The sequence below is a fragment of the Staphylococcus sp. 11007852 genome (assembly GCF_011394325.1).
Lineage (GTDB): Bacteria > Bacillota > Bacilli > Staphylococcales > Staphylococcaceae > Staphylococcus > Staphylococcus agnetis.
Window position 1 is genome coordinate 1 of the sequence record NZ_JAANBJ010000027.1, and the last position, 111083, is coordinate 111083.

Here is a 111083-nt window from a genome sequence, read left to right on the forward strand (position 1 = left end):
TAATAAGCGCACAATTACTTTTCTGCATAATGAAAAATCATGTTAATCATAAAAAGAGCTGCTAATAACGCAATTTGCGTTGTTAGCAGCTTTTAGTAAGCGTGTAAAATATTACATTCCCATATTTTGTTGACCTTGTGACCCTTGAGAAGCTTGTTCTTTTAAAGCTTTAGGATTTAAGATGTTATCTTCAATCGCTTTTTTAATATCACTGTCTTTATAGTCAACTTTGTATTCATCTAATAATTTTTTATATGCGTCAGTTAGAATTTCAGGTTTCTCCTGAAGTTTATTTTGAATGAATTTTTCCTTTAATTTTGATTTTTCTTTGTCAAAATCAGTCGGTTTGTCAGCTCGGATAATGTGATAGCCATAATCTGTTTTAACCACATCTGAAATTTCACCATCTTTTAATTTAAATAGTGCTTTCTCAAAAGGTTTTACCATTTGACCTTTAACGACATAACCTAAACTACCATTTTTATCTTTACTTGAATCCATAGATTCGTCTTTGGCAATCTTGTCAAAATCTTTAGGGTTTTTATCAAGTTGCTTCTTAATGTCATCAATTTTCTTTTTAGCCTCATCATCTGATAGGCCTTCTTTATCATTTTTATCTTGCTTCACTTTTATTAGAATATGAGACGCTTTTTTCGTATTATCTTTAATTTCTTTATCAGAGATATCGACTTTCTCATTTAACAACGCTTTTTGGTATTCCATCATTTTACGTTGTTCTTTGTATTTTTCCATTGTCATACCTTGTTGCTTAAGAAGGCTTTCAAATTGATCTTTCCCACCATACTTTTTGATTTCACTATCAATTTGTTTTTCAATGTCATCATTGTTTACTTTTTCACCATATTTATCTTTTAAAATTTTGCTTAAAAGAACTTTGAATGAGTTACTCGCAATTTGATCTTTACCAATTTCTTTCATAACATCTTCAACTTTAACATCGCCAGCTTTTGAAGAAATAAGCGTTTGATCTTTAGATGTTGGTGTGTCATTCCCACATGCCCCTAAAATAACAGCGCTGGCTGTGAGAGGAATAATCATTTTTTGTAAACCTTTCTTCATTGTGTTAGCTCCTTTATTTTTAAATTATCACAAATAATATTACCATATTGTAAGTAGCATACCAATGAAGAAGGGTAGAACTAAGACTAATTTACGAGAAAAAACGTAGTATTTAAATCTTTTTTAAGCTAAAGATTCAATTACTACGTTTTGTAATAAATTATATTTAATGTTATTTAATTTGACATTGAAAAGGTAAGTGTCTAAAAAGTTCATTTTTTTTCGAGAATCATCAGACCATTAATATGTTCCTCGATATAATCGCCTTGTCTAGAAAAAATGATAATTTTCAAATAGAGTAAATCCATGACAGCATACCCCGCGTTTAAAGCAAGTAAAAACATCGCATAATGACCGTATTCAGGAAAATGTCGCGCCATTATAATCATGATCAATGTAATCACGATTAACGGCATTAATAAACAAATGCAAAAATAGATTTTTCGTATCGGCCTATCAACATATATGTTGTAAAAAGGGAACCAACTATTACGTAATAACTTATGTATTCTAAAATACTTTACATAGGGGATTACCGTAATCAAATGAATTGCTTTATGAATCGGATATAAAAGTATTAATAAGACCAAAAATGTAAAAAAATGTTCGTCAGTTAACCTTACATTATATTTGAAATGAAAAATTTCGAAACTAATAAAAAACGTAATAACCATTGTGACAAAACTAATAAAAGCAATACGTGGTAGCCCAAATCGCGAATGTATATCTATTGAGCGCGAGCAATTCAACATTATGCATACTCCTTTAAACATATAATAGATAACTTGTATTATCTACGTTCGTTTACTCAACGTCAAGCAAATGTTTTCTTAAATGATTATGACAAGCATTGACATCATCAATAAAGTCTTTACCATGCATCTTAGCAACTAAATAATGAGCATCACTAAAATTAGGCTTATGAAACATTTCTGAACTGAATTGTTCAGAAGCTTGATATACAGTGTTATTTTCAATATTATACTGTTCAAATATTTCTTCGATGAGCTTCGTACCATTATCTGTTAAATGTATATAAGTATTACGCTTATCGTTCGTGTCTTTTTCAAGCGTTAAAAGTCCTTGTTGTTCAAGTCGCTTAGCAAAGTTGTAAGCTGTTGAAACATGCATCACACCATATCGTGAGATATCTGAAATTGTAACACGACCAAATGCATAAATTGTCATTAAAATCAGATGTTCGTTCATTGTAATACCTGATTTACGTAGCCAATTTTGCCAATCGCGTTCCGCATTTTTCCATATCACTTTAGATAGCATGGCTGCTTTGTGAGTGAAAAGGATACTTTCAATTTGTTTTTGTTTATCAGTCATACGCACCGCTCCTTTCTCAAACTATAAAAAAACATGATACTCACCGTATCATGTTTTAATACTATTATATCGAATTATTGTTTGATAAACACTACAAATTTACTTTTTAGATGGAAAATTTGTAATTTCTTCGCCACGATTTTGTAAATTTTCTATGTGGGATTGTAATCTTTTTATATTTGGATCGATATCCGATTGGAATTCACCAATCATCGTTTTAACTTCATCCCCGATAGATCCAGCCAATGATTGGCTTTCTGACTTAATGTCGTTAACGTAACTTATAATATCGTTGATACTACGTTTAATATTATCAACTTCTTTTTCTAAATCTGATTTAGGTTTTTCTACTGTAGTACTTTCAATACGTGTAGATTTGTCGCGTTTCATTAGCGCTACACCAAGCCCTGTAGCTACGCCTGCAGCAAGACCTAAAGTAATTTGTAAGGCTCTCATACTTTTCCTCCTCTGAAGCATTTTAATATTTCATACCCATTATAACGAATATTCATGCATAAGTATGTGGATGTACAAACTATTGTTGGATTTTATCAGCAATTTGCTGAGCTATTTTGGTTTTAGCTTCATCATTAAATGCATCTTCGTGAGTTTCCCATTGGTAATCAAAACCATCCATGTCATTTTTATAACGTGGAATCAAGTGAAAGTGAATATGGAAAACAGATTGTGAAGCATATTCACCATTATTTTGAACGATATTTAAACCGTCTGGGTTAAACGCATCTTTAATAGCATTTGCAACGATAGGTAACGCTTCACCAATATGTTTCATCGTTTCAGCATCTGTTTCATAGATATTTGCTGAAGGTTTCTTAGGTATAAGTAATGTGTGTCCTTTTGATAATTGTGATATATCCAAGAAAGCATAAACATGGTCATTTTCATAAACTTTAAAACTTGGAATTTCTCCATCGATGATTTTTGAGAAGATTGTTTCAGCCATTCCTTTTCGCTCCTATCATTTTTTTAATCATTATAGCATTAGTTCATCATTCTGTAACGTTTCAAGAGCGTTTATAAATAGCAATATTGCGTTATTTTATGTACAATAAATTTCACGGAGGTGCAGGATAATGACTGTACAAGTTACAAATTTAACAGGTGGTTATGGAAGAACACCGATAATTAAAAATATCAACTTTTCACTCAAACCTGGAGAAATTGTTGGCTTAATAGGTCTCAATGGGGCTGGTAAAAGTACAACAATCAAACATCTTTTGGGATTACTTACACCTATGGAAGGGGAAATGTCGATTTCAAACATAAATATTAAGGATGATATAGAAGCATATCGACGCCGTTTATCCTATATACCAGAGTCACCTATCATTTACGATACCCTCACGTTAAAAGAGCATATCGAAATGACAGCGATGGCATATGATATTGATGTGCAAACTGCAATGACACGTGCCAAGCCATTATTAAAATCATTTCGTTTAGAAGATCAACTGAATATTTTTCCAAGCCATTTCTCTAAAGGAATGAAACAAAAAGTGATGATCATATGCGCATTTATCGTTGATCCAGATTTATACATTATTGATGAACCATTTTTAGGACTTGATCCAATCGGTATTCAGTCAATGTTAGATTTGATGGAATCGAAAAAACACGAAGGACGTACAGTCCTTATGAGCACACATATTTTAGCAACAGCGGAAAGATACTGTGATCGATTTATCATTTTAGATCAAGGAGAAATTGTAGCGATGGGAGATTTGGATGCGTTGCGTCAACAAGCGCAAATGCCTAATAGTACACTTGATGACATATATATTAAAGTGACACATCAAGGAGCTTCTCTATGAATAATGTGAAAGCTTTATATCAAGTTAGGCGACTAAAAGATTTTGAAGAAAAACGCCACTATAACAAGTTCATTTTTAATGGTCACTTTTCAGTATTTCTTGTCATTTTATTAGGTGCTTTTATTTTAGGATATGGTGAATGGTTACGTGCTATCCCAAAAGGCATCAATTATTTGCTTATCATGTCAGTACTTTTATGTTTGACTTCGCTTTTTCCATTAAAAACGCGACTACAAGAAGCTGATCAACTTTTCTTACTGCCATTTGAAAATAGCATGAAACAATACGTTAAACGCTGTATTACGGCCAGTTATATCTCTCGGATACCCTTACAAGTAATCGTACTTATCGTTTTTTATCCTTTATTTCATACGTTATATCCGAATGACACTGTACATTTTTATATCCTTGTCCTCTTGGCGCTTATTTTACCCTATTTAGGTCTAATATTGAGATGGCAATGGTATTTGTACGGATTAGAAAATTGGTCTATTAATGTGTTATTAATGATATTGAATTTATCTGGATATTATGTTTGGCTAGATGGTAAGTCTTATATGGGGTTTGCAAGTGTTGTTTTTATGCTTGGTCTTATATATATGTTAAGAAATATGAATGCCAAAAAGCACTTTCCATGGCATTTTATGGTAAATCAAGCACATCAACATCAAGCGAACTATTATAAATTTGTGAATATGTTTACCGATGTTAAAGGCTTCACAGCACCTTCTGCTAGAAGAAAATACTTGGACATTTTCTTACGTCAACCAAGAGAAATGAATAGTAATACGATGTACTACTATTTATTTAAACGTCATTTTCTTCGGGGGAAAGATGCATTTCATTTAACACTTCGTTTAAGTGTCATCATTTTAGCTTTAATGATTTGGTTACATCAACCAATTATTAGTCTTATTATCGGAAGTTTGGGCATGTATATCATTATTCTACAAATGTCGCAATTTTATACACAAGAAGCTTATGGCTTATGGCCTCAAGTATGGCCTGTTTCTGACTTGAAAGTCATCCAAGGCTATCAAAAGTTTTTATATCGTACAGTCATAGTTGTAGGGATATTGCTGAGCTTAATGTATATTATTTTTAATATACAATATGCGTACTTTGTAATGTTCTTTTTTGTAGTAGGCATTTTAACAGTGAGAGCGACGGTTAAAAAATTAAAATATCAAGAAACATTATTACGTGATTAAAAAAGAGGAAACGCGGTGTCTTAGCACCATGTTTCCTCTTAATTATTTTATGCATTATCTTCTTGTTTAGAAATGTCTTCTTCAGAAATAGGGTAGAAGTAACGTTCTAAATAAGAACTATGTGCACCGGTTACACCAGATAATGAACGTACCGCATCTTTAGAAAAGTTTTCTCTAAATACAGATGACTTTTTGAAATCTTCGTATGCAGTTCTTGATTCAAAACCAAACATAACTTTATATACATTTTCTTTTAATGGTTTTAATAATCTAAAACTTTTGTATCCTTCAAAATCCGATAATGTCGGATAATAGGCATCTAATTTCTTTTCTAATTGATATTTATGGTCTTCCGAAGTAGGGATAGAGATAACAGCTTGGAAATCATTTTCAGAAATGTCCCCAACACGAGATAATGAACGAAAAGCATTAGGTTGTTGGAAAACACTTTCTTTTTCAGTTTCATCAATTAATACGGAACGATCATCTGATGAAAAAATGAGTAAGTTTCTATCTTTATTATTGAGTTGAATCTGGTGTATATAACCATACGTACCATAAGTGATATATAATTTCATGGTGTTTCCCTCCTTAATATTGAACTTATTATACTTTTTTTTACGGTAAAAGACCACAATTTATAATACCCATTTGAATACTTTATAAAAGTGCAATTTTAGATTTTAAAATTTTATGACATTTGAGTACCTTGTAAGCGTTATATACGTTAAATATGCTATAGTTGATAGGAATGAAGTTTTTAAGGAGGTTCTCATGGTTACACCGTTTAATGATACGATTTTAAAAGCGATAAAAGGGGAACAAATCAAACATACTCCTGTCTGGTTTATGCGACAAGCAGGGCGTTCACAACCTGAGTATCGTAAATTAAAAGAAAAATATTCGTTATTTGAAATTACACACCGACCTGAACTGTGTGCTTATGTCACTGCTTTACCAGTAGAGCAATATGACACAGATGCAGCAGTTTTATATAAAGATATTATGACGCCTTTAAAGGCAATTGGCGTTGATGTAGATATTAAATCTGGCATAGGACCTGTTATTTCAAATCCTATACGTCAAATGTCTGACGTTGAACAGCTAGGGCAAATTGACCCTAAACGTGATGTGCCTTTCGTACTCGAGACGATTCAATTGTTAACGTCTGAAAAATTGAATGTACCACTCATCGGCTTCACTGGGGCACCATTTACATTAGCGAGTTACATGATTGAAGGTGGACCATCCAAAAACTATAACAAGACGAAAGCGTTAATGTATAGCGACGAAGCGACTTGGTTTAAATTAATGGATACACTGAGTGAGATGTCAATCACTTATGTAGGGGCACAAGTTGAAGCAGGCGCTCAATTAATTCAAGTTTTTGATTCATGGGTAGGTGCTTTGAATCAATCAGATTATGATTATTATATCAAGCCATGTATGGAAAAATTGGTTCGAGGTATTAAGTCTTTTAATGTGCCTGTGATTTTATTTGGTGTTGGTGCGAGTCATTTAATTTCATCTTGGCATCAACTTCCAATAGATGTTTTGGGTCTTGATTGGAGAACATCCATTAAACAAGCTGAATCATTAGGTGTGACTAAAACGGTGCAAGGTAATCTCGATCCTAGTATTTTACTCGCACCTTGGCCAGTCATTGAAGAAAGATTAAAACCAATATTAGATCAAGGAATAGCGCATGGTTCTCATATTTTTAATTTGGGACATGGCGTTTTCCCAGAAGTAAAACCAGAAATTTTACAACGGGTATCAAAATTTGTACATGATTATACAGGGGAAATATTAAAATAGACTTGAAAAAGGACGGATTTGGATGAAAAAAGAAGTCGGTTTATTAGTAATGGCGTATGGGACTCCGTATCAGAAAAGTGATATAGAACCATATTATACGGATATCCGACGTGGACGTAAACCTAGCGAGGAAGAATTAAATGATTTAATATCCCGCTATGAGGCAATTGGGGGGTTATCACCACTTGCGAAGATTACTGAGCGTCAAGCGCATGCAATTTGTGAAGCATTAAATGATATGCAGTCTGAAGTTACGTATAAATTATATATAGGGTTAAAACATATACATCCTTTTATTGAAGATGCTATTTCAAACATGCATCGTGATGGTATTACAGAAGCGGTTACAGTCGTATTAGCGCCACATTTTTCAAATTTCTCTATCGGTTCATATGATAAACGTGCTGATAAAAAAGCAGCTGAATATGGTATTCAACTTCGCCACGTGCAACACTATTATCATCAACCTAAATTTATTGAGTACTGGACGATGAGAGTTAACGAAATTTTAGCGAATATACCTCAAGAAGAGCATGATCAAACAATGCTTATTGTATCTGCACACAGTTTGCCTGAGAAGATGATTAAAGAAAGTAATGATCCTTATCCAAAAGAACTTGAAAATACGGCTATCGCTTTAAAAGAACAATCTGCTATTCAAAATATTGCGATAGGGTGGCAATCTGAAGGCAATACGGGGACGCCTTGGTTAGGACCAGATGTTCAAGATTTAACACGAGACCTTTATCAAGAACACCAATACAAACATTTTATTTATACACCTGTAGGTTTTGTAGCCGAACACCTTGAAGTACTTTACGACAATGATTATGAATGTAAAGTGGTGTGTGATGAGGTGGGAGCTATGTATCACAGACCGCCTATGCCAGATACGCATCCACTCTTTATAGGTGCTATCGTAGACGAAATCTCTAATTTGAGTTAAAGGTGTGAGGTCAATGACAAAAGTTGCAATTATAGGGGCTGGTATCACCGGTCTATCAAGTGCTTTCTTTATAAAAAAACACTTTCCAAATGTGGACATTACAATATATGAAGCTTCAGATGTTCCAGGTGGTAAAATTAAAACAGTATCTCGTGACGGTTATACCATCGAATTGGGCCCCGAATCTTATTTAGGGCGTAAATCGATTATGACGGAAGTAGCTAAAGAAGTGGGGATACCTGAAGAAGATATCATCACAAATCAAACGGGTCAGTCATACATATTTGCCCGTAATCAATTATATCCGATTCCAGGTGGCTCAATTTTAGGTATCCCTACCGATATCAAACCTTTTGTGACGACAAAATTAATTTCGTTTAAAGGTAAACTACGCGCATTAAAAGATTTAACACGTAAACCCATCTCGATGAATGAAGATATATCTGTAGGGGCATTTTTTAGATATCGACTAGGAGATGAGATTTTAGAAAATCTTATCGAACCGTTATTGAGTGGTATATATGGTACAGATATTGATCAATTAAGTTTGATGAGCACATTTCCTAATTTTAAAACCTTAGAGGACACACACGGAAGTATCATGAAAGGAATGCAAAAGGTACGTTTGCATCGAGAAAAGCAAGATCAACATAATACTGAAGGACCTCAAGGCCAGTTTAAACAGTTCCGCCATGGATTGTATGATTTAATCATCCAACTTGAACGATGGCTTAAACAACATCATGTAGCATTTGAGTATAATACGCCAATAGAAAACCTTGTACGTCAACAAAAAGGATACAATGTTGTAACAGCGCATGAGACCTCCACATTTTTTGATGGGGTAATTGTTACGACACCGCATCACGTTTTTCATAAATGGTTTGAAGCTGATCCAGCTTTTGATTATTTTAAACACTTAGAAGCCTCATCAGTCGCAACTATTGTATTTGCTTTTGATGAAAAAAATATTAAAAATACGCATAATGGCACAGGTTTTGTGATTGCTAGAACAAGCAATACCTCCATTACAGCTTGCACATGGACGACAAAAAAATGGCCACACACGACACCTGATGGCAAGGTACTTATTCGTGCCTATATTGGTAAGCCGGGTGATGATATAGTTAAAACACATAGTAATGAAGAACTTGTTGCTATTGCCAAAAAAGATCTGTCTCAAATGATGACATTTTATGATGAACCTGACTTTACAATTGTCAATAAAATGATTGATGCGAGTCCTCAATATCATGTTGGCCACATTCATAATATTAAACGTATTCAAGAACACATTTATAAAGAATATCCACATCTTCAAATTACTGGCGCGCCATTTGAAGCGGTGGGATTACCAGACTGTATCCAACAAGCACAAGATGCAGTTCAGAGGTTGATTCCTAGAATTCAAACATAAAAATAATGATATCAGCAGGACTTGGCCTTAATGCTAATGTTTTGCTGATTTTTGATTTGTAAAATAAAAGGGGATGATTTAATTGACTCAAGTGTATATTGCACACGGTTATCATGCAGATCCTTATCAACATTGGTTTCCATGGTTAAAAAATGCTTTAGAAATTGAGGGACATGATGTAAAGGTGATTAAATTTCCAAATCCAGATACACCTCGCGTTGAAGAATGGATCCGTGCTATGAATGAACAAGTGCAACATTTAAACCACGATACCTTATTTGTTGCACATAGTTTAGGTGTCATCACAACGTTGAAATTTTTAAATGACGCAGACATTTCTTCAATAGGTGGTGTTGCACTCGTTTCTGGTTTTAAAGATCGTCTACCGCATATGCCAGAATTAGATGCGTTTGTCGACCAACATATAGATTATGATGCTTTAAAAATAAAATTGAATCATCGTTTTTGTATTGCAGCTAAAAATGATACTATTGTGCCTTTTTCTTATACAGCAAAACTCAGTGACGTATTAGGTGCAAAGTTGTACGTGCAAGAAGAAGGAGGACATTTTTGTCAGGAAGATGGTTTTGAGTCGTTTAATTTCCTTAAACAAAAAATTATTCAAAAATTAGATTGAGTGTGCTATTTATTAGATGATAAATAAAGAAAATGTTAATACTTTGAAACTAATTGTAAGCTTTTTACCTTATGAGTTCTAAATTACACATTTTCTTTGTGGAAAAGCGTTGACCTTTTAATAATCTGACTATATACTAAGAAAGTCCTTAAGGGATTTAGCGCTGTGGCTCCTTGGTCAAGCGGTTAAGACACCGCCCTTTCACGGCGGTAACACGGGTTCGAGTCCCGTAGGAGTCACCATTTAATTTTATTTACAATTTTAAAATTAATTTAAAAAAGTGTTGACATTCCTTACAATAATTGCTATGATGTAAAGGTAGCTGATTTTAAATAACATTATCGCGGGATGGAGCAGTTCGGTAGCTCGTCGGGCTCATAACCCGAAGGTCGGTGGTTCAAATCCGCCTCCCGCAATTACTTTAGGTCCCGTAGTGGAGCGGTTTAACACGCCTGCCTGTCACGCAGGAGATCGCGGGTTCGATTCCCGTCGGGACCGCCATTTTAATATGGTTCAGTAGCTCAGTCGGTAGAGCAAAGGACTGAAAATCCTTGTGTCGGCGGTTCGATTCCGTCCTGAACCACTTTCAATCACGGCGGCTGTGGCGAAGTGGTTAACGCATCGGATTGTGGTTCCGACATTCGTGGGTTCGATTCCCATCAGCCGCCCATATCGCTAAATGCGGGTGTAGTTTAATGGCAAAACCTCAGCCTTCCAAGCTGATGTTGTGGGTTCGATTCCCATCACCCGCTCCATTTTTATTGTTCCACAGTAGCTCAGTGGTAGAGCTATCGGCTGTTAACCGATCGGTCGTAGGTTCGAGTCCTACCTGTGGAGCCATGGCCCCTTGGTCAAGCGGTTAAGACACCGCCCTTTCACGGCGGTAACACGGGTTCGAGTCCCGTAGGGGTCATATAATCAGAAGTGAAACATCGCTTCTGATTTTTTTGTTTATATCTTTGGAGAGTTGTCCGAGTTGGCCGAAGGAGCACGCCTGGAAAGTGTGTAGGCGCCACAAGCGTCTCGAGGGTTCGAATCCCTCACTCTCCGTACTAAAACCTTGATATGACAAGATTTGAGAGTAGCAAGTGTCAAATATGTGTCAAGAGAATAATTCTCTGACACGTTGACCTTGCTCTTTTTTATGTTCATCGAGTAAATGTGAATAAGTGTCAAGTGTGATTGATATGTTGTAATGTCCTAACCGTTTACTGATATATTCGATTGGTATGCCTTTTGAAAGTAAGTAAGATGTATGTGTATGTCGCAGGGCATAGGGTGTGATTGAGTTGTCATCTAAACCAATATGTTCTTTAGCATGGTTAAATGCTTTAGCTACTGCGTTATGACTGATTTTGAATAGTTTACCATCAAAAGAGCGTGGCAACTTCGACAGTTTACTTTTGATATGTTTAACATCCTTTGTAGTAACTTCCACAAATCTATCAGCATTAGCAGTTTTAGTACCTCTTAAATGTATAATACCTTCTTTTTCATTCAAGTCTAATTCAATCATATTTATAACATCGCTGAATCTAGCACCTGTTATAGCTAAAATATATAGGAATACATAACTCATTTCATCACGTGTTTTAAAATATTCAATCATGTCTAAATATTGTTTAATAGTCATAAATTTAGTAGATTCCTTTTTTGCTTCTTTCGTCCCTTTAACATCCACATTGTAGGTAGGGTCTTTCTTTAAATAACCATCGTATACGGCATCTTTAATACAGCGAGACAAACAACCATGTACTTTGCGTACTGTTTCATCCGCACGATCATTACCGTATTCATTTAAAAACTTTTGGTATTCAGAACGCGTAATATTCTTGACTAACATGTCATCGCCGAAATAATCGTTAAACAAATTGATTGCTCTTTCATACCAGTAAAACTGGCGTTTGGATAAGTTGCGCTTATTTTTTATTTCTATCCAATCCCAGTAATATTTAGAGAATAATTTGTTATCCTCTAAGTTGAAACCATTCTCTAATTCATTGATTAATTGTTGCGCAGCATTCGTTGCCTCTGCTTTAGTTTTAAATCCTGATTTTCGTTTTTTCCCCGACTTAAAAGAGGGGTGCTTTACATCATATTGCCATGATGTAGATGTTTTATTTTTGCGTTTTGTCACTGTAAATGACGCCATTTTACTCACTCCATTTCAAAAAAAGGAAAAAAATAATAAGGGTACGTGGGGGTACCCTTTAATTTTATTCTTCATTTACAAAATTACCGGTTTCTATGTTGTATAAATCCCCGCCGCTATTAGGGTCAAAATTCATATTATGTTCAACCATTTGCTTTTTTAATTCGATGACTTGTTGATTATTATGCTCAACTATTCTTGGATCTACTGGATCGTCTTCAGTTTGCGTTTTATTGCTAGAATCCTTTTGACCATTGTTAGACTCTTTAGTATTTGGATTTACTACATGATCAATGTGTTGTTGTTCATTGGAAGTTTGAATTCTCGCGTCATTTATTGATGAATTGCTAGCTACTTCATCATTACCATTTAAATCAATTTTATTTGAATTGTCTTCGCTACCTTTAGATTTAGCGCTTTTTTTACTATCAGATAAGTCAAAAGTGACTTTTTTAGAACTGAATAGACTTGATGAAATTTCGAGTTTTTTATCTTTTGCATTAGCTACCGCATCAGAAACATCGAAAACTACTTTACCTTCTGCTGTACTATCAGGGTTGACTTGCTCTAAAAAGAATGAATTTTTGATACTTCCAGTTTCTGCTTGGTTTGCAGCTAGTGAACCAGCACTATCAGCATCAAAAGTTTTATCATCAGATTTTAATTTAAACATATTGCTATCTATTGTTAATGACTCTTTCCCTTTGTTTTTAATTGATACATCAACTACAACATATGAATTTTTTGGGTATGATGGTGCAACTGATGGGCCAACTTGGTTAGCTGTTTCAACAGAGTTAACTTGAACTTCTAAATCTCCATTTTTGGCAGTTTCGCCCATTTTGTATGTTTTATTATTATCTTGACCTAAATTCTTAACACCACCAGTGAATAATGCTGTACAAGCGCTAAAAATAACAATCATAATAACAAAAGCTATAAGACAACCGCCACACCCCCACAACCAACGCTTTTTAGTTTTGGATTTACGCTGTTCATCTTGTTGACGCTGAAACGCTTGGAATTGTTCCCACTGCTTTTTCTGTTGTTCGTCATGAAAATTTTCTCCCATTTTAAAACTCTCCTTTATTCAATTTTTTTATATTCAAAAACTCTTAAAGGCTCAAATTCAATTAAATAATTACCAAAAAGAGTATTTAAACCATACTTCTTTTTATAATGCTCAATACAATCTAGTACGTGACCTTCTGAAATCTCAAAAAAATTAGCAAGCTCATACAGATTGTGTACACCTTGCTTAAACGCTTGGACTATACCCGATAGAGGCATAGATGTTTCGTATGAGTAGCGTCTTGCGTAATTTTCGAATTTTCTATTATTGAACTGTGATTGATCTAAGATGTTACCATATGAAAGTTTGTGGTGTGCTATTTCTTCATGTAAGATTTCGTGCTTTCTGCTTTCAGGTAAATCTTTATCAATTAATATAACGAAATCAGCACAAACACCATCATATCCCTTTGGTAGTTTTACATTATCTTTAATTTTAATATGTTGATTCTCTATTAGTAGTTGTTCGTACTTAGACAAATATATCTTCCCCTTTATTTATCTTCGTTTTTAAACCTTTCGACTAGAGACATGATGTAGTCGATATCTTCTTGTTTTAGTTCACCCTCTAGGTGAGCAGCTAAAGTTTGAGGTTTTTGTAAATCCAATTCTTCTCGACCACTTAATTCATCTAAACTTACACCAAAAAAATGAGCTAATGCTGATGCGTGGGTAACAGATGGTGATGTTTGATCTTTTTCCCATCTATCAATAGAGGCCTTTGAAAACTTAACATCGTATTTTTTATTCAACTGATTTGCCAATTCTACTAACGTTAAATTTCTTTTTCTACGCAAAGCTATAAGATTTTGACTGAATTTAGACATTTTATAATCTCCTTGTTTGTAATTTACAAACTTATTATATAAGTTTGTTCTCACTTTTGCAACTATTTTTACAAACTTTTTTCTCAAAAGTGAAATTTATTTGTTGACATCTCATAAATGGGAATGTAGAATCAATAGTGTAATCTCATAAATGAGAAATGAGAGGTGAGAAAATTGAATAATAGAAGATACAAAAAATTGAGATTGCTTCTGGAAGATAGAAATATTAAACATCAACAAGTAGCAAAAGATATCGGAATGGCACCAGCTCGTTTTAGTCAAAAAATAAACAGAAATAAAAGTGACTTTACTTTAGCTGAAGCTAGCAGAGTGTGTGATGTGCTTGATATTTCATTAGATGAATATTTTTATGTTCAAGATTTCTCGAAAATGAGAAAAGAAGCTATAAAAACTTAAGGAGGACAAACGATGCAACTATTACAGGAAGTCAAAATCGAAAACAACAAGGAATTAGGAGCAGTTGTTTCTAGCCGAGTTGTAGCAAATGAATTAGGTAGAAGACATGACAATGTTAAGAGAGATTTAGAACAAATTTTAATGTCCTCAAAAGTGAGTACATTAATTATCGATAGTAATTACAAAGATTCAAGAGGTAGAAATCAAAAAGAATACCTACTCACAAAAGATGGTTTCACTCTATACATGTTCAACATTCAAGGTCACAACGAATTCAAAATGGCGTACATCAACAAATTTAACGAAATGGAACAACAAATTAAACAGCCTACCGCAAGTTACATGATCGACGACCCAGTCAAACGCGCTGAACTTTGGATTGAAGAACAAAAAGAAAAACAGGCATTACAACTAGAAAACAACATGCAAAAACAAAAGATTGCCGAATACGAACCGAAAGCATCTTATTTAGACACTATTTTAAATAACAAGAGTTTAGTTACAGTCGGACAAATTGCAAAAGATTATGGTATGTCAGCTCAAGCGCTAAACAAGTTATTACACGATTTAAAGGTTCAGTATAAACAATCAGGACAATGGTTACTTTATTCAAATCTACACGACAAAGGTTACACACATTCTTCTACAACGGAGATTGAACATAAAGACGGTAGCACATCGGTTCGCATGAATACTAAGTGGACGCAAAAAGGTAGATTATTCATTTACGACTTACTTAAAGATAACGACATTCTACCCACAATCGAACAACCAAATTAAGGAGGACAAACAATGTTTAAAAAGAAAAAGAAACAACCCTATAAATGTTACGTAGAAACAAACTTATCAGAACTCAAATTATTATTTAACGAACTAAAAAGCTTGGTAGCAAGAGCTGAGAATAAACAGATTGAATTAAAAAGAAAAGTAAGTGAATACGAAAGTTTAGTTAGACAAACAGAAAACACTATCAAAGAAATTAACAAATTCAAGCTCAAAGCGAAAATAAAAAAAGGTGACGAATAGACGCCACCTAGAAAGATTAGGAAAGTTTCATTTCAGTTTTACATTTAGGGCACTTGGCTTTCGATTTTTTAAGATCAACAGTGTACTTCCTTCCACAGTTTACACAATGAACTTCAATATATCGAGCAGCCTTTCCTAGAGCTTTCTCTAATTCTTTCATACCTTTGATTTTTGCCAAAAGCTTCACCTCTTTTCATAAGGAGATAAAAACATTATACATGAAAGGTTTACTTATATGACTACATTACTAATCGCATTAAATATTATCGCGTTCATCACATGTGTGACGCTGCAATACAAAAATAGATATTAAAGGAGTGATATTCATGGAATTTATAGGTTTTGCAGACGCAAAGGAGTTTATCAAAGTTTCGGGTATCTCTCGTAACGATTTAGAAAAACACGTTTATAGCAATCGTGAATTTCAACAAACGTGTATGTATCGTTTTGGAAAAGGAAACAAGCGTTACATCGAGATTAAACCCGCATTGAAATTCATTAAAGAGAACATATTGAGGAGGGAGACGGACTTATGGTGAATAAAATAGCTGCTTTAATTGTAGCTTTGATGACTACATTCGTAATCACAACGATATTCGCATTCAATGCATATTTCACAACTACATTGTTTGTAGCGATAACAACTGTAGTAACAACTTACTACGCTGCGAAGTATGTGATTCAAACATTAAAAAAGACTGAATGCTAGCTGCAACTAGCAAACAGTCGGGGTCGGAGAATTAACATTAGATTCCGACCTCATTATATCAAAAATGGAGGTAAACGCAAATGTTAAAAGAAAAACGAATGACTATCGAACAGATGTTAAGAATTCAACGTGAACTCGATAGATGTCGAGCCTATTCCGACAACGTATGCACAGTAGAAGGAATAAATTATGACAGTGGTACTAGAGGAATCGCATTTAATCACGTTGGTTTTAGATACCCAAATAAAATTAAATCAATTTACATTTATGACTGGGAATCACCAGAGGTTATAGAGGAGAAAGTAAACAAGATCAAAGATGTCATCGCAGGGGAGGCACTTATCAAATGAAAACAATAGTGACCTATTTCTATAAACATAAAGATTTAGATTTATATATCACTAACCGGCCAACCGACGCTAACCCAACTATTAAATATTCAACAGACAAGCGTGATGCACGTAAATTTGATGGGACAGAAGATGTGTTAATAGACACTAGCGCACATGAAATCTATAAGCACACGCACACTGAAACTGACGAAATTGAAAGGGTGGAATTATGAATAAATCTGAATCAGTTGTTGAAATCAATAAGGCGATGGTCGCTTTCCGCAAAGAAGTTAAGCAACCACTCAAAGATAAAAACAATCCTTTCTTCAAATCAAAATATGTACCTCTTGAGAATGTTGTAGAGGCTATTGACGAGGCTGCAACACCTCATGGATTGTCATATACCCAATGGGCACTAAACGACGATGAGGGACGTGTAGGAGTCGCTACAATGCTCATGCATGAAAGTGGTGAATATATCGAATATGACCCCGTGTTCATGAATGCAGAAAAGAATACGCCACAAGGTGCAGGGTCATTGATTAGTTACCTCAAACGTTACTCATTATCAGCAATCTTTGGGATTACAAGTGATCAAGACGATGACGGTAATGCAGCAAGTGGAAAGAATAACAACCCTAAGCAACAGAATAGAACCCAATGGGCTAGTAGTGAAACGATAGGAACTTTAAAAAAAGAAGTTATAGCATTTACAAACTTGATTAAAGGTACCGATAAAGAAGCACCACAAAATGTAGTAGAACAAAAATTCAATATAAACAACTATAAGTTAACAGAAAAACAAGCAGCAGAAGCTCTTAATAAAATACGAAACAATGCAAAAAATATTACTGGAGGAAATAATAATGCTTAACAGAGTTGTATTAGTAGGACGATTAACAAAAGACCCTGAATTCAGAACGACGCCATCAGGCGTAGATGTATCAACATTCACACTTGCGGTAAATCGCAATTTCAAAAGTAAAGATGGAGAACAACAAGCTGATTTTATTAATTGCGTTGTATTCCGCAAGCAAGCTGAAAACGTCAAAAACTTTTTAAGTAAAGGTAGCTTAGCAGGCGTTGATGGACGGATGCAATCACGCAGTTACGAAAATAAAGAAGGTCAACGAGTATATGTCACGGAAGTTGTGTGCGACAGTGTGCAATTTTTAGAACCTAAAAATAATGGTCAATCAAACAATCAACCTAAACAACAGCGAGGACAAGCGCAGGATAATCCTTTTGATAACGGTGATGACGAGTTCTCAGATTTGCCTTTCTAGGACGTGATTAGATGCCTTTAATTACTAGTTACATCACTCAAGATGACGGCACGACAACTGTTGTCATCTCGGGTGTTGAATTGGGCGATAAAGAAACGCTACTACTCGATAACGGATTCGATGTAGAAGTTGATGTCAACGTCTTAGATCCGTTCCAAATTACCGACAAACAACGTCGTAAGATATTTGCCTTAGTCAAAGATATAGAAGAGCATACGGGGCAACCTATGGATTATATGAGGCATATGTTCATTGAATGTGCGAGAACATATCACGGATATGACAATCCTATATCACTTAGTAATTGCACTCGAACACAAGCTTCACAAATCATCGACATCACATTGGATTGGGTGTTTGAGAACGGAATACCCCTCAGTTATAAGACAAGTGAATTGTTAAAAGGAGATAAATCAAAACTCTACTGGTCAACGGTCAATAGAAACTGCGTCATCTGTGGTAAACCTCATTCGGATTTAGCGCATAGATATGCGGTAGGACGTGGGCGTGATAGAACCAAGATAAATCATTACGGCAACCAAGTATTAGCGTTATGTCGTGAGCATCACACAGAGCAGCACAACATAGGTATGGATAGCTTTAACGATAAATATCACCTACACGACAGCTGGGTTGATGTCGACGATAGATTAAACAAAATGTTGAAAGGAGGAAAAGTAGATGACTGATCAACCAAGTTACTACTCAATTATTCCTGCAAGCGTAAGGTACGACAAAGATTTAAAACCTATGGAAATCATAATGTATGGTGAAATAACCGCACTGGCAAACAAATACGGCTATGCCTACGCTAGCAATAGTTACTTTGCAGAGTTGTATCAAGTCCATAAAAAAACAGTTTCGAACTGGATTAATCACTTAAAAGAAAAAGGCTACATTCGTACTGTTGTTACAAGAAACGAAGATATGTCTGTAAAAGACAGAAAAATTTATATTATACCCCCCTATGAACAAAAAGATGGAGAGGGGTATCAACAAAAAGATTCCTACCCTATCCACAAAAAGACGGAAGAGAATAATACAAGGTTTAATAATACAAGTATTAATAGAGACAGAGACGAGACATCTAAATTATTTCAATTAATTAGTAAAGAATTAGAAATGATACAAAGTCCTTTAAAAGTACAAAAATTAGAACAATGCATTGAGTCTTTTACAACAAATAAATCAGAGGTAGTAGAAGTTGCTGTTGATTACTGTAAACAGAACAAAAAAGGTATCAACTACCTTATTAAGGTTTTGGAAAATTGGAGAAAGGAGAACATTAGCTCAAAAGAAGAAGCAGAAAAGAAAGTTAAAACCAAAAGGCAATCATCGAAATCTGCATTAGATGAAATAGCAGAGGAGTTAGGAGTTGGCTTCTGATGATGAGTAAACAAGAAGCGTTAACTATTTTAAGGCTAATTGATAATGCTTATACCATGAACTTCACAAAAGAAGCAGTGGAAACGTGGATAGATATCATTTCTGAAAAAGGGGATTATGAACCCACATTACGTAAGACTAAAAACTACATTGCTAACAATGGATATAAGCCAAAAGTGGCTGACATTCTTGCGTATAAACCTAAAGAGTTTAATTATACGCAAGTGCCAGAGGAACAAACAAAAGAATATTTGCTTAAAAACGACCCTGAATATCTAAAAGGTTTGGAAGAAGCGCGGCAGCGTTGGCAACGCATGAGGGAGGAGTTAGGATTTGACAAGGATTGATAGATACACAACTGAAAAAAGTCTTATATCTAACCTTATGCGTAACCCTCAATTGATAAGTAAGCTGAAACTCAAACCTGAAATGTTCGAAAGTGAAGATGCAAAAAAGTTTATCGAGTATGTACTAGACAAGGGTAAGGTCGATTTAAACGACATTTACTATAAGTGTCGTAACGATAAAGATTTTATCTCAACAAAAACATTGTCAGAAATTTATAACTTTGATGTTGCTGAAGTATCTTACTTTATGGATGATCAACTGAATCTATTGAATGACTACATTGTCAATCAGTCTGTTAATAAGATTAACGATTATCTGCAAGAACCTGACGGACAAAATTTAAAGATATTAACAGATGAGATTAAAGCACTTCAGGAATTGAGTATTGAAAAAGTTAATCCCACTGATACGTTCCTTGAAGAAATCATGACGAATGTATTAAGCGATAAACCTAGAGAATTTATTAAGACGAAGTACAACAGTATTGATAATAAAATACTGGGTTTTGAAAAGTCGCAACTCAACATATTAGCTGGACGACCTTCAACAGGTAAAACAGCATTCGCTTTAAACATCATGTGGCGTATTGCACAACAAGGTTATCCGACATCGTTCTTTAGTTTAGAAACCGGAGGAACGAATATAGGAGAGCGTTTAATATCGATGATTACCAACATTCCGCTCACTAAGATCAAGCAATCGGAAGGGCTATCTTTAGACGAAACAAATCAAATCATGGACGCCATCAATCAAATTAAACAGTTACCGCACTTATCTATACATGACGGTGCTGTCATTACTCCTAGAGACATTCGAGAACAGGCAATGGAAGAAAGTGACAAACCACACGTGATATTCATTGACTACTTAACACTAATGAAGTCTGACGTACCGATGAAAGAACGCAGACTAGAAGTTGAGAAGATAAGTCGAGACCTTAAAATCATCGCGAAAGAAACAGGTTGCATCATTATCGCACTTGCTCAATTAAGTCGTGGGGTTGAATCTCGACAAGACAAACGCCCTATGATGAGCGATTTAAGAGAAACTGGCGGGATTGAACAAGATGCGCATTTCATATTCATGTTATATCGAGATGACTACTACGATAAGGATCTAGTAGATAACGAAACTGGTAAATCAGATATCGAAGTTAACGTTGTTAAAAATAAAGATGGTGAGACGGGTGTGGTTCAAATGGAATTTTATAAAAAAAGTCAGAGGTTCTACTAATGACTATCGGAGAGATGCAAGACTTTTTAGGAGACCTCTACAGAGACACATATAAAGGCGATACGCTCATCCAAATCAATTTGATACAAATGGGTTGGGCAATAGAAAGATTGCTTGATAGAGGGCAAATTACGCCATTTGACGACTATGACAAAGTGAGTCACTTCATCTTTGATGAAATTGACTTTACGCAAAGGAGTAGACATGACAGAGGCTGAAATACAGAAACAAATAATTGAATCTTTGAATAATTCTGAATGTCAGGTGTGGCGTGCTAATGCTGGAATGGTTCGAGTAGGTAAAAGGACATTAAAACTTTTACCAAAAGGCTTTCCTGACATATTCGGAGTGAGACTAAAAGATGGCAAGTTTATAGCAATTGAGATTAAAAAGCCGACTGGAAAATTATCAAGTGAACAAATTGAATTTCAACAGTGGGCATTAAAACACAAGATTATATACGGCGTCGCATATTCAGTAGAAGACGCACTAAAAATTATAGAGGGGGATTAACATGCGTACAGTAATAGCATTAAAACGTAATGGAGAAAGACCAACGCAATCGGAAGTTGATAATTGGGACCAAATCAAGACGGAAAGAGCGTATCAGGAATACAGAAGTAAACGTAAAGAGAAACCATGGTTAAAGACAGTGAGACAATCTGTGCCAGCAAGTCCCTATTATCGCGAGTTGTGTCGGTATGTAGGTGTACCTTGCAAAGAGCCTGGAGATTTTGAAGAGGTTAAACCTGAAAAAGAAGTAGAACTCATCGAATTTCCTGAAATTAAAAACGACAAATCAAAAGTGTGGACTTATAACGGACAAGAATTCACTACAAATCAGTTAGCTAAGAAGGTTGGTGTCGATAGAAAAGTAATTACTCAACGTATCCGTAAGGGTTGGACCATAAGACACATATTAAAACACGGTGGTGTTATCTCATGAAAATAAGAGAATTAAACATTGATGATCGTGTTGCATTTTATGTGGATGGTGAACTTTATGAAGGCAAAGTGACTGAACCTTATTACAACTTCAAAGGTAAAGAAAATGCCGAAATCGAACTAGAAAATGGATTTTATTATTATCTAACAGATGACGACGATTGGGAGGCTATTTATGACTAATAAAGATGTGGTTAATCAACCACCACATTACACATACGGCGACATTGAAGTGATTGATTACATTGAGCAGGTCACTAAAGATTACCCTGCAGAAATGGCGTTTGCGATTGGTAATGCTATTAAGTACATCAGTAGAGCGCAACATAAGAACGGTAAAGAAGATTTGGCGAAAGCTCGTTGGTATCTACAAAGAGCGTTTGATAATTGGAGTGATAAGCGATGAAACAAGTCTATTTAGGCGGTGGCATGTTAGATCTAGGTGACCAAATGAGACGTGAATATGAAAAAGCAGAATTAACTAAATTAGGTTACAAAGTTTATGCGCCACAAGATGATAAAGATATTAACGATAAAGACAATGCAAATCAAGATGGTTTGGCAGAACGTATTGTATTAAATGACACGTTAGGTATGCAGAGTAGTCAAATCTTGATATTCGATTACCTCCCTCATAATCAAGGCACGATTTGCGAAATGGGATTTGTACAGTACATGCTTAAAGATTTATCTAGGTTAAGCACACCTATTAATGCGATTCCTAAAGTCTATGTGCAGTGTACAGATGTTAGACAAGGTACAGGACATATTTCGAAAGAACAGGACAGACAAGAGTTCTCGATCAATCAATATGTGTATGGCGTGATTTTAGAAATTACAGAGGGCAGAGGGATTCAGACTTTTGATGAGATACTGGAGGACTTAAAAATATGAACACATTCCACTTATATAACAGTGCAGAAGAAAAAGTAATGATTGTACGTGAAACCGACGGAGGCTACAACATGCGGGGTTTTCCGCAATCACATTATAGTCATGTGGACGACTTCTTCACTTACGCAGAATTCAACGAATACAAGGCAATACACAATCTGATGTATGCGCAAGAGTTAGGGAGTCAGATAAGTATTTTTGATATGTAGGGAGGGCGAATGGAATGGTGAAGATTAAAGTTAAAAAAGAAATGACACTACCCGAACTGATTCAGTGGGGTTGGGACAATAAAATTGAAAATGAAAAGTTTTACGGGAGTTTAAGAGGATGCGTTCATTTTGATAATTACTATTGTATTGGTATTGATGAGTACGGTGTTGTAAAACCCGAAGAAACTTTTGAAGTCGAGGTCGAAGAAGAAATCACAGAGGAAACTATAATACCAAATATGGCAAGTGTTTTGACCATGAATAATAAACCACGGGTCACTATGTTTCATGAATGTACAATACAAGATTTTATAGATGATTATATAGAATATCCGCCTGCATCAAACGAAAAACTGATGCTTTACATGGTAAACGATGACCGTACTATGACACTAATATACAAAAATGGGGAGATGGTGGGATGAAATTAACATTATATGACTTAACAAATTCTCAAAATGATATACGTAAGTATTTGGTATCGAAATCGAAAATATATGTAAACGGAGATAAGCTGTATGACGTTGTGATTGAGGTTGACGACTACAAATCAGAACGTGACACACTCATCGAAGACATTACCCGTTTACGTGATGAACGTGACATGTATAAACAGAAGATTGTTTATATTTCTAACCAATATTCTACTGAAATCGAACAAGCATTGAATAACAAAGAATTACAAGAAAGTTTGTTCTTGCTAGAAAAAATAAAAATGGATTTAGATGAGGTGCTGAAAGATGACCCTAAATAATAAACTCTACATTTTTAAAGCCAAAGTATTACGTGTGGTAGACGGTGATACTTTGGAGATGCGCATTGATCTAGGTTTCCATACGCATACGGTACGTAAGGTTAGATTGCTAGGTGTAGATACGCCAGAGCGTGGCAACCCTGGATACAACGAAGCGAAATCATTTACGACTAGCACTGTGCTAGGTAAGGATGTGTACGTGCAAACGTATCAAGCAGACGCTTTCGGCAGGTACCTAGCTGACGTGTGGTATCAAGAAGGCGAAAACGAGTTTAGATTGAGTCACGAGTTGAGTAATAGAGGGTTAGTTAAAGAAGGCAGTAAATGGAATGAGGAGGACGAGTAAGTGAAAAAAATAATAATAACTGGCATTACGTTACCAGCATTATTGGGTGTAGCACTTTTGATCGGTTTAATAGCATACCCTATTGCAGCATATAATCACACACAAGAATTTAAAGGAACTATTACTGAAAAGTATAACAAGCGAACTAATGAAGAAGATAAGTTTTACATCGTGTTAGATGATAAAACAGTAATTGAGAATTCAGATTTACTTTTTAAAGGTAAGTTTGACAGCGCAGATATACAACCGAAGTTGAAAGTCGGAAATAAAGTGAAGATAAAAACGGTAGGATACAGAATACGTATATTAAGTCTTTATCCAGTTCTATATGAATACAAGGAGGACAAATAAATGGAACAATTACAAATTAAATTATTATCGAAAAACGCAACACTACCAACACGCAACCATTCAACAGATGCTGGGTTTGATATTTACGCAGCAGAAACAGTAATACTCGAACCGCAAGAGAAAGCGTTAATTGCTACTGACATAGCTGTGAATATTCCAAAAGGATACGTTGGATTACTAACTAGTAGAAGTGGTGTGAGTAGTGATACGCATCTTGTTATCGAGACAGGCAAGATTGACGCGGGCTACCAAGGTCATATGCAAATTAATATTAAGAATGATCATGAAAATAACGGGGCGGAAACAATTTTAAAACGTGATTTGAAAGACAAAATAATCATAGAAGATGGACGCCATTTGTATAAACAAGGTACTTATCAAATCAACAAAGGCGAAAAACTCGCACAGTTAGTTATTGTGCCTATCGTTACACCAGAGTTACAGGAAGTGAAGAAATTTGATGATGTATCAGCAAGAGGAGAAAAAGGTTTCGGATCATCAGGAATCTAGTAGTAAAGACATATTAGAACGTGTGAAGGAAGTGTTGAGGAAATGAATAAGATATTCAATAAGTTAGCCGAAGATAATAGGTCATTTGATTGGAATTATGACGGTGAAAGAGAATCAATAAACATATTTATTGATGACGGTAAGGAAATTGAAATTGTGAAGACAACACAAGGGTATGACGTGTTTATGCCGAGTGACAAACCATTCGTACCACCAACTCAATTTAAAAAGGTAACAGAAGAAGAAGTGTTGAAACTTTTAGGTTATGAATAAGGAGTGATCATATGAAATATATATTACACACACTGGTAACGATTCTAATTTACGAGGGTGCTAAGGCATTGATGAATGATATGTACCTACAAGATGAAGTTGATACGGAGGAATATTAGATGTGGTGGATTATATTGTTTATCGTATACACATTATTACTTGTGGGATTTATCGCAGAAAATGCACAGCTTAAAGGTAAGCTAGAGGCTAGGGAATACGAAAAGCGAGTGTTAGAAAGTAGATTAAGACACTTTGAGGGGGATAGATTGAATGACGTTAAATGAATATCTTAAACATCTAAGGATAAAAAAAGGTATCAAATTAAGAGAATTTGCCAAAATTATCAATTATTCACACGGACACGTGAGTAGGATAGAAAATGGGAAAACTACATTCAATAAAGATTTTCTTTCGAAATTCATAAAAGCAGTTAGCAACAACAAGAATGAATTCAATTTAATTCAAAAAATAATTCGAGATGATTATGGTATCGAAGTAGAAGATATAGATTTCGTTGCGCATACTAGTAAAAGAAAAAAACCAATATCACTTAACAATATGGTAGGTCAAGAATTCGAAATTGATGGAGTTGTTTTAACAAATGAAGAAATGAGATTTATCATATCTATGGCAAGAAGTTACAGGGAATTTAAGGGAGGGATTTAATGACGTTGCAATTAGAGAAATTTGACTATAAAAAGTTGGAGGATTATATTGAACGTTTTGACCATTACAAACGAGAACTTAAATTTAGAGAATATGAGATACTATCTAACCACGAACCAATTAATCCAGACGGTGGCAGACCTAACATTATCGGCAGACCCACCGAAGATCAAGTTATTAAGTTAAATAGAGATAGTCTGTACAGAAGATTATATGATGTTGTAAAAGGTACTGAAGAATTTTTAATCCAATGTGATGATTTTACACTAGAACTATTTAGACTTAAGTATTGGGATAAACCCGCAGACTGTAACACTTGGGATGATATAGCTGAAAGGTATCATTACAGTAAAACATCTATTCTAAGATGGCGAACTGCACAATTAGATAAACTAGCTAAGAAGATAGGTTATTTGTGAAAAAACGGACTTTTTGTATATGGAAGTCCACTAAAAAAGGCGATATTATGGTAGTGTGCTTAATATATAGGTACTACGACTACCTAATTAATAAGCACTGCGATGACTGACATTTTCCCTCCTTTCAAAATATGTGGTTTCATCTGTTTAGTGAAGTTGATTAGTAACTAGACTAGGCGTCCAGAGCAACTGGGCGTCTTACTTTATACTGATATGAGTGTATAACCTATGTGTTTCACTCCATTTCAGGAAATCGAGTAAGCGTTTATCATATATGTGTTGCGCACTCGATAGCCTAACCGTCTATCTGTTGGGTAGGCGGTATACATTCATATGAGTGTAAAACTCAAATAGATTAGAGTAAAACATAATCAATTAGGCGCTGTTACCCTTTGCAGCGTCTTTTTTTATATTTAAATTTATAGAGTAATTAACGTAAAGGCGTGTGATACAGTGAAAAGAATTGACTAAATTAACGCATAAACAAGAGCAATTTGTACTAGGACTCATAGAGGGCAAAAGCCAACGGAAAGCATATATTGACGCAGGGTATTCGACTAAAGGATTATCCGAAATGCAAATAGATTCGAAAGCCTCGATAGTAGCAAAAATAGGAAAGGTTTCGGAAAGGTACGAAGAGTTGCGTCAAGAAGTAGTTGAACAATCAAAATGGACACGCCAAAAGGCTTTTGAAGAGTATGAGTGGTTAAAGAATGTAGCTAAAAACGACATTAATGACAAAGGTTTGAAGAAATCATCTGCTGACGCGTTTGTAGCTGGCTTAGATGGTATGAATAGAATGATGTTAGGTAATGAAAAACTAGCTAATAAGAAGATCGAAACAGAAATTAAGATGCTCGAGAAGAAAATCGAACAAATGGATAAAGGTGATGGCGGTACCGAAGACAAGATTCGCCAATTACAAGACGCTATCACGGATGTGATCTCTAGTGAGTAAATTAAAAAACCTCTACACAGAAAAGCAAATAGAGATATTGAAAGAGACGCAAAAAAGAGATTGGTTCATGCTAATCAATCATGGAGCTAAACGTACAGGTAAGACGATATTAAACAACGATTTATTTTTGCGCGAATTGATACGTGTTAGAAAGATAGCCGATGAAGAAGGTGTAGAGAGACCTCAATACATTCTAGCGGGAGCTACATTAGGCACGATTCAAAAGAACGTATTGATAGAGCTCACGAACAAATACGGGTTAGAGTTTAACTTCGATAAGTATAATTCTTTCACATTGTTTGGTGTGCAAGTGGTGCAAACAGGTCACAGCAAAGTGAGTGGTATTGGCGCTATACGTGGTATGACTTCGTACGGTGCATATATCAACGAAGCGTCACTTGCACATGAAGAAGTGTTTGATGAGATTAAATCGCGTTGTAGTGGATTGGGTGCAAGGATATTAGTCGATACGAACCCCGACCACCCTGAACATTGGTTGCTAAAAGATTATATAGAGAACACAGACCCTAAAGCTGGTATATTGAGTTATCAATATAAACTCGATGACAACACATTTTTAAATGATAGATATAAAGAGTCTATTAAAGCGTCAACGCCTTCAGGAATGTTCTATGAAAGGAATATCAACGGTAAGTGGGTATCGGGGGATGGGGTTGTATATGCCGACTTTGATTTAAATCAGAATACCATTACCTATGATGATTTAATTAAAGTACCTATTAAAGAGTATTTTGCTGGTGTCGACTGGGGATTTGAACATTATGGTTCTATTGTGTTAATGGGCAGAGGTATCGATGGTAACTTTTACTTTATCGAAGAACATGCACACCAGTTTAAATTCATTGAGGATTGGGTGGATATAGCTAAAGGTATCGTTGTGAAGTATGGCAATATTAACTTTTATTGTGATACTGCCAGACCAGAACATATAACAGATTTTAGGCGGCACGGATTAAGGGCGATAAATGGGGATAAAAGTAAGTTGTCAGGCATTGAAGAAATAGCTAAGTTATTCAAACAAAATAAATTATTTGTTCTGTATGATCATATGGATAGATTTAAGAAAGAGATATACAAATACGTTTGGCACCCAACTAATGGGGAGCCTATCAAAGAGTTTGACGACGTGTTAGACGCGTTGAGATACGCAATATACACACATACTAAACCCGAAAGATTAAGGAGGGCAAGATAACGTTGTACAAAATTATTGATGACATTAAGCAGCAAGGTGTATTACCTAAGCATTTAGAAGCATTAATCGAGTCACATAAAGATGACAGAGAACGTATGATTAACTTGTATAACAGATACAAGACACACATTGACTATGTCCCAATATTTAAACGAAGTCCGGTTGCGGAGAAAGAAGATTTTGAACGAGGCGGAAATGTTAGACGTTTAGATGTCACAATCAATAACAAACTTAATAACTCGTTTGATAGTGAAATTGTAGATACACGTGTAGGTTACTTACATGGTGTACCTATAACTTATGATTTGGACGAAAACTCAACTAAGAATGAGAAGTTAAAAGAGTTTATCGCAAACTTTATTATCCGTAACAATGTAGATGATGAAGATTCTGAAATGGGTAAGATGGCTGCTATTTGTGGCTATGGAGCCAGATTATCTTATATAGATAAAAGTGGAGAAGTAAGAATAAAGAATATAGATCCTTTCAATGTAGTGTTTGTTGGCGACAACATATTAGAACCTACATACTCGTTGCGTTACTTTTATGAAAAAGACGACGATAACGGCACAGAATATGTCTATGCAGAATTTTACGACGACACTTACTATTACGTATTCCGTGGCGAAGGTATAGATGCGTTACAAGAAGTTGGGCGTTATGAACATCTATTCGATTACAATCCGTTGTTTGGTGTACCTAACAACAAAGAAATGATAGGCGACGCAGAGAAAGTAATTCATTTGATAGATGCCTACGACTTAACGATGAGTGATGCATCGAGTGAAATCAGTCAGACGCGTCTAGCATACCTTGTGTTACGTGGTATGGGTATGAGTGAAGAAATGATTCAAGAGACGCAAAAGAGTGGCGCATTCGAGCTGTTCGACAAGGATATGGATGTTAAGTACCTAACTAAAGACGTAAATGATGGAATGATTGAGAATCATTTAGATCGTATCGAAAAAAATATCATGCGTTTTGCTAAATCAGTTAATTTCAATTCTGATGAGTTTAATGGCAATGTGCCTATCATTGGCATGAAGTTAAAGCTAATGGCTTTAGAGAATAAATGTATGACCTTTGAACGTAAGATGACAGCAATGTTACGTTACCAATTTAAAGTAATCTTGTCAGCGTTGAAACGTAAGGGTTATAACGTCGATGACGATAGCTATTTAGACATCATCTTTAAGTTCACACGTAATATACCAGTAAATAAACTCGAAGAATCACAGGTATTAATTAACTTGAGGGGTCAAGTGTCTGAACGTACTAGACTAGGGCAATCACAGTTAGTTGATGACGTTGATTATGAGTTAGATGAAATGGAACGAGACAACTTTGAAATGAACAGTAAATTGCCTGATATAAACGAGGGTGACGCTAATGGCAGAGCGCAAGATAACAAACCAGAAACAAATTGACGATTACATTGAACAACTAATTGCTAAGTCAGAAAAGCCGATAGAAGTGTTATTTGCTAAAAGATTGAAAGTTATCAATCAAGAATTAGCAGGTATGTTTGAAAAGTACCAATCAGATGACCCTCATGTGACGTGGACAGAATTTAATAAATACAATCGTTTGAATAAAGAGCTTGTACGCATCGGAGAAATGATAACTGAAGATTATAACAAAGTAGCTAAATCTATTAAACAGACTCAACATAATGCTTACATCGAGAAGTATATGATGAGTCTTTATTTGTATGAAATGGCTAGTCAATCGTCAATGCGGTTTGATGTACCTACAGCTTCTGTTATTAACAAAGCAATAGAGCAACCGATAGAGTTTATACGCTTAGTACCAACGTTACAAAAATATCGTAATGAGGTGCTTAAACGTATTCGCATACACATTACGCAAGGGATTATGAGTGGTGAGGGTTACTCTAAGATAGCCAAAGCTTTACGTGATGATTTGGGCATGGCTAAGGCTCAATCGTTGCGTGTGGCACGTGCAGAGGCGGGCAGAGCAATGTCACAAGCTGGATTAGACAGTGCAATGGTGGTTAAAGACAACGGTTTTAAGATGAAAAAGCGTTGGTCTGCTACAAAAGACACTCGCACACGTGACACACATCGTCATTTAGATGGTCAGTCAGTGGATATAGATGACAACTTTAAATCTAGTGGTTGTGTAGGTCCTGCTCCACATCTATTTGTTGGTGTAGCAAGTGCCAAAGAGAATATTAACTGCCGTTGTAAGCTGTTGTATTACATTGACGAAGATGATTTACCTGGTGTAATGCGAGTACGTAATGATGATGGAACAACCGAAGTAATCCCACACATGACCTATCGTGAGTGGGAGAAGATGAAACGAAAAGGTGGTAAATAATATGGAACGTAATACAGTGAATATTGATTTAGTGGATTATAATGAATTGCTTATTAAAGCTAGAAAATACGATGAAATTAAACAAAATGGATATACACCAGATTATGTTTTTTTCCTAAAGAAAGACCCGTTGTAAACATAAGAGTTAAAAATGAGGCAGATATTCCTGCTATTAAAACATATATTGAAGAAGAAAATGCAAAAAACGTTGATTTTGGAATTAAGTAGCTAGCACCTTACTGCTCGACCTAAAGTATGTCGTTAAACTGCTTTTTTATTATGCACTTTTCGGACTATTACGGTACGCAAAGGGCGAAAAAAGGAGCAATGATATATGAATGTCGAGGATATTAAGTCGTACTTTGAAGAACACAAAGACGACAAAGACGTAAAAGAGTATCTAAGTGGACTTAAGACGGTGTCTGTTGATGACGTTAAAGGCTTTTTAGATACAGAAGAAGGTAAACGATTTATTCAACCTGAATTAGATCGTTACCACACAAAAGGTTTGGAGTCTTGGAAAGAGAAGAACCTTGAGAGCTTGATTGAGAAAGAAGTACAAAAACGCAATCCTGAACAATCAGAAGAACAAAAGCGAATTAGCGCACTTGAAAAAGAGCTAGAGAAACGTGACGCAGAGGCTAAACGCGAGAAGTTAAGAAGTTATGCATTAGGTAAAGCTCAAGAAATGAACCTACCATCATCATTGGTAGACAGATTCTTAGGTGATTCTGATGAAGATACTGAAGCAAATTTAAAAGCGCTTAAAGAAACTTTCGATAAGTATGTCAAAGAAGGCGTTGAGTCTAAATTTAAATCAAGTGGACGAGATGTTCGAGAGGCTCAAGACAACGAGGTGGACTTATCCAATGTTAAGTCAATCGAAGAAATGGCACGAGAAATTAATATCAGAAAATAAAGTGAGGTAATAAAATATGGCAACTCCAACGTACACTCCGGCTAATGTTATTTTGTCGGATTTTAAAAATGGTGTAATTCCAGCAGAACAAGGCACGTTAATTATGAAAGAGATTATGGCAAATTCAGCCATCATGAAGTTAGCTAAAAATGAGCCAATGACAGCACAAAAGAAAAAGTTTACTTACTTAGCTAAAGGCGTAGGTGCTTATTGGGTTTCGGAAACTGAACGTATTCAAACTTCTAAACCTGAATATGCGCAAGCAGAAATGGAAGCTAAAAAAATCGGTGTAATCATTCCATTATCAAAAGAATTCTTGAAATGGACTGCAAAGGATTTCTTCAACGAAGTTAAACCTTTAATTGCAGAAGCATTCTACAAAGCGTTTGACCAAGCTGTAATCTTTGGTACTAAATCACCTTATAATACAGCAACGAGTGGTAAACCTTTAGTTACTGGCGCTACAGAAAAAGGAAATGTTGTTACTGATACAAATGACTTATATGTAGATTTGTCCGCATTAATGGCAACTATTGAGGATGAAGAATTAGATCCTAACGGCGTATTAACTACACGTTCATTCCGTAGCAAGATGCGTAACGCATTAGATGCCAATAAACACCCTTTATTCGATGCGAATGGTAACGAAATTATGGGATTACCTTTATCTTACACAGGTGCTGATGTATTCGATAAGAAACAATCATTAGCATTAATGGGTGACTGGGACTATGCACGTTACGGTATCTTACAAGGCATTGAATATGCTATTTCTGAAGATGCAACGTTAACTACATTACAAGCATCTGATGCGTCAGACCAACCAGTGTCATTATTCGAACGTGATATGTTCGCATTACGTGCAACTATGCATATCGCTTACATGAATGTTAAACCTGAAGCTTTTGCAACGTTAAAGCCAAAAGATGTTGGGAGTGGTTTAGGTGTCTAATAAAGCAGAAGAAATTAAAGTTAAAAAAGATGATGACACTATCACAGTAACTAGAAAGGCATTTGAAGCATATTATAGCCACGTTGGTTACGAAGAGGTTAAAACACGACGTACAGCGTCTAAAAAGAGTGAGTGATAAGTATGACTCTTTATGAAGACATTAAACTTCTCCTTAAGAAAAACGGTGTTGAAATCAAACCCGAAGAAGAAGATTTATTTAAGATGGAAGTTGATGGAATACTAGAAGATGTTAGGGATGTAACTAACAATGATTTCATTAAAGACGGACAAATTGTTTATCCTTACCCAATCAAAAAATACGTTGCAGACGTGCTTGAGTATTATCAACGACCTGAAGTCAAAAGAAATTTAAAATCGAGAAGCATGGGGACGGTGTCGTACACGTATAACGACGGCGTCCCTGATTATATTAGTGGCGTTTTAAATAGATATAAGCGCGCTAAATTCCATGTTTTTAAATCATTAAGATAGGGGTGATGCTGTGTTTGATCCATACAACGAATTCCCACATACCATTTCGATAGGTTCTATCAAAAAGGTTGGGGAATATCCATATATAAAAGAGCGCTTTGTAAGCGAAAAACAAATTAACGGCTTTATGGACACACCTAGCACATCCGAACAACTTAAATTCCACCAAATGTCTCAAGAATACGATAGGAACTTATATGTACCGTATGACCTGCCAATCGCTACCAATAATTTATTTGAATATGAGGGCAGAATCTACGGTATAGTAGGAGATTCCATTGACCAAGGTGGACAACACGAAATAAAAATGTACAGACTTAAACAGGCGCCTTATGGCAAAGGTTAAATTCGGTGCAGATTCAATAGTTGTCGACCTTGAAAAGTATTCTAAAGACATGGAGAAATGGGTTAAGAAAGGTATCGCTAAAACGACCCTTAAGATTTACAACACAGCGATTCACTTAATGCCAGTTGATACTGGGTTCTTAAGACAATCGACTACTGTTGATTTTGAAAATGGTGGATTTACTGGTGTTGTAAAAATAGGCAGTAGCTACGCTGTGTACGTCAATTACGGTACAGGAATATATGCCACAAAAGGTAGTAGAGCGCACAAGATACCATGGACTTATAAAGACCCTAACGGTAAATGGCATACGACATACGGACAAATGCCACAGCCGTTTTGGGAACCTGCAATTGACGCTGGACGTCAGACGTTTGAGCGTTACTTTTCATAGAGGTGGTTAAATATGTGGGTATCAGTTGAACCTGAACTTACAGTACAAATATATAAACGGTTGAAATCAAGCCCTATCATTAACAAATTCGTTGGTGATAGGGTTTTTGATGTAGTTCAAGAGGACGCTGTTTACCCATATATTATTGTGGGTGAATCTAACGTCACTAATAACGAATCAAGCGCTATGATGAGAGAAACAGTCGGTATTGTTATCCACGTTTACTCACAATTTGCTACGCAACATGAGGCAAAATTAATCATTAGTGCAATTGGTTACGAATTGAACAGACCAATCGAAATAGAAAATTACGAATTCCAATTTAGTCGTATTGATAGCCAAGCGGTATTTCCTGACATAGACAGGTTTACCAAGCACGGCACGATACGGCTTTTATTTAAGTACAGACATATAAAAAAGAATGAAGGAGTGTAATATATGGCGCAAAAAAGTTATTTAGCTGTAGTACGACCTGCCGACAGTAAATTAGATAAAGTAGACGCTTTATTACTTGCTGATTTACAAGAAGGCGGTTGGACTATTGAGAATGATTTAGCTGAAATTGTACGTGGCGGTAAGACGGATTATTCGTCTAATGCTACATCGGAAGAAATCAAATTGACAGTCGGGAATGTACCTGGTGATCCTGGCATTGAAGCGTTAAAAGCAGCCGCTAAAAAAGGCGGTCAAGTGCGTATTTGGCTATATGAACGTGTTAAACGCAAGGACGGTAAATACCACGGTGTGTTCGCTTATAGCGTTCCTGAATCTTTCGAAATGTCATTTGATGATGAGGATAACAAAATTGAATTAACGCTTAAAATCAAATGGAATACTGCGGAAGGCACAGAAGATAACCTTCCACCTGAATGGTTCGAGGCTGCAGGCGCACCAACTGTTGAATACGAAAGCTTTGGTGAGTACGTCGGCACTTATGAAGAAAAACAAAAAGCAAGTGTTTCATCAGGTTTGGAAGTTTAACTCAATATTAGGGGGGCATAAGCTCCCTATTTTTTATACAAAAAATGAAAAGAGGTATTTATTTTGACTGAGTTTAATCCGATTACGACACTAAATATTAATGATCAAGAAGTAGAAGCGAAAGCCACTTTCTTATTTGATAAAGTAGCTAAGAAATTCGCACAAGATAATGAAGATAAAGACGGAAAAAAGGTTACTACACCTGGTTTTACTGCAATCTACAACGGCATTTTAGAGCGTGATACAGATGCTATCGCGGACTTTTGGGAATGCGCTACAGCTTACTTAGGGAAGAATGCGCCTAGCCGTGAAGATATTGAGTTAGCTTTATTCAAAGTTATTGAGGATAAACAAGACACGATTGAGTTATTACAAGGCGCTTTAGATGTGATGAATAACAGCGGTTTTTTCAAGCAAAAATCACGTCTGTTCTGGGTGCAAATGAACGAGGCTCCGAATATGGCGAAAGAGGACGACAAAGAGATGACCAAATCGGGCATCAAGTTCATGAAAGACAATTTCAAAGAAATCATGGGCTCAGAACCTTACTCGACTATTCAAAAATAAGACAGTTAACCGGCAGATATATTGGTTATATACCTGAACAAGAGTTGCTTATGATGACGCCAAGTGAATGGCGTGATTGGATTATAGGCAGTCAAGAGAAGTATTTAGACCAACGTATGCTGGGTGTAGAAGCAGCACAAGCAAATGGTCTTGTGCAAGCTGGGAAACCTCTTAAAAGGATTACTAAAGACATTGAAAAACAACGTTATGAAATACATGAACCTGGTAGCTATAAACGCATACAACAAGCTAGGTTAGCTGAAGAAAAACGTAGACGTGAGTTGTTCAAAGAAGGTACAAGAAAGTTTTTAGAACAGAAAGGAGGTTAACTATTGGAAAGTAATTTTATGGTTAAAATCATGGCTGTAATGCGTGATTTTGAATCCAATATCCGTAAGGCGCAACGCATGGCTAAAACCGCTGTACCGAATGAAATTGAAACAGATGTCAAAGCGAACATTTCTCGATTCCAACGTGATTTACAACGTGCCAAAGCTATGGCTCAAAAAGGCATTGGGAATATTCGTTCGAAGATTGCTGTTGAAAGTGAAGAATTTAAACGCAAGGTGGCTGAAGCTAAAGCGTATTTAAATACCATGAAAAGACATAAGGTTGATTTGAAACTTAGCGATGAGGAATTGATGACTAAGTATGGTAAGGATAAAGCAACAATAGAAGCCTGGCGTAAACATGTTGTCGAACTTGATTTAGATACCAGTCCAGCATTAATGGCAGCTAAAGGTTTTGAGAAAAGCATGATTGACATTAATAAACATGTCTTTCATCAAGGGCGTTGGAGAATGCAGTTAGATGACGGATCGATAGGCAAGTTTGTAAAAACTATTGATAGAATAGGCCCTACAGCTAGAAATAATTTTGATAAATTAAGAGTTTATGGAATTAAAGCATTTCAATCAATTGGTCCTATTATGGACGACTTTAATAACAAAGTTGACGCGTTCGCATCCCGCATCAGAAGTTTTGCAACTGTGTTTTCGCAAACATTCAAAGGTCTAATGGTAGCTAGTGTGCAAGCGTTGATACCAATCATAGCTAGTTTAGTACCTGCATTAATGGCAGTATTAAATGCTGTTGGTGTATTAGGTGGTGGCGTATTAGGTTTAGCGGGTGCATTTAGTGTAGCTGGTGCAGGTGCTGTTGTATTTGGTGCAATGGCTATTAGCGCAATCAAGATGCTTAAAGACGGGACACTACAAGCCACAAAAGAAACACGTGCATATCAATCAGCATTGAATGGAGTTAAATCAACATGGCAAAGCATAATCAAGCAGAACCAGGCTCAAATATTTAACACATTGGCTAATGGATTGAACACAGTTAAAACAGCTTTAACGGCATTAAAGCCGTTTATAGCAGGCGTCTCACAATCCATGGAACAAGCGTCACAAAAGGTACTTAAGTGGGCGCAAAACAGTCAAACTGCCTCTAAATTCTTTAGTATGATGAATACAACTGGAGTTAAGACATTTAACGCATTATTAAGTGCAGCAGGACGTTTTGGAGATGGATTGGTTAACGTGTTTACGCAACTAGCTCCCTTATTCTTGTGGGTCGCACAAGGATTAGATAGTTTAGGCCAAAAATTTCAAAATTGGGCAAATAGTGTTGGTGGTCAAAATGCGATTAGATCATTTATCGAATACACTAAGACTAATTTACCTAAAATAGGTCAAATCTTCGGAAATGTATTTTTAGGTATTGGCAATTTGATGAGGGCATTCGCTCAAAATAGTAGTGGTATATTTGACGCATTAGTGCAAATGACTTCTAAATTCAGACAGTGGTCAGAAACTGTCGGGAATTCAGAAGGATTCAAAAAGTTTGTCGAGTACGTCCAACAAAACGGTCCAATCATCATGGATTTAATCGGAAATATTGTCAGAGCATTAGTAGCATTTGGTACTGCAATGGCACCTATTGCTAGTGTTGTTCTAAGAGTTATAACAGCTTTAACGGGATTTATAGCTAATTTATTTGAAACACATCCGGCAATTGCTAAATTAGTCGGGATAGCGGTTATGCTTGCAGGCGCGTTATGGTCATTATCAATGCCAATAATGTTAGTCCAATCTATACTTAGATATTTCGGTTTGTCATTTTTAGGAGTGATTGGCAATATCGCTCGTTTTATTTCTACGAGTGGTGTACTTTCCGGAGCATTAAATTTATTAAGAGGGGCTTTTACTTTCTTGATGAGTCCTATAGCTAACATTGGTAGGTTGTTGCCATTGTTAGGCACAGCATTTACTGCTTTAACAGGACCAATCGGAATTGCTATTGCTATTATAGGCGCGTTAGTGGGGGTTATTGTTTACCTATGGAAAACTAATGAAGATTTCCGAAATATGATTATCAATGCATGGAACGGAATTGTATCGGCCATTAGTGGCGCTGTAAGTTCTATCGTTAGCTGGTTTCAACAATTGTGGGCAAGCATTCAACAAACTTTACAACCAATTATGCCGATACTACAACAATTAGGTCAGATATTTATGCAAATTTTGGGTGTAGTTATCATGACTATTATCCAAAATCTAATAACAACATTTCAACTTTTATGGACAGTTATTTCTGTTGTGTTTACGGCTATAGGAGGAATCATATCCTCTGTGGTCCAAATTATTGTTGGATTATTTACCGCATTTATTCAATTGCTAACTGGTGACTTCTCAGGAGCGTGGCTAACCTTACAGAATACAATTTCAAACGTAATGAATACTGTTTGGAGTACATTAGTCTCAATTTGGAACCAAATTTCTAACTTCATATTCAGTATTTTAAACAGAATACTTGGCACTAACATCACAACTTGGGGTCAAATTTGGAGCGCGATTACAGGATTTGTGACCAGAATTTGGAATTCTGTTTCAACGTGGTTTACTAAGGTTGCTGTAACAGTGCTAACTAAAATGGTTCAAGCATATAACTACATCATGTCTAACGGTGCTAGATGGGTGTCTTCCATTTGGAATACAATGGTTAGCTTTGTAGCTAAAATCGTTAGTGGCTTTTTAGACGTTGTTAGTGAGATTGGCAATGGTATGTCACGTGGTTTAGATAAGATTAAAAGTTTCTTTGGTGATTTTATCTCCGCTGGAGTTGATTTAATTAGTAGCGTAGCAGAAGGTATTGCTAGTGCAGCGTGGAAAGTTGTTAGTGCGGTAGGTAACGCCATAGCTGACGCATGGGGCAATGTTACATCGTTTATATCCGGCCATGGTGGAGGCGCTATATCACAAGCCCAAATGCTAGCGTCTAGTGTTGGTGACGCGTTTAGCACAGAATTGTCATCCACTCTTACAGACGGAATGACTGGTATGGGTGGCGTTATGGATGCACACATGACAAAAGATGTGCAACACAGCATGCAAGAGAATAACCGACCTATTGTAAACATCGTTGTTAAAAATGAATCTGATTTACCAGCTATTAAATCTTATATTGAAGAAACAAACGCAAAGAACGCAAGCTTTGCATTAATGTAAGGGGGATATTAATTGATTGCGCATGATATAGAAATTGTTAAAAACAATAAGAAGTACCGTATCAGTAACAACCCCTTTACAAACGATGTATTGCGGGTTGTTTCTTATAATGTCGAAGGCGCGGGTTATGAACGTAAATTCGACAACGTAGAACGTATAAATGGTAGGTTTCACAATTCCACTATAGAAGAAAAGAAGGTCGTTAAACTCACCTTACGTTATGATGTGGATCGTATCGCATTTGCATCACATTTAAAGGCTGTTATACAAAACTTGTTTAGTGGCCATTTTTATTTGAGAGAATTAGCTACACCTGATAACAATATTAAATTCGAAAGTATCTTCTCGGATGAAAAGCAAGAATTCGAATTAGAATATGTTGATGGTAGGCAAATATATGTAGGTTTGGTAAACGAGGTTTCATTCGACACAGGACGTACTGGCGGGGAATTTACGTTAGATTTTGAAACTGTAGATTTACCTTATTTCGAAAGTATTGGGTATAGTACCGATTTAGAGGGTGACTCAAACATGGAGAAATGGGCGATACCCGACAGGCTTCCTTTTAATAGAAATGATTACAGACGGCAATACACATTCGAAAATGTCGCTTATGAAGATGTGTATTACAACGGTAGTGTGCCTATAAATCAATTTAACCAAGATAGCATCGTTGAAATCACACTAGGTAAGAATGTGAGTAAAAGCGACGATAAAGGTTTTACATTCTACATGTCTGAAAGTAATATGATTCAGATTAAAGGCTTAGAATTAAAAGCTGGTGACGTTATTAAATTAGACGGATTACACACATACCGTAACAATCTAAGAATTGATAATTATAATCGAACCTTAGAACAACCGGTATTAGTACCTGGTTGGAATCATTTCAAAATGAATCAAACAGTTCAAAAAATTGTGTTCAAACACAAAATTTACACACGTTAGGGGGTTATCCATTGCCTGTATTATTAAAAAGTCTACAAGGTGTAGGGACTACCCTCTACGTTGCTACAAAGACAAACCACAAATTAGCAGAAGATGGCACTTTAGAACTTGATATTGTTGAGAATAAATCGACGTTTGACGCCATTGGAGCAATAACTAAGATGTGGACGATCACACAAGTGGCTGGTCCTGAAGATTACAATGAATATCGAATAGTTGTACTTGATAAAACTTCTGTTGGTAACAAAGAGAAGTTGAGTATTAAGGCAAGGCTTGTAGAATTAGATGACTTAAATTCAATTAGAGTTTACGAAAAATACACAGGTAGTTTTACTGGTCAAAAATATTTCGATTTAGTGTTTAAAAACACTGGATATAAATATAAATTACACGAAAATGTAAAAGCTAGTAGGTTTGAAAATTTGGGTAATGCAGATACTAATTTAGACCTATTCAAAAAAGGTTTAGAACGATTTCATCTTGAGTACGATTATGATCCTAAGACTAAAACGTTTAATTTGTACGAGACAGTACAAAAAGAAGCGAACTATTTTATTAAAGCTGGTGTGAACGCGAACAATGTGAAGATACAAGAAGATTCAACGCAGTGCTATACGTTTATAAAAGGCTTTGGCGATTTCGAAGATCAACAATCATATGATGAGGCTAGTTTGCAATTTGAATATACCCACCCCCTCGCTGATTTAGTAGGCAAGCGTCACGCTCCACCTATTATAGATGGGCGCATGAAAAAAGAGGATTCACTAAAAAAAGCTATGGAATTAGCCATTGATGAAAGTATCAAGACGTCTATATCATTAGACTTCGTTTCGCTTAAACAGAAATTCCCGGAAGCTGACCCTAAAATAGGTGATGTTGTACGTGTGTCAGATGATTTAATCGGTTATAACGATGTTGTCCGCATTATCGAAATCACGACAGAACGTGACGCTTATAACAACATTGTAAAGCAAGACGTTGTATTGGGCGCTTTTACTATGGAAGATAGGTATAACAAAGCGGTTGCTAAGGCTGCCAATTATGCTAAGTCATTTAAATCTAATAATCCCGCTAAAGAAGCATTTGAATTGAGAGCGCAAACAAATGCTAACACTGCGACCAATCAACAAATATTGGATACTACAGGTAAGCTGAAAGACAAAGTTAATGCGGTTGACGGTAAAAGTGTAACGACTAAAAACGGAACCATTATACAAGACTTCACAAGTAAATCTAGTATTCGCAATTTAAAAGAGATTGGTACAATTGGAGACTCCGTCGCCAAAGGTAGTCTTGCAAAAGAAAATTTTACTCAAATGTTGTCTAAAAAGATAAAAGCTAAATACACAAATTTAGCGGTTAGCGGTGCGACAATGTCCACTGTTAAAGAAAATAGTATATATGACCAAGCTACAAAAATAACTGGAGACTTAATCATCGTACAAGGTACTGATGATGACTGGTTAGCAAATGTAGATATAGGCACTGATAAGACGAATGTAAAAACGTTTTACGGTGCCTTTTATAGTGCGATTGAAGTGATTAAAAAGAATAATCCTAAAGCGAAAATATTAGTTATGACAGCCACAAGACAATGTCCTATGGATGGTAATACAATCCGTCGTAAAGATACTGATAAAAACAAGCTAGGGCTTACGTTAGAGGATTACGTTAACGCTCAAGTAATCGCTTGTAATGAGTTAAACGTACCAGTATTCGATGCTTACCATTCAGAATACTTCAAACCATATAGCCCAGCGTTTAGAAAAGCTAGTATGCCTGACGGACTTCATCCTAATGAAAAAGGGCATGAGGTCATCATGTACGAGCTTATAAAAGATTATTACTTTTTCTATGATCAATAAGGAGGTATACAATGCCGATAAACTTAATAAAGAAGTTTCATTCTTTGTTCGGAGATAAGTTTTTATCCCAACAAGAAAGTAATGCGGAAGATATTGAAGTTGCTTTAAACAAGAATGAAAAGTATAAAAACTACCACGAAAAAGAACAGGCCACTTCACACACAAGTAATCAGATTTTACACACCTTAGCTGACGGTACAACAAACAAGACCTCAGACGAATTGAAGTATCAACGTAAACAGATAGAAGCACTTGTGCTAGGGCATAATGGCGATGGGATTCAAGAGTTGCGTGCAAGTCGTACAAGTATTGACGCACAAAATTTCGACAGTTTGAGTAGTCGTCTATATCACGACTTTTTAACCGAAAAGAATAACCGTGAAAAGTTACGTACTGAATTGCTTTCTAAAATCATGCGTGTAGTTAACGTTGATGATTATGGCGGTGATCCTACAGGCCAAAAGGATAGTACACAAGCTTTTTCTGACGCTTTAGCAGACGGTAACAGAATGGTAACTATGAGCGCTGGTACTTACTTGACTACTGGTATCAAAATGCCTAATAACTCTCGTTTAGTTGGACAAGGACCAGACATTACAACTATTAAATTTATGGATAACACGCCTGCTGAAAACATTGGTATTACAAATTTAAAAATGAGTGGCTATGCTAAGAATATTTCATTAGAAAATTTCAGCTTTAATGGTAATAAATTCCGTCAGAATAAGGCGTTAAAACCTGCTGGAGGGTCACGTTCAAGTAACATCCGACTTGCTGGTGTAACGAACGGATACGTCTATAATGTGAAGTCTTACGATGCATTATTGCACTGTATTGACGTCACATATGCCAGTGATGATTACTTCTACCAAGGTGACGGCAATCGCGTGCCAGAATCATTAGAAAGTAAGCACGTACACATTGATAATTGTGAGGTTTATGGTTGTGGAGATGACGGTATTACAACACACCATTCACGCTATTTAACAATCACAAACTGTTATGCACACACACCTACTGGCGGAGGTAATAACAACGGTATTGAAATCGATGATGGTTCACAATTTGTTTTCCTTTCAAACAACAAGACGGAAGGTAATTTTAGTGGTCTTGAAATCAAAGGTCATGCTGCAGTAAGTGCTGCACGTGGTGTCTTTGTTAACGGGCATGTGTCTATTGGGGATATCCGATCATACAACATAAGACATATTGGACATCACAGACCGGCTACAGACGCAAAAAGTAAAACTGCATTTGATGTGTCTTTAAACAATTGTTTAGCACTTTATCCATATTATAACGGTATATACGCTGGAACATCGCCTAGAGCATTATTGATTAGTGCTTATCGCAATGTAGCAGTGAATAACTTTACCGCTATTGGTGATAGTAGATTCGCTAAATTAGAAGGCGGTAAGATGGATTATACAATGCCAGCGATTGCAGTACAGTTTATGGCAGAGAATGTAATTTTGAACAACATCAATGTTACTGGATTCAAAGATGCTGGCGCAGATATCAAATTCTTTGGTGGTGCTAACAGAGGCAAACGGTTTGTAGTTAATAACGTTAACATTTGGAATTCATCAAATAAAATTGGTATTGCTAGCGGTGGCGGTATTTACGATTTAAAAATCACAAACGGTAATCTAACTGGTAATGGACCAGGCAACGGCATCGAGACTTACAATAACACAACGATTATTAGTGGTGTTACAGCCGATAACTATACAAACGCAGCAGTGATTGCGAAAGAAAAGTATAACGTTGTGCCTACTGTGGTTAAAGGTGGATTTACAGGTGGTTCAACAGGTTCTGCCGCAGTTAGTCCAGTGAGCGCTGTGTTAGCGTCAACAGGTAATTCAAGAGCTTACGATTCACGGAGTTATGTCATCGGAAGTGGTTATAACTCTAAAGCTTACGGATCTCGTTCAGGCGTGATTTCTTCCCTACAATCTGAAACAACTAAAGGTGGACACACACAGATTGTCATTAATAGTAACCGTGTTAAAGCGCCAGGTAACTACCATATTGTCGGTGGATATTCAGATAAGGGTGAAGCTTCCACAAGTAACATTAAATTTGATTTAAGTACTTATAGCGGTAATTTAACCCTTGCTGGTAAAATCACACAGAATAGTGCCGATATTGCCGAACTATTTGAATCACAAAATGGCAAAGCGATTGAATTAGGTACAGTTGTTACTTTAGATGGCGACAAGATACGTAAAGCTCAACCAAATGACGTGCCTATTGGGGTTATTTCGGGAACTGCTGCATTAGTAGCCAACGAAAAATCCTACCATCATAAAGACAGATTCCTCAAAAATGAGTACGGTGTTACTGTGACTGAACACAAGCAAGTAAGTTATCTTGACGATGAAGGGCATGAGCAATTTGAATGGCGTGATGTACCAGTTGAGAATCCTGATTACGACCCGTCAATCGAATATATGTCGCGTTCTGAACGTCCTGAATGGAATACAGTAGGTTTACTCGGTCAAATCTATACAAACGTCGAAAAAGACGTTGTAGCAGGCGATTTAATTAATGGTCGTGCTGGAATTGGATATAAAGACAATGTAAATGGTAAAGGTCGTGTCATGAAGATCACAACGCCATACGATGACAAAAAAGGTTTTGGCATTGCATTAGTATTGTGGGGTGTTAATTAGTGGAATTACAAAAAGTAGGCAAGATTAATTTAGAAGAAGAACCGTATTTAAAGCCGATATACGACAGGGGTATTGGCTTTTACAATTTAGATAAGAATACTGCGCAATTTCAGTTTGTAGTATCTAAAGACGACAAACCTCTTCTTATTTCAGACAAAAACGTTAAAGGGTACGCCTTCTTTAAAGGACAGTCTGTAGATGGAGAAAGACCTTCAACATCAGGCGTCTTAGATTTAGAATTCATTGACCCTATGCGTGGATTAGTCGGCGTAACAGTCCCTCAATGGTTTTTGAAGAACGTCACTAATTCGACAGTTCTAGGCGAAGTGTATTTATCCTTAAATGATGCTAGCAACAACGACAAAGACGACACAGTAGTATTAGGCACATTCTCATTCCAAGTACGTGATAGCTTAGTTAACCAAATCGAAAGTGATATAAAAGTTAGCTACATTCGTATGTTTGATGACTTGAGAGAAGTTCTAGAAAAGAAAGTCGAACAAGTTAAACAAGATGTGGGCAGTTTAACTAGCCTAGTTGATTTAGTTAAACAAACTGTACAAGATGCTTTAAGCAAAATTGAACTCAGTCAATCTAAAACTTTAAAAGATTTGGAAGATGCTAAAAATAATGCTACAGAAGATGTTGTTAATAGTCGTGATGATGCGTTACGCCAAATCGACTCGAAGCGTAGCGAAGTGAATTCTAGTTACGATTTAAACAAATCTGCTTTTGAGGAAACTGTAAAACAGCATGTAAGTGAGTTTGATAACAAAACGCAAGCTGCCAACGAAACTATCGATTCTAAAGTAGCTGATTTCAATTCCGCATTGAATAATGATGGGTTTGTAAAACCAATACAGTTAGACGGTAAATTAAATGAGTTGCAGTGGCAAAAGTTTAGATTGACGCCAGATAACGGAAATCTAACGTTTGCAACGCAATTTGATTTTAATGATTTAGATAATGCGCTAAATCAGAATCCGTATTTAAACTTTATTGTATCAAATGCGGTTAATACTCCAAATAACCTAAATAATTATGGTGTTATGACAAATATCGGTGTAGGCAACTATAGATTATTAACGTATTACCCTTACAATTCTCCTGACAAATTTATCACTAATATTAAATGGGGCGGCGTATGGCAAGGTTGGAAACAAAATTTAATCCCTACTGATACTGGTTGGATTGAATTCACTTTATTAAATGGCGCTACTTCTAACGCAGCGTTTAATAGTGATGGCGAAGAAACAGGGTTCAAATGTGCTTATCGAAAAGTAACAGAAGGGTCAGTTACAACTAATTATTTAAGATTAAATGGATCCAATGTTACAAGTGGGCAAATCATTGCGCAATTACCACCAACATTTACGAAATACTCGCAATCCTTCCCTGTAAGGGTTCCAGTATCTAGTGTGTTTGCGGGTGGATATGTGACTATACGTCCTAGTGGAGAAGTAAGGTTTTACGTTAACGGTGATACAAATGGTTGGCGTTCAAATAGCTATTTTTACGGCGAAATGAGATGGAGTGATTAAATTGGAAATCGAAAAAGTAGTTTATAACGTGCATAATGGACAACCTTTTTTAGTTGTTAAGAATGAAGAAGGAGAAAATGTTTATCCTGAATTTGAATATACAGAAGTACCCGTTCCGGAAGGTGTGTATTTACCTGCCTTTTTTGATGTTTATAAAAATCAATGGATTGGATCAACAAAAGAAGAATTTGAAAAGACACTGCCGAAAGAGACTAGTGTTAATAAAGACTTGTTAATTAGTCAATTAACGATAAAGGTGGCTGCGCAAGAGAGCGAAATGACACAATTGAAATCTTTAATAGGCAATCTTACTTTAGAAGTTGCGCAATTAAAAGGAGGGGCTATGGGATGAGTGTAGAAGGGCTAAAGTATTTGTACGATGAAAATTTATACACAAACGATCAATTTAAAATATTTGTCGTTTGTAAATGGATTACAGCCGAAGAATATAAAACTATTACAGGGGTGGAGTATCAAGTGCTGTAGATAATAAAACAAAGTAGGTGGCGTAGTGTTTGGCTTTATCAAACGACGTGAGCATGAATGGCGCATTATGCGTTTAGAAGAAAATGATAAGACTACGTTTGAAAAGCTTGACAGAATCGAACAGAGTCTTAGAGCGCAAGAAAAAGTCGGGGATAAACTCGACAGAACTCTTGATGAAATGAAACGCAATCGAGAAGAAGAAGAAAAGAATAAAGAAAAAAATGCTAAAAATATCAGAGATATAAAAATGTGGATTCTCGGATTAATCGGTACTATCTTAAGTACGATTGTTATTGCAGTATTGCGGACGATTTTTGGCATATAAGGGAGGTGAGCACCATGCTATTTGGATACAGTTTTTGGGCATGTTTTTGGTTTGGCAGATGTAAATAATTAAGTGAAAGTCGGCGCTTCGGTGTCGGCTTTTTATTATGCAGAAAAGAGGTGCATAAATGGGATTACCTAATCCACGAAAAAGAAAGCCTACTGCCAGTGAAGTTGCAGTATGGGCTAAATTTAGAATAGGTAAACGACTTGATATTGATAGACGGTTGGGGCCACAATGTTGGGATTTGCCAAACTATATATTCAGAACATATTGGGGGTTTATAACTTGGGGCAACGCTATGCATATGGCTTATTATAAATACCCCAAAGGTTTTAAATTCATCAGATATACAAGAGGATTTGTGCCTAAACCAGGTGACATAGCAGTTTGGCATCCAGGTTCAGGTATTGGATACGCTGGTCATACTGCAATAGTTGTTGGCCCATCTGATGAAAATAGATTTACAAGCGTTGATCAAAACTGGTATCATCCAGAACGTCCGCCTAATTACAACGCGGGTAGTGCGGCGAGTTTAGAAAAACATGACTATGTCAGTGTTACAGGCTTTGTACGTCCAGCATATCATCCTGAACCTACAGACCCTAAATCGCCGACAGATATAAAACCTAATGTTAAACCTAATGAAAATAACAAACGTACTTCCACAGGTGAGGAGAAAAAGCCTCAGTTCAAAGAAATCAAAAAAGTACAGTATACATCTTTCGCTAGTATTTTAGATCAAAAATTAGAATACATCGACCACAGAGTAGCTTATGGCAATATGCAACCTAAACCGCAAGGAATATACATTAAAGAATCATCGCATATGCGCTCTGTAGAAGAGCTTTATTTACAACGTAACAAATATATCGAAGAAGGAGAATACCCTCATGTGTATGTCGATAGAGAGCGTGTATGGACGCCTAGGGCATATGACAGAGAAGCTCCGCAATATCCTGGTTGGTTAGTTATCGAAGTTTGTGGGGGTCAAACAGAAGGTAAACGACAATTCATGTTAAATCAAATCAGAGCGTTGATTTACGGAGTGTGGATGTTAGGTTGGACGGATTTAAAATTGTCACGTAGTAGCTTGAAAGTAGACCCTAATATTTGGCGGACTATGAAAGAGTTAATTAATTACGACCTAATCAAAAACGGTATACCTGACCAAAGTAAGTATGATGAAGTCGAGAAAAAAGTTATTGAAATGTACCTCAATAAAGATAAGTTAATGAGCGAAACTATTACAACAGTAACCACTAAGATGAAGATAAAGATAAAAGGTAATACAACAGTTGATACACCTACAGCATCTTCTAATGGTGTTAAAATACCTACAGCTCCAACGCCACAAATTGTAGTCGAGAGAAGTCCTTTTACTTTCCAACAAGCGTTAGATAGACAAATGGCACGAGGAGGCCCTCAAAAATCATACAGTTGGGGTTGGGGTGCTGCGTCACGTTCTGAAACTAGCAAATATATGAATCCTAATACGATTTGGAACAATAGTACACAACGCTATCAAATGTTGAATCTAGGTAAGTATCAAGGTATTTCTATTGATAAATTGAATGTGATATTAAAAGACAAAGGTACTTTATCTGGAGAAGGAAAAGCTTTTGCGGAAGGGTGTAAAAAATACAACATCAATGAGATTTATCTAATTGCACATGCATTATTAGAAAGTGGTAATGGACGTTCTTATTTTGCAAGTGGTAGCGCAGGAGTATATAACTATTTCGGTATTGGAGCCTTTGACAATAATCCTAATAACGCCATACCATTTGCGCGCAGTAGAGGTTGGACTTCTCCAGCAAAAGCCATCATAGGTGGAGCTAAATTCGTAAGACAGGATTATATCGATAAAGGACAAAACACATTGTACCGGATGCGATGGAACCCTAAAAATCCTGCAACGCATCAGTATGCAACTGCTATTGAATGGTGCGAACATCAAGCAAGCAATATCAGCACTTTTTATAAACGTATCGGTTTAAAAGGACAATATTATATACAAGATAAATACAAGTAAGGATGTGGATAAACTGTGTATAAAATAGCTCAAGTAAACACTAGTATAAATACCCAAAACGTATCGATTGGTAATATCGGTACTCGTTTTTATACAGAAGATGAGAATACCGCTATTGTTAGAGTTAGGATTAATTACGAAGGTAGTCCGGTTGATCTAACTCAAACAAAAATGAAACCCAAATTAGATTTATTTTTAGAAGATGGATCAATTTTTATGAACGAACAAGTTGATTTAATAATGCCACACAGCGGTTTAATACAATATAACGTTCCTGTAAAAGTAATTAAACACATTGGCGTGGTGGATTGCAAATTATTTTTAGAAGATGATATACAGTCAATCCATGTAGCTAATTTTTCTTTTGAAATTGTAGATAGTGGTATTGAAGATGTAGTTCAGAAAGAAATATCTGTAACCCTTGTAGATGACACTGTCCGCCGTATTGTAAAAGAGAACGCTATTCAACTTTTAGGCGACGACTTCGAATCACGCCTTAATATTGATGTAATAGAACACCTTAATAGCAATCCTGATATGTTTAAAGGTGTTAAAGGAGATAAAGGAGAAACTGGAGCCACTGGACCTAAAGGCGACAAAGGAGACGCTGGAGAGCAAGGTAAACAGGGAATACAAGGTATCAAAGGTGATACAGGAGAAACGGGCCCTATTGGTGCAACTGGCCCTCAAGGTCCTCAAGGCGAACGTGGGGAACAAGGTCCTCCCGGTCCGAAAGGTGACGAGGGTATCATACGTTTTGAAAACCTTACGGAAGAACAACAAAACTTGTTAAAAGGTGCGCCAGGTGAATCGATTATTAACGATAAAGCTGTTACACACAATAAAACAGACTTTATTACTACAGGAAAAAATATATTTAATCCGTATAATTTGTTATCTGGTAAACTACTGTCCTACACAACGGGATTGTTATCAGATAACAACACCTATGTAACAAGTGATTTTATACCAGTTGAATCATCAACAGAATATACACAAAGTCATAGTGATATTATTGTGTTTTATGACAACAACAAACAGTTTATTAGTGGACTATCACGTGTTACACCAACAACTACACGTACATTTACAACACCTAGCAACACTAAATTTATTCGAACAACAACCATCAATGAGGGTGTGGGTGGTACATACACTTACAAAGGCTATCAAATCGAAAAAGGTGGAGTTTCTACATCTTATGAACAGTTCAAATATTATCTGAACGGACTAGTTGTTGAGTTACGTGACAATGTAGTTAAGAATAACAATATTGCGGATTCTAATGTAGGGATTGAGAAGTTAAACTTCATTAAATCTTCTCAAAATATGTTCAATCCAAACAAAGTGACGAATGGCGTATACATCAACCCTACAACTGGTGCATTATCATCTAACACTAGTTATTCAGCTAGTGACTTTATCCCGTTGAGTGATAGTGCAGAGTACATCAAGAATAATACATTGAACCTATACGCTTTTTACGATGTAAACGGTAACTTCATCAAGACAACAACAACATCTACTAACCAAATTACAAAGCCAACGAATGCACAGTTTGTAAGAATATCCACTTTAACAACCGCCGTTGGAAGTACAATGTTAGTTGCAGGGACATCGTTACCTAGTCAATTTGTACCGTATAAGAAGTATATTCCGTCTGATTACTTAGAGTTATCAAATGTACAAGTTAAACAAGATATTACCGATGTTTACGGTAAATTTAATTTAAAAAATTACACAGCAGAGGCTAGTAAACAAAGTAATCCCGATGTAAATCAAAGATTAGAGATTGCGTTTATCGGGGACAGTTGGGTACAAGGCGGAGAATTTAGACAAGGCGATAGATTGACTTTGCCATTACGTGAGAGAATGAAAAAGGTATATGGTGATGGTGGTATCGGTTTTATATCTTTCCAAAACCTCTTTGTGGGTGCTGGTGCGGTAACCGTTGGCAAGACAGGTAACTGGGTTGAACGAAATAAAGGTACAGATGTTAGTGGGTTGGCTATTGAGGAAGTGGAAAGTACAACCCCTGATGACAGTATTAAAGTTACTTTCAGTGAAGATGTTGACTTTTACGAGATTCACACACAAAGCGGTAATACTGGTACATGGAAGTATAATGTAGACGGCGGGGATTGGACGACAGTTGATGCTAGTCAAGAAGTGACGCCAATTTCAATGACGCTAGGTAAACACACTATTAATATTGTACATGTATCAGGCACAACGACTTTCATTGGATCATACGCATATAAAGGTAACAAAGGTGTAGTTATTCACAAGATTGGTAACGGTGGTAGTACCGCTAAACACTATATTGACGTTGACCGCACTAACTACATCAACCAACTTAAACGTTGCCGTGCGAACACATTTGGAATCTTATTAGGCACTAATGATATGGCGCAAAGTGTATCATTGAGTGATTACGAAAGCCAAATGAAAGAGTTGATAGGACGTATTAAAGAAGCTAAACCAAACGCTAGCATCTTCTTAATCGCACCTAGTGGCAATAAGCATGACGGTACTAAATTAAATACTATTGAAGATTATAGCGACACACAATTAAAGATTGCTAAGGATTTACAGTTAGGACATGTTAGTTTAGTACGTGCATTAGGTAACTTTGCTACAACTAACGCCAATGGATTGATGTATTCAGACGGCGTACACCCTAACAGAGATGGTGGTTACGCAATTTCAAATGTAGTTTATGACAGATTATTAAGATTATAAGTCGACCTTTCCTGGTCGGCTTTTTAATTTAAGGAGATGAATTGAATGGATATTAAAGTAGTAGCACGTTATATTGTTTTATTATTAGCTTTAGTCAATCAGTATTTAACAACAAAAGGTATCAACCCTTTGCCAGTGATTAGCGAGGAGGATATATCTTCTTTATTAATGACAGTCATGGGCTTGTATATGGCGTACAAAAACAACCCGAACACTAAAGAGGCGCAATGGGCTAATCAGAAAATGAAAAAGTACAAAGCTGAACAAAAGTATATTAAAGCAACTGGTGCTATGCCTCAAAAAGACATTGTCGAACCAGTTGAAATCGAGGAGAACCTTTAAGGGTTCTTTTTTTTGAGGTGATAATATGAGAACTTTAGATGAGGCTATAAAATGGCTTAACAACTCTGTAGGTAAGCAATACGACTTTGATGGTGCTTACGGTTACCAATGTTACGACTATGTTAATGCGTATTTTAACTATATGACTGGATTAAGACTAAGTGGGATGTACGCTAAAAACATTCATACAGACAATGCATCAGTTTTAAATAATATCGCAACTGTACATGAGAATACACCTAACTTTCTACCTTTACCTGGTGACATTGTAATATTCAATGGACGATATGGTGGCGGGTGTGGTCATGTAGCAGTAGTGACTCAAGCGACATTAAATAGTTTCGAAGTGATTGAGCAGAACTGGCAAGGTGGAGGATATGTAAATGGACGTCCAGGTTGGGAAACTGCGACAAGACGTTGGCACCAATATGACAATCCGATGTGGTTTATTCGTTTAAATTATGCGGGGAAGAAATCCATCAAGAATGTCCTACTGTCGAAGCAACCTAACCCTAAAAAGCTTAAAATAGCTTTAGTGCCAGGACATGGCTATGCAGATCCAGGCGCAACAGGTAATGGGGCTAATGAACGTGATTTTATACGTAAGAACATCGTGCCAAATGTCGCCAAGTATCTACGAACAGCAGGACATGATGTTTATTTGTACGGTGGGTCTAACATGTCGCAAGATATGTATCAAGACACTGCATATGGTCAGCGTCTAGGTAATAAAAAAGATTATGGTTTATACTGGCTTAAGCACAACCAGAATCCTGATGTAGTTGTTGAGTTTCATTTAGACTGGTCAGGTGGAGGTGCTAGTGGTGGGCATGTCATTATTTCAAATAAGTTTAATGCAGACACAATAGACAATGGCATACAGTCTGTCATTAAGTCTAATTTGGGTCAAATTCGAGGTGTGACGCCACGTAATGACTTGTTGAATGTCAATGTATCAGCAGAGTTAAATGTCAATTATAGGCTTGCTGAACTAGGTTTTATCACTAACAAGAGTGATATGGATTATATCAAGAGAAATATTGATAAATATTGTCGTGAGATAGCTGGGGCTATACACGGTAAACCTATCGGCGGTACGTTAGCGGGTAAAACACAAGTTAATCGTATATCTTGGGGGTTAAGTGGAACATTCTATCCAGACAGAGCGATTAAAGTCCGACGCCAAGCAGGATTAAATGGCGAAGTGGTTGACCAAGCGTCTTGGCTATATAGTAAAGATGACTGGGTTAAGTTTGATCAAGTGATTAAAAAAGATGGTTACTGGTGGATAAGATTTAAATACCAGGCACCAGGGGCAAGTAAAGCCTATTTCTATTGTGCTGTATGTAAAATCACAGATAAGGAAGAAAAAATAAAGAATGAAAAGTATTGGGGAAATATTAAGTGGTTATGAGTTGATTTACAAAATATGTATATGTTAAATTATTTTTAGGCATATTCCCTTATGCTCAAATTATAACCTTGTGTCTTGTATGTAATGTTTAAAAATTGGGACGGTCTTAATTGACCGTCTTTTTTATTTGTGATAAATTCTTTCTAAGGTTTGCTAAAAACCTTATATCCGTACATCTAAGTACCTGAGAGTAGCCCTTGAGGCTGCTCTTTTTCTATGTTATCTTATTTACGTGGTTGTTTTACACGTAAATATAAGTGCAATTTTTTAGGCTAACCGTAATGGTTGGCCAGTTTTTTTGTTTGGAGCACTTTTTATTTAAATTATTTAATAGTATAATTAGCGTAAAGGGGGAAGTCAAATGGGTATATCGTATAATGGTATTGATTATGAGAGGAATTCAGAACAGTTAACGGGAATAGACCCTTATATTTTTTACACTAATTCTTTAGAAATGAGAACTAGTATTACAGATTTTATGATTAACTTTACACAACACACTCCTAATGGCTTTGTAGAAAACAAAAATGTAATGATGAGTCCTAGCTTAGCTAAGCAATTAAAAAATGCACTTGATGAAGCTATTAATCAATATGAAGATATTCATGGAGAAATTAAAGACATAGATACTCTTCAAAAAGAGTTTGATGAAGTGATAAAAGATGACACACACTAAAACTTTTCCAATAAATACTCATCCAAAGTTTTCTAAAGGAACTAGAATAAATTCTGATCCAAATTATTTGGGCTCATATGCAATTAGGGGTAATGGGAATTTACTCATTTCGGAGGTGGATACAATGTCAATTGATTATATTACACGTCCAGAATTTGAACAATTTGAAAAACGCTTAGATTCGAAATTTGAAAACATAGAATTAAGTATAGATAATGCAGTAAAGAATTTAAGAGAAGAAATCAAACACGAGAAAGTAACTACTAAACGATTTTGGATAGGTATAACAATACCAGCAGTTATAAGTGTTATAGGTATTTTGGTTAACATTTTTGTGTAATCAATAAAATTAAATACATCAAAGAAAAGTATTTAATGAAAATTGTGAATTTTTACACTTGTCGTTGAACTACTATATTTTATAAATACGATGCCTTGGATGGGGGAGGGTTAATATGGATGGAAAAAATCAAAGAATAAAAGTTGTGTTGAAAAATGGAGAACACTTTTTTATTAATGAAACTATTTCTGATATAGGTAGTAAAGAACAACGTGAAAAAGCTTTTGAAAAATACATTAAGAGTTTTGATGACTTAAGTGCTATCAAAATATATGAATATTCAGGAATAGATATTGATCACATAAAATTTGTGGATGAATCAGAAGGTAAAATAGGTTACTAAAAACTAACTATTATTTATAAAAGAAACTATACACTAGTGATACGTGATTTTCATACTAAAATAAATATAATTTCATGAAAATGATTTGTGAAAAAAATAGGGAATGTATTCAAGGCAACTGTTTCGACGGTTGCCTATCTTAATATTAATTACGCCTTTATGTTTTAAAAGTACAAATCAGTGGTAAAAACAAACATAACTCATGCTGGGTTATATTTACTGACATTAGAGTCGTAATTTAATACGGCTCTTTATTTATGTTTTAGAAATCAGTGAATGGGTAAAATTAAGTATCTTGTGGTCAATCACTTATAAAATTCTCTCTCATCATTAAAGCGACCTGTAAAAGGGTCGCTTTTTATGTTGCACGTGTCAATCACGTGTCAAAATAGTTTTGTTTTGTTAGTTTTAGATAAAAAGTTAATCACTAAAAATACCGTAGTTATACGGTTTTAGATAATGGTAGGGAATATCAATTGTCCCTCACTCTCCGTTAATTATTTATATTTCGTAAATCTACCGTTGTATCACGTAATCACAAACGTTGATATGACGGTTTTTTGCTGTTTCTAGTTGTCTAATGTGAACATTGTATTAGATACGTAACGTCCAAGGGAACGGTTGTTCAATTAGTTGATCATTTAATGATTTACGTTTTACAGTATTCATAGTCAGTCATTTATGTAAAACAAAGATATAGTTAAGGTTTCAAGTTAAATCGTTCACTGTTATGATGGTCAAATTGAGAATGGCAACCTATTCTACGGCAAAACAAGTTTTGAGTATGCATTGCTAGTATGTCAGTCGTTAGCTTAAGGTTAACTTAGATTAACCACCAAAACCTTAATAATCTATTAAATATAAAAGGATTTAAAGTTTATTGGTATATAATATTATTAAAGGATTGATAGAATATCAAATGCGCATAAGGAGATTTTTAAAACAATAAGATGATTATTATAAACTGTGTGAGTAATTAGATGATAACTCTGATAGTGACGGTAGTTTAGAGGACTATGGTATTTCAAAATAAGTCTATACGATTTCGTCTTTTTGTAAGATTGTCTACCTATATGCAAAGTATTAATTTTGGTATTCAAAAAATTATGTATAGGAAGAGAAACATCATGAAAAAATTTTTGAAAAAATACAAATATCATGCACTTGTAATTTTTGCGGTGTGGAGCTTTATGTCTGGTTTTAAACTCTATTATACTAACTTTGGTAAGCCAAATGGTTTTGAAGAAAAGTATCCATTATTTTTACTTAATATTTCTCTTATCGCTATTTACGCAATTCCCTTGATACTATTGGCACGTTATTTAACAAAACGCTTTGAGATTTCTAAAAAAGTAGTGACGTTAAGTTGGATTATGGGTTTAACTGCCTCCCTTTATTTGTCCGGTATAGGCCATTTGATTGTTGCACTTTTTTGGATTAAAGTAATTAACCCACCACAATCTTTTATTAATCAATGGGGCGCTGCTGTATCAGGTCCATTTGCTGAAGAATTTGCTAAGGGGTTGACAGTTCTAATTATCTTACTGCTTTTCAAAAAAATGGATTTAAAACATGCGTTAGTCAGTGGTATGATAGTTGGCTTAAGTTTCCAAATAATTGAAGACTGTATTTTTACATTCAGAAACGTATTTGTAGCAAATGGTGAAGGTTTTGCAACTTTAATTGAACGTATTGTACATGCAGGCGGTACCCATTGGACATTCTCTATTTTATTTGCAGTGGGAATGGTAGCACTGATTGCTAAAAATACTGGATTTAGTAAAATACAAGGTGTTTTCTGGTTAATGATGGGTATTTTCGCGCATTTCTTAGTCAACTCACCGTTCAATGATGGCATTGATTCAAAAACTGGGGAAGTGACTGTATTAATTTTAACGTTTAACTTATGTTTAGCAATTGTAGCTATTAAATCAGTCGATAAAATTGAATCGAAAAGAACCGAAGACGCTTATTCTGAAAAAACAAATTAAAAATGAACATTGATCTACTGTAAATGTGATCTAAATAATAATACTGGAAAACAATATCAAATCCACCCGGGCAAGCGGGTGGTATTCATTTTTTATTAATCGAATAGGAGCTATAAGCAGTCAAAATAGGAGAGAGCAAAGTAATTAATTAAAGGGATAAGCAGGTAATCAATGGCATTGTGATAAAGTTGATGTAATCATGCATATCAATAACGAATGATGCTTTGTATTGGTTTATTCTAAATAATTAGAAGTAACGTATACCCTTATTTAAGAGGTTGCCCATTGAACCAAACCTCATGAAAATTTCTATTCTTTTGATTAAGTTTAATTTTTAACGAATAAAATGTATGGAAATGCCGAAAGAATTCATTGTGTTATCTCAAGGAGTATATTTGTTGCAAATCTTAAAAATACATTAATTTATAGACTATTTATAGTTTGTGTATATATAATATGGTTAATGAATTTATAGTAATACAATATTGCACTGGTGATGATTGGAAGTTAAAAGTCAAATTTTAAACGAAAATCATTTAGTATTCACGAAGTGTGTTATTGATGAGGGGACATTATATTACTTTGTACTGCTATGCGTAACATTTATTTACCTTCATCTTTTGCACGGGATAGAATTTAATCGTTGTGCCCTTGTATTATTCTAATTTATTCAAAATACTTATAGGAAAGGTACATCATGAAAAATTTATTTAACAAATACAAATATCATGCACTTATACTTTTTGCAATATGGAGTTTTTTCTCAGGTTGCAGAATCTTTTATGAGAGTTTTGGTAAACCGGATGGATTAGAAAACAAGTATCCGTTGTTTTTGCTCAATATTGCACTTATTGCAATATATGCAATACCATTAATTTTACTCACTCGATATTTAGCAAAACGCTTTGAAATTTCAAAAAGAGTAATTCATTTAAGTTGGGTTATGGCTTTAACTGTTTCTGTTTATTTTTCAGATATCGGCCATACAATTGTAGGCTATACAACAATTGTTATTTTAAAAGTTCCAAATGCGATTTTAGCAGATTGGGGAGCGGCTATTAGTGGTCCATTAGCTGAAGAATTTGGTAAAGGATTTACAGTTTTACTTGTACTGCTGATCCTAAAAAAAATGGATTTAAAAAATGCGTTAGTGAGCGGAATGATTATTGGTCTTGGTTTCCAAATTATCGAAGACTGTAATTTTACTTTCCAAGAGATATTTAAAGCTAAAGCTGACGGTTTTTCTCTACTTCTAGAACGTATTGCTTTTTCTGGAGGTACACATTGGGTATTTACACTAATATTTGCTATCGGTATCGTTGCTCTAATTGCTAAAGATACTGGCATATCGAAAGTACAAGGTTTAGTTTGGATGTTGGTAGCATATTTTGCGCACTTTATTTACAATACACCATTTAATGATGGTATAGGTTCTAGTACAGGTGATTTCACAGTTCTACTACTAACAATAAATTTATCGCTTGCACTTTTAGCATTCAAAACGGTGGACAAAATTGTGTCGCAACAAAAAGGACAACTACCGAATTTATAGTTTGTAATGAAAAGGAACAATTTCATTCTCGTGAAATAACTTAATATTTTTCATAGGTTCTATGCTTTTAGTGAGATGAGCGAATGCTTCATTGACTAATATAAGTATAGGACCTATTTTTAGCTCAATCACAAAATTTTTATCACTATCTCTCATGTTTTACGTCAACATTTGCACATTCTTTTGAGAATGATTCATCCGTTGTTGACTCATGTCACTTTCGTCTCTAGTTTCAAACATAACACCATTTTTAGTCTTATCCTATTCCAAAATCCACTAAATTGAAACTGCATTATACCTTTTTAAATTATGATATTTCATATAAAAGTGACTAAATAAAAAACCGATTTTTTTTATGTGAAGATTGCGAACACATTATGATGAATTTCTCGGTTTATCATTTTCAATTATATAATATTAAAAATGAATAATAAATTTTCAAATCAAGAAAGCATGACGTGGTATTGAATACTTTTAATAAATTTTATCATATTAGGTTTTTCATTATTTTTTCAAGGGTAGATTTAAGAGTAGTTAATGTTTTCAGGAGGTGAGAATAATAATGAAAAGATTGAAGAACTTTATTTTAGGCTTGTTGATTGTTGTGATTGTTGGTTTTCTATTATTTATGTACATAGATCATCAATCCATAAAACAATATCAAAATTATTTTTACCAATTCATTTGGTTTCAACCATTATTGATTGGATTGGCAGGGCTATTAATTTTAATCGGTTTAATATTATTCTTTAGCGCATTTAAACCGACGTATCGAAAACCAGGTTTATATAAAGATTATAGTGACGGTCATATTTATATTTCTCGTAAATCTATTGAAAATACAGTTTACGATACGTTGAAACAATATGATGATATCCGTCAACCTAACGTAATCTCTAAGCTTTATAATAAGAAGAATCATAGTTATATTGATATCAAAGTAGATTATTTAGTACCAACAAGTACAACAAATGTACAAACGCTCAATGAGAAAATTCGCAACGACATTAAAGAACGTGTGGAACACTTTGCGGAGATACCTGTGCGTACCCTTGAGATAAATATACGTGATCAACGAAAAAATTCAAATGAGCCACGTGTTGTATAGTTGTAAAAAGGAGGGTTTCCATGAATAATAATGAAAATCACCAATCACACCAAGCTACAGTTGATACGTTAGCGATTTTTTTTCGTGCATATCAATGGCGTATTATTGGCTTTTTCTTATTTCTAATTTTAGCTATTTTATTTATTACACTTGGTTTTTGGAAAACTATCCTAATAACCTTTTTGTGTTTAGTAGGAATAGGATTAGGGTATATTAAAGATTGTACACAAGATTTCTTGAATTTCATAAATAGACTTAGTTAGTTTAGATGAAAATATAAAAAATATTAATTAAAAGGAGTGTTTTAGATGGCTAATCAAAATTTCAAACAAGCTTATAATGAACAAACAGGTGTGAATGATAAAGTACGTGAAGAAAAAGAAAAAAACGCTCAAAGTGAACCACAATTCAAAAATAGTCTTACTTTCACAGATGAAGTAGTTGAAAAAATTGCTGGTATTGCTGCACGTGAAGTCAATGGTATTTTAGATATGAAAGGTGGTTTTGTAGACAGCATAAGTGGTTCGTTCTCAAATGGTAATAACGTCACTCAAGGTGTGAGTGCTGAGGTAGGTGAAAAGCAAGCAGCGGTTGATTTAAAAGTTATTTTGGAATACGGTGAATCAGCACCTAAAATTTTCCGTAAAGTGACTGAAATGATTAAAGAACAAGTCAAACATATGACTGGATTAGAAGTTGTAGAAGTAAACATGCAAGTAGATGATGTTATGACACGAAAAGAATGGCAACAAAAAAACGAGCGTAATAAACAAAACAATGAAAGTAAAAGCTTACAATAATATTGAAGGCGCACATACTTTAAGATAATGTGTGATGCGATAGCGGAACTGGGGCTCGTATGTCTCAGTTCTTTTTATGTATAAGGTGTTGTTAAAAAGATATATTAAAATTGTAATAATACATAACTATAAATGACTGAGACAAAACGATTTGGAAATATTGTGTTCTAAACCAACGTTTTTGCTCAAATCGCCCGCATCATTACGTAGACAGAAAGGGATGAGAAACACGTAATTTATAGGGTTACTATAGTAAGAGCATTCATGCCTTACAACCTTATTCACGCTTGAATAAAACGATGGCGTATGCAGTAACTAGTATACTGAATATTGCGTTACTAAAGTGTTTGAGGAGAACTTTAGCTTTAAATTAATATGCTCATTTGTAAACGAATAATACATACTTGTAACACCTTCAAAAGTCACTTGAAAAAGTGTTTTGAAGGTGATTGAACAGTGATTATTGTGGTCAATTTTGAATATATAAACGATTCATATAATAAATCATTAATCTACTAATGTTACAGCAGTAATATCATCTACGAAAATAAATAAATGCGCTAACGATGTGCTTTTATCTCCAGACACTAATGTGACATCTTTAAGATTAAAACCAATGGGTGATTTTAAATTCGCTTGAATGTCATTACTAATTTCTTTTAATTGTTGTTGAAATTTATCACTATGATCTGATGTATAAGGTTTACCAAATACAACATTACCTTTTAATGTAATTGCGAGTTTTAAATTGTTAGAAGCTGCTAAATCAATATAATTCTCTATGAGTGTTTTTTTCTCCATTTTTTCACCTCTATGTTTATTTTTAATACTTTACCCTATTCTGTAATTTGTAATGACATTATTCCAATTTTATTTACATCTTTAGTTAGCGTGGTATATTAGGTGTGATGTAGAGTTGTTTGCTAATTTTACACTTGTCTATATTAATATGTATGTGCTTAAAATGAATAGAAAGCACGCTTTATTAGTAATTGGTCAATATTTTGAGTCATTCTTATGCAAGTCATTAAAATTAGCATTATAATAGGTAATAGATAGTGGTTGGAGGTTTAATACATGGAACATTGGCTTGAAACACAAGCGCGTATAGCGCCAAATAAAATTGCGGTAGAGACGGATACGCGTGTATTAACATTTAAAGCGCTTTATGATCAAGCTGTGAAGCTAGGCGCACAGTTCAATCAACTTGAACGGTCACGTATAGGATTATATGTAAATAATTCAATTGAAGCCATCATATGTATTCATGCGGCTTGGCTGTATGGTATTGAAATCGTCATGATTAACCATCGTCTAACACGTCATGAAATTGAAAAACAACTGAATTCAATCAAAGTAAGAGATGTTATTACGACGTTGCCACTTGAGTTAGCGTCAGAATTTCATATTATGAACTATACAGCATTATGTTCTCATTCAACGACGAATGCTAGACGACAACCTCTTAACATGGAACGCATCGCATCGATTATGTTTACATCAGGTACAACTGGACCTCAAAAAGCAGTTCCGCAAACTTTCAAAAATCATCAAGCAAGTGCTCAAGCCTGTTATGAAACGTTGGGATTTTCAGATGAGTCAAGATGGCTAACAGTTTTACCTATTTATCACATATCGGGATTAAGTATCATTATTAGAAGTGTTTTGTATGGGTTTACAGTGTATTTAAAAGAAAAATTCGACGATGGAGCTATTTTAGCATGCATACAACATAAACACATTACACATCTTTCGCTTGTTCCGCAAACGTTAATTCGCTTAATGCAATCAGGGTTGAAAAAACCTTACACGCTTAAGAGAATTCTTCTTGGTGGTGCAAAATTAGATAGTACATTGATTACAAAAGCATTAGAATATCAGCTTCCAATTTACAACTCGTTTGGCATGACTGAAACATGTTCTCAATTTTTAACTGCATCACCAGCAATGTTGAATCAACGTCCTAACACGGTAGGATGTGTAAGTGCACAACAATGTATAAAAATTAAAGACGTGAATAGTGATGGGCATGGGGTGCTATTTGTTAAAGGTGATAATGTTATGAATGGCTATCTTTATCCTGAATCAATTAACGCTTCAATGTTTGACGAGGAAGGTTATTTTAACACTGGAGATATAGCAAGCATAGATGGTGACTATGTAACGATATATGACCGGCGAAAAGATTTAATCATTAGTGGTGGAGAAAATGTGTATCCTTTTGAAATTGAATCGAAAGCCAAATCACTAAAAGGTGTTAAAGATGCGATGTGTGTAGGGACACCAGATGATAAATGGGGTGCGGTGCCCGTATTATATATTGTGAGTGAACTCGGTGAAACTGTGATTCCTATTTTAGAAAACTATTTGAAAGAGCAACTTGCAAAATTTAAACTTCCAAAAGCGATTTATATAGTGGAAATGTTACCTTATACAAGTACTGGAAAATTACAACGTCAACATTTAGTAGAGGTAGAAAAATGAAATTCATAGACATTCATTTTTATAATTTTTCACCAAAATTCAAACAACCTATCATGACGCCTAAAACGACGATGACACAACGGAAAGCTCTTGTAATAGGTTTGGTTGATGAGCAAGGCAAAGAATGGTTTGGAGAAGCAAATGTATTTGAGACCAACTGGTATTATAAAGAAACAATTATCGATGTTAAACATGCCATTTCACAATGGTTTTGTTCAATTAAAAATCAAACATTTACGCGTTTTGAAGAAGTTATAGCTTGGTTAGATAAGTTAAATGATAAGCCAGCTGCACGTGCTACATTAATAATGGCAATATATCCGATATTTCATACACTACCTACTTTTAATGTGCCAACCGTTCAAACGATTAATGGGGACTTCAATGAAAGAGTTTTAAATTTGAATGACACTGCACGTCTAAAATTAAAGTGGTCTTCAGATATATTAGAACAAGTGCATATGATACGTACGATTTATCCTGATGTGCCAATGAGTATAGATGCCAATCAAACTTTGACTGAGGCAAATATTCCTACTTTAAATGCATTAGGGAAAGAAGAGATTGCATATATAGAGGAACCTTTTGAAGATTTAAGGTTGATGGGGGATAAAGGTATGCTGCCACCAATAGCGATTGACGAGTCTGCTACGTCATTAGAACGTATTTTACAACTAATTCATACGTATCCGATTTCAGTAGTGGTACTTAAACCATTTCGTCTTGGAGGCATCGATAGAGCATTAAGTGCTATGACATATTTGCAAGACAAAGGTTTAAAAGTCGTTATTGGTGGCATGTATGAAACGGCTTTAAGTCGTTATTTTACAGCCCTAATTAGTATTCATGGTGATTTTGCAGGAGATGTGACACCGCACGGCTATTACTTTGAACATGATTTATGTGAGACGTCAGGTCAACTTCAACAAGGTGAATTGAAATTTGAACCGCCTCAAATTGATCGTCAACTTTTAGAGCCATATTAGTGCTTTTTATCTTTTTTAAGAGGAACAGGATCAAAGCCGCCTTTATGTAGGGGATGGCATTTTAAAATACGTTTAACCCCTAACCACGTGCCTTTCAACGCACCATGAACCTGAATCGCTTCTATGGTATAGTTTGAGCATGTTGGATAAAATCTACACGATGGCGGTGTGAGTGGAGATATAAATTTTTGATAAAATCGTATAGGTAATATAAATAGTTGTCTCAAGCTTGGACCTCCTCTTATTATTTTAGCTTAATTTTAACACAGTTTGTAAAGGGGAAAAGGAATTGGAGTTTATTGACCAGAAAAATCAACATATTAAATTACGTTATTGCAAACCTAATGACCGACCTACGGGAGATCATGTGTTAGGTTTAACATTGTATCGTAATACAATGTTATTTACAAAGCATCGTCTGAGAGGCATAGAGTTCCCTGGGGGTAAGTGTGAAAAAGGAGAATCAACACTTCAGGCGTTAGCGAGGGAAATTTATGAGGAAACAGGTGGACATTTACAGACAGCTTACTATATTGCGCAATATACTGTAACAAATGCGCAACGGTCTTTCACAAAGGATGTTTATGTCTGTATTATAGATGCGATTGAGCCTAAAGTAGACTATTTTGAAACGCATGGCCCAATTCGTTTTCAATCTATTGAAGAGGTGCCTAAAGGTGATAAAAGTTTTTTGTTAGAAGACCCAGCCATTTTAAAATGTGTTGAGAGGATGACGGAGCTTGGATTTTACGACACGTAAGTTAATGCCTGCAGATATTCAAACACATGTTGTTGAAGAATTGTCTTATTACGTAGATGGTTTAATTGTAAAAGGGTTATGCCTCACACCCAAAAAATGTGTGAAACGTATTATTGTCTATTTAAGAGGTGGAAAAGGACAAGTGGGGCGCGTTCGTTTAGCGCGGTTGCTGCAATTTATTCAGCCCCATACACTCGTATTTGCGCCTTATTATAGAGGGAATAATGGCAGTGAAGGACGAGATGAATTCGCCGGCGAAGATTTAAATGATGTCGAGGTGGCAACAAGGATTTTAAAATCTCAATATCCGAAAGCTTATATCCATTTTATAGGTTTTTCGCGAGGTGGTATTCAAGGTTTATTAACTTTTCAACGTATTCCTGTGCATAGCTATATCATTTGGGGTGGTGTAAGTGACCTAAAATTAATGTTTGAAGAACGCGTAGATTTAAGAGACATGTTAAAGCGCATGATAGGTCATCCTCAAAAAGCAATAAAAGCATATGAAGCTCGGGATGCCTTAAAATTCATCGAGAAATCATCACCACCTGTACTCATTATTCATGGAGGCAAGGATCACCAAGTGGGGATTAAGCATGCCTATGTGTTAGAAGCACGACTTCAACAAAAAGATGTGATGTTCGACACATTGTATCAATTAGAAGAGGGACACGTCCCTAAGCCTAAAGCGATGCAAAAAGTTTTAGCATATATACAATCTTGGATGGAGACGATTGAAGAGAATAAAAAAAGCTGTGGTACATGAAAATCATGTATCACAGCTTTTGATTTATCCTTTAAAGCCACCAGTTTGTTCTAGATGTTGAGTATCTTCACCGAATTTTTTGAAGTTTTCTTTAAAACGTTCAACTAATTCTTTTGCTTGCGTAGTATAGGCTTCTTTATCTGTCCATGCATTGATTGGTTGTAAAATTGTGGTAGGTACATCTTCAACCGCTTTTGGAATATTTAATCCGAAAATATGATCTTTTTCAAACTCAGCATTTTTTAGTTTGCCACTAATAGCGTCATTCACCATTTTACGTGTATGGCGTAGTTCGATACGATTTCCGATACCATATTTACCACCAGTCCAACCTGTATTCACTAAATATACATCCACATCATGTTTGTCAATTAAATCACCAAGTAAATCCGCGTATACTTTAGCATTTAACGGTAGGAATGGAGCGCCAAAACATGTTGAGAATGAGGGTTGAGGTTCTGTAATACCACGTTCTGTCCCCGCAAGTTTTGATGTAAATCCACTTAAGAAATGATACATCGCTTGATCTTTGGTTAATTTAGAAATTGGAGGTAACACGCCAAATGCATCTGCAGTCAAGAAAATGATGGTATTTGGATGAGATGCTTTAGATGGTACGACAATGTTGTCGATGTGATGAATTGGATATGCAGCACGTGTATTTTCAGTGAGTTTATTGTCATCAAAATCCACATAACCATGTTCATCTACAACGCAATTTTCTAAAACAGTACCATATCGAATGGCATTAAAAATTTGGGGTTCTTTTTCTTCTGACAGATGAATGGCTTTTGCGTAACAGCCACCTTCAATATTAAAGACACCATTTTCATTCCATCCATGTTCATCATCACCGATTAATTTACGATTTGGATCAGCGGATAAAGTGGTTTTACCTGTGCCAGATAATCCAAAGAATAATGCAACATCACCTTTATTACCTACATTAGCCGAGCAGTGCATACTCATAATGTTTTGTTCTGGTAATAAATAATTCATCACAGAGAAAATAGATTTTTTCATTTCGCCTGCATATTCCGTGCCCCCGATTAAAACCGTTTTATGCTTAAACGAAATGATTACAAAGGTTTCTGAACGAATGCCATCTTTTTCTGGATTTGCTTTGAATGTAGGTGCAGAAATAATCGTAAAATCAGCTTTTATTTTTGCAGCCTCTTCTTTAGAGTTTGGTTTGATAAATAAATTTTGTGCAAATAAGTTATGCCACGCAAACTCATTGACGACTGTTAAATCGAGCTGTGAATCTTTATCACTACCTGCATAACCATTGAAAACAAATATCTCATCTTTACTGTCCAAATAATCAATCACTTGATAGTATAAGTTTAAAAACTTTTCCTCTGAAATAGGTTGATTAATTGTGCCCCAATCAATATCATCTTTTACTTGAGGATTGTCTACAATATATTTATCTTTTGGAGAACGTCCAGTATAAACGCCCGTTTTTGCATTGATGGCCCCGAGTTCTGTTAATTCAGCTTCGTCTCGTTTTAATATTTTGTTATAAAGTTCTGTTGTTGTAAGTTGAAAATGAGATGAAGGCTTGTCTTTTAAAGCGTCAATTGCTTGTGTGTCAAACGACATGATTTTATCCCTCCAATAGTTATTTCGGAAATGTAAGCCTTTACAATTCAAGAGTATAACACATTGATTTCATAATCCATACCAAAATTAGGTAATTTGGAGAGAAAAATAGTAAAATAATTAGGTTGTTAAATCGCTTTTATATTTGTGTAACATAAGACGAAACTGAATTGACACTATTAAAAAATTTATGTAATATAGGACTAACGGATTCTCTTATCCTGAGTGGTGGAGGGACATGGACCCAATGAAACCCAGCAACCTCTTCTTTCAATAGAAGAAAGGTGCCAAACCGTTTGCAGACATATATAGTCTGAACGATAAGAGCGAATGGACGTTAAAGGCCTACTCTCTATTTTATAGTGTGAAAGGCTTTTTTTATTGGCTCAGTCACAGAGAGAACTTCGTAATAAAATTTAAAGGAGCTTAATATGACTTACAATAGACGCTTATTTACTTCAGAATCAGTTACTGAAGGACATCCAGATAAAATTGCCGATCAAATTTCTGATGCGATTTTAGATGAAATTTTGAAAGGTGACCCTAATGCGCGTGTAGCATGTGAAACGACTGTTACGACGGGGATGGCGTTAATCGCTGGTGAAATCACAACATGTACATATGTAGATATTCCTAAAGTTGTGCGCGAAACGGTTAAAGAAATCGGCTATACGCGTGCAAAATATGGTTATGACTACAAAACAATGTCAGTGCTTACAGCAATCGATGAACAATCGCCAGATATCGCACAAGGTGTGGATCGCGCTTTAGAATATCGTGAAGATAATCAAGATGAGGTTCTAAATACGGGTGCTGGCGATCAAGGATTAATGTTTGGTTATGCCACTAACGAAACAGATACATTTATGCCATTACCAATTGATTTGTCTCATAAATTGTCTAAACGCTTAACAAAGGTGCGTAAAGATGGTACGTTAAGTTATTTAAGACCAGACGGTAAAGTTCAAGTTACTGTTGAATATGATGAAAACAATCAACCAAAACGTATTGATACCATCGTTATTTCATCACAACATCATGAAGATATTGAATTAAAAGATATTCAAGATGATTTAAAGAAACATGTGATTTATCCTACAGTTGATAAAAAGTTAATCGATGAGGATACAAAGTTCTTTATCAATCCTACAGGCCGTTTTGTTATCGGTGGTCCTCAAGGGGATGCTGGTCTTACAGGGCGCAAGATTATCGTTGATACTTACGGCGGTTATGCGCGCCATGGTGGCGGTGCATTTTCGGGTAAAGATCCGACAAAAGTAGACCGTTCTGCTGCGTATGCTGCACGCTATGTAGCTAAAAACATTGTCGCTGCAGGCCTAGCAGATAAATGTGAAGTCCAAATTGCATATGCAATTGGTGTCGCGCAGCCTGTATCTATTTCAATCGACACGTTTGGGACAGGCAAAGTTTCAGAAAGTATCCTCATTGAAGCGGTAAGACAAAACTTTGATTTACGACCTGCTGGGATTATTAAAATGTTAGACTTACAACGTCCTATTTACAAACAAACTGCTGCATATGGTCATTTTGGACGCAATGATATTAATGTTCCATGGGAAAAAACGGATAAGATCGATATTCTTAAACAATCAGTAGAAGCATTAAAATAAAGTTTTCTTAATTAAGATTCGCGATTTGATTCGCTTTTTTATATAATGATGATAATAAAGCAAATGAAGAAAAGGTAGGTAATTGTTCATGTCACAATTAGATCCCATTCAAATTGGGTTAATCGTTGCGAGTGCCCTCGCACTTTTGTTTCTAATCATGTTTCTCTTTGCCTTGCGCAGTAAGAAAAAAGTGAAAGAAACGTATTCGAATCAATTTCAATCTAAAGAAGAAAAATTAAATCATGAGCATAAGGAAGCTCTTGAAAAAGCACGTATTGAAAAGAAAAAATCAGATACGCGTCATAAAGAGCAATATGACTCTATGTTGTCATCAAAAAATCGTGAAATCGATGCATTAAAATTATTCTCAAAAAATGATAGTGAATATATTACTGATATGCGCTTATTGGGAATTAGAGAACGTCTAGTTAAAGAAAAGCGTATTCGTCCTGAAGATATGCATATCATGGCGAATATCTTTATGCCAACTAACACTTTAGAAGACATTACGCGAATTAGTCATCTTGTATTGACACGTACAGGTCTCTATATTATTGATTCAGAATTGTTAAAAGGACATGTATACCAGGGTGTCAGTCAAAATCAATTTAAAGACAATCCTATGATGGAACACGTATTTAAAACGTTAAATTTAGATGGACAATCTCCTCAAACGATTGTACTTGATCAAAATGAAGAGAGACAAGCGCTTTCAGTAGTAGATTATACGTCTCAACTTGAATCAATTGAAAAGCTGGCAACGACATTGCAACAAAAGCTAAACCTTAAATATGCGCCAACAGCAATTCTTTATTTTAATCCAAGACATGATGGTGACATCACGATTTCAAATTATGCTTCACAAAGTGGAACTAAAGTATTAGTCGGACCTGCACAACTTGATGAGTTCTTTAATAAGTTTGTTTTCCACGGACGCATTCAATATGATGTGAATGATTTGCAAGCAATTATGGACGAAATTGAATCATTTAATTAGATTGTGCAGCCGCCTTTCTAGTTTAATTTCAATGTATGTTAAATCAATTAAATAATAGGCTAGGCGAAAGAGTAGGGCATTAAGTGTCCTACTCTTATTTTGATTCTACTGTTACAAGTGTAGGTCATGTGTTTTATTAAGAATGAGACAAAAAAATTTACGTATGTTTTAACCTTCGTTATGATTAATTTGAATAAAGAAAGGGTGAAGATGATGAATAATGTAACATTTTACAATGGTAATGAGATGCCTCAAATTGGATTAGGTGTTTTTCGAGTACAAAACGATGATACAGCCAAAGAAGCGGTTAAACATGCCATTTTGCATGGATATCGTAGTATTGATACCGCAATGATTTATAACAATGAAGAAAAAGTAGGAGAAGGCATTAAAGAAGCACTCGCTGCATCTCATCTTCAGCGAGAGGATTTATTTATAACTTCTAAAATATGGTTACAAGATTACGGTCGTCACAACGTTGAAGCGGCTTATGAAAGATCTTTAAAGTCATTAGGTCTAGATTATTTAGATTTGTATTTAGTACATTGGCCAGGTCTAGATGACACAGTAATGATTGACACATGGAAGGGGATGGAAGACTTATACAAAGCGGGTAAAGTTAAAAATATTGGGGTCAGTAACTTTAATATTGAACATATGGATCAACTATTATCAGAAACTTCAATTAAACCCGTCATTAATCAAGTCGAATTTCATCCTTATTTAACACAAGAAAACTTAAAAGCGTACCTTGAAGCTCAAAATATTAGAATGGAATCCTGGTCTCCATTAATGAATGCGCAAATTTTATCTGATGATTCTGTACAAAGTATTGCAAAAGAAGTTCACAAATCTCCAGCTCAAGTGATTGTGAGATGGAATATACAACAAGGTGTTGTGACAATACCTAAATCTATTACGCCAACACGTATTGAGGAAAATATAAACGTTTTTGATTTTGAGTTATCACAAAAGCAAATGGATCAATTAAATGCTTTAAATCAAAATAAGCGTATAGGTCCTGACCCTTTAACTTTTAACGGAAAATAATCTCTTACAAACGACTAATGATAGACTTATGATTAGTAAAACAAGCCACCAACATTTATTTAGTCACATGTTGGTGGCTTTAAGTGTCTGTTATTAATATAGGTTGATGAATGATATACAATTACTCTATTATTGTTAAGTTGACTTAAATGCTTTTAAAGATTTCACGTTACATTAGAGATGTTTAGTTAAAAAAATATTGTGAAATTGCGTAACCAGCAATGACACACACTAAACAACCTATATATTGAAAAAAAAGTAAATGTATAACTTGAACCCATTTTTGTTGTTTGATAAGTGAGGAAAGTTCAAGTTGTAAAGTAGAAAAAGTAGTGAAGCCACCGAGCACACCAACTGTAAGAAAAAGGGTTGAGTGACTTTCAGATATGAGCAATGGGCTTAATATACCAAACATAAAACAACCGGCTAAATTGATAAATAATGTGGCGATAGGAAAAGTGGTGAATTTCAATTTATTAAAGATGTTTGTCAATAAAGCGCGAAAAGTTGCCCCAAGTCCGCCTCCTAAGATGATGAGTAGGATGTTCATGAAACATCATCCCCTAACTTCAAACCTAAAATACAACAGACGATGCCTAATAAACTACTCAAGGTGAGGTATAAAAAGCCTGTAAACCATGCGTTGATTGAAATAAATGTGAATACCTCAAACTGAAATGTAGAAAATGTTGTTAGTGCGCCTAAACATCCTGTTGTAATCCCTTTTTTTAGATAAGTATGCGTTTCTAGAAAACGAAGCGAATACGTTGATAAAAATCCCATAAAAAAAGCGCTAAACATATTGGCAAGGAATGTGCCTATTGGTAAACCATGCCATAAAGGGAGAAAAGAGAGCATGTAGCGTATTAACGCGCCTAAAGCACCCCCTACAAAAATATATAAATACCCCATGATTAACCCCCTCTATGAGTTTAAATAATGCCGAATAAGTATAATGCTGATGCAATTTGAAATAATAAAACACAAAAAATAATCCATGGCATTATCTTCGCCGCACGGTGAATCCAACTTTTGCTTTCAGGCAAATATTTAATAGATTTGTCAGCAAATATAATAGTGAAGACAAGAATGAGTGCATTAACAAATACACTTACGATAATAATTTTTACGATACTATTAAAATGCAAATGTAAAAGTGGATTGAATGCATTACAATATAAACTAAGTAGCAAAAATAATACACTTAAATAAAAATATTTCTTTGATTTTGACATGCGTGTGCCTCCTTATCGTTTAATATCATATCATATTATATTTTATTTTCTTAAAAAAATGGTTACTTTCATCATCTGCAAGCGTAAATATAGCATTTCTATCCTAAAAAATGATATAACATTAATATCAACTTATACATCTAGGAGGACATTATGAAAAAATTAAATGTACAAGTATTTGCCGATGGTGCAGATATCAATCAAATGAAACAAGCGTATCAAAATAAAGAAGTAGACGGATTTACGACGAATCCAAGCTTAATGGCAAAAGCGGGTGTTAAAGATTACACGCAGTTTGCAAAAGAAGTTGTAGAGGCAATTCCTGATGCTTCTGTATCATTCGAAGTATTTGGAGATGATATGGAAACGATGGAAAAAGAAGCTGAAATCATTCAACAATTCGGTGAGAATATTTTCGTCAAGATACCTATTGTCAACACAAAAGGTGAATCTATGTTACCTTTAATTGAAAAGTTATCTGCTAAAGGTGTTAAGCTCAATGTGACAGCAGTTTACACAATTGAACAAGTAAAAGCAATTACTGATGCAGTTACTGAAGGTGTTGAAACATATGTATCAGTTTTTGCAGGGCGAATCGCTGACACGGGTGTAGATCCATTACCATTAATGAAAGAATCTGTAGAAGTGACACATAGTAAGCAAGGTGTTCAATTACTATGGGCAAGTTGTCGTGAATTATTTAATGTGATTCAAGCAGATGAAATTGGTGCAGATATTATTACGTGCCCTGGTGATGTGGTTAAGAAAATTTCAAATATCGGTAGAGATATTGATGAATTATCTGTTGATACTGTTAAAGGATTTGCTAAAGATATTCAAAGCTCGGGATTAAGTATTTTATAATCGAATCGTTTTGAAAAATAGAGACTCAAACACTTCGATATTTTACGAAGGTTTGAGTCTTTTTAAATAATATAAAAGACAAAGGAGTGCATCATGGGACAAAAAACGTTTAAAACTAAAATTGAAAAACAATTATGGTTTTTGAATAAAAAAGAACGTAGCATTTTACATTCAGAGTTAGAATCTCTTAATGCAGCGACTTTTAAAGCTCAATACCGTACACAAAATCAATTTGTCATCTCGTTTTTATCAAGGCATGTATACAATAATCAACCGAAGTCACAATTACATTTATTGACCACATTATTAGGTTTAATGATTGCAAATACATTGCTACTTGGAATTTTGATTACAGGTTTATTATTGTCTTTATCGTCTATTAAATATTTTATAACACCCACAGCAACTCTAGGCTTAAATAACGTCATCTTGATATTTATATCAAGTATTATCATGATTGTAATTGCTGTAGTTTTTATAAAGCCTGTCAACGGTTATTTAACTAAGCGTTTAATTGACTTTAAACTAAATAGATTGACTTAGAATTAATTGACCTAAAAATAAACTTTCTTTCCATTTTTTTGAACAAAATGTGATAGATTGTTCAACAACCAAGTGTTGGTTATTATTAAAAATAATGCGAGTACGCTCTTGTATTGATGACATCCCGATGACTTGTGTCATATTGATATAGACTTGATATGTGGAACGTTTTGCGAACAAGGGGCAAAGAATCAGTTCAGGAGTAATGAAAATCGGTATATATTGGCCGATGTTTAACATTTCTGATGATAACTTTATTTGAGTGGAATAATGTTTGTGGTGGTTTTGGAGTAACGATTTTATAAATGCGGTCATTGTTAGCGAAGAGTGAAGATTAAAGTGTTTGAACTGTATATTGAGCTGGTGTGTCATGGCGCAAGATGTTTCGAAATATAGAAGGGTATTAAACTGTGTCATTAAAGAAATCCTTTCTTAATTATAATCTAACTGTGCTTTTAAAATGGCATAAGTTTGTTTTTTATAGTTTTTAACTGAACTCAGTGAGCAATGCATCATTTCGTGGATTTCTTTTTGGGTAAAACCGCTGAGGTGAAGGTTTAACCATTTGGCTTGCTTGGAAGATAATTGATGTGTGATTAAGGATAATTGCAGGGGAATATGTGCAGATTGTACTGTGGTGGTAAGATTGTCGATATCACAGGTTAAAGGTATTCGCATCTCTTTTCTTATAAGATCTAAAAGGTAATAATGAAGTTTCGTGCGTATATAACGATGAAAATCGCTTGAACGCGACATATCAAAATGAACTTGCAATTCCCATAGTCGTATTAAAAGCATCTGAAAAATCTCATCATAATTATAAGATATATAGTACCTTTTTAGTAGGTAATGTAAAAATTTTTCATATTTTAAGTATAAAGCGTCAAAATTCATTAAATAAACTCCTAAAATATATATTGACCGGTCATATATAGTCATATCGGTTTAAAATGATTGAGGCACGTGCATTTTTATGATATTTTTAGATTAAATTCAACACTAAAACAATGGTTATGTTAAATTTTTGATATAAAGCGTTATGTTTGTCCGTTTTACGACGTCATTTTATTAAAAAAGACAAAGTGGAGGAATCTATGGACTACGAACATTTAAACTTAGAACATTTCTTTGCACGCAATGATGATTTAGATGTCATTCGTGATCGCGCTAATTTCGTTATGATTAATAATATGACGAAAGAAATGATGTATCGTGATGGTGATATAGAAGGTGCGATTGATTTGACGAAGTACTATTATAAAAATCGCTCTCAAGCAGCAAGTTTTATTATGATGGATTATAACCCACACGAAAAGTAATGAATTTCTTTACATATTCATTACTTTTCTTTTATGAATTCATGACAAGATGTAACTTCAATTGTGTTCGTTCGCTATTGGTGGTAAAATTTGTATTCAAGCGTGAACGTTTAAAAGATGAATGGTTTATTCCATTGAAACAACATAATGAAGAGGTGTGTTTATGAGAAAGCACAAACAAGGTTCATTGATTTCTGTAATCGTGTTACTCATTGTAGCGGCAATTGCAGGGTTTTTATTTTTTTCAATGATCAAAGACCAAATTTTCTTTAAATCAGTCAAGCAAGTAGAACGTGTTGAAAAATTAAATGTGACACTTGATCAGGCTGCAAAAAAACAAATTGATAATTATACAAGTCAACAAGTTTCTAATAAAGAACACACGAATTGGCGTGATGCTTCTCCAACTGAAATTCGAGAAGCAATGGATAGTTCAAGATTTATGGATGATAAAAAACAAAAGTATCAGTTTTTAGATTTGTCTAAGTATCAAGGTATTGATGATAATCGTATTAAAAGAATGTTAATTAATCATCCTACATTGCTCAATCATACAGAAGATTTTCTAAATGCCGCAAAAGCGAAACAAGTGAATGAAGTATACTTAATATCTCATGCCTTACTTGAAACGGGTTCTGTTGCATCAGAACTTTCGAATGGTGTAGAGATAGATGGTAAAAAATATTATAACTTCTATGGTGTAGGTGCGCTTGATGAAGATCCAATAAAAACAGGTGCAGAATATGCTAAGAAAAAAGGATGGGACACACCTGAAAAAGCCATTTATGGTGGGGCAGAATTCATTCATGATCATTATCTAAAAAACCCTGAACAAAACACACTATACAGTATGCGTTGGAATCCTAAAAACCCAGGTGAGCATCAATATGCTACAGATATCAATTGGGCGAAGAGTAACGCAACAATTATGGCTGATTTCTATAAAGATATGAAGACTGAGGGGAAATACTTTAATTGGTATGTCTACAAAGACGATAAGAAACACCAAGATGGTAAAAATCACGAATAATAACAAACCGACTTTCATCATTTGAAGGTCGGTTTTTTATATGGATTAAAGTTAAAACAGCACATAAATTTTACACATGTTGTTATACGTGACATATTATTCGGCTTTATTGTTCTTTCCAAAATAAAAGAAAAACACTACTACGAGAATTAATAATTTAAAACACTTTTTTAGCAAGTGAATCACCTCTAAGATAATGTGGTATAAGTTCATTTATTTTAACATAGAATTTCAATAGTAAAAATTCATTCGATTATTATTAATCTGAGGAAGATTAGGGTAGAATTAAAAGGAAACTTGGAGAAAGGGTGATTAAAATGAGAGTCGCTATTATTGGTATGGGTACAGCTGGCGTGAGTGTATTACGGCATTTAGTGAAGTTTGAAAAGTTTAATCAGTTGGAAGTTGACGTTTATGATAATGATAAAAATATGGGACAAGGAAAACCGTTTCAAGACGATAGTGAAGATTTACTTACTAATGTACCTACCTCTATGATTTCTTTAAATCAAGATAACATTCATGAATTTAAAGAGTGGTATGAAGCACATGATGAATATCAGTATGGAAATGCTGATTATTTACCAAGGTTTGTATTTGGTCATTATATGAGAGACCAACTTGAGACCTTTCATTCCTCTTTTCAAAATATTAATATCATCACGAATGAAGTAACTCAAATGTATATTGAGGAAGCAAATGATGCCATCATACCAAGAACCATTCATATTTGTACTAAAAATGATGAAACAACATGTAAAAAATATGATTATGTCTTTTTAACGATTGGTACTTTAAGTTATAACGATCCATATCATCTCAAAGGCACTAAAAATTATATTCATTCACCTTATCCCGCAAATCGTACATTGGATAATGTCAAAGATACAGATCGAATTGTGATTATAGGTAGCGGTTTAGCAAGTTTAGATGTCATACGCCATACTGTTAAACATCACCAAAATAAACCGATCATTGTAGCCAGTCGAAGTGGTAAAATGCCTAGCGTTCGCGGCGAAATGATTGATATCACATTAAAGTATTTGACGCTTGCACAATTTGATGCGTTAAAACAAAAACATATGGGCTGTGTTCCATTAGATGAAGCGATTGCTTTATTTAAAAAAGAATGTGAAGCGTTAAATATCCCTTTACAAAGGCTGCTTAAGCGACGTAAATACGATGCGATTCGTGATTTAACTTATGATTTGAATCACCCTCAAGAACTTGGTAAATTTCAAAGTTTACTTGAAGTCATCAAAGAAAATATGGATTGGATTTGGAATAGTTTTAGTCGTGATGATCAAGAACAATTTATTCGTAAATATCAACGTTATATCGTTGAAAACTCAAACCCGATGCCTCGAGAAACTGCGCAGTTAGTGTTAGAAAACATTAAATCCGGCCAAATTCAAATCTATTCAGGTTTAGAAGATTTACGTCATTATTACGGTAAATTTAGACTAAAGTTTAAAAATCAAGATGAAGTGCTAAAAGCAGAGGTTGTCATTAATGCAACTGGCGCAAAAAAACATTTATCTCAATTAGATGATGATGACGCATTATTATTAGATATCGCTAATCGACAAATCATTCAATCGCATCCAATGGGAGGTATACAAATCGTTCCTGCAACAAATGAAGTGATTAGTCCGTTATATGGTACCTTAAATAACTTAAGAGCAATTGGACAAATAACAAATGGCGTAAACTATTATCGTAATGGTATTCCTTCAATCGTTCAACAAGCAGTGCGGTCGGTTCAAAATTTGTACGATACTTTAGAAAAACGTGCTATGACGAATCAAGATGATTATGAAAACCATTCATCGCACTCCAAACAAAATGTCAACGCAACGGAAAATTCTGATACCGCTTTTAAAGAACTTCAAGAAAAAGTCGATGTATCACAAAAGCCAAAACATAAAGACGATAAGAAAAATAAAAAAATAAAAAAAGAAAAAGAAGATAAGAAAAAGAAACATAAGAAAAAACATAAGAAGAAAAAGAAACATAAGAAAAAGAAAGAGTAAAAACACGCCGCTTTATGAATCAAATGATTGTAAAATAAAATATGTTAAGCTAATTTAGACTCAAGTGCTTTTATAAGTGCTTGAGTATCTTTTTATCTCATTACAATTTCATATTTTATTCTTTCGGGGCTGGGTGAAATTCCCAACCGGCAGTAAAATTAAGCCTGCGACCCATAGTTATTTAACTATGGCTGATCTAGTGCAAATCTAGAGCCGACAGTGAAAGTCTGGATGGGAGGAAGAATAACGCTAACAAACATAACATGTTTATGTTTATTTGCTGATGAAAAATTTATAGAACATCGGTTTATTTTGTGATGTCTATTTTTCATATTACCTTCCACTCGAATCGACAATCGAGTGGTTTTTTTATTGAGGTGAAAGATTGAATAATTATTTAGATAAAGCAATTTCATTAGCACAGATGGTGGAGGGTCAAACTGGTTTAAATCCACCAGTGGGTGCTGTCATTGTTAAAAATGGTCGTATTATAGGTATGGGTGCCCACTTGAAGCAAGGTGAACGTCATGCAGAAATTCAAGCGATAGACATGGCTGGACCAGAGCAAGTGGTAGGGGCAACAATATATGTTTCCTTAGAACCGTGCTCTCATTTTGGAAAAACGCCTCCATGTGCAAAACGTATCATTGATACAGGGATTTCTCATGTCGTTTATGCAGCACGTGATATTACTTTGCCTGCAACGGGTCATCAGATGATGGAACGTGCTGGTGTTAAAGTAACCTATCGTCCGCATCCAGTTGCAGAACAATTATATGCATCTTTTTTCAAAAGTAAACAATTGGAACGACCCATCGTAACTGTAAAAGTAAGCGCGAGTTTGGATGGCAAACAAGCAACAGATCATTTTGAAAGTCAGTGGATAACAAACCCATCTGTAAAGGAAGATGTCTTTAAATTGCGTCATGAACATGATGCGATTATTACAGGTTCAGGTACGCTAAAATATGATAATCCAAGCTTAACAGTGCGACTTGAAGAAGGGCGACATCCGGTTAGAGTGATTCTAACGCGCTCAGGTCAAATTGATTGGAAGTCCAACATGTTTCATGATGGATATGGACCTATCATCATATATACTGAAAATCATTCATTACAATCTACTTGCTCAAATGTAGAAGTTGTATGCTTAGACAACTGTAATGTAGACAGTGTTTTAAAAGATTTATATTTAAAAGGATTTGGACGTGTTCTTGTCGAAGCAGGTCCAAAGGTTACCTCTCAATTTTTATCATCTAAATTGATAACGCATTTTATTTTATATTTAGCCCCGAAATTAATAGGTGGACAAGGCTTAAATCAGTTTTATCAAACCGAATCGGTGTTTAAGCTTAGTGATACCCACCAATTTGAAATTGTTGAGACATCATTAATAGATACTAATGTGAAAATACTCATGAAAAGGAAGTGACAACATGTTCACAGGTATCATTGAAGAGGTCGGAACAATTCTTTCTATCCGCAAACAAAATCCCACAACACAACTGACCATATCATGTTCTAAAATTCTAAATGATATGTCAATTGGTGACTCGATCAGTGTGAATGGTACATGTTTAACTGTAACCACTTATAATGACCACAGCTTTAGTGTGGACGTTATTCTTGGAACGGAAAATAAAACCTATTTAGGTCAACTTAAAGTTGGTGACCGTGTGAATCTTGAACGTGCGTTACTTGCTACAGGACGACTTGGAGGACATTTTGTTCAAGGTCATGTAGATGGTAAAGGCAAAATTTTACACATAAAAAAGTCTGCCAATGAATGGATTTATACCATCGAGGCGCCTCAAGTCATTATGGCTCAAATGATCCAACAAGGTTCAATTGCGGTTGATGGTATTAGTTTAACTGTATTTGAAAAACATCAATCCAGTTTTAACATTCATCTCATTCCTGAAACACGTCAAGCAACAACGTTATCTCAAAAAAAACAAGGTGATGCAGTGCATTTAGAAACGGATATGTTGTTTAAGTATGTTCAGGCACTCAACACTAACAAAAAAACGCTTGCTATCGATGATTTGTTAAAAGCGGGATTTTAATGGAGGGGTAAGGATGAAATTTGATTCAATTGCGCTAGCATTAGAAGAATTAAAAAAGGGTAAGCCTATTATCGTTTTAGATGATGAAAATCGTGAAAATGAAGGTGACTTAGTTGCAGTAACAGAATGGATGCAAGACGATACCATCAACTTTATGGCCAAAAATGGCCGTGGATTGATCTGTGCGCCTATTTCGAAAGAGATTGCAACTCAAGCAGGTTTAAACCCTATGGTCTATGAAAATAATGATCCTCACAAAACAGCATTTACGCAAAGTATCGACCATGTGTCATCAACAACGGGAATCAGCGCTTTCGAGCGTACTCAAACGGCACGTGCACTCATTCAAGCTGGGATGAATGAACGTACGTTTAACCAACCAGGTCACATTTTTCCATTAATTGCTAAAGACAACGGTGTACTTGCACGGCGAGGACATACAGAAGCGGCTGTCGATTTAGCGTTATTAACTAATGCCAAACCAGCAGGCGTCATATGTGAAATTATGAATGAAGACGGCACAATGGCTCGAGGAGAGCAATTACAAGATTTTAAAGAAAAACACCAATTAAAGATGATTACGATTGAGGCGTTAGTGTCTTATATCAAAGTTAATCGTAAATTAATTAAACAAGAAGCAAAAGTGAAGTTACCGACACGATATGGCACGTTTGACATGATTGGCTTCACATCAGAATTTGATGGTCAAGAACATTTAGCAATTATCAAAGGGGAAATCCAACCTGAGATGAACGTGCGTATTCATTCAGCATGTGCAACAGGTGATATCTTTCATAGTGAACGATGTGATTGTGGTGAACAACTTGAAAAAGCCATGCAGTATATTCATGAACATGGTGGGATTATTTTATATTTGCCTCAAGAAGGTCGAGGCATTGGATTAATGAATAAATTAAAAGCATACGAATTAATTGAACAAGGATACAACACAGTCACAGCAAATGAAGCGCTCGGTTTTGAACCGGATTTAAGAGATTATGATATTGCTGCGCAAATGCTGAAACATTTAGGAGTGTCGTCAGTCAACTTGTTAAGTAACAATCCAGAAAAATTTGAGGGATTAAAAAAATATCACATTGATATAACTGGGCGTGTACCTTTAATCACATGTGAAAATGAGAATAACCATGATTATTTAGAAGTTAAAAAAACTCAAATGGGACATTTAATATAGGAGGAATCGAAATGAAATTTGAAGGTCAGTTAATTGGAGAAGGTTTAAAAATTGGAATTGTAGTGAGTCGTTTCAATGATTTTATTACGAGTCGTCTGGTTGAAGGGGCAAATGATGCACTAATACGACATCAAGTCAATGAAGCGGATATTGATATTGCTTATGTACCTGGCGCTTTTGAACTCCCTATAGTAGCTAAAAAAATGGCTCAGTCAGGTAAATATGATGCGATTATTACTTTAGGTTGTGTCATTAGAGGTGCAACAACACATTACGATTATGTTTGTAACGAAGCGGCAAAAGGAATTGCTAAAGCAAGTGATGATTCGGGTATTCCTGTGATATTTGGAGTTGTAACGACTGAAAATATTGAACAAGCGATTGAACGCGCTGGTACAAAAGCAGGGAATAAAGGCGCAGAAGTAGCTGTAGGAGCTATTGAAATGGCAAACTTACTTAAGGCACTATAACGTGCTCAACACAATGTAGGAAAAATAAACTGCCTTCAATATTCATTAAAGAATGAATATTGAAGGCTATTTTTTGAGGTTAGGTTATCCTTATATTTTATAAAGTTTTAATACAACGTTGATGTTGTGATTTTGTTTCATTTTGTTTGTTACATTTTGATTTTTTTCGAGTAAGACCTAATATTGTTCCTACAACTGCTGCACCACCTAAAACTGCAAGCGTTTTTGGCTTAACAAATTCTTTAAAAGCAAGGGTTAAATTTTGTGGACGTTCCGCAAGTCTTCTCATAAAATAACCAAACCAGTCATCGCCATATGGGACATAAATTGTAAAATGATATCCCTCTTTTGCAATTTGCTCAGCCAGTTCGGTTCTGAAACCGTAAAGCATTTGGAATTCAAATTTAGATTTATCAATATGGTGTTCTTCAGCAAAAGCTTTAACATGATTAATAATATTATGGTCATGTGTTGCAATAGAAGTGAAGTTTTTAGCTTGTAATAAACGTTTTTCGATTAATCGTATGTAATTTTGATCGATTTCATCTTTTGTTTGATAAGCAATATGTGGTGATTCTTTATAAGCGCCTTTCACTAAGCGTAAGCGCAAATCAGGATATTTATCTAATAGAACATCAGCCTTAAATAAATAAGCTTGTATTACTGTTCCTACATTGGTAAATTCGCTTTTTAAGCGATCTAAAGTTTGTGTGACATCAAATAAGCTATCATATTTTTCAGTATCGAAATTAATGTGCATATTATTATAAGACTTTGCAGTATTAACAATTTCGTATACATTGTCATAGGCTAAAGCACGATCGAATTCAATGCCTAGTTGACTTAACTTAATCGACATATGTGCGTCAAGATTATTTTCATGAAGGACTTTCATCACTTCTAAAATTTCATTTTTGGCATCTATCGCTTCTTGGCGGTTATGAACAAATTCTCCAAGGATGTCTACCGTACCAGCGATGTTTTTTTCATTTAACCGTTTGATTGTTCTAACAATATCAGGTAATTGGTTTCCAGCTACAACTTTATTGGCCCCAAGAGAAGGTCCTACTTTTTTAGCAGTCGTATTTAAAAATGTATTGTTAGATAATGCGATAAAAAAATTCTTAACTAAACCCATGTTTATTCCTCCCCATGTCTTTGCATTGCTATTAGTGATAGTGTATCACGATTATATAGAGGAAGAAAACGGTTTCAGCTAAAAGTTTTTAGAATTTAATGAAAAAAGACATCTTTAAAGACATCTTAGCTTCATTTACCAAACCATTATCGCCAATAAGAAAATGGGTTAGGGAATGCGTATAAGGGTAGCACAAAAACTCGAGATGCTATTAGTATTATGATTGTGTGAGTTGCATGTTGGCATCTATAGGTTCCGCTAAGGCTGCTGAAAGTATAGGGAGGTTAAAAATAATGAAAAAACTAAGCATACATTTTAGCAAAAATTTCATTTATTAACTCCTTTATAGTTCGACTTACTTGAACCATATCACAATGCTTTTAATGTCTTGCGAAAATATTGTAAAGGTTCGTTAAAGTTTTCTGTTTGTTAAATTCATGTAAATATTACACTTATAAACTTAACGATATCTTTAAAAATAATTCGCATTAGCCATGTTAAAATAGTATTAAGCATAATTAAGGGAGTTTTGAAATGTTTAGAGATTTAGTATTTTACACATTAGGAACTGAGCTAGATACGTTTTTTCAATATTTCATATTTGAACTTATATTATTAACACTCGTTGGATTAGCGATAGTCTTGATTACAAAAAAATTATGGATGGCCATAGCTATAATTGTTGCATTAAATCTTGTTGATGCCGCAATAGTAGGGAACTTCAATGCGACGCAAGGACAAGGCACTTTAATAGGACAATTTTTCTTAATGATAGTTGCTAAATTCTTCCCTACATTTTATGAGGTATTATTAGTTGTGTTAATTTCGCGTATTCCATTTTTAAGACGCAAATTTAAGTTGGCATAAAATTGAATGAATCATGGTCACGTACGTTTAAGGTCAATCATAGACTTGAACGTACGTTTTGTATTTGATGGCGCATTTTGGCAAGAATTGATAAGATGAAAATAAAGATTTCTGAAACAGGAAGGAACAAATCGTATGTGGAAATGGGAAACAGAAAATGAAGCAAAAGGTGTCGTCGTTATAATACATAATATGCTAGAACATACTGGACGCTACGCTTATGTAATCACGCATTTACGTCGTAATGGATATCATGTCATTATGGGTGATTTGCCTGGACAAGGACAAAGTTCTCGCACAAAAAAAGGGCAAATTGAACATTTTGATGTGTACCAAGAACGTGTGCTAGAATGGGTCCAAATTGCTGAAGAATATCATTTGCCAACTTTTATTATTGGAGTAGGATTGGGCGGTCTTATAGCGGTCAATGTACTAGAAAAATTTGAATTGCATTTAGAGGGGCTTGTCTTACTTTCTCCATTATTTGCATTTCATCAAACCAATCAAACGAGAAAACATATGGTAACGTCACATATTGGTGATGTGTCTAAAAGCGCTAAATTTGAGTTAGGATTTAATATTGAAACTTTAACGACTAATCCAGAAGTTCAAGAAGAAACAGCTAAAGATGCCCTAATGCTCAAAAAAGTGAGCTACCATTGGTATAAACAAGTCGTTCAGGCGATGAAAAAAACACTAGACCATTTGAATCAGCTACCCAAAATGCCTCTATGTGTAATGTATGGTACGCATGATACGTTGTCGGATGTAACCGTTACACAACAGGTAATACGTCAATGTATGTGTGATGAAATGTACTACAAAGCATGGCCTGAGATGGTACATGAAATCCATAATGAACCAGAGCGTGAAGCTGTGATGCGTTATGTATTAAGTTTTTTAAATAATCGGGTATATGCTGCGGGTTTTGTTGTTGAAGATCAAGAAACGTTATAAGTGACATGCTTATGACAATCATATGTAAAATATTGCATGCAAATAGAATTCGTGGTAAATTAATAATGTGAAAAATATCACATAAAACATAATTGATTAAAGGACTTCGTAGATAGGAGCGTGTCAGTATGTCAAAAAAAGGTAACAAAGTTGTTTTAGTAGGTAATGGTGCAGTAGGTGCTAGTTACGCATTTACTATGGTAAGTCAAGGTGTGGCAGATGAATTGCTCATCATTGATATTAATGAAGATAAAGTACGTGGTGACGTACTTGATTTAAACCATGGTGCACCTTATGCGATGTCTCCAGTAAAAGTAAAAGCAGGTAAATATGAGGATTGTGGCGATGCAGATTTAATCGTAATTTGTGCAGGGGCACCTCAAAAAGTTGGAGAAACGCGTCTTGATTTAGTTGAAAAAAATGCAAAGATATATAAAGGTATTATTACTTCTATTATGGACAGTGGTTTTGATGGCATCTTCTTAATTGCAGCGAACCCTGTAGATATTTTAACGTATGTAACTTTAAAATATTCTGGTTTACCTAAACATAAAGTGATTGGTTCAGGTACGATTTTAGATACAGCACGTTTCAAACATCTTTTAAGTGAGGCATTTGATGTAGCACCTTCAAGTGTACATGCTAATATTATTGGTGAACATGGTGACTCTGAAGTACCGGTATGGTCTAGTGCAACAATTGCAGGCGTATCATTATATGATGAATTGAAAAAAGATCCAGAAAAAAGTCATCTCATTGAAGACATTTATGTTCAAACACGTGATGCTGCGTATGACATTATTAAAGCAAAAGGTGCGACATATTATGGTGTTGCAATGGGATTAATGCATATTTCTAAAGCGATTTTACGCAATCAAAATGTTGTTTTAACTGTTTCAAGTTATCTTGAAGGTGAATACGGTCATGAAGGCGTATATACAGGTGTACCTACACTAATCAATGGTGAAGGTGCTGTGAAAATTATTGAAACACCTTTAAATGATGATGAAAAAGAAAAATTCGCGAAATCGTGTAAAGTGTTAAAAGACATGCAAGATTCTATTGAATATTTATTCGAATAATGCTTTAGTGAATATTAAATAATAAGGACATAAGTTCATAGTTTGATGAATTCATATGATTAAGCTTTTCATGATTAGGGTACACATATCATAATGAATAATGTATCAATTATAAAGGATAATCTATAATGGAGGCTTAATCATGGTAAAAAAATCAAAATATGATGTAAGTGATATCGTTCTTTTGGATAATCTACAAAAGCAAGTTGAAGCTATCTTTGATGAAATTGATAAGCAATTTGATTTATCAAAAGAAGAATTTCTGATTCTACTCACATTGTGGGATAAAGGTTCAATGACGCTCAAAGACATGGACAAATACGTTAAAGTAAAAGCTTATAAACGAACAAGAACGTTTAACAATTTAGTAGAAAAGAAATGGATTGTTAAAGAACGCCCTTCAGATGATGAACGCACTGTGATTATCCACTTTAATGAGAACAAAGCACAAAATAAACAAGAATTAATTGATTTCACATGTTCTGCCATTGAAAAACGTCAAGACAATTTAACAAATCAACTTCATTCCATAATAAATGGATGCGAATTATAACCCGTAGTATGCGGAAACGGAAAATACGTATCTCATAGTAAAGAATTCGCATGAGTTTGTGTTAACTTAAAAGAATTAACGGAAGTGAGACCTAATCTCACTTCCGTTTTTCTATACCTATAATGTAAGGTGGATGATTTTGTTGATTGATAAATTCATATTTAATAACGTGTGCGATGGTTTGATCTAATTGTTCAAAGTAAGCATTTAAGTGCTTGCTTTCTTCAAAACCTTCAGGATGTCCTGGGTAGATGGCGAAAACAATGATGCCCTCTGGACGCAACTGTTTGAATATGCTTTCAAATGCGTTAATAGTAGTTGTTGCATGTGTAACGATGGTTTTATCTCCTTTAGGTAAATAGCCTAAATTGAATAACGCTGCGCTAACTTTATGTTGATGGGATGTCTCCATATGCTCAGTGATAAGTTCATGACCAGTATGAATGACGGAAACGTTTGAATATGATGACACTCTTTGACGCGTATTTTCAATTGCTTGAGGTTGTATATCGCATGCATAAACATGTCCTTCCGGAACACATTGTGCTAGAAACTCTGTATCATAGCCATTGCCACATGTACCATCTATGACGACACTGTCTTCTTGGACATGTGACATAATTAATGACTTTGCAAAGGGTAAGACACGTGGAACTATCATCTAATAACCTTCCCTTTAGCTTTAAACTTTTGACCTTGCACAGTATTTCTACGTTTTAATTCAGCGTCAATTTCATTTAAAACTTCCCATTTATTTACACTCCACATCGGACCTACCATTAAATCAATAGGACCATCACCTGTAATTCGGTGTACAATCATAGACGGTGGTATAATTTCTAGTTGATCGCAAACTAAGTTAATATATTCTTCTTTAGTCATAAATTGTAAGTGTCCTTTTTCATATTGTTTTACCATCGGTGTGCCTTTTAATAAATGAAGTAAATGTATTTTGATACCTTGAACATCCATATGCGAAACGACGCGTGCGGTTTCCATCATCATGTCATAATTTTCACCAGGTAAGCCATTTATAATATGACTGCATACATTAATATTGTGCTGTCTCAGCTTTTTAACACCTTCTTCATAACACGCCATGTCATGTGCACGATTGATAAGGTCTGAGGTTTCTTGATGAACGGTTTGAAGACCAAGTTCGACCCACAAATAGGTGCGTTTGTTAAGTTCAGCTAAATATTCCACAACATCATCAGGTAAACAATCTGGACGCGTTCCAATCGAAAGCCCAACTACACCTTCTTCATTTAATGCAGCTTCAAATTTTTCGCGTAAAACATGTACGGGTGCATGCGTATTTGTAAAAGCTTGAAAATAGGCAATATATTGACCCTCATGCCACTTTTCATGCATCTGGTCTTTGACTTTTTGGAATTGAACATGAATTGCATCAGCACGATTTCCAGCAAAATCACCACTCCCAGCGGCTGAACAAAATGTACATCCCCCATGTGCAACGGTACCATCTCGGTTAGGGCAATCAAAACCACCATCTAATGCGACCTTGAAAATTTTTTGACCAAAGTGTTGCTTAAGGTGATAATTTAGCGTATGATACCTTTTGTTTTCAAAAGCGTAGGGAAAGTATTTACCCATTTGGTGAAACTTCCTTTCTATATACAATGTATTTCAAGATTTTAACATATTTTACGTTGGACGTGTTATAGTGAAAAAATAAAGACAAAGAAATAAAGAGGTGTCGCACATATGAAAATGCCGAAAGAAATATGGTGGCTTGTGATAGGGATGGCTATTAATATCACAGGTGCCAGTTTTTTATGGCCATTAAATACAATCTATATGAATGAAGTTTTAGGGAAGTCTTTAAGTACTGCGGGGATTGTATTAATGGTAAATGCTTTTGGTATGGTCGCTGGTAATTTAATAGGGGGTTCATTATTTGATCGTTTAGGTGGATACAAAACGATTATGCTAGGGACGTGGATAAGTTTATTCGCAACTGCTGGATTGAACTTTTTTCATGGGTGGCCATGGTATGCGCTGTGGTTGATTATTTTAGGATTTGGTGGTGGCATGATTATTCCTGCAATTTATGCAATGGCTGGTGCTGTATGGCCGCGTGGTGGTCGTCAAACATTTAACGCGATATATTTAGCACAAAATATAGGCGTTGCTGTAGGCGCTGCGTTAAGTGGATTTGTAGCTGAACTAAGTTTTAATTATATCTTTTTAGCGAATCTCATGATGTACGTAATATTTTTTGTTGTAGCCATGTTTAACTTTAAAATGGAATATCATGCGACCGTTAAAACTGCGGAAACGCTAGAGGGTATGACGCATGTGCAAAATAAAAAACATTTCAATGCATTAATTTTACTATGTGTCATGTTTGCAATCTGTTGGATAGCTTACGTACAGTGGCAAACGACAATAGCTTCATTCACTCAAGAAATTGGAATTTCAATGAGTCAGTATAGCTTATTGTGGACAATTAATGGTTTGCTTATTCTGTTAGGGCAACCTTTAATCTCACCTATTATTCATATTCTTAAAGGTCAGCTTAAAAAGCAACTTTATGTGGGCGTATGCGTATTTATTATTTCATTTTTTGTCACTAGCTTTGCGCAAAGTTTTACAATGTTTATTGTCGGAATGGTGATATTAACATTTGCTGAAATGTTTGTGTGGCCAGCAGTACCTACAATTGCAAATACCTTGTCTCCTAAAGGTAGAGAAGGCGTGTATCAAGGGATAGTTAACTCTGCATCTACTGTTGGCAAAGCTTTTGGACCATTAATTGGTGGTATACTCGTAGATGTATTTAATATGCAAGTGATGTTTTTATTTATGATAGGCTTGTTAATGATTTCTATTGGTTTTATCTCTATATTTGATAGACGTATTGACAAGAAAATGTTATACCGTTAAGTATCGTTATTAGCTTGCATAATCGTAATAAATTTCATATGATAGTATTAAATCATATGAGAAGCACGTCTCAACAAGTTATTGTATCTTGCTTCGATGAACACAAGGATTTGTTTTACGCTAATAAAATAGATCAAGGAGTAGTAATTCATTGGTATTTCTACAGAGAGTTAGTGGTGCTGAAAACTAACGTTATACGATGAATGAACTTGCCGTATATCAAATATAATTTAATGACATCTCAATCCATTATGTAATGAAGCGCACACAAGTGAACGAGGGTGGTACCGCGGTGAAAATCGTCCCTTTTTTATAAAAACATAATTGGTTGAGGTGTTTTTTTAATCAGGAGGAATTGTCGTGAATTTTAATCATCAAGAAATTGAGAAAAAGTGGCAGAACTATTGGCTCGAAAATAAAACATTTAAAACTGAAGATCATTTAGGTCAAAAGAAATTTTATGCACTTGACATGTTTCCATATCCATCAGGCGCAGGTTTACATGTAGGTCATCCGGAAGGGTATACGGCTACAGATATTATTTCTAGATATAAACGTATGCAAGGGTACAATGTTTTGCATCCAATGGGATGGGACGCATTTGGCTTACCAGCTGAACAATACGCATTAGATACAGGTAACAGTCCTGCAGAATTTACCAAAAGAAATATTCAAACATTTAAACGTCAAATTCAAGAACTAGGTTTTAGTTATGACTGGGATCGTGAAGTTAGCACAACGGACCCCGATTACTATAAATGGACACAATGGATTTTTATTCAATTATATAAAAAAGGTTTAGCTTATATTGATGAGATTCCAGTAAACTGGTGTGAAGCATTAGGCACGGTTTTATCAAATGAAGAGGTTGTAGATGGCGTGTCAGAACGCGGTGGACACCCGGTTGTTCGTCGTCCTATGAAACAATGGGTTTTAAAAATTACTGCTTATGCAGATCGACTATTAGAAGATTTAGAAACGTTAGATTGGCCAGAATCAATCAAAGACATGCAACGTAATTGGATAGGTCGTTCTGAGGGAGCTAAAGTCTCATTTAAAGTTGAGCAAAGTGAAGACAAGATTGACGTCTTTACAACACGCCCAGACACTATTTACGGAGCAACATTTTTAGTACTTAGTCCTGAGCATACATTAGTAAATCAAATTACTACGCCAGAACATCTTGATACAATAACACGATATCAACAAGAAGCGGCTAAAAAATCAGATTTAGAACGTACGGATTTGGCTAAAGAAAAAACAGGTGTATTTACTGGTGCTTATGCACTTCACCCTTTATCAGGCGAGCGTATACCAATTTGGATTGCTGATTATGTATTATCGACTTATGGCACAGGCGCTGTTATGGCTGTTCCAGGTCATGATGAACGTGATTTTGAATTTGCGCAAACGTTTGATTTACCTGTCAAATATGTTATCGAAGGAGAACTAACGAATGGTGTTTATAGTGGCGACGGTAGCCACGTTCATTCGAATGAATTAAATGGTTTAAATAATAAAGATGCAATGTCAAAAGCGATCGCATTGTTAGAAGCTAAAGGTTTAGGTGAGAAAAAAGTTAACTATAAATTACGTGACTGGTTGTTCAGCCGCCAACGATACTGGGGTGAACCAATTCCAATAATTCATTGGGAAGACGGTTCTATCACAACGGTTCCTGAAAGCGAATTACCATTACTTCTTCCTAAAACGGATGAAATTAAACCATCTGGTACTGGTGAATCTCCTTTAGCGAATATCGAATCGTTTGTCAATGTGGTCGACCCTGAGACAGGTATGAAAGGTCGACGTGAAACGAATACGATGCCACAATGGGCAGGTAGCTGTTGGTACTACTTACGTTATATTGACCCTAAAAATGACCAAATGTTAGCAGACCCTGAAAAATTAAAACATTGGCTACCTGTTGATTTGTATATCGGTGGCGTAGAACACGCAGTGTTACACTTATTATATGCTCGTTTTTGGCATAAAGTGCTTTATGATATTGGTGTTGTACCTACAAAAGAACCTTTCCAAAAATTATTCAATCAAGGGATGATTCTTGGTGAAGGTAATGAAAAAATGAGTAAATCAAAAGGAAATGTTGTAAACCCTGATGACATCGTTGCATCACATGGCGCTGATACGCTACGTTTATATGAAATGTTTATGGGTCCATTAGACGCATCTATTGCTTGGAGCGAAAATGGGCTTGATGGTTCAAGACGATTTTTAGATCGTATTTGGCGTTTACTGGTAACTGACCAACATCAATTGAGCGCAAAAGTAGTGAATGAAGAGACGCCTGAATTACAAAAATCGTATCATCAAACTGTGAAAAAAGTGACAGAAGACTTTGAAACGTTGAATTTTAATACAGCGATCAGTCAATTAATGGTATTTATCAATGATTGTTATAAGGCTGACAAAATAAATAAATCTTATATTGAAGGATTTGTTAAAATGTTAGCGCCAATTGCGCCTCATTTAGGTGAAGAATTGTGGTCAATTTTAGGGCATGAAAGTACCATCACATATCAACCTTGGCCAAGTTATGATGAGCAATTACTTGAAGGTGATATGGTTGAAATTGTTGTCCAAGTCAACGGTAAAGTTCGTGCTAAATTAGAAATTTCTAAAAATGCAACAAAAGAAGAAATGGAACAAATAGCACTTGATAATGAAAACATAAAAGGTGCGATAGAGGGTAAAGAGATTAAGAAAGTGATTGCGGTTCCTCAAAAACTTGTCAATATTGTAGCGAAATAGATAGATGAAAGGATGTTCAGAAATGAAAGAAATAACGACTGACGAGTTAAAATCTTTACTATTAAGCCATGATGTTGTGAACGTAATTGATGTGCGTGAAGACGAAGAAGTAACTATGGGAATGATTCCCAATGCGAAACATATCCCTATGAACGACATTCCAAACCACATCAACGATTTTAATAATGAAGAAACGTATTATATTGTTTGTGCTGGTGGTGTGCGTAGTGCGAAGGTAGCAGAATATTTGCTCGATCATCATATCGATGCGGTTAATATTGAAGGCGGTATGAAAGCATGGGGTAGTGAAGGATTAGAATTTAAACGTATTTAATATTAAAGACGTGGGAATCAATGCGATTCACCACGTCTTTTATTAAATCGTATGATAGCCGGCATAATACCCTGCGACATAACCGGTTACAAGTGCACTCGTAATGTTATAGCCACCTGTATACCCATGGATGTCTAATACTTCTCCGCAAAAGAAGAGGCCAGGTGTCAATTTTGACGCCATAGTAGCAGGTACAATTTCTTTAATGGATACACCGCCGCCAGTAACAAAGGCTTTGTCAATTGAAAGTGTCCCGTTGACTTTAAAAGTAAAGTTTTTTAACAGATGGACCAATTGATTCAACTGTTGTGATGTTAAATGATGATAGGTCGTATCTAGTTGAATATCAGCTTGTGATAACATGAAATTCAAGTATCGTTCTTCGATTAAGCCATGTAAACTATTCTTTATAATTTTATCCGGTGCTGATTGGAGTAATGCCTTAACTTTTTCTCTAAGTTCAGCTTCATTCATTTCCGGAAAAACATCAAGGTGCATGTCAATTAAAGGTTGTTTTTGTTGTTTTTGTTCGTAGTAAACAAATTGACTACATCTTAATGCAGCCGGACCGCTAATACCAAAATGTGTAAAAATCATATCCATTTGATGTGTAATGCGTTTTTTTCCATTTTTCTTAAGTACGGATAATGCAACGTTTTTCAAGCTCAATCCTTTAAGTGTCTCTGCTTTAATAAATGATGCGCTAGATTTAATAGGCACTTCAGTAGGGAAAAGATCCGTAATTGTGTGATGGAACATTCTTGCAAATCGATAGCCATCACCAGTTGATCCCGTCTGAGGTACACTAGTGCCGCCTGTTGCAATAATTAATGATTTGGCGAGGTAAGTACGTTGATCGTCTGTAACGACTTCGAATAATTGTTGATCGTTTTTTGAAGTTGAAACCACCGTTGTTTCTTCTTTAATTTCAACACGTTGTTGTTTTAGTGTAGTGACAAGCGCTTGTAACACATCTTCAGATTTGTTGCTAGCAGGGAACATTCTACCATGGTCTTCTTCCTTTAATGGAACGCCTTTAGATTCAAAAAAGGTGATAATTGACTCATTATCAAAAATGGAAAAAGGACTATATAAAAATTTCCCATTTCCTGGAATATGTTTAATAATTTCATTATAAGGTAGGCGATTTGTAACGTTACAACGTCCGCCGCCAGATATTTTTAATTTACGACCGAGACCTTTTTTCTTTTCTAATAATAATACGCGTTGTCCTTGTTCGCTTGCTGAAATAGCTGCCATTAAGCCACTTGGGCCACCGCCAATGACAATAGTTTGGTAACACATAGTATGAATTCTCCTTGTTCTTGATATAACGATTTTAACATAATACGTTTACGTGTATAATAACCATATTGTGTTATAATTTATTTTTGAAATTAGTACGTTAGGTAGGTTGAACTATGAGTGAAAATAAAGAACTAGTCAGAGGGACCTTTCTTCTAACAGTAAGCATACTTATCACTAAAATTTTAGGAATCATTTACATTATTCCTTTCTACAAAATTATAGGTGGCGCTGATAATTTAGCACCTTTTAACTATGCTTACGGTCCTTATAATATTGCGATTGCAGTAGCTACTGCAGGGGTTCCTCTTGCTGCATCGAAATATGTTGCCAAATATAATACGATTGGTGCATATCGTGTAAGTCAAAAATTATATAAATCAAGTTTTATTGTAATGAGTATTACAGGTATTTTAGGGTTTATTATTTTATATTTGCTGTCTCCAACAATTGCATCTATTACCATCGCTAACAATACAAATGATGCTGATGGTTGGACAGTGGCAGAAATCACTTCAATTATTCGTACAATTAGTTTTGTGGTTATTTTTATTCCATTACTTGCGACTTGGAGAGGGGTATTTCAAGGATATAAATCAATGGGTCCTACTGCACTCTCAGAAGTAACTGAACAAATCGCACGAATTCTCTTTATATTAATTGGAAGTTATATTGTTTTAAATGTCGCGCAAGGGTCAGTTCTATTTGCAAATGGCATCGCAACCTTTGGAGCTGCAATTGGGGCCATCGCGGGATTATTAACGCTTTGGTGGTATTGGATTAAACGACGTCCTCATATTCAAAAGATGGTAGAATCTGATACAACGGGCATTGATGTCTCTTACGGTAAAATGTATAAAGAAATTATCTCTTATAGTATTCCGTTTGTTATCGTTAGCTTGAATTTCCCGTTATTTATAATTGTGGATCAGCTTACACATAATAATGCGTTAAGTATGGCTGGATTTGCACCACGACTACAAGATATGTTCTTTACGATGTTAAATATGACGACGAATAAAATTGTGATGATACCCACATCGTTAGCTGCTGGTTTTGCTATTAGTTTAATCCCTTACATTACAAAAACCTATGAATCTGGGGACTATATAGAAATGCATAAGCAAATTCGTACGTCATTAGGTGTATTAATGTTTATTACCGTCCCTGCAAGTTTAGGTATCATGGCATTAGCGACACCCCTTTATACCGTTTTTTATGAGTTCAGTTATGACGGCAGTAGATTATTGTTTTATTATGCACCTGCTGCGATATTAATTTCCTTACTCAGCGTGACAGCTTCTATGTTACAAGGGATTGATAAGCAAAAGCTCACTGTATTTATTGTAGTTGGCTCTGTCATTATTAAGTTCGTATTAAATACACCGCTCATCTTTTTAATGCATACTGCTGGTGCGATATTGAGTACATGCCTTGCATTAACGTTTGCGATAGTTTGTAACTTAATCGTGCTGAAGAAATATGCTAAGTTCAAATTTGAAGACACTATTTTCGACGTATGTCGAATACTATTAGTAGGATTTATGATGATGATCGGTGTTGAAATCACATATTTCATACTTCAATTATTTATTTCACCAGCGTCTCAAATCGGTGCATTATTGATTACAACTATGTGTGTGATTGTCGGTGGATTGATATATGGTTCTATAACGATGCGTACACGATTAGCGGATAAGTTTTTAGGTGAATTACCAAATAAAATACGCCGTAAGTTAGGATTGAGCTTTTTATAATGAGAATCGATAAATTTTTATCTCAAATGGGAATAGGTACACGTACTGAAGTCAAAGCGTTGATAAAAAAAGGATTTGTCCAACAAAATGACCAAGTCATAAAGTCAGCTAAAATAAAAATTAATCCACATACAGATGTCATTAAAGTACACGATGAGGTGATACATTATGAACCCTATGTTTATATCATGTTGCATAAACCTCAAAATGTAATTTCAGCAACTGAGGATGACGACCATGTAACGGTTATTGATTTAATTAAAGAGTACGCACATTTAGATTTATTTCCTGTTGGTCGTTTAGATAAAGATACTGAAGGACTATTACTAATTACAAACGATGGCCAATTTAATCATAAATTGATGAATCCCAATCAACATGTACCGAAAACCTACTTTGTAAAAACTAAATTTCCGATTCAGCAAAAGGATGTTGAGGTGTTTAAAAAAGGCGTTACGTTAAAAGAAGGGGTATTAAAACCTGCAACCCTTGAAATTTTAAATCCTTTTGAAGCGTTAATAACGATTTCAGAAGGAAAATTTCATCAAATTAAGCGTATGTTTCATAGTGTGGATAATGAAGTGATCTATCTCAAACGTGTAAAAATAGCAAACTTGTTTTTAGATGAATCTTTAGAGCCTGGCGGATATAGAAAATTAACTTTAAGTGATTTCGAAGCTTTAGGATTAAAAGATAAATCCATCTAAAAATGTATTTTAAATGTTTGATATCGTTAGAGGTGGGTATGGTATAGTTAGAATTTAAAGAGGTGATTAAAATGGCGAAGTCAACTAATTTACTAAGAGCAATCATCGGTATCGGTGGTGCAGCATTAGCGGTTGTGTTATCAAAAAAGCAAAATCGCGATGTATTGAAACAAGAAATTGATAAATATAAAGAAGATCCTGAAAGCTATAAACAAAATGCGCGTGAAAAAGTTACGCAAGTCAGTTCTTTAGCTACTGAAGAATTTAACAAAGTTAAAGCAGATCCGAAAGCTTATATGAATGAAGCAAAGCAAGACCCTAAAGCATTTTTTAATCAAAAAAAGGATCAGTTTTCTCAAAGTGGTTACGTTTCTCATGATAGTAAAAGAGAAGCGGCATTTGATGACGAAGGTGGCGGTGACCCTTCTAACAATTTGCGTGTCGTGACTGAAGAAGATTTAAAATCTAATAAAAATAACGGCTCTCATTAATCATTTAACCTACAACTAGGACGCATATAGATGTCCTAGTTTTTTTACGTCTTTTTTTAATATAGTAAGTGTCGCTAACGATATTGTTTTCAGAAAAATTAAAATAATATTAGGGGTTCTACTGTTGTTTATAACTTAAATCATGTAAAATAGGACTCATAATACATAAAAGGAAGATGATCACATGTGGAGAGATAAAGTACGTGAATATGAATCAGAAATCGTAGAAGATTTAAAGGGATTACTTGCTATTAAATCTGTACGTGATGATGCGCATGCAACGGATGAAGCGCCTGTGGGACCTGGTCCAAGGGAAGCATTAGATTATATGTATAGCTTAGCTGAACGTGACGGCTTTACAACATTTGATGTAGATCACATTGCAGGGCGCATCGAAGTAGGTAAAGGTGATGATTTATTTGGTATTTTAGGACATGTGGATGTCGTACCTGCTGGAGATGGGTGGGCATCTGATCCATTTGAACCTGTTGTTACTGAAGATAAAATTATTGCTAGAGGGACATTAGATGATAAAGGTCCTACAATTGCTGCTTATTATGCAGTTAAAATTTTAAACGATATGAAAGTGGATTGGAAAAAACGCATTCATATCATTTTAGGCACAGATGAAGAATCCGATTGGTTATGTACAGAACGTTATTTTAAAACTGAAGAAATGCCGACAATAGGAATTGCACCTGATGCGGAATTCCCACTTATCCATGGTGAAAAAGGAATAACTACGTTTGATATTCAACAAACTCAACTTTCGTCTGATGATGATGAACCTGAAGTGGAGTTATTAAGTTTTATATCTGGCGAGCGCTATAATATGGTACCAGATTATGCTGAAGCAAACTTGTTGGTAAAAGAAAATATGACGGACTGTATTCAACAATTTGAAGCATATCTTTCACAGCATCATTTAAAAGGTAATCATGAAGTAGATAGTGGCGTATTAAAACTTACAATGGAAGGTAAAGCTGTACATGGAATGGATCCTTCAATTGGTATTAATGCGGGCTTGCATTTAATACATTTTATTAATTCGTTAACATTAGACCTCAATGCAAAAAATTGGGCTAGTTTTAGTGACCGTTATTTATATGAATCTCATTTTGGAGAAAAAATGGGAATGCGTTTCCACACAGAGGCAATGGGCAGTCTAACAACTAATATTGGTGTAATTCAATATACTAAGGCCTCTGGTGGACAATTTGGAATTAATTTAAGATATCCTGAAGGTTTTGATTTCGAGGTAGCCATTCATAAATTTGAGAACGAAATCGCGCAACAAGGATTTTCAATCAATGTTGGAAAGATACAAACACCACACTTTGTGGATCCTAAAGATCCATTTGTTCAAAAATTATTAACAGCATATCGCAATCAAACTGGCGACTTACGTGAATCCTTCACGATTGGTGGAGGGACTTATGCACGAAACCTTGAAAAAGGTGTGGCATTTGGTGCGATGTTTGAAGACTCAGAGGATTTAATGCATCAAAAAAATGAATACATTACTAAGAAACAACTATTTAACGCTACAAGTATCTATTTAGAAGCAATTTATTCAATTTGCGTGGAGGGATAATATGACAAAAGTTTTATTAAATGAATCATTCGTTGATGAGCAAGATGCTAAAGTTGCTTACAATGATCGCGGTTACAATTTTGGCGATGGCATTTATGAATATGTACGCATATATGATGGCAAATTATTTACAGCAAAAGAACATTTTGAACGTCTATTAAGAAGTGCAAGTGAAATCGGTTTAGATTTAAATCACACTGTAGCATCACTTACAACACTTGTACGAGAGTTTGCTCAAGTGAATAAGGTCACAAATGGTGGGGTATATATACAAGTAACACGGGGTGCAGCACCACGAGACCATGCTTTTCCTACGCCAAGTGTTGAACCTGTCTTAACTGGCTTTGTAAAATCATATGATCGTCCTTTCAAAGCTTTAGATGAGGGCGTAGGTGTAGTAACAACGGAAGATATTCGCTGGTTAAGATGCGACATTAAAAGCTTAAATCTTTTAGGTAACGTACTAGCGAAAGAATACGCTACAAAATACAATGCCGAAGAGGCCATTCAACATCGTGGTGATATTGTCACTGAAGGTGCGTCAAGTAACGTTTATGCTATTAAAGATGGTGTCGTTCATACGCATCCAGCAAACAACTTTATTTTAAATGGGATTACGCGTCGAGTAATTCAATGGGTATGTGAAGATGAAAACATTGAGTTTAATGAAGCGCCTTTTACAGTGGATTTCTTAAAATCAGCAGATGAAGTAATCATATCTAGTACATCAGTTGAAGTGATGCCTGTCGTTTTAATTGACGGTGAATCGGTGGCTGATGGCAAAGTAGGTCCAATCACACGTACTTTACAAAAAGGATTTGAAAAATATATCCATTCACATTCCGAATAATGTGTTAATATAAGATTACTTAATGAATTGAACATTAACATTTAAAAATAGAAAAAAGTGACCTTTAGTGTCTCATTTTTGGTTGAAAAAAGTGGCTAATAATTATAAAATCTTTTATGAGTGCTAATTAAAAATTGGAACGTTGAAGTAGTAAATAATTGTTATTAATATGGCTCTTGAATTTCTTTTCTAGAGCCTTTTCTCTTTTGAAAGTGAGGTGAACGTGTTGTGGAGCAGTTCTATCAACTAGGTTGGACGCTCGATTCAGCTGGCGGCGCATCAGGTGAAGCTTATATGGCAGAACAAGATGGACAGAAATTATTTTTAAAACGTAATTCTAACCCTTTTATTGCAGCATTGTCTGCAGAAGGGATTGTGCCGAAGCTTGTATGGACGAAAAGAATAGAAACTGGTGAAGTTGTGACTGCACAACATTGGAAAAATGGCCGAGAGCTTGAAGCTGATGAAATGAATCAACACCGCGTTGCCCACTTACTGAAGAAAATTCATCAATCACGTCCACTTTTAACGATGTTAAAGCGCATGGAAATGACACCGATTACACCTGATATCATGTTACATAAAATCAATGCGTCGTTATCTAGCGATGTATTAACGCATCATATCATTCGACATGCGTTAAGTTATTTAGAATCTCATGTACCAGAATACGATCCTAGATTTTATACGGTCGTTCACGGTGATGTTGATCATAATAACTGGCTGCTTTCTGATAAAGATGAACTCTTTTTAGTTGACTGGGAAGGTGCTATGATAGCTGACCCAGCAATTGACATAGGTATGCTGTTATACAATTACGTTCCAAAAAATGAATGGTCTTCTTGGTTCGAAATTTATGATGTTAAAGAAACGATGAATTTAAAAAAACGAATGAAATGGTATACAGTGATTCAATCTATTGGAATGGTGCAATGGAATGAAGAACATAAACGTTTTAAAGATATGAATACATGGCTCAAATTTTTGCATGCTGTGATGAAGAGCGATGTGTTTATTTAAGGAGATAAAGAATCATGAGAATGCGAAATAAACCTTGGGCCGAAACTTACTTAAGAGAGCATGCAAATATTGTGGATTTAGATTGTGTGCATAAGCATCAAGTGACGCAATGGTTTGATAAAGAACAACCGATTCATATAGAAGTTGGATCAGGTATGGGTAAATACATCACTTCATTAGCAGCAAAGCACCCTCACATTAATTATATTGCCATTGAGCGTGATAAAAATGTAATGATTCGTGTATTAGATAAAGTGCGTGAACTTAATCTTACAAATATCAAATTATTATGTAATGATGCGGTAGTGTTAACCGATTATTTTAAACCTAATGAAATCGATAGAATTTATTTAAATTTCTCTGATCCTTGGCCTAAAACGAGACATGCGAAACGTCGTTTAACAAATCATCGCTTTTTGTCAATATATAAACAAATTTTAAATCAAGATGGTGCTATACACTTTAAGACGGATAATCGTGGATTATATGCCTACAGTTTAGAAAGCATGTCGCAATTTGGAATGTATTTTACAAAAATCAATTTACATTTACATCAAGAAGATGATGGTGAGAATATCACAACTGAATATGAACACAAGTTTTCAGAAAAAGGATCACGAATTTACCGTATGGAAGCTAAATTTCATCACAATTTTTCTGAATTTGTAAATCAAGACTAAGATTTTATGACATGATTTATAAACTTAAACGTGAGATACTGTAATCAAATAAACATGATTTGATTCGTGTCTCACTTTTTTATTTAAGGAGAGAGTTTAATGAAAATTGGATCGTTTGAAATTAATGCTTTAGATGGTGGTCATACACAAATGGATGGAGGCGCTATTTTTGGTGTCGTGCCTAAACCATTATGGACAAAAAAATATCCCGTGAATGATAAAAATCAAGTCCCACTTGTGACGCATCCTATTTTAATTCGTACTGGAGATAAAAATATTATTATTGATTCTGGCATTGGTAGTGGCAAACTAACTGAAAAGCAACACCGTAATTACGGCGTTCGAAATGAAAGTCAACTTGAAACTGATTTAGCTAAGTATCAATTAACCGTTGAGGATATAGATTTAGTATTGATGACACATATGCACTTTGATCATGCGACGGGTCTTACGGATTCTAACGGTAATGCGACATTCCCTAATGCCTGGCATTATGTGCAACAAGATGAATGGCATGAATTTATCAGTCCTAACATAAGAAGTCAAGCTACGTATTGGCCTCAAAATAGGGGAGGTTATGAATCTAAATTGATTTTGTTTGAAAATCAGATAGAACCTTACCCTGGTATTACTATGAAGCATACAGGTGGACATAGTTTTGGGCATTGTATTATTGAAATTCATAGTGACAGCGAACATGCTGTTCATATGGCGGATATTTTGTCAACTTCTGCTCATATTAATTCATTATGGGTAACCGCATATGATGATTATCCAATGCAGTCTATACGTGAAAAAGAACGATTGACGCGCCAATATGCCGCACAAGGGTATTGGATACTGTTTTATCATGATGTATCAAACTTTGCGATTAAACTTTCTGAGGATGGTAAAAAGGTTCAAGAAGTAATCAAAAGAAATGAATAAATTAAAATCGCGTTAGTAGAGTGTGACATCTTTTAAAAACGATGTCTTCTTTACTAACGCGATTATTTTAAGTCGTTTGATTTTCAGTAATATCTAATATTTCTCCAGTCTTAGCATTTGCATAAAACGTATAGTGATGTGTCACATCATTTCGTGTCGTCGTAATGCCACCCTTATAGGCTGAATAAGTATCTAATTCCTTATGAAATTGAACGACTTCATATAAAATATAAGAACCTGTAACATTATTAAAGTATTGTTTAACGGATTCTAATACATCATGAGGTGGCTGGTTGCGATCACGTTCAAGATGAAGAACATAAAAATAGCTTCCAGCTAACAATGTGCCAATCGCAATTGGTATCAGTAATGGCCAATTTTTTCTGTTTAACATTGCGATCTCCTCCTTGAAAGACTTAGCTACAGTTTACCATAATTTAAGTGATATACTGTAATAAAGTGAATTATTTTTAAAGGAGTGAAAGGCATGAACGAAAAAACGCTGGAGCGTATTAAATCATTAACTGAAATGCATGGTGCTCCCAACTTTGAGACACCTGTGCGTCATTACTTAGAACATGAAATGCGTCCATATGTCGAAACATTTGTGAGAGATAAAATGGGTGGCATATATGGTGTGAAAAAGAGTCAGCAATCTAATGCACCAAAAGTGATGGTAGCAGCACATATGGATGAAATTGGTTTTATGATTACTGAAGTTACCAAACAAGGTTTTATTAAGTTTACACCTTTAGGTGGCGTGGCAAGTGATATTTGGCAAGGTCAACGTTTAAAAATTAAAACCGGTGAAGGCGATGAAATTACTGGGGTAGTCGCTAATATTCCAAAACATTTTCAAACGGGTAAAGAAAGTACACCTAAAATTGAAGATTTATTACTCGACATAGGAGCTGAAGATGCGTCAGAGGTATATGCGCGGGGGATTGCGATAGGTGATTCAATTGTTCCGAATACCGAATTATTGCAATTATCACAATATCGATACGCTGCCAAAGCTTGGGACAATCGTTACGGCTGTGTATTAGCCATCGAAATACTCGAAGCACTTCATGATGTTCAATTAGATTTTGACTTGTATGTGGGCGCAAATGTCCAAGAAGAAGTGGGTTTACGTGGTGCGGAAGCCGCAACACAATTAATTCAACCAGATGTTGCTTTCGTGGTTGATTGTTCCCCGGCTAATGATATGAAAGGGAAGTCAGGTCTTTCAGGTGAGTTAGGTGCGGGGGCATTATTACGAATTAAAGATGGTACGATGTTATTGAAACCCGCGTTCAAATCATATTTATTAGATGTAGCAAACAAGCACAGTGTGTCATATCAACACTATATCTCTCCAGGAGGTACTGATGGCGGTGTCATACATAAAGCGTTAACAGGTGTTCCAACTGCAGTGATTGGTGTATGTGCTCGTTATATTCATAGTACAGATGCTGTATTTGATATAAGAGATTATGAGAATGCTAAAAATTGGTTGTATTATGCAATTCAACAACTAGACGATAAGGTCATTCATCAATTACAATATGAGGACTAAAGGAGGTATAAGTTATGAAATCGATTCAGAATGAAACGGAATATCAACAATATGCCCAATCACAAACAGTATTTATGTTCACAGCTGGTTGGTGTCCGGATTGTCGTGTCATTGAACCAGATTTACCTAAACTGGAATCAAAATATCAAAATTTCAATTTTATTGCGGTCGATCGAGATGCGCATATTGACTTAGCGATAAAAGAAGGCGTTATGGGTATCCCAAGTTTTATAATGTATAAAGATGGGAAGCGCGTAGGAGATTATATTGGTAAAGAAAGAAAATCAATAGAACAAATTGATGGATTTTTATCACAATTTTAATGACTTTTTCGCCCTTAGGACATGGTTTTTCTCTAGTCCTGAGGGTATTTTTATTGTAAACTAATATAAGGCATGTATTTAGGAGTGAAAACATGAATGTCTTTAAAATGAGAGATACTATAAAATCACGATTAACGCATTTAGATGTGAATTATCAATTCAATCGTGATCAAGAATCACTAAGAATTTATCGTGTAGACAATCACAAAGGAGTTACTGTAAAATTATCTCCTATTGTAGCTAAATACAATAAAGGTCAAGCGCAAATCATTGATGAAATCATATATTATGTAGAAGAAACGATACATCAAATGGAAGATGAAGCGCATAAAACGTTAAATGAGAAAAGAATTATGCCAGTCATTCGTGCAGCGAGTTTTCCTACCAAAACTAAAGAAGGGCATGCATTTATTACCGAACCGCATACGGCGGAAACAAGAATTTATTATGCATTAGATTTAGGTAAATCGTATCGATTGATTGATGATGCATTAATGAGTGAATTACAATTGACACAACAACAACTTAAAGAGATGGCATTATTTAATGTGCGTAAACTGAGTAATTCGTATAAAGCGGATGAAGTTCAAGGTAATATATTTTATTTTATTAACACAAATGATGGTTACGATGCTAGTCGGATTTTAAACGCAACTTTATTATCTGAGTTTGAACAACGCATGGAAGGCGAAATGTTAGTCGCAGTACCTCATCAAGATGTGTTAATTATTGCAGATATAAGAAATAAAACTGGCTATGATATTATGGCACATATGACGATGGAATTTTTCACTAATGGTCTAGTTCCTATAACGTCATTGTCATTAAGTTATCAAAATGGCCGTTTTGAACCTATATTTATTTTAGGTAAAAATAATAAACAAAAATCGAATGCATCACCAAATGTCATTCAACATTTAGGTGCATCCCAAGATCAAAAGAACCGCAAATAAGGAGTAGATGAAGAACATGAATTTATTTTATAATCCCAAAGGTGTTGGCAATGTAGCCTTTTTACAAATTGAAACGGTAGATGGGCCTTTTGAATATGAAAAAATCAACGATGTTGTATTGATTAAAAAAGACAATAACGTTGTTGGATTAAATATTTTTAATGCAGATCAACATCTTACTATTGAGGGAAATGGACATATTACATTCAGTGAAGCTCATGCGACAGATATTCAAAAATTGTTAGATCAGTCAAATATTAACTTTAAATTAGAAGCTGATTTTTCACCTAAATTTGTTGTAGGTTATGTTCAATCTAAAGAAAAGCATCCTGATGCGGATAAATTAAGTGTGTGTCACATTGATGTAGGTGATGAAACATTACAAATCGTTTGTGGTGCACCAAATATTGAAGCAGGACAAAAAGTAGTTGTAGCCAAAGTGGGCGCAGTAATGCCGAGTGGCATGTTAATCAAAGATGCCGAATTAAGAGGTGTTGCTTCAAGTGGTATGGTGTGCTCAATGAAGGAACTCAATTTGCCAAATGCACCTCAAGAAAAAGGTATTATGGTTTTAGATGATAGTTATAAAACAGGTCAATCATTTTTTAATGCATAAAAGGAGGGCGTATTATGAGCTGGTTTGATAAATTATTTGGTGAAGAGACGCCATCAGACCGTACATCTTCAGAAAAAAAACGCTCTACTGTACCAAAAAAATCGAGACATGATTTGATTCCACAAACGAATGATGTATATCAAAGACCACGTGGGAAATTTCGTTTTCCGATTACAATGGATTACGATATCAATGATAGGGAAGAACAGCGAAATGACTCCGTAACACTTAAAAAACGTGATATTGAAGGTACTGAGCGCGTATCATACGGTGTTGATCGAAAGACACGTCGCCACCGTACACACGGCTTCTCAAAGACTAAAGCAACACATGTGTATCAAAGTAACCGTACTCGTCCAAGTCAACAACATGCTTCTCAACTTTTTCAAGGTACAATACCAAATGACAAAACAACTAAAACCCATCATCAACGACCACATAAAGAAGTGGACCATTATAAAGGTTCGTCAACGACAACTAAAAGTATTCATAAAGCAAATTATGCTAAGCCAACGACTGAATTTAAAGCGAGCGAAGTGCCATCTGCAATTTTTGGGACACAAGAACGTAAATCGATTAAAAATAGCGGATTAAATCAACCTCCAGGTACGCGATCTAAAACAACGCAACCACCTGCAAAATCGCTTGGCGAACGTAAGAAAACACCGAATCATTCAAAACGTGATAATACGATTAATATTGAAAATATTTATGCATCGCAAATTGTTGATGAAATTCGAAGAGAACGTGAGAAAAAAATCCAACAGAAAAAACGCTTTAAAGAAGCTTTACAACATAAACGCGCTTTAAAGGATGAAGATCCGCATGCGGACATTCAAAAGGCTATCGATAAAATGCATGCTTCTCAAGCACGTCAACTGTTAGGAAAAGATTATGAAGAAGCGGACCTAGAAGAGCATCTTGAACCTAATGAGGCTGTGACACCTGAGGCCAATGAAGACGTGGAATCATTAGACCAAGCCCAAACAGAATCAGATATTCAATATGAAGAAATCGATTTAAGTCAAATTCATTTAGAAACAGATGCGGAACAAACATTATCTTCAGACAAGGTTAATACTAAAGATAATGACCAAGCATATGAATTTGATGATGTGCAAACGCGTACAAAATCACAACAAGTACATAATACGCATTGTTCTACTTCGAACGTAATAGATGATGAAAATGAACAGGTAGTTAATGACAATGTTGACATTACAATAAATGACGATCATCTTAATCAAGATGTAGCGTCACCGTTGGACGACACCAATAATCAGTCAGATACGTCTGCGCGTACCTTTAATGCATCAAATGAAAATTACGTTGAAGACGCCGAGAATATTAATACAATAAAAGACGATATACAAGAAGGTTCAAAAAAGAGCAATTCAAGAGATGAATCATCAATTAATGTCGATGTACCTCAACTATCTCATGATAGGGTAGAAGAAAATTCAACAACACAACCTGATGAAATAGAAGTGACTAAAACAGAAGCGCGTCAAATTGTTCCACCTTTAAAACCTGAACAAAAGCAAACGCAAAATGCTAATAAAGTCCCGATACGTAAAGGAAGTAAGCCATTTAATGTAGTTATGACACCTTCAGATAAAAAGCGTATGATGGAGCGACGTAAACACGAACACTTACAGCGTCAAACGATAAAAAATACTATGAATCAAACTACGTCTCGAGATATTCAAGCAACTCAGCAAAACATACAGAATGACCACACACAACAATCAAGTGAACGTGTGCATAGTCCAGAAATCGTTACGACGTCACAAGTGAATACTGACACCAAAGAAGAAGAGAAAAAAATTCGCCGTGGTCCTGTGTTGAATTTGCCAAGTATAGATCTTCTTGATCAACCTGAAATTCATGAAAAAGACAACGCATGGATTGAAGAGAAAAAGCAACAACTTAATGATGCATTTTTCTATTTTAATGTACCAGCTGAAGTTGTAAATGTGATTGAGGGTCCTAGTGTAACGCGTTTCGAACTGTCTGTGGAAAGAGGCGTTAAAGTTTCTCGTATTACGGCATTACAAGATGATATCAAAATGGCTCTCGCTGCAAAAGATATTAGAATAGAAGCACCTATTCCAGGTACGAGTTTAGTGGGTATCGAAGTGCCGAATCAACATCCAACAAAAGTAAACTTGCGCTCTATCCTAGAAACGCCAGCGTTTAAACATGCTGAATCGAAATTGACAGTAGCAATGGGTAATCGCATCAATAATGAACCGTTATTAATGGATATTGCAAAAACACCGCATGCACTCATAGCTGGAGCAACTGGATCAGGTAAATCGGTTTCGATTAACAGTATTTTACTATCATTACTTTATCGAAATCATCCAGAAGAGTTAAAATTGTTACTTATTGATCCTAAAATGGTAGAGTTAGCACCATATAATGATTTGCCACATTTAGTCGCACCTGTAATTACAGATGTTAAAGCGGCTACACAAAGTTTAAAATGGGCCGTTGAAGAAATGGAACGGCGTTATAAATTGTTCGCACAAACGCATGTGCGTAATATTACAGCATTTAATAAAAAAGTGAATTATGATCAACGTATGCCTAAAATCGTTATTGTCATTGATGAATTGGCAGACTTAATGATGATGGCACCACAAGACGTTGAACAATCAATCGCACGTATTGCTCAAAAAGCACGTGCGTGTGGCATTCATATGCTTGTCGCAACTCAAAGACCATCTGTAAATGTCATTACAGGCTTAATCAAAGCGAATATTCCTACACGTATCGCATTCATGGTGTCTTCAAGCGTCGATTCACGTACAATTTTAGATAGTGGTGGCGCAGAACGTTTGCTTGGATATGGTGACATGCTATATCTTGGTGGAGGTATGAACAAACCGATTCGTGTTCAAGGTACTTTCGTTTCAGATGAGGAAATTGATGAAGTAGTGGAATACATTAAATCACAAAGAGAACCTGAATATTTATTTCAAGAAAAAGAGCTCCTTAAGAAAACTGAAGAACCAACGAAAGATGAATTATTCAATGAAGTTTGTGAATTTATGGTTAAAGAGAGACACATTTCAACATCTCTTATTCAAAGACATTTTCAAATCGGTTATAACCGTGCAGCACGTATTATAGACCAATTAGAACAATTGGGTTATATTTCGGGAGCGAATGGCTCTAAACCGCGCGATGTCTTTCTCACTGAAGCAGACTTACAAGACTCATAAATATAGAAAGGGGCATAAAATCATGACAAAATACCATTTCGTCGGCATTAAAGGCGCAGGGATGAGTTCATTGGCTCAAATTATTCATGATTTAGGATATGATGTTCAAGGTTCTGACATTGAACAATATGTATTTACAGAAATTGCATTAAATAATAAGGGAATTAAGATTTTACCTTTTAGCGCTGATAACATTACTGAAGGTTTAACAGTGATTGTTGGAAATGCATTTAAAGATACGCATGAAGAGGTAGAAAGAGCACGTGAATTAAATTTAAAAGTGGTGCGCTACCATGATTTCTTAGGTGAAGTTCTTAATAAATACACGTCGGTTGCAGTAACCGGCGCACATGGTAAGACTTCTACTACAGGACTATTATCACATGTGATGAATGGTGATAAAAAAACATCATTTTTAATCGGTGATGGTACAGGTATGGGCTTGCCTCAAAGTGAATATTTTGCTTTTGAAGCATGTGAATACCGTCGACACTTTTTAAGTTATTCACCTGATTATGCAATTATTACAAATATCGATTTCGATCATCCAGATTATTTTGCGGATGTTGAGGATGTTGTTAATGCCTTTCAAGGTATGGCAAATAATGTAAAAAAAGCGATTATTGCGTGGGGCGACGATCCGCATGTTAAAAAAATTAGTGTAGATATACCTGTGTATTATTATGGTTTTGACCCATCAATGGACATCTATGCCGACAACATTGAAATTACGGATAAAGGAACTGCTTTTGATGTCTATATCCGTGGTGAGTATTACAATCATTTTATTTCACCACAATATGGAGACCATAATATTTTAAATGCGCTAGCTGTTTTAGCAATTACGTATTTAGAAAAGCTTGATACACAAAATATTAAAGATGCATTGATCACTTTTGGTGGTGTAAAACGACGTTTTAATGAGATTTTTACAAAAAATCAAGTATTAGTTGATGATTATGCTCACCATCCAAGAGAAATTAGTGCTACAATTGAATCAGCTAGAAAAAAATATCCAAATAAAGAAGTAGTGGCTGTTTTCCAACCACATACGTTCTCTAGAACAAAAGCATTTTTGAAGGAGTTTGCAGATGTATTAAATCAAGCAGATTCTGTATATCTATGTGACATCTTTGGCTCTATTCGTGAAAATACAGGTGAGCTCACAATTAATGATTTATTAGATTTAGTAGAAAATGGACGCTTAATCTCTGAATCAAGTGTAGAGGTCCTTGAAAAACATGAAAATGCGGTTATTCTTTTTATGGGTGCAGGTGACATTCAAAAAGTTTTAAAAGCATATTTAGAAAAAATTGGTGTTGAACATAGCTTTTAATGTTTGAGTAAGAGTTGTTTGGGTATCTATATAAAATAAATAGCATATTTTAAAAGTCAATAGGAGGCGTTTTCGAATGGAATGGATTTTACCAATTGCAGGAATTATTGCTGCTATCGCGTTCTTAATTTTATGTATAGGAATTGTTGTAGTTTTAATTTCTGTTAAGAAAAACTTGGATCATGTTGCTAAAACACTTGATGGTGTTGAAGGCCAAATCCAAGGTATTACACGTGAATCAACGGATTTACTTCATAAAGCGAATCGTTTAACTGAAGATATCCAAGATAAATCAAATCGTTTAAACTCAGTAGTTGATGCTGTTAAAGGTGTTGGCGAATCAGTTCAAACGTTAAATGGTTCTGTTGATCGTGTAACGCACTCAATTACAAACAACATTTCTCAAAATGAAGACAAAATTTCACAAGTTGTTCAATGGTCAAATGTTGCAATGGAAATTGCCGACAAATGGCAAAACCGTCAAAGTCGTCGAAATAGTGCAGCTTACAAAACAAACAATGTGTCTTCTGATGCTAAACAAGGTTCTAAATCAAGTTCTTTATCAAACGAAGATTTAGTTAATAGTGAGTATGAAAACAAAGACTTAAATGATTTCAACACTAACCCTGAATCAGTAAACACAAAATATACAACATTAAACAATGATTCAAATCGTAAGTAAGTTGACGGTTAGTTAAATAAGTCTTGATTTTACGCACTTAAATGAGGTAATACCTTTGTTTAAGTGCTTTTATTTTAAGGAGGCAATTTGAAATGGAAAAATATAATCGTGATTTGCATACTAAAGGTTTAGAAAGTTATGAAGTCCCACAATATGAGGGTGAACCTCGTGCACGTTTAGACCTTGTATTTGGATTTGTAGCAGGGGCTGTTTTAGGAAGTGCGTTAGGACTTATTTTAAAACCTACGTTAGAATCTGATAAATCTAAGACACAATCAAAAAAACAAAATAAATTAAATAAAGTAAATGATCAAGATACTGCTTTACGCGATGAAGCAAAAAGAAAAGCAGATGCTTTAAAAGAGCAAGCACGCCGTGTGAGAGAAGATTCAAAAAGACAACGTTCAGCTTTAACTGATACGGATGACCCATCATCTAAGGAATTAGCTGCACAACGCCGTGCTATTCAAAGTGAAGTTGATAGTGATCGATTAGAAGGACAAACTGCAAAGCAAACGACTTCTGCTACATCTTCTGATGCCGAAGCGTCTGATTATGATCGTAATCGACGTACGGGTGAGGATGAAGTGAAAGTAGATCATTCTGACAAGTCACGTACATCTACTGGTGCGGCAACTGCAGGAGTTGCAACTGCAGGTGTGACTGCAGCTGGCGTTGCGCATGCTTCTGATCAGCATCAAACGTCTAAACGTCAAGATGACAATTCTGAGGTGAGTAGTGATGCGCTGTCTGCACAAAAGCGAGCAATTCGCTCTGAAGTTGATTCAGACCGCTTAGAAGGCCAGACTGGACCAACTACGACTGCAGAGTCTGAAGAAAGTAAACAATCTGAAACAGATAAGCCGTCACAACCTTCATCCACTTCATTAGGTGCACAACGCCGTTTATTGGATATGAATCAGACTAACGCATCAGATACACCTCAAAATGAACAAAATGTACGCCTGGAAAATGGTGTGATTACTCATGATAAAGATAAAGATGATTTTGAACTTTCGAATCATAACCAAACTGTAAGTGAAGAAGCTAAAAAAACAAATAGTAAAGTAGACAAACATACGTTTGATCAATAATACTTTTTAACTTAATGATTTTAGGG

132 protein-coding genes, 9 tRNA genes, 1 pseudogene and 2 riboswitches are annotated in these 111083 nt (G+C 35.2%); of the genes and pseudogenes, 118 read left to right on the forward strand and 24 right to left on the reverse strand.

The genetic code is table 11. From position 1 onward, the window contains the following. Positions 1 to 111 precede the first annotated feature (111 nt). From G8Y85_RS08070 to G8Y85_RS08090, 5 genes are all read right to left on the reverse strand, one after another. A complete protein-coding gene (locus G8Y85_RS08070; RefSeq protein ID WP_037567588.1) occupies positions 112 to 1080 on the reverse strand; it encodes a foldase protein PrsA in 969 nt (322 codons plus the stop codon). Between the two features lie 212 nt (positions 1081 to 1292). Beyond that, positions 1293 to 1832 (reverse strand): DUF3267 domain-containing protein, encoded by a 540-nt coding sequence (locus tag G8Y85_RS08075; protein ID WP_103346382.1) that lies wholly within the window; start codon positions 1830 to 1832, stop codon positions 1293 to 1295. A 52-nt stretch (positions 1833 to 1884) separates the two neighbouring features. Beyond that, positions 1885 to 2415 (reverse strand): HTH-type transcriptional regulator Hpr, encoded by a 531-nt coding sequence (locus G8Y85_RS08080; RefSeq protein ID WP_060551372.1) that lies wholly within the window; start codon positions 2413 to 2415, stop codon positions 1885 to 1887. 99 nt (positions 2416 to 2514) lie between these two features. Further along, positions 2515 to 2871 carry a YtxH domain-containing protein gene (locus tag G8Y85_RS08085; protein WP_165805667.1) on the reverse strand — a complete coding sequence of 119 codons (357 nt, stop codon included), beginning with the start codon at positions 2869 to 2871 and terminating at the stop codon, positions 2515 to 2517. Between the two features lie 79 nt (positions 2872 to 2950). Beyond that, on the reverse strand, positions 2951 to 3379 hold the full coding sequence (locus tag G8Y85_RS08090; protein ID WP_103346384.1) for an HIT family protein: 429 nt from the start codon (positions 3377 to 3379) through the stop codon (positions 2951 to 2953). Between the two features lie 130 nt (positions 3380 to 3509). On the opposite strand from G8Y85_RS08090, the gene ecsA reads away from it, so the two are divergent. Beyond that, the gene (gene ecsA / locus G8Y85_RS08095; RefSeq protein ID WP_107371082.1) at positions 3510 to 4247 is read left to right on the forward strand and encodes an ABC transporter ATP-binding protein EcsA; all 738 of its coding nucleotides are present in this window, start codon (positions 3510 to 3512) and stop codon (positions 4245 to 4247) included. Then, positions 4244 to 5458 carry an ABC transporter permease EcsB gene (ecsB, locus tag G8Y85_RS08100; RefSeq protein WP_165805668.1) on the forward strand — a complete coding sequence of 405 codons (1215 nt, stop codon included), beginning with the start codon at positions 4244 to 4246 and terminating at the stop codon, positions 5456 to 5458. The genes ecsA and ecsB overlap by 4 nt, the downstream gene beginning before the upstream one ends. Before the next feature lie 47 nt (positions 5459 to 5505). Here the strand turns inward: ecsB and G8Y85_RS08105 are convergent, their stop codons facing one another. After that, positions 5506 to 6036: an antibiotic biosynthesis monooxygenase family protein gene (locus G8Y85_RS08105; RefSeq protein WP_105996400.1), complete on the reverse strand. Its 531-nt coding sequence runs from the start codon at positions 6034 to 6036 to the stop codon at positions 5506 to 5508. Between the two features lie 196 nt (positions 6037 to 6232). On the opposite strand from G8Y85_RS08105, the gene hemE reads away from it, so the two are divergent. The 13 genes from hemE to G8Y85_RS08170 all read left to right on the forward strand — a co-directional run bounded on the left by hemE (position 6233) and on the right by G8Y85_RS08170 (position 11326). Next, positions 6233 to 7276, forward strand: coding sequence for a uroporphyrinogen decarboxylase (gene hemE, locus G8Y85_RS08110; RefSeq protein ID WP_103346388.1), 1044 nt, complete (start codon positions 6233 to 6235; stop codon positions 7274 to 7276). 22 nt (positions 7277 to 7298) lie between these two features. After that, positions 7299 to 8222, forward strand: a complete 924-nt coding sequence (hemH, locus tag G8Y85_RS08115) for a ferrochelatase (RefSeq protein WP_103346389.1) — start codon at positions 7299 to 7301, stop codon at positions 8220 to 8222. A gap of 13 nt (positions 8223 to 8235) precedes the next feature. Next, positions 8236 to 9639 (forward strand): protoporphyrinogen oxidase, encoded by a 1404-nt coding sequence (hemY, locus tag G8Y85_RS08120; protein ID WP_060551365.1) that lies wholly within the window; start codon positions 8236 to 8238, stop codon positions 9637 to 9639. Positions 9640 to 9730: 91 nt separating this feature from the next. Continuing rightward, the gene (locus tag G8Y85_RS08125) at positions 9731 to 10276 is read left to right on the forward strand and encodes an RBBP9/YdeN family alpha/beta hydrolase (protein ID WP_234022043.1); all 546 of its coding nucleotides are present in this window, start codon (positions 9731 to 9733) and stop codon (positions 10274 to 10276) included. Between the two features lie 167 nt (positions 10277 to 10443). Beyond that, a tRNA-Glu gene (locus G8Y85_RS08130) sits at positions 10444 to 10518 on the forward strand. A 100-nt stretch (positions 10519 to 10618) separates the two neighbouring features. Beyond that, positions 10619 to 10692: transfer RNA gene (locus G8Y85_RS08135), tRNA-Met, on the forward strand. An 8-nt stretch (positions 10693 to 10700) separates the two neighbouring features. Beyond that, positions 10701 to 10777, forward strand: a tRNA-Asp gene (locus G8Y85_RS08140). Between the two features lie 9 nt (positions 10778 to 10786). After that, a tRNA-Phe gene (locus G8Y85_RS08145) sits at positions 10787 to 10859 on the forward strand. 12 nt (positions 10860 to 10871) lie between these two features. After that, positions 10872 to 10944, forward strand: a tRNA-His gene (locus G8Y85_RS08150). A gap of 13 nt (positions 10945 to 10957) precedes the next feature. After that, positions 10958 to 11031 (forward strand) — tRNA-Gly (locus tag G8Y85_RS08155). A gap of 10 nt (positions 11032 to 11041) precedes the next feature. Beyond that, positions 11042 to 11116: transfer RNA gene (locus G8Y85_RS08160), tRNA-Asn, on the forward strand. Position 11117: 1 nt separating this feature from the next. Next, a tRNA-Glu gene (locus G8Y85_RS08165) sits at positions 11118 to 11189 on the forward strand. 48 nt (positions 11190 to 11237) lie between these two features. Further along, positions 11238 to 11326, forward strand: a tRNA-Ser gene (locus G8Y85_RS08170). 52 nt (positions 11327 to 11378) lie between these two features. On the opposite strand, the gene G8Y85_RS08175 is transcribed toward G8Y85_RS08170, so the two are convergent. From G8Y85_RS08175 to G8Y85_RS08190, 4 genes are all read right to left on the reverse strand, one after another. Next, a complete protein-coding gene (locus G8Y85_RS08175; protein ID WP_165804962.1) occupies positions 11379 to 12428 on the reverse strand; it encodes a site-specific integrase in 1050 nt (349 codons plus the stop codon). Between the two features lie 64 nt (positions 12429 to 12492). Next, the gene (locus G8Y85_RS08180) at positions 12493 to 13500 is read right to left on the reverse strand and encodes a DUF4352 domain-containing protein (RefSeq protein ID WP_143564875.1); all 1008 of its coding nucleotides are present in this window, start codon (positions 13498 to 13500) and stop codon (positions 12493 to 12495) included. A gap of 14 nt (positions 13501 to 13514) precedes the next feature. After that, entirely contained in the window at positions 13515 to 13979 is a 465-nt protein-coding gene (locus G8Y85_RS08185) for an ImmA/IrrE family metallo-endopeptidase (protein ID WP_165804961.1), read from the reverse strand. A 14-nt stretch (positions 13980 to 13993) separates the two neighbouring features. Continuing rightward, positions 13994 to 14326, reverse strand: coding sequence for a helix-turn-helix domain-containing protein (locus G8Y85_RS08190; protein ID WP_107360854.1), 333 nt, complete (start codon positions 14324 to 14326; stop codon positions 13994 to 13996). Positions 14327 to 14500: 174 nt separating this feature from the next. On the opposite strand from G8Y85_RS08190, the gene G8Y85_RS08195 reads away from it, so the two are divergent. From G8Y85_RS08195 to G8Y85_RS08205, 3 genes are read left to right on the forward strand one after another with little or no spacing between them, the layout of a single operon-like run. After that, the gene (locus G8Y85_RS08195; protein WP_165804960.1) at positions 14501 to 14743 is read left to right on the forward strand and encodes a helix-turn-helix domain-containing protein; all 243 of its coding nucleotides are present in this window, start codon (positions 14501 to 14503) and stop codon (positions 14741 to 14743) included. Between the two features lie 12 nt (positions 14744 to 14755). After that, positions 14756 to 15523 carry a phage antirepressor KilAC domain-containing protein gene (locus tag G8Y85_RS08200; RefSeq protein WP_165804959.1) on the forward strand — a complete coding sequence of 256 codons (768 nt, stop codon included), beginning with the start codon at positions 14756 to 14758 and terminating at the stop codon, positions 15521 to 15523. Between the two features lie 12 nt (positions 15524 to 15535). Then, positions 15536 to 15769, forward strand: coding sequence for a hypothetical protein (locus G8Y85_RS08205; RefSeq protein WP_165804958.1), 234 nt, complete (start codon positions 15536 to 15538; stop codon positions 15767 to 15769). 16 nt (positions 15770 to 15785) lie between these two features. Here G8Y85_RS08205 and G8Y85_RS08210 read toward each other — a convergent pair whose 3' ends face one another. After that, entirely contained in the window at positions 15786 to 15947 is a 162-nt protein-coding gene (locus G8Y85_RS08210; protein ID WP_165804950.1) for a hypothetical protein, read from the reverse strand. Positions 15948 to 16095: 148 nt separating this feature from the next. Here G8Y85_RS08210 and G8Y85_RS08215 point away from each other — a divergent pair, with 148 nt between their 5' ends. From G8Y85_RS08215 to G8Y85_RS08510, 61 genes and pseudogenes are all read left to right on the forward strand, one after another. After that, positions 16096 to 16308, forward strand: a complete 213-nt coding sequence (locus G8Y85_RS08215; protein ID WP_107396783.1) for a hypothetical protein — start codon at positions 16096 to 16098, stop codon at positions 16306 to 16308. Beyond that, positions 16302 to 16478, forward strand: a complete 177-nt coding sequence (locus G8Y85_RS08220) for a hypothetical protein (RefSeq protein WP_165804957.1) — start codon at positions 16302 to 16304, stop codon at positions 16476 to 16478. The genes G8Y85_RS08215 and G8Y85_RS08220 overlap by 7 nt, the downstream gene beginning before the upstream one ends. Positions 16479 to 16558: 80 nt before the next feature. Beyond that, on the forward strand, positions 16559 to 16828 hold the full coding sequence (locus tag G8Y85_RS08225) for a hypothetical protein (protein WP_165805669.1): 270 nt from the start codon (positions 16559 to 16561) through the stop codon (positions 16826 to 16828). Beyond that, positions 16825 to 17043, forward strand: a complete 219-nt coding sequence (locus G8Y85_RS08230) for a DUF2483 family protein (RefSeq protein WP_015978220.1) — start codon at positions 16825 to 16827, stop codon at positions 17041 to 17043. Before G8Y85_RS08225 ends, G8Y85_RS08230 begins: the two co-directional genes overlap by 4 nt. After that, positions 17040 to 17684 (forward strand): ERF family protein, encoded by a 645-nt coding sequence (locus G8Y85_RS08235; protein ID WP_165804955.1) that lies wholly within the window; start codon positions 17040 to 17042, stop codon positions 17682 to 17684. Before G8Y85_RS08230 ends, G8Y85_RS08235 begins: the two co-directional genes overlap by 4 nt. Continuing rightward, entirely contained in the window at positions 17677 to 18096 is a 420-nt protein-coding gene (gene ssb, locus G8Y85_RS08240; RefSeq protein ID WP_165804954.1) for a single-stranded DNA-binding protein, read from the forward strand. Before G8Y85_RS08235 ends, ssb begins: the two co-directional genes overlap by 8 nt. Positions 18097 to 18107: 11 nt before the next feature. Beyond that, entirely contained in the window at positions 18108 to 18785 is a 678-nt protein-coding gene (locus G8Y85_RS08245; protein ID WP_165804953.1) for a putative HNHc nuclease, read from the forward strand. Continuing rightward, a complete protein-coding gene (locus G8Y85_RS08250) occupies positions 18778 to 19482 on the forward strand; it encodes a helix-turn-helix domain-containing protein (protein ID WP_165804952.1) in 705 nt (234 codons plus the stop codon). The genes G8Y85_RS08245 and G8Y85_RS08250 overlap by 8 nt, the downstream gene beginning before the upstream one ends. Continuing rightward, complete coding sequence (locus G8Y85_RS08255; protein WP_165804951.1) at positions 19482 to 19829, forward strand: hypothetical protein; 348 nt, start codon at positions 19482 to 19484, stop codon at positions 19827 to 19829. The genes G8Y85_RS08250 and G8Y85_RS08255 overlap by 1 nt, the downstream gene beginning before the upstream one ends. Beyond that, a complete protein-coding gene (locus G8Y85_RS08260; RefSeq protein WP_167710372.1) occupies positions 19816 to 21063 on the forward strand; it encodes a DnaB helicase C-terminal domain-containing protein in 1248 nt (415 codons plus the stop codon). Before G8Y85_RS08255 ends, G8Y85_RS08260 begins: the two co-directional genes overlap by 14 nt. Continuing rightward, the gene (locus tag G8Y85_RS08265; RefSeq protein ID WP_165805670.1) at positions 21063 to 21281 is read left to right on the forward strand and encodes a hypothetical protein; all 219 of its coding nucleotides are present in this window, start codon (positions 21063 to 21065) and stop codon (positions 21279 to 21281) included. Before G8Y85_RS08260 ends, G8Y85_RS08265 begins: the two co-directional genes overlap by 1 nt. Then, positions 21268 to 21576, forward strand: a complete 309-nt coding sequence (locus tag G8Y85_RS08270) for a VRR-NUC domain-containing protein (protein ID WP_165805671.1) — start codon at positions 21268 to 21270, stop codon at positions 21574 to 21576. The genes G8Y85_RS08265 and G8Y85_RS08270 overlap by 14 nt, the downstream gene beginning before the upstream one ends. Position 21577: 1 nt before the next feature. Continuing rightward, entirely contained in the window at positions 21578 to 22009 is a 432-nt protein-coding gene (locus G8Y85_RS08275; RefSeq protein WP_165804965.1) for a hypothetical protein, read from the forward strand. Next, the gene (locus G8Y85_RS12370; protein WP_165805672.1) at positions 22006 to 22191 is read left to right on the forward strand and encodes a hypothetical protein; all 186 of its coding nucleotides are present in this window, start codon (positions 22006 to 22008) and stop codon (positions 22189 to 22191) included. The genes G8Y85_RS08275 and G8Y85_RS12370 overlap by 4 nt, the downstream gene beginning before the upstream one ends. Continuing rightward, positions 22187 to 22414, forward strand: a pseudogene (locus tag G8Y85_RS12375) (DUF3310 domain-containing protein); the annotation flags it as partial. The gene G8Y85_RS12370 and the pseudogene G8Y85_RS12375, both read left to right, overlap by 5 nt. Continuing rightward, positions 22411 to 22902: a nucleoside 2-deoxyribosyltransferase gene (locus G8Y85_RS08290; protein WP_165805674.1), complete on the forward strand. Its 492-nt coding sequence runs from the start codon at positions 22411 to 22413 to the stop codon at positions 22900 to 22902. The pseudogene G8Y85_RS12375 and the gene G8Y85_RS08290, both read left to right, overlap by 4 nt. After that, positions 22899 to 23111 carry a DUF3269 family protein gene (locus G8Y85_RS12525; protein ID WP_165805675.1) on the forward strand — a complete coding sequence of 71 codons (213 nt, stop codon included), beginning with the start codon at positions 22899 to 22901 and terminating at the stop codon, positions 23109 to 23111. Before G8Y85_RS08290 ends, G8Y85_RS12525 begins: the two co-directional genes overlap by 4 nt. A 14-nt stretch (positions 23112 to 23125) precedes the next feature. Next, positions 23126 to 23536 (forward strand): hypothetical protein, encoded by a 411-nt coding sequence (locus G8Y85_RS08300; protein ID WP_165805676.1) that lies wholly within the window; start codon positions 23126 to 23128, stop codon positions 23534 to 23536. Beyond that, a complete protein-coding gene (locus G8Y85_RS08305; protein ID WP_165805677.1) occupies positions 23533 to 23865 on the forward strand; it encodes a hypothetical protein in 333 nt (110 codons plus the stop codon). Before G8Y85_RS08300 ends, G8Y85_RS08305 begins: the two co-directional genes overlap by 4 nt. Beyond that, positions 23852 to 24211 carry a thermonuclease family protein gene (locus G8Y85_RS08310; protein WP_165805678.1) on the forward strand — a complete coding sequence of 120 codons (360 nt, stop codon included), beginning with the start codon at positions 23852 to 23854 and terminating at the stop codon, positions 24209 to 24211. The genes G8Y85_RS08305 and G8Y85_RS08310 overlap by 14 nt, the downstream gene beginning before the upstream one ends. A gap of 57 nt (positions 24212 to 24268) precedes the next feature. Then, positions 24269 to 24562, forward strand: coding sequence for a hypothetical protein (locus G8Y85_RS08315; protein ID WP_455769991.1), 294 nt, complete (start codon positions 24269 to 24271; stop codon positions 24560 to 24562). Then, positions 24563 to 25072, forward strand: coding sequence for a dUTP diphosphatase (locus G8Y85_RS08320; RefSeq protein ID WP_165805679.1), 510 nt, complete (start codon positions 24563 to 24565; stop codon positions 25070 to 25072). 42 nt (positions 25073 to 25114) lie between these two features. Next, positions 25115 to 25345 carry a hypothetical protein gene (locus tag G8Y85_RS08325; RefSeq protein WP_165804973.1) on the forward strand — a complete coding sequence of 77 codons (231 nt, stop codon included), beginning with the start codon at positions 25115 to 25117 and terminating at the stop codon, positions 25343 to 25345. 119 nt (positions 25346 to 25464) lie between these two features. Continuing rightward, entirely contained in the window at positions 25465 to 25629 is a 165-nt protein-coding gene (locus tag G8Y85_RS08330) for a hypothetical protein (RefSeq protein WP_165805680.1), read from the forward strand. Next, positions 25616 to 26011, forward strand: a complete 396-nt coding sequence (locus tag G8Y85_RS08335) for a helix-turn-helix domain-containing protein (RefSeq protein WP_165805681.1) — start codon at positions 25616 to 25618, stop codon at positions 26009 to 26011. Before G8Y85_RS08330 ends, G8Y85_RS08335 begins: the two co-directional genes overlap by 14 nt. Further along, complete coding sequence (locus tag G8Y85_RS08340) at positions 26011 to 26430, forward strand: transcriptional regulator (protein ID WP_165804976.1); 420 nt, start codon at positions 26011 to 26013, stop codon at positions 26428 to 26430. Before G8Y85_RS08335 ends, G8Y85_RS08340 begins: the two co-directional genes overlap by 1 nt. Positions 26431 to 26893: 463 nt before the next feature. Beyond that, the gene (locus G8Y85_RS08345) at positions 26894 to 27388 is read left to right on the forward strand and encodes a terminase small subunit (protein ID WP_165805682.1); all 495 of its coding nucleotides are present in this window, start codon (positions 26894 to 26896) and stop codon (positions 27386 to 27388) included. Continuing rightward, complete coding sequence (locus G8Y85_RS08350; RefSeq protein WP_165805683.1) at positions 27381 to 28604, forward strand: PBSX family phage terminase large subunit; 1224 nt, start codon at positions 27381 to 27383, stop codon at positions 28602 to 28604. The genes G8Y85_RS08345 and G8Y85_RS08350 overlap by 8 nt, the downstream gene beginning before the upstream one ends. Further along, positions 28601 to 30031, forward strand: coding sequence for a phage portal protein (locus G8Y85_RS08355; RefSeq protein WP_165805716.1), 1431 nt, complete (start codon positions 28601 to 28603; stop codon positions 30029 to 30031). The genes G8Y85_RS08350 and G8Y85_RS08355 overlap by 4 nt, the downstream gene beginning before the upstream one ends. Further along, the gene (locus tag G8Y85_RS08360; protein WP_165805684.1) at positions 29994 to 30947 is read left to right on the forward strand and encodes a phage head morphogenesis protein; all 954 of its coding nucleotides are present in this window, start codon (positions 29994 to 29996) and stop codon (positions 30945 to 30947) included. Before G8Y85_RS08355 ends, G8Y85_RS08360 begins: the two co-directional genes overlap by 38 nt. A 1-nt stretch (position 30948) precedes the next feature. Beyond that, the gene (locus G8Y85_RS12460) at positions 30949 to 31083 is read left to right on the forward strand and encodes a hypothetical protein (protein ID WP_280752834.1); all 135 of its coding nucleotides are present in this window, start codon (positions 30949 to 30951) and stop codon (positions 31081 to 31083) included. Between the two features lie 198 nt (positions 31084 to 31281). Next, complete coding sequence (locus tag G8Y85_RS08365; RefSeq protein WP_165805685.1) at positions 31282 to 31866, forward strand: DUF4355 domain-containing protein; 585 nt, start codon at positions 31282 to 31284, stop codon at positions 31864 to 31866. Between the two features lie 16 nt (positions 31867 to 31882). Then, positions 31883 to 32818, forward strand: a complete 936-nt coding sequence (locus G8Y85_RS08370) for a phage major capsid protein (RefSeq protein ID WP_165805169.1) — start codon at positions 31883 to 31885, stop codon at positions 32816 to 32818. After that, entirely contained in the window at positions 32811 to 32954 is a 144-nt protein-coding gene (locus tag G8Y85_RS08375) for a hypothetical protein (RefSeq protein ID WP_165805170.1), read from the forward strand. Before G8Y85_RS08370 ends, G8Y85_RS08375 begins: the two co-directional genes overlap by 8 nt. 5 nt (positions 32955 to 32959) lie before the next feature. Then, positions 32960 to 33310 carry a head-tail connector protein gene (locus G8Y85_RS08380; protein WP_165805686.1) on the forward strand — a complete coding sequence of 117 codons (351 nt, stop codon included), beginning with the start codon at positions 32960 to 32962 and terminating at the stop codon, positions 33308 to 33310. Between the two features lie 10 nt (positions 33311 to 33320). Beyond that, positions 33321 to 33656: a phage head closure protein gene (locus G8Y85_RS08385; protein WP_103346100.1), complete on the forward strand. Its 336-nt coding sequence runs from the start codon at positions 33321 to 33323 to the stop codon at positions 33654 to 33656. Next, on the forward strand, positions 33643 to 34050 hold the full coding sequence (locus tag G8Y85_RS08390) for an HK97-gp10 family putative phage morphogenesis protein (protein ID WP_165805687.1): 408 nt from the start codon (positions 33643 to 33645) through the stop codon (positions 34048 to 34050). Before G8Y85_RS08385 ends, G8Y85_RS08390 begins: the two co-directional genes overlap by 14 nt. A gap of 12 nt (positions 34051 to 34062) precedes the next feature. After that, positions 34063 to 34485 (forward strand): DUF3168 domain-containing protein, encoded by a 423-nt coding sequence (locus G8Y85_RS08395; protein ID WP_165805688.1) that lies wholly within the window; start codon positions 34063 to 34065, stop codon positions 34483 to 34485. A gap of 3 nt (positions 34486 to 34488) precedes the next feature. Beyond that, positions 34489 to 35031: a phage tail protein gene (locus tag G8Y85_RS08400; RefSeq protein ID WP_103346103.1), complete on the forward strand. Its 543-nt coding sequence runs from the start codon at positions 34489 to 34491 to the stop codon at positions 35029 to 35031. A 63-nt stretch (positions 35032 to 35094) separates the two neighbouring features. Next, positions 35095 to 35598 carry a tail assembly chaperone gene (locus G8Y85_RS08405; protein WP_165805689.1) on the forward strand — a complete coding sequence of 168 codons (504 nt, stop codon included), beginning with the start codon at positions 35095 to 35097 and terminating at the stop codon, positions 35596 to 35598. A 50-nt stretch (positions 35599 to 35648) separates the two neighbouring features. Further along, on the forward strand, positions 35649 to 35927 hold the full coding sequence (locus tag G8Y85_RS08410) for a hypothetical protein (RefSeq protein ID WP_240928913.1): 279 nt from the start codon (positions 35649 to 35651) through the stop codon (positions 35925 to 35927). Positions 35928 to 35930: 3 nt separating this feature from the next. Further along, positions 35931 to 39104, forward strand: a complete 3174-nt coding sequence (locus G8Y85_RS08415) for a phage tail protein (RefSeq protein WP_165805690.1) — start codon at positions 35931 to 35933, stop codon at positions 39102 to 39104. Between the two features lie 12 nt (positions 39105 to 39116). After that, positions 39117 to 40052 carry a phage tail family protein gene (locus G8Y85_RS08420; protein WP_165805691.1) on the forward strand — a complete coding sequence of 312 codons (936 nt, stop codon included), beginning with the start codon at positions 39117 to 39119 and terminating at the stop codon, positions 40050 to 40052. A gap of 11 nt (positions 40053 to 40063) precedes the next feature. Further along, entirely contained in the window at positions 40064 to 41917 is a 1854-nt protein-coding gene (locus G8Y85_RS08425) for an SGNH/GDSL hydrolase family protein (protein ID WP_165805692.1), read from the forward strand. Between the two features lie 11 nt (positions 41918 to 41928). After that, the gene (locus G8Y85_RS08430; RefSeq protein WP_165805693.1) at positions 41929 to 44592 is read left to right on the forward strand and encodes a peptidase G2 autoproteolytic cleavage domain-containing protein; all 2664 of its coding nucleotides are present in this window, start codon (positions 41929 to 41931) and stop codon (positions 44590 to 44592) included. Continuing rightward, positions 44592 to 46133 (forward strand): BppU family phage baseplate upper protein, encoded by a 1542-nt coding sequence (locus G8Y85_RS08435; RefSeq protein ID WP_165805694.1) that lies wholly within the window; start codon positions 44592 to 44594, stop codon positions 46131 to 46133. Before G8Y85_RS08430 ends, G8Y85_RS08435 begins: the two co-directional genes overlap by 1 nt. A 1-nt stretch (position 46134) precedes the next feature. Then, positions 46135 to 46485: a hypothetical protein gene (locus G8Y85_RS08440; protein ID WP_165805222.1), complete on the forward strand. Its 351-nt coding sequence runs from the start codon at positions 46135 to 46137 to the stop codon at positions 46483 to 46485. Continuing rightward, positions 46482 to 46619, forward strand: a complete 138-nt coding sequence (locus G8Y85_RS08445) for an XkdX family protein (RefSeq protein WP_103346112.1) — start codon at positions 46482 to 46484, stop codon at positions 46617 to 46619. Before G8Y85_RS08440 ends, G8Y85_RS08445 begins: the two co-directional genes overlap by 4 nt. 25 nt (positions 46620 to 46644) lie before the next feature. Next, positions 46645 to 46944 (forward strand): DUF2951 family protein, encoded by a 300-nt coding sequence (locus G8Y85_RS08450; RefSeq protein ID WP_103346113.1) that lies wholly within the window; start codon positions 46645 to 46647, stop codon positions 46942 to 46944. 127 nt (positions 46945 to 47071) lie between these two features. Beyond that, positions 47072 to 48979 (forward strand): glucosaminidase domain-containing protein, encoded by a 1908-nt coding sequence (locus G8Y85_RS08455; protein WP_165805695.1) that lies wholly within the window; start codon positions 47072 to 47074, stop codon positions 48977 to 48979. Between the two features lie 15 nt (positions 48980 to 48994). Next, entirely contained in the window at positions 48995 to 51721 is a 2727-nt protein-coding gene (locus tag G8Y85_RS12490) for a BppU family phage baseplate upper protein (protein WP_165805696.1), read from the forward strand. A 45-nt stretch (positions 51722 to 51766) separates the two neighbouring features. Beyond that, on the forward strand, positions 51767 to 52063 hold the full coding sequence (locus G8Y85_RS08465; RefSeq protein ID WP_103346116.1) for a phage holin: 297 nt from the start codon (positions 51767 to 51769) through the stop codon (positions 52061 to 52063). A gap of 25 nt (positions 52064 to 52088) precedes the next feature. Further along, complete coding sequence (locus G8Y85_RS08470; RefSeq protein ID WP_165805697.1) at positions 52089 to 53477, forward strand: N-acetylmuramoyl-L-alanine amidase; 1389 nt, start codon at positions 52089 to 52091, stop codon at positions 53475 to 53477. A gap of 361 nt (positions 53478 to 53838) precedes the next feature. Then, on the forward strand, positions 53839 to 54153 hold the full coding sequence (locus G8Y85_RS08475) for a DUF3467 domain-containing protein (protein WP_165805698.1): 315 nt from the start codon (positions 53839 to 53841) through the stop codon (positions 54151 to 54153). Positions 54154 to 54277: 124 nt separating this feature from the next. Continuing rightward, positions 54278 to 54493, forward strand: coding sequence for a hypothetical protein (locus G8Y85_RS08480; protein ID WP_165805666.1), 216 nt, complete (start codon positions 54278 to 54280; stop codon positions 54491 to 54493). A gap of 115 nt (positions 54494 to 54608) precedes the next feature. Further along, positions 54609 to 54836 carry a hypothetical protein gene (locus tag G8Y85_RS08485; RefSeq protein WP_165805699.1) on the forward strand — a complete coding sequence of 76 codons (228 nt, stop codon included), beginning with the start codon at positions 54609 to 54611 and terminating at the stop codon, positions 54834 to 54836. 1127 nt (positions 54837 to 55963) lie between these two features. Next, positions 55964 to 56827 (forward strand): PrsW family glutamic-type intramembrane protease, encoded by an 864-nt coding sequence (locus tag G8Y85_RS08490; protein ID WP_165805700.1) that lies wholly within the window; start codon positions 55964 to 55966, stop codon positions 56825 to 56827. A gap of 826 nt (positions 56828 to 57653) precedes the next feature. Then, positions 57654 to 58379, forward strand: coding sequence for a PrsW family glutamic-type intramembrane protease (locus G8Y85_RS08495; protein WP_210433361.1), 726 nt, complete (start codon positions 57654 to 57656; stop codon positions 58377 to 58379). A gap of 562 nt (positions 58380 to 58941) precedes the next feature. Further along, positions 58942 to 59487, forward strand: coding sequence for an alkaline shock response membrane anchor protein AmaP (gene amaP, locus G8Y85_RS08500; RefSeq protein WP_060551309.1), 546 nt, complete (start codon positions 58942 to 58944; stop codon positions 59485 to 59487). Between the two features lie 20 nt (positions 59488 to 59507). Further along, on the forward strand, positions 59508 to 59750 hold the full coding sequence (locus G8Y85_RS08505) for a DUF2273 domain-containing protein (protein ID WP_060551308.1): 243 nt from the start codon (positions 59508 to 59510) through the stop codon (positions 59748 to 59750). 45 nt (positions 59751 to 59795) lie between these two features. After that, positions 59796 to 60287 (forward strand): Asp23/Gls24 family envelope stress response protein, encoded by a 492-nt coding sequence (locus G8Y85_RS08510; RefSeq protein WP_039645142.1) that lies wholly within the window; start codon positions 59796 to 59798, stop codon positions 60285 to 60287. A gap of 507 nt (positions 60288 to 60794) precedes the next feature. Here the strand turns inward: G8Y85_RS08510 and G8Y85_RS08515 are convergent. Then, positions 60795 to 61088 (reverse strand): hypothetical protein, encoded by a 294-nt coding sequence (locus tag G8Y85_RS08515; RefSeq protein ID WP_060551306.1) that lies wholly within the window; start codon positions 61086 to 61088, stop codon positions 60795 to 60797. Between the two features lie 276 nt (positions 61089 to 61364). Between G8Y85_RS08515 and menE the strand changes: the two genes are divergently transcribed. Both menE and menC read left to right on the forward strand, forming a co-directional pair. Beyond that, the gene (gene menE, locus G8Y85_RS08520; protein ID WP_103345179.1) at positions 61365 to 62771 is read left to right on the forward strand and encodes an o-succinylbenzoate--CoA ligase; all 1407 of its coding nucleotides are present in this window, start codon (positions 61365 to 61367) and stop codon (positions 62769 to 62771) included. Then, the gene (gene menC / locus G8Y85_RS08525) at positions 62768 to 63757 is read left to right on the forward strand and encodes an o-succinylbenzoate synthase (protein ID WP_107401574.1); all 990 of its coding nucleotides are present in this window, start codon (positions 62768 to 62770) and stop codon (positions 63755 to 63757) included. The genes menE and menC overlap by 4 nt, the downstream gene beginning before the upstream one ends. Here menC and yidD read toward each other — a convergent pair. Then, positions 63754 to 63984 (reverse strand): membrane protein insertion efficiency factor YidD, encoded by a 231-nt coding sequence (gene yidD / locus G8Y85_RS08530; RefSeq protein WP_107387001.1) that lies wholly within the window; start codon positions 63982 to 63984, stop codon positions 63754 to 63756. The genes menC and yidD overlap by 4 nt on opposite strands. Positions 63985 to 64046: 62 nt before the next feature. Between yidD and ytkD the strand changes: the two genes are divergently transcribed. Beyond that, on the forward strand, positions 64047 to 64517 hold the full coding sequence (ytkD, locus tag G8Y85_RS08535; protein WP_107371213.1) for an RNA deprotection pyrophosphohydrolase: 471 nt from the start codon (positions 64047 to 64049) through the stop codon (positions 64515 to 64517). Then, the gene (locus G8Y85_RS08540) at positions 64498 to 65283 is read left to right on the forward strand and encodes an alpha/beta hydrolase family protein (protein ID WP_060551302.1); all 786 of its coding nucleotides are present in this window, start codon (positions 64498 to 64500) and stop codon (positions 65281 to 65283) included. Before ytkD ends, G8Y85_RS08540 begins: the two co-directional genes overlap by 20 nt. A gap of 24 nt (positions 65284 to 65307) precedes the next feature. Here the strand turns inward: G8Y85_RS08540 and pckA are convergent, their stop codons facing one another. Next, complete coding sequence (gene pckA, locus G8Y85_RS08545; protein ID WP_060551301.1) at positions 65308 to 66888, reverse strand: phosphoenolpyruvate carboxykinase (ATP); 1581 nt, start codon at positions 66886 to 66888, stop codon at positions 65308 to 65310. Between the two features lie 213 nt (positions 66889 to 67101). Next, a riboswitch (SAM riboswitch) is annotated at positions 67102 to 67215 on the forward strand. Positions 67216 to 67319: 104 nt separating this feature from the next. On the opposite strand from pckA, the gene metK reads away from it, so the two are divergent. From metK to G8Y85_RS08560, 3 genes are all read left to right on the forward strand, one after another. Beyond that, the gene (gene metK / locus G8Y85_RS08550; RefSeq protein ID WP_165805701.1) at positions 67320 to 68519 is read left to right on the forward strand and encodes a methionine adenosyltransferase; all 1200 of its coding nucleotides are present in this window, start codon (positions 67320 to 67322) and stop codon (positions 68517 to 68519) included. Between the two features lie 88 nt (positions 68520 to 68607). Beyond that, positions 68608 to 69516 carry a nuclease-related domain-containing protein gene (locus G8Y85_RS08555; RefSeq protein WP_060551299.1) on the forward strand — a complete coding sequence of 303 codons (909 nt, stop codon included), beginning with the start codon at positions 68608 to 68610 and terminating at the stop codon, positions 69514 to 69516. A 213-nt stretch (positions 69517 to 69729) separates the two neighbouring features. Beyond that, positions 69730 to 70566 (forward strand): aldo/keto reductase, encoded by an 837-nt coding sequence (locus G8Y85_RS08560; protein WP_165805702.1) that lies wholly within the window; start codon positions 69730 to 69732, stop codon positions 70564 to 70566. Between the two features lie 184 nt (positions 70567 to 70750). On the opposite strand, the gene G8Y85_RS08565 is transcribed toward G8Y85_RS08560, so the two are convergent. The 3 genes from G8Y85_RS08565 to G8Y85_RS08575 are packed head-to-tail and all read right to left on the reverse strand — an operon-like array spanning position 70751 to position 71801. Further along, entirely contained in the window at positions 70751 to 71116 is a 366-nt protein-coding gene (locus tag G8Y85_RS08565) for a fluoride efflux transporter FluC (RefSeq protein ID WP_103345183.1), read from the reverse strand. Then, positions 71113 to 71478 (reverse strand): fluoride efflux transporter CrcB, encoded by a 366-nt coding sequence (gene crcB / locus G8Y85_RS08570; protein ID WP_165805703.1) that lies wholly within the window; start codon positions 71476 to 71478, stop codon positions 71113 to 71115. Before crcB ends, G8Y85_RS08565 begins: the two co-directional genes overlap by 4 nt. A 20-nt stretch (positions 71479 to 71498) precedes the next feature. Beyond that, the gene (locus G8Y85_RS08575) at positions 71499 to 71801 is read right to left on the reverse strand and encodes a hypothetical protein (protein ID WP_165805704.1); all 303 of its coding nucleotides are present in this window, start codon (positions 71799 to 71801) and stop codon (positions 71499 to 71501) included. 153 nt (positions 71802 to 71954) lie between these two features. Here G8Y85_RS08575 and G8Y85_RS08580 point away from each other — a divergent pair, with 153 nt between their 5' ends. Both G8Y85_RS08580 and G8Y85_RS08585 read left to right on the forward strand, forming a co-directional pair. Next, positions 71955 to 72665 carry a transaldolase gene (locus G8Y85_RS08580; protein ID WP_037565603.1) on the forward strand — a complete coding sequence of 237 codons (711 nt, stop codon included), beginning with the start codon at positions 71955 to 71957 and terminating at the stop codon, positions 72663 to 72665. 93 nt (positions 72666 to 72758) lie between these two features. After that, on the forward strand, positions 72759 to 73208 hold the full coding sequence (locus G8Y85_RS08585) for a hypothetical protein (RefSeq protein WP_103345185.1): 450 nt from the start codon (positions 72759 to 72761) through the stop codon (positions 73206 to 73208). Here G8Y85_RS08585 and G8Y85_RS12530 read toward each other — a convergent pair. Both G8Y85_RS12530 and G8Y85_RS08595 read right to left on the reverse strand, forming a co-directional pair. Beyond that, positions 73191 to 73625, reverse strand: a complete 435-nt coding sequence (locus tag G8Y85_RS12530) for a competence protein ComK (protein ID WP_107401571.1) — start codon at positions 73623 to 73625, stop codon at positions 73191 to 73193. The genes G8Y85_RS08585 and G8Y85_RS12530 overlap by 18 nt on opposite strands. Positions 73626 to 73640: 15 nt before the next feature. Further along, positions 73641 to 74102: a sigma-70 family RNA polymerase sigma factor gene (locus G8Y85_RS08595; RefSeq protein ID WP_060551294.1), complete on the reverse strand. Its 462-nt coding sequence runs from the start codon at positions 74100 to 74102 to the stop codon at positions 73641 to 73643. Positions 74103 to 74302: 200 nt separating this feature from the next. Here G8Y85_RS08595 and G8Y85_RS08600 point away from each other — a divergent pair, with 200 nt between their 5' ends. The 7 genes from G8Y85_RS08600 to ribH all read left to right on the forward strand — a co-directional run bounded on the left by G8Y85_RS08600 (position 74303) and on the right by ribH (position 81321). After that, complete coding sequence (locus G8Y85_RS08600) at positions 74303 to 74527, forward strand: hypothetical protein (protein WP_037565599.1); 225 nt, start codon at positions 74303 to 74305, stop codon at positions 74525 to 74527. Between the two features lie 163 nt (positions 74528 to 74690). Continuing rightward, positions 74691 to 75557: a peptidoglycan release complex glucosaminidase SagB gene (sagB, locus tag G8Y85_RS08605; protein ID WP_060551292.1), complete on the forward strand. Its 867-nt coding sequence runs from the start codon at positions 74691 to 74693 to the stop codon at positions 75555 to 75557. A 317-nt stretch (positions 75558 to 75874) separates the two neighbouring features. Next, positions 75875 to 77590 (forward strand): FAD/NAD(P)-binding protein, encoded by a 1716-nt coding sequence (locus G8Y85_RS08610; RefSeq protein WP_165805706.1) that lies wholly within the window; start codon positions 75875 to 75877, stop codon positions 77588 to 77590. Positions 77591 to 77705: 115 nt separating this feature from the next. Then, positions 77706 to 77837, forward strand: a riboswitch (FMN riboswitch). 138 nt (positions 77838 to 77975) lie between these two features. After that, positions 77976 to 79022, forward strand: coding sequence for a bifunctional diaminohydroxyphosphoribosylaminopyrimidine deaminase/5-amino-6-(5-phosphoribosylamino)uracil reductase RibD (gene ribD / locus G8Y85_RS08615; protein WP_060551290.1), 1047 nt, complete (start codon positions 77976 to 77978; stop codon positions 79020 to 79022). A 4-nt stretch (positions 79023 to 79026) separates the two neighbouring features. Then, positions 79027 to 79656: a riboflavin synthase gene (locus G8Y85_RS08620; protein WP_165805707.1), complete on the forward strand. Its 630-nt coding sequence runs from the start codon at positions 79027 to 79029 to the stop codon at positions 79654 to 79656. Positions 79657 to 79669: 13 nt separating this feature from the next. Then, positions 79670 to 80851, forward strand: a complete 1182-nt coding sequence (gene ribA, locus G8Y85_RS08625; RefSeq protein ID WP_103345933.1) for a GTP cyclohydrolase II — start codon at positions 79670 to 79672, stop codon at positions 80849 to 80851. An 11-nt stretch (positions 80852 to 80862) separates the two neighbouring features. Then, positions 80863 to 81321, forward strand: a complete 459-nt coding sequence (ribH, locus tag G8Y85_RS08630; RefSeq protein ID WP_037565594.1) for a 6,7-dimethyl-8-ribityllumazine synthase — start codon at positions 80863 to 80865, stop codon at positions 81319 to 81321. Positions 81322 to 81418: 97 nt separating this feature from the next. On the opposite strand, the gene G8Y85_RS08635 is transcribed toward ribH, so the two are convergent. Continuing rightward, positions 81419 to 82459, reverse strand: a complete 1041-nt coding sequence (locus tag G8Y85_RS08635) for a proline dehydrogenase family protein (protein WP_103346304.1) — start codon at positions 82457 to 82459, stop codon at positions 81419 to 81421. Between the two features lie 534 nt (positions 82460 to 82993). On the opposite strand from G8Y85_RS08635, the gene G8Y85_RS08640 reads away from it, so the two are divergent. The 4 genes from G8Y85_RS08640 to G8Y85_RS08655 all read left to right on the forward strand — a co-directional run bounded on the left by G8Y85_RS08640 (position 82994) and on the right by G8Y85_RS08655 (position 85918). Beyond that, positions 82994 to 83326 carry a hypothetical protein gene (locus tag G8Y85_RS08640; RefSeq protein WP_060551286.1) on the forward strand — a complete coding sequence of 111 codons (333 nt, stop codon included), beginning with the start codon at positions 82994 to 82996 and terminating at the stop codon, positions 83324 to 83326. Between the two features lie 135 nt (positions 83327 to 83461). Continuing rightward, complete coding sequence (locus tag G8Y85_RS08645; RefSeq protein WP_060551285.1) at positions 83462 to 84283, forward strand: alpha/beta fold hydrolase; 822 nt, start codon at positions 83462 to 83464, stop codon at positions 84281 to 84283. A 128-nt stretch (positions 84284 to 84411) separates the two neighbouring features. After that, positions 84412 to 85365 carry an L-lactate dehydrogenase gene (locus G8Y85_RS08650; protein ID WP_037565589.1) on the forward strand — a complete coding sequence of 318 codons (954 nt, stop codon included), beginning with the start codon at positions 84412 to 84414 and terminating at the stop codon, positions 85363 to 85365. A gap of 142 nt (positions 85366 to 85507) precedes the next feature. Beyond that, a complete protein-coding gene (locus G8Y85_RS08655; protein ID WP_060551284.1) occupies positions 85508 to 85918 on the forward strand; it encodes a transcriptional regulator, SarA/Rot family in 411 nt (136 codons plus the stop codon). Positions 85919 to 86015: 97 nt separating this feature from the next. Here the strand turns inward: G8Y85_RS08655 and mnmM are convergent, their stop codons facing one another. Next, on the reverse strand, positions 86016 to 86579 hold the full coding sequence (gene mnmM, locus G8Y85_RS08660; RefSeq protein ID WP_165805708.1) for a tRNA 5-(aminomethyl)-2-thiouridylate-methyltransferase MnmM: 564 nt from the start codon (positions 86577 to 86579) through the stop codon (positions 86016 to 86018). After that, on the reverse strand, positions 86576 to 87535 hold the full coding sequence (gene mnmL, locus G8Y85_RS08665; protein WP_165805709.1) for a tRNA modification radical SAM protein MnmL/YtqA: 960 nt from the start codon (positions 87533 to 87535) through the stop codon (positions 86576 to 86578). The genes mnmM and mnmL overlap by 4 nt, the downstream gene beginning before the upstream one ends. 111 nt (positions 87536 to 87646) lie before the next feature. On the opposite strand from mnmL, the gene G8Y85_RS08670 reads away from it, so the two are divergent. The 3 genes from G8Y85_RS08670 to G8Y85_RS08680 all read left to right on the forward strand — a co-directional run bounded on the left by G8Y85_RS08670 (position 87647) and on the right by G8Y85_RS08680 (position 91934). After that, positions 87647 to 88828, forward strand: coding sequence for an MDR family MFS transporter (locus G8Y85_RS08670; protein WP_060551281.1), 1182 nt, complete (start codon positions 87647 to 87649; stop codon positions 88826 to 88828). Between the two features lie 360 nt (positions 88829 to 89188). Beyond that, entirely contained in the window at positions 89189 to 91600 is a 2412-nt protein-coding gene (gene leuS / locus G8Y85_RS08675) for a leucine--tRNA ligase (protein ID WP_060551280.1), read from the forward strand. 22 nt (positions 91601 to 91622) lie between these two features. After that, complete coding sequence (locus tag G8Y85_RS08680; RefSeq protein ID WP_037565581.1) at positions 91623 to 91934, forward strand: rhodanese-like domain-containing protein; 312 nt, start codon at positions 91623 to 91625, stop codon at positions 91932 to 91934. A 42-nt stretch (positions 91935 to 91976) separates the two neighbouring features. Here the strand turns inward: G8Y85_RS08680 and G8Y85_RS08685 are convergent, their stop codons facing one another. Beyond that, entirely contained in the window at positions 91977 to 93239 is a 1263-nt protein-coding gene (locus G8Y85_RS08685) for a BaiN/RdsA family NAD(P)/FAD-dependent oxidoreductase (RefSeq protein WP_165805710.1), read from the reverse strand. Positions 93240 to 93355: 116 nt separating this feature from the next. On the opposite strand from G8Y85_RS08685, the gene G8Y85_RS08690 reads away from it, so the two are divergent. The 8 genes from G8Y85_RS08690 (at position 93356) to G8Y85_RS08725 (ending at position 101265) form a co-directional block, all read left to right on the forward strand. Then, positions 93356 to 94996: a putative polysaccharide biosynthesis protein gene (locus G8Y85_RS08690; RefSeq protein WP_105995999.1), complete on the forward strand. Its 1641-nt coding sequence runs from the start codon at positions 93356 to 93358 to the stop codon at positions 94994 to 94996. Continuing rightward, positions 94996 to 95703 (forward strand): pseudouridine synthase, encoded by a 708-nt coding sequence (locus G8Y85_RS08695; RefSeq protein ID WP_107370904.1) that lies wholly within the window; start codon positions 94996 to 94998, stop codon positions 95701 to 95703. Before G8Y85_RS08690 ends, G8Y85_RS08695 begins: the two co-directional genes overlap by 1 nt. Positions 95704 to 95774: 71 nt before the next feature. Beyond that, a complete protein-coding gene (locus G8Y85_RS08700; RefSeq protein ID WP_060551276.1) occupies positions 95775 to 96194 on the forward strand; it encodes a YtxH domain-containing protein in 420 nt (139 codons plus the stop codon). A 184-nt stretch (positions 96195 to 96378) separates the two neighbouring features. Continuing rightward, positions 96379 to 97788, forward strand: coding sequence for a dipeptidase PepV (gene pepV / locus G8Y85_RS08705; RefSeq protein ID WP_103346309.1), 1410 nt, complete (start codon positions 96379 to 96381; stop codon positions 97786 to 97788). A gap of 1 nt (position 97789) precedes the next feature. Next, complete coding sequence (dat, locus tag G8Y85_RS08710; protein WP_103346310.1) at positions 97790 to 98638, forward strand: D-amino-acid transaminase; 849 nt, start codon at positions 97790 to 97792, stop codon at positions 98636 to 98638. A gap of 228 nt (positions 98639 to 98866) precedes the next feature. Then, positions 98867 to 99658, forward strand: a complete 792-nt coding sequence (locus tag G8Y85_RS08715) for a phosphotransferase family protein (RefSeq protein WP_103346311.1) — start codon at positions 98867 to 98869, stop codon at positions 99656 to 99658. A gap of 14 nt (positions 99659 to 99672) precedes the next feature. Then, positions 99673 to 100338 (forward strand): tRNA (guanosine(46)-N7)-methyltransferase TrmB, encoded by a 666-nt coding sequence (gene trmB, locus G8Y85_RS08720; protein WP_060551272.1) that lies wholly within the window; start codon positions 99673 to 99675, stop codon positions 100336 to 100338. Positions 100339 to 100437: 99 nt separating this feature from the next. Continuing rightward, the gene (locus tag G8Y85_RS08725; protein ID WP_103346313.1) at positions 100438 to 101265 is read left to right on the forward strand and encodes a YtnP family quorum-quenching lactonase; all 828 of its coding nucleotides are present in this window, start codon (positions 100438 to 100440) and stop codon (positions 101263 to 101265) included. 67 nt (positions 101266 to 101332) lie between these two features. Here G8Y85_RS08725 and G8Y85_RS08730 read toward each other — a convergent pair whose 3' ends face one another. Beyond that, positions 101333 to 101659, reverse strand: a complete 327-nt coding sequence (locus tag G8Y85_RS08730) for a hypothetical protein (protein WP_037565570.1) — start codon at positions 101657 to 101659, stop codon at positions 101333 to 101335. A 93-nt stretch (positions 101660 to 101752) separates the two neighbouring features. Here G8Y85_RS08730 and G8Y85_RS08735 point away from each other — a divergent pair, with 93 nt between their 5' ends. The 8 genes from G8Y85_RS08735 (at position 101753) to G8Y85_RS08770 (ending at position 111057) form a co-directional block, all read left to right on the forward strand. Next, complete coding sequence (locus G8Y85_RS08735) at positions 101753 to 102823, forward strand: M42 family metallopeptidase (protein ID WP_165805711.1); 1071 nt, start codon at positions 101753 to 101755, stop codon at positions 102821 to 102823. Between the two features lie 14 nt (positions 102824 to 102837). Further along, positions 102838 to 103146 carry a thioredoxin family protein gene (locus G8Y85_RS08740; protein ID WP_103346316.1) on the forward strand — a complete coding sequence of 103 codons (309 nt, stop codon included), beginning with the start codon at positions 102838 to 102840 and terminating at the stop codon, positions 103144 to 103146. Positions 103147 to 103238: 92 nt separating this feature from the next. Further along, positions 103239 to 104099 (forward strand): DUF1444 domain-containing protein, encoded by an 861-nt coding sequence (locus G8Y85_RS08745; RefSeq protein ID WP_165805712.1) that lies wholly within the window; start codon positions 103239 to 103241, stop codon positions 104097 to 104099. Between the two features lie 16 nt (positions 104100 to 104115). Next, positions 104116 to 104715, forward strand: a complete 600-nt coding sequence (gene ytpR / locus G8Y85_RS08750) for a YtpR family tRNA-binding protein (RefSeq protein WP_060551266.1) — start codon at positions 104116 to 104118, stop codon at positions 104713 to 104715. Positions 104716 to 104729: 14 nt separating this feature from the next. Beyond that, positions 104730 to 107945, forward strand: a complete 3216-nt coding sequence (locus G8Y85_RS08755) for a DNA translocase FtsK (RefSeq protein ID WP_165805713.1) — start codon at positions 104730 to 104732, stop codon at positions 107943 to 107945. A 22-nt stretch (positions 107946 to 107967) separates the two neighbouring features. Beyond that, on the forward strand, positions 107968 to 109281 hold the full coding sequence (murC, locus tag G8Y85_RS08760; protein ID WP_103346319.1) for a UDP-N-acetylmuramate--L-alanine ligase: 1314 nt from the start codon (positions 107968 to 107970) through the stop codon (positions 109279 to 109281). A gap of 76 nt (positions 109282 to 109357) precedes the next feature. Next, positions 109358 to 109963 (forward strand): DUF948 domain-containing protein, encoded by a 606-nt coding sequence (locus G8Y85_RS08765; RefSeq protein WP_037565563.1) that lies wholly within the window; start codon positions 109358 to 109360, stop codon positions 109961 to 109963. Between the two features lie 92 nt (positions 109964 to 110055). After that, a complete protein-coding gene (locus G8Y85_RS08770; RefSeq protein ID WP_165805714.1) occupies positions 110056 to 111057 on the forward strand; it encodes a YtxH domain-containing protein in 1002 nt (333 codons plus the stop codon). Positions 111058 to 111083 lie beyond the last annotated feature (26 nt).

Excerpts from the sequence above, each read along its gene's own strand:
- sagB (WP_060551292.1), top strand. The coding sequence starts at position 74,691 with ATGAGAAAGCACAAACAAGGTTCATTGATTTCTGTAATCGTGTTACTC.
- pepV (WP_103346309.1), top strand. The coding sequence starts at position 96,379 with ATGTGGAGAGATAAAGTACGTGAATATGAATCAGAAATCGTAGAAGAT.
- G8Y85_RS08270 (WP_165805671.1), top strand. The coding sequence starts at position 21,268 with ATGACAGAGGCTGAAATACAGAAACAAATAATTGAATCTTTGAATAAT.
- G8Y85_RS08770 (WP_165805714.1), top strand. The coding sequence starts at position 110,056 with ATGGAAAAATATAATCGTGATTTGCATACTAAAGGTTTAGAAAGTTAT.
- G8Y85_RS08555 (WP_060551299.1), top strand. The coding sequence starts at position 68,608 with ATGTCACAATTAGATCCCATTCAAATTGGGTTAATCGTTGCGAGTGCC.
- G8Y85_RS08275 (WP_165804965.1), top strand. The coding sequence starts at position 21,578 with ATGCGTACAGTAATAGCATTAAAACGTAATGGAGAAAGACCAACGCAA.
- G8Y85_RS08220 (WP_165804957.1), top strand. The coding sequence starts at position 16,302 with ATGGTGAATAAAATAGCTGCTTTAATTGTAGCTTTGATGACTACATTC.
- G8Y85_RS12460 (WP_280752834.1), top strand. The coding sequence starts at position 30,949 with ATGGAACGTAATACAGTGAATATTGATTTAGTGGATTATAATGAATTG.
- G8Y85_RS08225 (WP_165805669.1), top strand. The coding sequence starts at position 16,559 with ATGTTAAAAGAAAAACGAATGACTATCGAACAGATGTTAAGAATTCAA.
- G8Y85_RS08250 (WP_165804952.1), top strand. The coding sequence starts at position 18,778 with ATGACTGATCAACCAAGTTACTACTCAATTATTCCTGCAAGCGTAAGG.
- G8Y85_RS08090 (WP_103346384.1), bottom strand. The coding sequence starts at position 3,379 with ATGGCTGAAACAATCTTCTCAAAAATCATCGATGGAGAAATTCCAAGT.
- G8Y85_RS08680 (WP_037565581.1), top strand. The coding sequence starts at position 91,623 with ATGAAAGAAATAACGACTGACGAGTTAAAATCTTTACTATTAAGCCAT.
- G8Y85_RS08175 (WP_165804962.1), bottom strand. The coding sequence starts at position 12,428 with ATGGCGTCATTTACAGTGACAAAACGCAAAAATAAAACATCTACATCA.
- G8Y85_RS08340 (WP_165804976.1), top strand. The coding sequence starts at position 26,011 with ATGACGTTGCAATTAGAGAAATTTGACTATAAAAAGTTGGAGGATTAT.
- G8Y85_RS08765 (WP_037565563.1), top strand. The coding sequence starts at position 109,358 with ATGGAATGGATTTTACCAATTGCAGGAATTATTGCTGCTATCGCGTTC.
- G8Y85_RS08655 (WP_060551284.1), top strand. The coding sequence starts at position 85,508 with ATGGTAAAAAAATCAAAATATGATGTAAGTGATATCGTTCTTTTGGAT.
- G8Y85_RS08485 (WP_165805699.1), top strand. The coding sequence starts at position 54,609 with ATGGATGGAAAAAATCAAAGAATAAAAGTTGTGTTGAAAAATGGAGAA.
- G8Y85_RS08685 (WP_165805710.1), bottom strand. The coding sequence starts at position 93,239 with ATGTGTTACCAAACTATTGTCATTGGCGGTGGCCCAAGTGGCTTAATG.
- G8Y85_RS12525 (WP_165805675.1), top strand. The coding sequence starts at position 22,899 with ATGAACACATTCCACTTATATAACAGTGCAGAAGAAAAAGTAATGATT.
- G8Y85_RS08690 (WP_105995999.1), top strand. The coding sequence starts at position 93,356 with ATGAGTGAAAATAAAGAACTAGTCAGAGGGACCTTTCTTCTAACAGTA.
- G8Y85_RS08470 (WP_165805697.1), top strand. The coding sequence starts at position 52,089 with ATGAGAACTTTAGATGAGGCTATAAAATGGCTTAACAACTCTGTAGGT.
- G8Y85_RS08600 (WP_037565599.1), top strand. The coding sequence starts at position 74,303 with ATGGACTACGAACATTTAAACTTAGAACATTTCTTTGCACGCAATGAT.
- hemE (WP_103346388.1), top strand. The coding sequence starts at position 6,233 with ATGGTTACACCGTTTAATGATACGATTTTAAAAGCGATAAAAGGGGAA.
- G8Y85_RS12370 (WP_165805672.1), top strand. The coding sequence starts at position 22,006 with ATGAAAATAAGAGAATTAAACATTGATGATCGTGTTGCATTTTATGTG.
- ytpR (WP_060551266.1), top strand. The coding sequence starts at position 104,116 with ATGAATTTATTTTATAATCCCAAAGGTGTTGGCAATGTAGCCTTTTTA.
- G8Y85_RS08360 (WP_165805684.1), top strand. The coding sequence starts at position 29,994 with ATGGCAGAGCGCAAGATAACAAACCAGAAACAAATTGACGATTACATT.
- G8Y85_RS08330 (WP_165805680.1), top strand. The coding sequence starts at position 25,465 with ATGTGGTGGATTATATTGTTTATCGTATACACATTATTACTTGTGGGA.
- crcB (WP_165805703.1), bottom strand. The coding sequence starts at position 71,478 with ATGGGGTATTTATATATTTTTGTAGGGGGTGCTTTAGGCGCGTTAATA.
- G8Y85_RS08695 (WP_107370904.1), top strand. The coding sequence starts at position 94,996 with ATGAGAATCGATAAATTTTTATCTCAAATGGGAATAGGTACACGTACT.
- G8Y85_RS08565 (WP_103345183.1), bottom strand. The coding sequence starts at position 71,116 with ATGAACATCCTACTCATCATCTTAGGAGGCGGACTTGGGGCAACTTTT.
- G8Y85_RS08645 (WP_060551285.1), top strand. The coding sequence starts at position 83,462 with ATGTGGAAATGGGAAACAGAAAATGAAGCAAAAGGTGTCGTCGTTATA.
- G8Y85_RS08290 (WP_165805674.1), top strand. The coding sequence starts at position 22,411 with ATGAAACAAGTCTATTTAGGCGGTGGCATGTTAGATCTAGGTGACCAA.
- G8Y85_RS08455 (WP_165805695.1), top strand. The coding sequence starts at position 47,072 with ATGGGATTACCTAATCCACGAAAAAGAAAGCCTACTGCCAGTGAAGTT.
- G8Y85_RS12530 (WP_107401571.1), bottom strand. The coding sequence starts at position 73,625 with ATGACACAGTTTAATACCCTTCTATATTTCGAAACATCTTGCGCCATG.
- G8Y85_RS08190 (WP_107360854.1), bottom strand. The coding sequence starts at position 14,326 with ATGTCTAAATTCAGTCAAAATCTTATAGCTTTGCGTAGAAAAAGAAAT.
- G8Y85_RS08725 (WP_103346313.1), top strand. The coding sequence starts at position 100,438 with ATGAAAATTGGATCGTTTGAAATTAATGCTTTAGATGGTGGTCATACA.
- G8Y85_RS08370 (WP_165805169.1), top strand. The coding sequence starts at position 31,883 with ATGGCAACTCCAACGTACACTCCGGCTAATGTTATTTTGTCGGATTTT.
- G8Y85_RS08490 (WP_165805700.1), top strand. The coding sequence starts at position 55,964 with ATGAAAAAATTTTTGAAAAAATACAAATATCATGCACTTGTAATTTTT.
- G8Y85_RS08390 (WP_165805687.1), top strand. The coding sequence starts at position 33,643 with ATGGCAAAGGTTAAATTCGGTGCAGATTCAATAGTTGTCGACCTTGAA.
- G8Y85_RS08475 (WP_165805698.1), top strand. The coding sequence starts at position 53,839 with ATGGGTATATCGTATAATGGTATTGATTATGAGAGGAATTCAGAACAG.
- G8Y85_RS08620 (WP_165805707.1), top strand. The coding sequence starts at position 79,027 with ATGTTCACAGGTATCATTGAAGAGGTCGGAACAATTCTTTCTATCCGC.
- G8Y85_RS08320 (WP_165805679.1), top strand. The coding sequence starts at position 24,563 with ATGGAACAATTACAAATTAAATTATTATCGAAAAACGCAACACTACCA.
- mnmL (WP_165805709.1), bottom strand. The coding sequence starts at position 87,535 with ATGGGTAAATACTTTCCCTACGCTTTTGAAAACAAAAGGTATCATACG.
- G8Y85_RS08635 (WP_103346304.1), bottom strand. The coding sequence starts at position 82,459 with ATGGGTTTAGTTAAGAATTTTTTTATCGCATTATCTAACAATACATTT.
- G8Y85_RS08480 (WP_165805666.1), top strand. The coding sequence starts at position 54,278 with ATGTCAATTGATTATATTACACGTCCAGAATTTGAACAATTTGAAAAA.
- G8Y85_RS08325 (WP_165804973.1), top strand. The coding sequence starts at position 25,115 with ATGAATAAGATATTCAATAAGTTAGCCGAAGATAATAGGTCATTTGAT.
- G8Y85_RS08400 (WP_103346103.1), top strand. The coding sequence starts at position 34,489 with ATGGCGCAAAAAAGTTATTTAGCTGTAGTACGACCTGCCGACAGTAAA.
- G8Y85_RS08595 (WP_060551294.1), bottom strand. The coding sequence starts at position 74,102 with ATGAATTTTGACGCTTTATACTTAAAATATGAAAAATTTTTACATTAC.
- G8Y85_RS08080 (WP_060551372.1), bottom strand. The coding sequence starts at position 2,415 with ATGACTGATAAACAAAAACAAATTGAAAGTATCCTTTTCACTCACAAA.
- G8Y85_RS08305 (WP_165805677.1), top strand. The coding sequence starts at position 23,533 with ATGAAATTAACATTATATGACTTAACAAATTCTCAAAATGATATACGT.
- G8Y85_RS08575 (WP_165805704.1), bottom strand. The coding sequence starts at position 71,801 with ATGTCAAAATCAAAGAAATATTTTTATTTAAGTGTATTATTTTTGCTA.
- G8Y85_RS08410 (WP_240928913.1), top strand. The coding sequence starts at position 35,649 with ATGATGACGCCAAGTGAATGGCGTGATTGGATTATAGGCAGTCAAGAG.
- G8Y85_RS08335 (WP_165805681.1), top strand. The coding sequence starts at position 25,616 with ATGACGTTAAATGAATATCTTAAACATCTAAGGATAAAAAAAGGTATC.
- G8Y85_RS08200 (WP_165804959.1), top strand. The coding sequence starts at position 14,756 with ATGCAACTATTACAGGAAGTCAAAATCGAAAACAACAAGGAATTAGGA.
- hemY (WP_060551365.1), top strand. The coding sequence starts at position 8,236 with ATGACAAAAGTTGCAATTATAGGGGCTGGTATCACCGGTCTATCAAGT.
- G8Y85_RS08610 (WP_165805706.1), top strand. The coding sequence starts at position 75,875 with ATGAGAGTCGCTATTATTGGTATGGGTACAGCTGGCGTGAGTGTATTA.
- G8Y85_RS08235 (WP_165804955.1), top strand. The coding sequence starts at position 17,040 with ATGAATAAATCTGAATCAGTTGTTGAAATCAATAAGGCGATGGTCGCT.
- G8Y85_RS08075 (WP_103346382.1), bottom strand. The coding sequence starts at position 1,832 with ATGTTGAATTGCTCGCGCTCAATAGATATACATTCGCGATTTGGGCTA.
- trmB (WP_060551272.1), top strand. The coding sequence starts at position 99,673 with ATGAGAATGCGAAATAAACCTTGGGCCGAAACTTACTTAAGAGAGCAT.
- G8Y85_RS08515 (WP_060551306.1), bottom strand. The coding sequence starts at position 61,088 with ATGGAGAAAAAAACACTCATAGAGAATTATATTGATTTAGCAGCTTCT.
- G8Y85_RS08300 (WP_165805676.1), top strand. The coding sequence starts at position 23,126 with ATGGTGAAGATTAAAGTTAAAAAAGAAATGACACTACCCGAACTGATT.
- G8Y85_RS08180 (WP_143564875.1), bottom strand. The coding sequence starts at position 13,500 with ATGGGAGAAAATTTTCATGACGAACAACAGAAAAAGCAGTGGGAACAA.
- G8Y85_RS08365 (WP_165805685.1), top strand. The coding sequence starts at position 31,282 with ATGAATGTCGAGGATATTAAGTCGTACTTTGAAGAACACAAAGACGAC.
- murC (WP_103346319.1), top strand. The coding sequence starts at position 107,968 with ATGACAAAATACCATTTCGTCGGCATTAAAGGCGCAGGGATGAGTTCA.
- G8Y85_RS08510 (WP_039645142.1), top strand. The coding sequence starts at position 59,796 with ATGGCTAATCAAAATTTCAAACAAGCTTATAATGAACAAACAGGTGTG.
- G8Y85_RS08670 (WP_060551281.1), top strand. The coding sequence starts at position 87,647 with ATGAAAATGCCGAAAGAAATATGGTGGCTTGTGATAGGGATGGCTATT.
- pckA (WP_060551301.1), bottom strand. The coding sequence starts at position 66,888 with ATGTCGTTTGACACACAAGCAATTGACGCTTTAAAAGACAAGCCTTCA.
- G8Y85_RS08730 (WP_037565570.1), bottom strand. The coding sequence starts at position 101,659 with ATGTTAAACAGAAAAAATTGGCCATTACTGATACCAATTGCGATTGGC.
- G8Y85_RS08105 (WP_105996400.1), bottom strand. The coding sequence starts at position 6,036 with ATGAAATTATATATCACTTATGGTACGTATGGTTATATACACCAGATT.
- G8Y85_RS08560 (WP_165805702.1), top strand. The coding sequence starts at position 69,730 with ATGAATAATGTAACATTTTACAATGGTAATGAGATGCCTCAAATTGGA.
- ssb (WP_165804954.1), top strand. The coding sequence starts at position 17,677 with ATGCTTAACAGAGTTGTATTAGTAGGACGATTAACAAAAGACCCTGAA.
- G8Y85_RS08740 (WP_103346316.1), top strand. The coding sequence starts at position 102,838 with ATGAAATCGATTCAGAATGAAACGGAATATCAACAATATGCCCAATCA.
- mnmM (WP_165805708.1), bottom strand. The coding sequence starts at position 86,579 with ATGATAGTTCCACGTGTCTTACCCTTTGCAAAGTCATTAATTATGTCA.
- amaP (WP_060551309.1), top strand. The coding sequence starts at position 58,942 with ATGAAAAGATTGAAGAACTTTATTTTAGGCTTGTTGATTGTTGTGATT.
- G8Y85_RS08070 (WP_037567588.1), bottom strand. The coding sequence starts at position 1,080 with ATGAAGAAAGGTTTACAAAAAATGATTATTCCTCTCACAGCCAGCGCT.
- G8Y85_RS08205 (WP_165804958.1), top strand. The coding sequence starts at position 15,536 with ATGTTTAAAAAGAAAAAGAAACAACCCTATAAATGTTACGTAGAAACA.
- dat (WP_103346310.1), top strand. The coding sequence starts at position 97,790 with ATGACAAAAGTTTTATTAAATGAATCATTCGTTGATGAGCAAGATGCT.
- G8Y85_RS08465 (WP_103346116.1), top strand. The coding sequence starts at position 51,767 with ATGGATATTAAAGTAGTAGCACGTTATATTGTTTTATTATTAGCTTTA.
- metK (WP_165805701.1), top strand. The coding sequence starts at position 67,320 with ATGACTTACAATAGACGCTTATTTACTTCAGAATCAGTTACTGAAGGA.
- G8Y85_RS08230 (WP_015978220.1), top strand. The coding sequence starts at position 16,825 with ATGAAAACAATAGTGACCTATTTCTATAAACATAAAGATTTAGATTTA.
- G8Y85_RS08650 (WP_037565589.1), top strand. The coding sequence starts at position 84,412 with ATGTCAAAAAAAGGTAACAAAGTTGTTTTAGTAGGTAATGGTGCAGTA.
- G8Y85_RS08585 (WP_103345185.1), top strand. The coding sequence starts at position 72,759 with ATGGGACAAAAAACGTTTAAAACTAAAATTGAAAAACAATTATGGTTT.
- G8Y85_RS08245 (WP_165804953.1), top strand. The coding sequence starts at position 18,108 with ATGCCTTTAATTACTAGTTACATCACTCAAGATGACGGCACGACAACT.
- G8Y85_RS08215 (WP_107396783.1), top strand. The coding sequence starts at position 16,096 with ATGGAATTTATAGGTTTTGCAGACGCAAAGGAGTTTATCAAAGTTTCG.
- G8Y85_RS08755 (WP_165805713.1), top strand. The coding sequence starts at position 104,730 with ATGAGCTGGTTTGATAAATTATTTGGTGAAGAGACGCCATCAGACCGT.
- G8Y85_RS08745 (WP_165805712.1), top strand. The coding sequence starts at position 103,239 with ATGAATGTCTTTAAAATGAGAGATACTATAAAATCACGATTAACGCAT.
- G8Y85_RS08395 (WP_165805688.1), top strand. The coding sequence starts at position 34,063 with ATGTGGGTATCAGTTGAACCTGAACTTACAGTACAAATATATAAACGG.
- G8Y85_RS08265 (WP_165805670.1), top strand. The coding sequence starts at position 21,063 with ATGACTATCGGAGAGATGCAAGACTTTTTAGGAGACCTCTACAGAGAC.
- G8Y85_RS08505 (WP_060551308.1), top strand. The coding sequence starts at position 59,508 with ATGAATAATAATGAAAATCACCAATCACACCAAGCTACAGTTGATACG.
- G8Y85_RS08085 (WP_165805667.1), bottom strand. The coding sequence starts at position 2,871 with ATGAGAGCCTTACAAATTACTTTAGGTCTTGCTGCAGGCGTAGCTACA.
- G8Y85_RS08430 (WP_165805693.1), top strand. The coding sequence starts at position 41,929 with ATGCCGATAAACTTAATAAAGAAGTTTCATTCTTTGTTCGGAGATAAG.
- ecsB (WP_165805668.1), top strand. The coding sequence starts at position 4,244 with ATGAATAATGTGAAAGCTTTATATCAAGTTAGGCGACTAAAAGATTTT.
- ribH (WP_037565594.1), top strand. The coding sequence starts at position 80,863 with ATGAAATTTGAAGGTCAGTTAATTGGAGAAGGTTTAAAAATTGGAATT.
- ecsA (WP_107371082.1), top strand. The coding sequence starts at position 3,510 with ATGACTGTACAAGTTACAAATTTAACAGGTGGTTATGGAAGAACACCG.
- G8Y85_RS08580 (WP_037565603.1), top strand. The coding sequence starts at position 71,955 with ATGAAAAAATTAAATGTACAAGTATTTGCCGATGGTGCAGATATCAAT.
- G8Y85_RS08255 (WP_165804951.1), top strand. The coding sequence starts at position 19,482 with ATGATGAGTAAACAAGAAGCGTTAACTATTTTAAGGCTAATTGATAAT.
- menE (WP_103345179.1), top strand. The coding sequence starts at position 61,365 with ATGGAACATTGGCTTGAAACACAAGCGCGTATAGCGCCAAATAAAATT.
- ribA (WP_103345933.1), top strand. The coding sequence starts at position 79,670 with ATGAAATTTGATTCAATTGCGCTAGCATTAGAAGAATTAAAAAAGGGT.
- hemH (WP_103346389.1), top strand. The coding sequence starts at position 7,299 with ATGAAAAAAGAAGTCGGTTTATTAGTAATGGCGTATGGGACTCCGTAT.
- menC (WP_107401574.1), top strand. The coding sequence starts at position 62,768 with ATGAAATTCATAGACATTCATTTTTATAATTTTTCACCAAAATTCAAA.
- G8Y85_RS08700 (WP_060551276.1), top strand. The coding sequence starts at position 95,775 with ATGGCGAAGTCAACTAATTTACTAAGAGCAATCATCGGTATCGGTGGT.
- G8Y85_RS08735 (WP_165805711.1), top strand. The coding sequence starts at position 101,753 with ATGAACGAAAAAACGCTGGAGCGTATTAAATCATTAACTGAAATGCAT.
- G8Y85_RS08445 (WP_103346112.1), top strand. The coding sequence starts at position 46,482 with ATGAGTGTAGAAGGGCTAAAGTATTTGTACGATGAAAATTTATACACA.
- G8Y85_RS08310 (WP_165805678.1), top strand. The coding sequence starts at position 23,852 with ATGACCCTAAATAATAAACTCTACATTTTTAAAGCCAAAGTATTACGT.
- G8Y85_RS08640 (WP_060551286.1), top strand. The coding sequence starts at position 82,994 with ATGTTTAGAGATTTAGTATTTTACACATTAGGAACTGAGCTAGATACG.
- G8Y85_RS08380 (WP_165805686.1), top strand. The coding sequence starts at position 32,960 with ATGACTCTTTATGAAGACATTAAACTTCTCCTTAAGAAAAACGGTGTT.